This is a genomic window from Pedobacter sp. MC2016-14, from assembly GCF_020991475.1.
Classification (GTDB): Bacteria; Bacteroidota; Bacteroidia; order Sphingobacteriales; family Sphingobacteriaceae; genus Pedobacter.
This window is the reverse complement of sequence record NZ_JAJMPA010000001.1, coordinates 1,038,084-1,153,426: the sequence shown is the minus strand read 5'-3', so window position 1 is coordinate 1,153,426 and position 115,343 is coordinate 1,038,084. Positions and strand designations below refer to the sequence as shown.

99 protein-coding genes, 1 tRNA gene and 1 pseudogene (1 of these 101 only partly in view) are annotated in these 115,343 nt (G+C 40.1%); 22 read left to right on the top strand and 79 right to left on the bottom strand.

Annotation, left to right across the window (positions count from 1 at the left end; genetic code table 11):
- Positions 1-1,424, bottom strand: partial view of an oligosaccharide flippase family protein gene (locus LPB86_RS04855; RefSeq protein ID WP_230641525.1) — the 5' portion only. Its footprint begins 58 nt before the window's first position; 1,424 of the gene's 1,482 nt are visible here — the first part of the coding sequence; it begins with the start codon at positions 1,422-1,424; its stop codon lies beyond the left edge, outside the window.
- A 93-nt stretch (positions 1,425-1,517) separates the two neighbouring features.
- On the opposite strand from LPB86_RS04855, the gene LPB86_RS04850 reads away from it, so the two are divergent.
- Positions 1,518-2,516 carry a glycosyltransferase gene (locus tag LPB86_RS04850; protein WP_230641523.1) on the top strand — a complete coding sequence of 333 codons (999 nt, stop codon included), beginning with the start codon at positions 1,518-1,520 and terminating at the stop codon, positions 2,514-2,516.
- On the opposite strand, the gene LPB86_RS04845 is transcribed toward LPB86_RS04850, so the two are convergent.
- Positions 2,513-3,271: a glycosyltransferase family 2 protein gene (locus LPB86_RS04845; protein WP_230641522.1), complete on the bottom strand. Its 759-nt coding sequence runs from the start codon at positions 3,269-3,271 to the stop codon at positions 2,513-2,515. The genes LPB86_RS04850 and LPB86_RS04845 overlap by 4 nt on opposite strands.
- Entirely contained in the window at positions 3,271-4,536 is a 1,266-nt protein-coding gene (locus tag LPB86_RS04840; protein ID WP_230641519.1) for a glycosyltransferase family 4 protein, read from the bottom strand. The genes LPB86_RS04845 and LPB86_RS04840 overlap by 1 nt, the downstream gene beginning before the upstream one ends.
- A 121-nt stretch (positions 4,537-4,657) precedes the next feature.
- Between LPB86_RS04840 and LPB86_RS04835 the strand changes: the two genes are divergently transcribed.
- The gene (locus LPB86_RS04835; RefSeq protein ID WP_230641517.1) at positions 4,658-5,410 is read left to right on the top strand and encodes a bifunctional 2-polyprenyl-6-hydroxyphenol methylase/3-demethylubiquinol 3-O-methyltransferase UbiG; all 753 of its coding nucleotides are present in this window, start codon (positions 4,658-4,660) and stop codon (positions 5,408-5,410) included.
- Here the strand turns inward: LPB86_RS04835 and LPB86_RS04830 are convergent.
- The 4 genes from LPB86_RS04830 to LPB86_RS04815 are packed head-to-tail and all read right to left on the bottom strand — an operon-like array spanning position 5,407 to position 8,338.
- Positions 5,407-6,312, bottom strand: a complete 906-nt coding sequence (locus LPB86_RS04830; RefSeq protein WP_230641515.1) for a glycosyltransferase — start codon at positions 6,310-6,312, stop codon at positions 5,407-5,409. The genes LPB86_RS04835 and LPB86_RS04830 overlap by 4 nt on opposite strands.
- A gap of 28 nt (positions 6,313-6,340) precedes the next feature.
- The gene (locus tag LPB86_RS04825; RefSeq protein WP_230641513.1) at positions 6,341-7,030 is read right to left on the bottom strand and encodes a YjjG family noncanonical pyrimidine nucleotidase; all 690 of its coding nucleotides are present in this window, start codon (positions 7,028-7,030) and stop codon (positions 6,341-6,343) included.
- Positions 7,031-7,040: 10 nt separating this feature from the next.
- Positions 7,041-7,757 carry a 3-ketoacyl-ACP reductase gene (locus LPB86_RS04820; protein WP_230641509.1) on the bottom strand — a complete coding sequence of 239 codons (717 nt, stop codon included), beginning with the start codon at positions 7,755-7,757 and terminating at the stop codon, positions 7,041-7,043.
- Positions 7,758-7,765: 8 nt separating this feature from the next.
- A complete protein-coding gene (locus LPB86_RS04815) occupies positions 7,766-8,338 on the bottom strand; it encodes a thioredoxin family protein (protein ID WP_230641507.1) in 573 nt (190 codons plus the stop codon).
- 153 nt (positions 8,339-8,491) lie between these two features.
- On the opposite strand from LPB86_RS04815, the gene LPB86_RS04810 reads away from it, so the two are divergent.
- The 4 genes from LPB86_RS04810 to LPB86_RS04795 all read left to right on the top strand — a co-directional run bounded on the left by LPB86_RS04810 (position 8,492) and on the right by LPB86_RS04795 (position 10,857).
- Positions 8,492-8,692 carry a FeoB-associated Cys-rich membrane protein gene (locus LPB86_RS04810; RefSeq protein WP_370632797.1) on the top strand — a complete coding sequence of 67 codons (201 nt, stop codon included), beginning with the start codon at positions 8,492-8,494 and terminating at the stop codon, positions 8,690-8,692.
- Positions 8,693-8,703: 11 nt separating this feature from the next.
- Positions 8,704-9,294 (top strand): Crp/Fnr family transcriptional regulator, encoded by a 591-nt coding sequence (locus LPB86_RS04805; protein WP_230641505.1) that lies wholly within the window; start codon positions 8,704-8,706, stop codon positions 9,292-9,294.
- Positions 9,295-9,387: 93 nt separating this feature from the next.
- Positions 9,388-9,918, top strand: a complete 531-nt coding sequence (locus tag LPB86_RS04800) for a YceI family protein (protein ID WP_230641503.1) — start codon at positions 9,388-9,390, stop codon at positions 9,916-9,918.
- A gap of 63 nt (positions 9,919-9,981) precedes the next feature.
- A complete protein-coding gene (locus LPB86_RS04795) occupies positions 9,982-10,857 on the top strand; it encodes a pirin family protein (RefSeq protein WP_230641501.1) in 876 nt (291 codons plus the stop codon).
- Here LPB86_RS04795 and ispF read toward each other — a convergent pair.
- Both ispF and porV read right to left on the bottom strand, forming a co-directional pair.
- Positions 10,842-11,333 carry a 2-C-methyl-D-erythritol 2,4-cyclodiphosphate synthase gene (ispF, locus tag LPB86_RS04790; protein WP_230641499.1) on the bottom strand — a complete coding sequence of 164 codons (492 nt, stop codon included), beginning with the start codon at positions 11,331-11,333 and terminating at the stop codon, positions 10,842-10,844. The two genes, LPB86_RS04795 and ispF, sit on opposite strands and share 16 nt — an antisense overlap.
- A 75-nt stretch (positions 11,334-11,408) precedes the next feature.
- Complete coding sequence (gene porV / locus LPB86_RS04785; RefSeq protein WP_230641497.1) at positions 11,409-12,581, bottom strand: type IX secretion system outer membrane channel protein PorV; 1,173 nt, start codon at positions 12,579-12,581, stop codon at positions 11,409-11,411.
- Between the two features lie 194 nt (positions 12,582-12,775).
- Here porV and LPB86_RS04780 point away from each other — a divergent pair, with 194 nt between their 5' ends.
- The gene (locus tag LPB86_RS04780; protein WP_230641494.1) at positions 12,776-14,389 is read left to right on the top strand and encodes an SUMF1/EgtB/PvdO family nonheme iron enzyme; all 1,614 of its coding nucleotides are present in this window, start codon (positions 12,776-12,778) and stop codon (positions 14,387-14,389) included.
- Here the strand turns inward: LPB86_RS04780 and LPB86_RS04775 are convergent.
- The 29 genes from LPB86_RS04775 to LPB86_RS04635 form a co-directional block, all read right to left on the bottom strand.
- Positions 14,376-14,876, bottom strand: coding sequence for a biotin/lipoyl-containing protein (locus LPB86_RS04775; protein ID WP_230641491.1), 501 nt, complete (start codon positions 14,874-14,876; stop codon positions 14,376-14,378). The genes LPB86_RS04780 and LPB86_RS04775 overlap by 14 nt on opposite strands.
- 2 nt (positions 14,877-14,878) lie before the next feature.
- Complete coding sequence (locus LPB86_RS04770; RefSeq protein ID WP_230641489.1) at positions 14,879-15,541, bottom strand: DUF4159 domain-containing protein; 663 nt, start codon at positions 15,539-15,541, stop codon at positions 14,879-14,881.
- Positions 15,538-16,242: a 16S rRNA (uracil(1498)-N(3))-methyltransferase gene (locus LPB86_RS04765; protein ID WP_230641487.1), complete on the bottom strand. Its 705-nt coding sequence runs from the start codon at positions 16,240-16,242 to the stop codon at positions 15,538-15,540. The genes LPB86_RS04770 and LPB86_RS04765 overlap by 4 nt, the downstream gene beginning before the upstream one ends.
- 10 nt (positions 16,243-16,252) lie before the next feature.
- Entirely contained in the window at positions 16,253-17,656 is a 1,404-nt protein-coding gene (locus LPB86_RS04760) for a hemolysin family protein (protein WP_230641484.1), read from the bottom strand.
- A 20-nt stretch (positions 17,657-17,676) separates the two neighbouring features.
- Positions 17,677-18,228 carry an inorganic diphosphatase gene (locus LPB86_RS04755; protein ID WP_230641482.1) on the bottom strand — a complete coding sequence of 184 codons (552 nt, stop codon included), beginning with the start codon at positions 18,226-18,228 and terminating at the stop codon, positions 17,677-17,679.
- Position 18,229: 1 nt separating this feature from the next.
- Entirely contained in the window at positions 18,230-18,898 is a 669-nt protein-coding gene (locus tag LPB86_RS04750) for a DedA family protein (RefSeq protein ID WP_230641480.1), read from the bottom strand.
- A gap of 46 nt (positions 18,899-18,944) precedes the next feature.
- A complete protein-coding gene (locus tag LPB86_RS04745) occupies positions 18,945-20,318 on the bottom strand; it encodes an NADH-quinone oxidoreductase subunit N (protein WP_230641478.1) in 1,374 nt (457 codons plus the stop codon).
- Between the two features lie 4 nt (positions 20,319-20,322).
- Positions 20,323-21,789: a NuoM family protein gene (locus LPB86_RS04740; protein WP_230641476.1), complete on the bottom strand. Its 1,467-nt coding sequence runs from the start codon at positions 21,787-21,789 to the stop codon at positions 20,323-20,325.
- 21 nt (positions 21,790-21,810) lie between these two features.
- Positions 21,811-23,703, bottom strand: a complete 1,893-nt coding sequence (gene nuoL, locus LPB86_RS04735) for an NADH-quinone oxidoreductase subunit L (protein ID WP_230644292.1) — start codon at positions 23,701-23,703, stop codon at positions 21,811-21,813.
- 25 nt (positions 23,704-23,728) lie between these two features.
- Positions 23,729-24,058 (bottom strand): NADH-quinone oxidoreductase subunit NuoK, encoded by a 330-nt coding sequence (gene nuoK / locus LPB86_RS04730; protein ID WP_230641474.1) that lies wholly within the window; start codon positions 24,056-24,058, stop codon positions 23,729-23,731.
- On the bottom strand, positions 24,058-24,555 hold the full coding sequence (locus tag LPB86_RS04725) for an NADH-quinone oxidoreductase subunit J (RefSeq protein WP_230641472.1): 498 nt from the start codon (positions 24,553-24,555) through the stop codon (positions 24,058-24,060). Before LPB86_RS04725 ends, nuoK begins: the two co-directional genes overlap by 1 nt.
- Before the next feature lie 64 nt (positions 24,556-24,619).
- Positions 24,620-25,120, bottom strand: coding sequence for an NADH-quinone oxidoreductase subunit I (locus LPB86_RS04720; protein ID WP_230641470.1), 501 nt, complete (start codon positions 25,118-25,120; stop codon positions 24,620-24,622).
- Positions 25,120-26,157 carry an NADH-quinone oxidoreductase subunit NuoH gene (gene nuoH / locus LPB86_RS04715; RefSeq protein WP_230641468.1) on the bottom strand — a complete coding sequence of 346 codons (1,038 nt, stop codon included), beginning with the start codon at positions 26,155-26,157 and terminating at the stop codon, positions 25,120-25,122. Before nuoH ends, LPB86_RS04720 begins: the two co-directional genes overlap by 1 nt.
- Positions 26,157-27,161: a 2Fe-2S iron-sulfur cluster-binding protein gene (locus LPB86_RS04710; RefSeq protein WP_230641466.1), complete on the bottom strand. Its 1,005-nt coding sequence runs from the start codon at positions 27,159-27,161 to the stop codon at positions 26,157-26,159. The genes nuoH and LPB86_RS04710 overlap by 1 nt, the downstream gene beginning before the upstream one ends.
- Before the next feature lie 17 nt (positions 27,162-27,178).
- Complete coding sequence (gene nuoF, locus LPB86_RS04705) at positions 27,179-28,543, bottom strand: NADH-quinone oxidoreductase subunit NuoF (protein ID WP_230641464.1); 1,365 nt, start codon at positions 28,541-28,543, stop codon at positions 27,179-27,181.
- Complete coding sequence (gene nuoE, locus LPB86_RS04700; protein ID WP_230641462.1) at positions 28,543-29,055, bottom strand: NAD(P)H-dependent oxidoreductase subunit E; 513 nt, start codon at positions 29,053-29,055, stop codon at positions 28,543-28,545. Before nuoE ends, nuoF begins: the two co-directional genes overlap by 1 nt.
- On the bottom strand, positions 29,048-30,259 hold the full coding sequence (locus tag LPB86_RS04695; protein WP_230641460.1) for an NADH-quinone oxidoreductase subunit D: 1,212 nt from the start codon (positions 30,257-30,259) through the stop codon (positions 29,048-29,050). The genes nuoE and LPB86_RS04695 overlap by 8 nt, the downstream gene beginning before the upstream one ends.
- Positions 30,260-30,263: 4 nt before the next feature.
- Positions 30,264-30,767, bottom strand: a complete 504-nt coding sequence (locus LPB86_RS04690) for an NADH-quinone oxidoreductase subunit C (protein ID WP_230641458.1) — start codon at positions 30,765-30,767, stop codon at positions 30,264-30,266.
- Positions 30,767-31,309 (bottom strand): NADH-quinone oxidoreductase subunit B, encoded by a 543-nt coding sequence (locus LPB86_RS04685; RefSeq protein ID WP_230641456.1) that lies wholly within the window; start codon positions 31,307-31,309, stop codon positions 30,767-30,769. Before LPB86_RS04685 ends, LPB86_RS04690 begins: the two co-directional genes overlap by 1 nt.
- 106 nt (positions 31,310-31,415) lie before the next feature.
- Entirely contained in the window at positions 31,416-31,787 is a 372-nt protein-coding gene (locus LPB86_RS04680) for an NADH-quinone oxidoreductase subunit A (protein WP_230641454.1), read from the bottom strand.
- Between the two features lie 77 nt (positions 31,788-31,864).
- Complete coding sequence (locus LPB86_RS04675) at positions 31,865-33,583, bottom strand: hypothetical protein (protein WP_230641452.1); 1,719 nt, start codon at positions 33,581-33,583, stop codon at positions 31,865-31,867.
- Between the two features lie 282 nt (positions 33,584-33,865).
- Complete coding sequence (locus LPB86_RS04670) at positions 33,866-34,771, bottom strand: PstS family phosphate ABC transporter substrate-binding protein (protein WP_230641450.1); 906 nt, start codon at positions 34,769-34,771, stop codon at positions 33,866-33,868.
- 237 nt (positions 34,772-35,008) lie between these two features.
- A complete protein-coding gene (locus LPB86_RS04665) occupies positions 35,009-35,830 on the bottom strand; it encodes an energy transducer TonB (RefSeq protein WP_230641448.1) in 822 nt (273 codons plus the stop codon).
- Positions 35,831-35,856: 26 nt separating this feature from the next.
- The gene (locus LPB86_RS04660; RefSeq protein WP_230641446.1) at positions 35,857-36,393 is read right to left on the bottom strand and encodes a biopolymer transporter ExbD; all 537 of its coding nucleotides are present in this window, start codon (positions 36,391-36,393) and stop codon (positions 35,857-35,859) included.
- 9 nt (positions 36,394-36,402) lie between these two features.
- Positions 36,403-37,017 carry a biopolymer transporter ExbD gene (locus tag LPB86_RS04655; RefSeq protein ID WP_230641444.1) on the bottom strand — a complete coding sequence of 205 codons (615 nt, stop codon included), beginning with the start codon at positions 37,015-37,017 and terminating at the stop codon, positions 36,403-36,405.
- 86 nt (positions 37,018-37,103) lie between these two features.
- Positions 37,104-37,931 carry a MotA/TolQ/ExbB proton channel family protein gene (locus tag LPB86_RS04650; RefSeq protein WP_230641442.1) on the bottom strand — a complete coding sequence of 276 codons (828 nt, stop codon included), beginning with the start codon at positions 37,929-37,931 and terminating at the stop codon, positions 37,104-37,106.
- Between the two features lie 299 nt (positions 37,932-38,230).
- Positions 38,231-39,847, bottom strand: coding sequence for a phosphoenolpyruvate carboxykinase (ATP) (gene pckA / locus LPB86_RS04645; protein WP_230641440.1), 1,617 nt, complete (start codon positions 39,845-39,847; stop codon positions 38,231-38,233).
- Between the two features lie 129 nt (positions 39,848-39,976).
- Complete coding sequence (locus LPB86_RS04640; protein WP_230641438.1) at positions 39,977-40,330, bottom strand: translation initiation factor; 354 nt, start codon at positions 40,328-40,330, stop codon at positions 39,977-39,979.
- Entirely contained in the window at positions 40,327-41,208 is an 882-nt protein-coding gene (locus LPB86_RS04635) for a diacylglycerol kinase family protein (protein ID WP_230641436.1), read from the bottom strand. The genes LPB86_RS04640 and LPB86_RS04635 overlap by 4 nt, the downstream gene beginning before the upstream one ends.
- A gap of 230 nt (positions 41,209-41,438) precedes the next feature.
- Between LPB86_RS04635 and metK the strand changes: the two genes are divergently transcribed.
- Complete coding sequence (gene metK / locus LPB86_RS04630) at positions 41,439-42,692, top strand: methionine adenosyltransferase (RefSeq protein ID WP_230641434.1); 1,254 nt, start codon at positions 41,439-41,441, stop codon at positions 42,690-42,692.
- A gap of 134 nt (positions 42,693-42,826) precedes the next feature.
- On the top strand, positions 42,827-43,174 hold the full coding sequence (locus LPB86_RS04625; RefSeq protein WP_230641431.1) for a hypothetical protein: 348 nt from the start codon (positions 42,827-42,829) through the stop codon (positions 43,172-43,174).
- A 43-nt stretch (positions 43,175-43,217) separates the two neighbouring features.
- On the opposite strand, the gene LPB86_RS04620 is transcribed toward LPB86_RS04625, so the two are convergent.
- The 11 genes from LPB86_RS04620 to LPB86_RS04570 all read right to left on the bottom strand — a co-directional run bounded on the left by LPB86_RS04620 (position 43,218) and on the right by LPB86_RS04570 (position 59,069).
- Positions 43,218-43,856, bottom strand: coding sequence for a carbohydrate-binding family 9-like protein (locus tag LPB86_RS04620; RefSeq protein WP_230641429.1), 639 nt, complete (start codon positions 43,854-43,856; stop codon positions 43,218-43,220).
- Positions 43,857-43,864: 8 nt separating this feature from the next.
- Positions 43,865-44,605 (bottom strand): glucosamine-6-phosphate deaminase, encoded by a 741-nt coding sequence (locus LPB86_RS04615; protein ID WP_230641427.1) that lies wholly within the window; start codon positions 44,603-44,605, stop codon positions 43,865-43,867.
- Between the two features lie 12 nt (positions 44,606-44,617).
- Positions 44,618-45,811 carry an N-acetylglucosamine-6-phosphate deacetylase gene (gene nagA, locus LPB86_RS04610; protein ID WP_230641425.1) on the bottom strand — a complete coding sequence of 398 codons (1,194 nt, stop codon included), beginning with the start codon at positions 45,809-45,811 and terminating at the stop codon, positions 44,618-44,620.
- A gap of 13 nt (positions 45,812-45,824) precedes the next feature.
- Positions 45,825-47,153 carry a sugar MFS transporter gene (locus LPB86_RS04605; RefSeq protein ID WP_230641423.1) on the bottom strand — a complete coding sequence of 443 codons (1,329 nt, stop codon included), beginning with the start codon at positions 47,151-47,153 and terminating at the stop codon, positions 45,825-45,827.
- 48 nt (positions 47,154-47,201) lie between these two features.
- The gene (locus LPB86_RS04600) at positions 47,202-48,752 is read right to left on the bottom strand and encodes a beta-N-acetylhexosaminidase (protein WP_230641420.1); all 1,551 of its coding nucleotides are present in this window, start codon (positions 48,750-48,752) and stop codon (positions 47,202-47,204) included.
- 12 nt (positions 48,753-48,764) lie between these two features.
- Positions 48,765-50,555, bottom strand: a complete 1,791-nt coding sequence (locus LPB86_RS04595) for a glycosyl hydrolase family 18 protein (RefSeq protein WP_230641418.1) — start codon at positions 50,553-50,555, stop codon at positions 48,765-48,767.
- Positions 50,552-51,532, bottom strand: a complete 981-nt coding sequence (locus LPB86_RS04590; RefSeq protein WP_230641415.1) for a glycosyl hydrolase family 18 protein — start codon at positions 51,530-51,532, stop codon at positions 50,552-50,554. Before LPB86_RS04590 ends, LPB86_RS04595 begins: the two co-directional genes overlap by 4 nt.
- A 7-nt stretch (positions 51,533-51,539) precedes the next feature.
- Positions 51,540-52,478 (bottom strand): DUF5017 domain-containing protein, encoded by a 939-nt coding sequence (locus LPB86_RS04585; RefSeq protein ID WP_230641414.1) that lies wholly within the window; start codon positions 52,476-52,478, stop codon positions 51,540-51,542.
- A gap of 13 nt (positions 52,479-52,491) precedes the next feature.
- Positions 52,492-54,369, bottom strand: a complete 1,878-nt coding sequence (locus tag LPB86_RS04580; protein WP_230641413.1) for a RagB/SusD family nutrient uptake outer membrane protein — start codon at positions 54,367-54,369, stop codon at positions 52,492-52,494.
- Positions 54,370-54,387: 18 nt separating this feature from the next.
- Complete coding sequence (locus tag LPB86_RS04575) at positions 54,388-57,537, bottom strand: TonB-dependent receptor (RefSeq protein WP_230641412.1); 3,150 nt, start codon at positions 57,535-57,537, stop codon at positions 54,388-54,390.
- Positions 57,538-58,007: 470 nt separating this feature from the next.
- Complete coding sequence (locus LPB86_RS04570) at positions 58,008-59,069, bottom strand: substrate-binding domain-containing protein (protein WP_230641411.1); 1,062 nt, start codon at positions 59,067-59,069, stop codon at positions 58,008-58,010.
- 179 nt (positions 59,070-59,248) lie between these two features.
- Between LPB86_RS04570 and LPB86_RS04565 the strand changes: the two genes are divergently transcribed.
- Positions 59,249-60,637, top strand: coding sequence for a hypothetical protein (locus tag LPB86_RS04565; RefSeq protein WP_230641410.1), 1,389 nt, complete (start codon positions 59,249-59,251; stop codon positions 60,635-60,637).
- A gap of 11 nt (positions 60,638-60,648) precedes the next feature.
- Here LPB86_RS04565 and LPB86_RS04560 read toward each other — a convergent pair whose 3' ends face one another.
- The gene (locus LPB86_RS04560; RefSeq protein ID WP_230641409.1) at positions 60,649-64,365 is read right to left on the bottom strand and encodes an ATP-binding protein; all 3,717 of its coding nucleotides are present in this window, start codon (positions 64,363-64,365) and stop codon (positions 60,649-60,651) included.
- A 371-nt stretch (positions 64,366-64,736) separates the two neighbouring features.
- Between LPB86_RS04560 and LPB86_RS04555 the strand changes: the two genes are divergently transcribed.
- Together LPB86_RS04555 and LPB86_RS04550 are read left to right on the top strand one after the other, a co-directional pair.
- Positions 64,737-65,540 carry a DUF6266 family protein gene (locus LPB86_RS04555; protein ID WP_230641406.1) on the top strand — a complete coding sequence of 268 codons (804 nt, stop codon included), beginning with the start codon at positions 64,737-64,739 and terminating at the stop codon, positions 65,538-65,540.
- Positions 65,541-65,708: 168 nt separating this feature from the next.
- Positions 65,709-66,128, top strand: coding sequence for a VOC family protein (locus LPB86_RS04550; protein WP_230641405.1), 420 nt, complete (start codon positions 65,709-65,711; stop codon positions 66,126-66,128).
- A 104-nt stretch (positions 66,129-66,232) separates the two neighbouring features.
- Here LPB86_RS04550 and LPB86_RS04545 read toward each other — a convergent pair whose 3' ends face one another.
- Both LPB86_RS04545 and LPB86_RS04540 read right to left on the bottom strand, forming a co-directional pair.
- Positions 66,233-67,594, bottom strand: coding sequence for a hypothetical protein (locus tag LPB86_RS04545; RefSeq protein ID WP_230641403.1), 1,362 nt, complete (start codon positions 67,592-67,594; stop codon positions 66,233-66,235).
- A 36-nt stretch (positions 67,595-67,630) separates the two neighbouring features.
- A complete protein-coding gene (locus tag LPB86_RS04540) occupies positions 67,631-70,087 on the bottom strand; it encodes a carboxypeptidase-like regulatory domain-containing protein (RefSeq protein ID WP_230641400.1) in 2,457 nt (818 codons plus the stop codon).
- Between the two features lie 78 nt (positions 70,088-70,165).
- On the opposite strand from LPB86_RS04540, the gene LPB86_RS04535 reads away from it, so the two are divergent.
- The 3 genes from LPB86_RS04535 (at position 70,166) to LPB86_RS04525 (ending at position 72,433) form a co-directional block, all read left to right on the top strand.
- Positions 70,166-71,167 carry an AraC family transcriptional regulator gene (locus LPB86_RS04535; protein ID WP_230641392.1) on the top strand — a complete coding sequence of 334 codons (1,002 nt, stop codon included), beginning with the start codon at positions 70,166-70,168 and terminating at the stop codon, positions 71,165-71,167.
- 56 nt (positions 71,168-71,223) lie between these two features.
- On the top strand, positions 71,224-71,601 hold the full coding sequence (locus LPB86_RS04530) for a VOC family protein (RefSeq protein ID WP_230641390.1): 378 nt from the start codon (positions 71,224-71,226) through the stop codon (positions 71,599-71,601).
- 124 nt (positions 71,602-71,725) lie between these two features.
- Positions 71,726-72,433 (top strand): hypothetical protein, encoded by a 708-nt coding sequence (locus LPB86_RS04525; protein ID WP_230641386.1) that lies wholly within the window; start codon positions 71,726-71,728, stop codon positions 72,431-72,433.
- A 219-nt stretch (positions 72,434-72,652) separates the two neighbouring features.
- On the opposite strand, the gene LPB86_RS04520 is transcribed toward LPB86_RS04525, so the two are convergent.
- The 8 genes and pseudogenes from LPB86_RS04520 to LPB86_RS04485 form a co-directional block, all read right to left on the bottom strand.
- A complete protein-coding gene (locus tag LPB86_RS04520) occupies positions 72,653-73,423 on the bottom strand; it encodes a hypothetical protein (RefSeq protein ID WP_230641384.1) in 771 nt (256 codons plus the stop codon).
- Positions 73,424-73,491: 68 nt separating this feature from the next.
- Positions 73,492-74,034 (bottom strand): DinB family protein, encoded by a 543-nt coding sequence (locus tag LPB86_RS04515; RefSeq protein WP_230641382.1) that lies wholly within the window; start codon positions 74,032-74,034, stop codon positions 73,492-73,494.
- Between the two features lie 9 nt (positions 74,035-74,043).
- Positions 74,044-74,649, bottom strand: a complete 606-nt coding sequence (locus LPB86_RS04510; RefSeq protein ID WP_230641379.1) for an ORF6N domain-containing protein — start codon at positions 74,647-74,649, stop codon at positions 74,044-74,046.
- Positions 74,650-74,778: 129 nt separating this feature from the next.
- On the bottom strand, positions 74,779-77,868 hold the full coding sequence (locus LPB86_RS04505; protein ID WP_230641378.1) for an alpha-L-rhamnosidase C-terminal domain-containing protein: 3,090 nt from the start codon (positions 77,866-77,868) through the stop codon (positions 74,779-74,781).
- 1 nt (position 77,869) lies between these two features.
- Positions 77,870-79,859, bottom strand: a pseudogene (locus LPB86_RS04500) (glycoside hydrolase family 97 protein).
- A 51-nt stretch (positions 79,860-79,910) separates the two neighbouring features.
- Positions 79,911-81,419 carry a RagB/SusD family nutrient uptake outer membrane protein gene (locus tag LPB86_RS04495; protein ID WP_230641374.1) on the bottom strand — a complete coding sequence of 503 codons (1,509 nt, stop codon included), beginning with the start codon at positions 81,417-81,419 and terminating at the stop codon, positions 79,911-79,913.
- 14 nt (positions 81,420-81,433) lie between these two features.
- Positions 81,434-84,865 (bottom strand): TonB-dependent receptor, encoded by a 3,432-nt coding sequence (locus tag LPB86_RS04490; protein ID WP_230641372.1) that lies wholly within the window; start codon positions 84,863-84,865, stop codon positions 81,434-81,436.
- Between the two features lie 199 nt (positions 84,866-85,064).
- Entirely contained in the window at positions 85,065-86,267 is a 1,203-nt protein-coding gene (locus LPB86_RS04485; protein WP_230641370.1) for a FecR family protein, read from the bottom strand.
- A 188-nt stretch (positions 86,268-86,455) separates the two neighbouring features.
- On the opposite strand from LPB86_RS04485, the gene LPB86_RS04480 reads away from it, so the two are divergent.
- Positions 86,456-87,052: an RNA polymerase sigma factor gene (locus tag LPB86_RS04480; RefSeq protein WP_230641368.1), complete on the top strand. Its 597-nt coding sequence runs from the start codon at positions 86,456-86,458 to the stop codon at positions 87,050-87,052.
- A gap of 56 nt (positions 87,053-87,108) precedes the next feature.
- Here LPB86_RS04480 and LPB86_RS04475 read toward each other — a convergent pair whose 3' ends face one another.
- The 7 genes from LPB86_RS04475 to LPB86_RS04445 form a co-directional block, all read right to left on the bottom strand.
- Positions 87,109-87,795, bottom strand: a complete 687-nt coding sequence (locus LPB86_RS04475; protein WP_230641366.1) for an SGNH/GDSL hydrolase family protein — start codon at positions 87,793-87,795, stop codon at positions 87,109-87,111.
- 16 nt (positions 87,796-87,811) lie between these two features.
- On the bottom strand, positions 87,812-88,522 hold the full coding sequence (locus LPB86_RS04470) for a hypothetical protein (RefSeq protein ID WP_230641364.1): 711 nt from the start codon (positions 88,520-88,522) through the stop codon (positions 87,812-87,814).
- A 17-nt stretch (positions 88,523-88,539) separates the two neighbouring features.
- Positions 88,540-90,045, bottom strand: coding sequence for a glycoside hydrolase family 28 protein (locus LPB86_RS04465; RefSeq protein ID WP_230641362.1), 1,506 nt, complete (start codon positions 90,043-90,045; stop codon positions 88,540-88,542).
- Between the two features lie 11 nt (positions 90,046-90,056).
- Positions 90,057-90,860, bottom strand: a complete 804-nt coding sequence (locus LPB86_RS04460; RefSeq protein ID WP_230641361.1) for a GDSL-type esterase/lipase family protein — start codon at positions 90,858-90,860, stop codon at positions 90,057-90,059.
- A 162-nt stretch (positions 90,861-91,022) separates the two neighbouring features.
- Positions 91,023-91,096: transfer RNA gene (locus LPB86_RS04455), tRNA-Asp, on the bottom strand.
- 97 nt (positions 91,097-91,193) lie between these two features.
- Entirely contained in the window at positions 91,194-92,267 is a 1,074-nt protein-coding gene (prfA, locus tag LPB86_RS04450; RefSeq protein ID WP_230641358.1) for a peptide chain release factor 1, read from the bottom strand.
- 123 nt (positions 92,268-92,390) lie between these two features.
- Positions 92,391-93,140 (bottom strand): UDP-2,3-diacylglucosamine diphosphatase, encoded by a 750-nt coding sequence (locus tag LPB86_RS04445; RefSeq protein WP_230641356.1) that lies wholly within the window; start codon positions 93,138-93,140, stop codon positions 92,391-92,393.
- Positions 93,141-93,268: 128 nt separating this feature from the next.
- On the opposite strand from LPB86_RS04445, the gene LPB86_RS04440 reads away from it, so the two are divergent.
- Positions 93,269-94,279 (top strand): NAD(P)/FAD-dependent oxidoreductase, encoded by a 1,011-nt coding sequence (locus tag LPB86_RS04440; RefSeq protein WP_230641354.1) that lies wholly within the window; start codon positions 93,269-93,271, stop codon positions 94,277-94,279.
- 3 nt (positions 94,280-94,282) lie between these two features.
- Positions 94,283-94,612: a 2Fe-2S iron-sulfur cluster-binding protein gene (locus tag LPB86_RS04435; protein WP_230641352.1), complete on the top strand. Its 330-nt coding sequence runs from the start codon at positions 94,283-94,285 to the stop codon at positions 94,610-94,612.
- Position 94,613: 1 nt separating this feature from the next.
- Here LPB86_RS04435 and LPB86_RS04430 read toward each other — a convergent pair whose 3' ends face one another.
- The 9 genes from LPB86_RS04430 to LPB86_RS04385 form a co-directional block, all read right to left on the bottom strand.
- On the bottom strand, positions 94,614-96,308 hold the full coding sequence (locus LPB86_RS04430) for a S41 family peptidase (RefSeq protein ID WP_230641350.1): 1,695 nt from the start codon (positions 96,306-96,308) through the stop codon (positions 94,614-94,616).
- A gap of 2 nt (positions 96,309-96,310) precedes the next feature.
- Positions 96,311-96,526 carry a hypothetical protein gene (locus LPB86_RS04425; protein WP_230641348.1) on the bottom strand — a complete coding sequence of 72 codons (216 nt, stop codon included), beginning with the start codon at positions 96,524-96,526 and terminating at the stop codon, positions 96,311-96,313.
- Between the two features lie 119 nt (positions 96,527-96,645).
- On the bottom strand, positions 96,646-97,956 hold the full coding sequence (locus LPB86_RS04420; RefSeq protein ID WP_230641346.1) for a RagB/SusD family nutrient uptake outer membrane protein: 1,311 nt from the start codon (positions 97,954-97,956) through the stop codon (positions 96,646-96,648).
- Between the two features lie 16 nt (positions 97,957-97,972).
- Positions 97,973-101,128, bottom strand: a complete 3,156-nt coding sequence (locus tag LPB86_RS04415) for a SusC/RagA family TonB-linked outer membrane protein (protein WP_230641344.1) — start codon at positions 101,126-101,128, stop codon at positions 97,973-97,975.
- Between the two features lie 537 nt (positions 101,129-101,665).
- The gene (locus LPB86_RS04405) at positions 101,666-102,715 is read right to left on the bottom strand and encodes a glycosyl hydrolase family 18 protein (RefSeq protein WP_230641342.1); all 1,050 of its coding nucleotides are present in this window, start codon (positions 102,713-102,715) and stop codon (positions 101,666-101,668) included.
- 29 nt (positions 102,716-102,744) lie between these two features.
- The gene (locus LPB86_RS04400; protein WP_230641339.1) at positions 102,745-104,364 is read right to left on the bottom strand and encodes a PKD domain-containing protein; all 1,620 of its coding nucleotides are present in this window, start codon (positions 104,362-104,364) and stop codon (positions 102,745-102,747) included.
- A gap of 10 nt (positions 104,365-104,374) precedes the next feature.
- Complete coding sequence (locus tag LPB86_RS04395; protein WP_230641337.1) at positions 104,375-105,163, bottom strand: hypothetical protein; 789 nt, start codon at positions 105,161-105,163, stop codon at positions 104,375-104,377.
- Positions 105,164-105,168: 5 nt separating this feature from the next.
- The gene (locus tag LPB86_RS04390) at positions 105,169-106,701 is read right to left on the bottom strand and encodes a SusD/RagB family nutrient-binding outer membrane lipoprotein (RefSeq protein WP_230641335.1); all 1,533 of its coding nucleotides are present in this window, start codon (positions 106,699-106,701) and stop codon (positions 105,169-105,171) included.
- Positions 106,702-106,710: 9 nt separating this feature from the next.
- Complete coding sequence (locus LPB86_RS04385) at positions 106,711-109,740, bottom strand: SusC/RagA family TonB-linked outer membrane protein (RefSeq protein ID WP_230641333.1); 3,030 nt, start codon at positions 109,738-109,740, stop codon at positions 106,711-106,713.
- 237 nt (positions 109,741-109,977) lie between these two features.
- Between LPB86_RS04385 and LPB86_RS04380 the strand changes: the two genes are divergently transcribed.
- The 4 genes from LPB86_RS04380 to LPB86_RS04365 all read left to right on the top strand — a co-directional run bounded on the left by LPB86_RS04380 (position 109,978) and on the right by LPB86_RS04365 (position 112,518).
- The gene (locus LPB86_RS04380) at positions 109,978-110,724 is read left to right on the top strand and encodes a DeoR/GlpR family DNA-binding transcription regulator (protein WP_230641329.1); all 747 of its coding nucleotides are present in this window, start codon (positions 109,978-109,980) and stop codon (positions 110,722-110,724) included.
- Positions 110,725-110,803: 79 nt separating this feature from the next.
- Positions 110,804-111,151 (top strand): phage holin family protein, encoded by a 348-nt coding sequence (locus tag LPB86_RS04375; RefSeq protein ID WP_230641327.1) that lies wholly within the window; start codon positions 110,804-110,806, stop codon positions 111,149-111,151.
- Between the two features lie 76 nt (positions 111,152-111,227).
- Positions 111,228-111,605 carry a transposase gene (locus LPB86_RS04370; protein ID WP_230641324.1) on the top strand — a complete coding sequence of 126 codons (378 nt, stop codon included), beginning with the start codon at positions 111,228-111,230 and terminating at the stop codon, positions 111,603-111,605.
- A complete protein-coding gene (locus tag LPB86_RS04365) occupies positions 111,553-112,518 on the top strand; it encodes an IS3 family transposase (protein ID WP_230641323.1) in 966 nt (321 codons plus the stop codon). The genes LPB86_RS04370 and LPB86_RS04365 overlap by 53 nt, the downstream gene beginning before the upstream one ends.
- Before the next feature lie 265 nt (positions 112,519-112,783).
- Here the strand turns inward: LPB86_RS04365 and LPB86_RS04360 are convergent, their stop codons facing one another.
- The 3 genes from LPB86_RS04360 to panC all read right to left on the bottom strand — a co-directional run bounded on the left by LPB86_RS04360 (position 112,784) and on the right by panC (position 115,228).
- The gene (locus LPB86_RS04360; protein WP_230641322.1) at positions 112,784-113,923 is read right to left on the bottom strand and encodes an acyl-CoA dehydrogenase; all 1,140 of its coding nucleotides are present in this window, start codon (positions 113,921-113,923) and stop codon (positions 112,784-112,786) included.
- Positions 113,924-113,992: 69 nt separating this feature from the next.
- Positions 113,993-114,343, bottom strand: a complete 351-nt coding sequence (gene panD, locus LPB86_RS04355; RefSeq protein WP_230641321.1) for an aspartate 1-decarboxylase — start codon at positions 114,341-114,343, stop codon at positions 113,993-113,995.
- A 45-nt stretch (positions 114,344-114,388) separates the two neighbouring features.
- Complete coding sequence (panC, locus tag LPB86_RS04350) at positions 114,389-115,228, bottom strand: pantoate--beta-alanine ligase (RefSeq protein WP_230641320.1); 840 nt, start codon at positions 115,226-115,228, stop codon at positions 114,389-114,391.
- Positions 115,229-115,343: the final 115 nt, after the last annotated feature.

The following is a 115,343-nucleotide window of genomic DNA, read 5'->3' as shown; positions in this document are numbered from 1 at the left end:
GATAACCTGAGATAGTATACTGCACCGCCAAATAAAAGCGTAATCAATCCAAATCGCAGTATGCTGTCTATAATAAAATTGGCCATAGGTGGTATTGCATTTACAATAAAATAGGCCAGCACACTCATGATAATAGCCAAGGGTGTTTTATAGGTATAAGGCTGCATTTTAAACAGCAATAAAATAAAAAGATAACGTGCAAAGTTAAAAGTAAATAAGGTGATAGCTGAGGCTATTGCCGCTCCTGTGATGCCATAAAGCGGTATAAAAATTAGATTTGCAGCTATCGTTACACCAATAAGGGCAACATTAAAAAAAGAATCGTACTTGTAAAATCTGGAGGTAGCAAGAATTACCCCGTTTACACCTGTAGAGGAATCAATCAGATAACCAAGGCCTATAAAAAATATAACATATTTTCCTGAAGCATATTCAGGAGGTAAAACAGCATAAATGTTATGGATATTCCCCCAAATCAGTAAAAACAGGAACAAGGTACTGATGAGCTGACTGATACAGCTTTTTTGATATACTGTACTGATTTCTTTCCGATCATCATTTTTCCATGCTTCCGCAATTACAGTGTAAGCAATACTGTATAAAGATCGTGCAGGCAGGCTAATGATGGTTGCGAAAGCAAAAGCCAGGGTATAGATTCCTGTATTTGCAAGTCCAAACTTTTCATTAATCATGTACTTGTCTATGTTATCAATAATAATGGGGGATGCGCCCGTGAGTATTCCAAAAAAAGAAAGCTGAACCAGTTGTTTCTGGATTGGCCCGTTAATAAATTTGACATTGATTTGAAAGGAGAGCTGACCCCGGCTATAGAGCCGGTAAGCAATTATGCCGGTAGGCAAAATATTTGACAAGAGCCATACCCACATAAAAACTTCAAAGCTAACTGAACTAAACAACAGCAACAACAGTGCAATAAGAATAAATATACGTTTTGTAAATTCCCGTAAAATCCTGCTGGTAGTGGTATCATACAGCAAACGAGAATAGAGCTCTAGTATGTTAAACAACAAAGTAAAAAAGGTCAATGGAATTAAGTACCAGTAATAGGTTGTAAAGAGTCTGCTACCTGAATGCTTTTGCTGAACAATCTGGTCTTTGAACAGATAGGCAGCAATACAGAACAATGCAAACCCGACCAGAGAAACCCGACAAGCAAGACCTAAATAACCATTATCGGCATTTTTACTGTCCCTGAAGTAAGGGAAAATTCTTGCCGTAGCGTTAAAGCCAAGGAGAGACAGCTGAGCGAACAACATGGAAAAAGACGTGAGCAGACCAATTAATCCCACTTGTTCAGGACTGAGCACATGGGGTTGTACAAGAGAGACAGAAAGAAAGCCAATTAAAACACCCATATAAGAGTAAAAGGTTCCTTTTATTGTTTGCTGCTGAATAATGCCCATCCGTAATGAAGATCGTTTTTTAATTAGTATCCATCTTTATGTAAATAAGTCTATTGTTATCTGTGTTGAATATTGTAAACTTGCATGGATAAGATGGCAAAGATAACATATAATATTTGTGTGTTAATTGTTACCTATAGTAATAGGTGGCAATTTTTGAAACAGGTTCTTCAGAGGGTTACTAATCTGCAAAACGTAACACAGGTTATTGTTGTAGACAATGCTTCTGACTATAATGTAGCTGAGCATTGCAGCTCTTTACAGGACAACCGGATTAAAGTGATTACGCATACAGAGAACTTAGGTTCTGCTGGTGGATATAAAGCGGGACTGGAATATTTTAGCAAAGGTAATGATGCTGATTTTGTGTGGCTTTTGGATGATGATAACCTTCCTGATCCGGCTGCGCTTAAAAAACTTACAGATCAATGGTCAGTGGTAAATGTTCCTGAGGATAAAAAGGCTTTCTTCTCGTTGCGATTGGACAGAAAACTTCACGTAATGATTGCCAAAGGCGAAAATGCAAATCGCTTTTACAGTGTGAGCAACACCTTTTTGGGCTTTAACTTCTTCAGAACTCCTGTAAACCAATACTACAAATTGCGGGACAGGTTCATCAAGCGTGGCGATTTTAAGCATAAAGCGGCTATGCCTTACGTACCTTATGGAGGATTGTTTTTTCATAAAAAAATGATTGCCCTGATTGGCTATCCCAACGAAGCTTTCTTTGTATATGTCGATGATTCTGAGTATACCTACAGGATTACAGAAAAGGGCGGTACAATCTGGCTTGTTCCATCTAGTCAGATCAACGATATAGACAAATCTTACAGCCTCAACTATGTAAAGCATTTTTGGCGGTCAATGTATTTGGACCTGTGGAGTTTTAGAACCTATTACCTTGTACGCAACAGCATTTATTTTTATTCGAGGCTTAACATCAGCAATAACACCTTATATAACTTTAACAAAAAGCTCTTTTTAACGGGACAATGGATACTGAGTAAGCTAACATGTAAGCAGGAGAATTATAAAAAGCTATTGGAAGCCGTTGCTGATGGAACAAAGGGCAAGATGGGCATTAAACCTTAATCATTACTCCGTCTGTGCCGAATAAAGTAAGTGGCAAATTTAACTGCAATAATGAAGTGATTAAATACATTTGGAACCAGACCATAATATTTATTAAAGATCCTAAATCGTTCCTTCAAGCTATCCAGGTGCTTTTGTTTGGAAACCCCACCCACCAGATATTTGGCTACATACATCCGTGTATTTACAATTTTGGTCGCTTTTTTAGCTACTTTAATTACCCAATCAATATCAGCGCTATATTTATACTGTAAATCAAACTGCGGTGCCAGGGATCGTTTAACGTAAATGGCCTGATGACTAATATTCATTCCGTATTTAAAGCTTTTCCAGTTAAAGGTTTCCGGAACCTGATGCCTCCTTTTTCCCAGGCTATCCCAGTTCTCATTAAACATTTCCGTTTCACCATAATAGATGTCGGCATTGGATGCGCTGGCAAATACCTTTGCTACTGTTTCCTTATCGTATAGCTCATCTCCAGAATTCATGAATAATACATAATCTCCCTTTGCTACAGAAAGCCCCTTGTTCATGGCATCATAAATGCCGCCATCCGGCTCAGATATAAATGTAGTTAGCTTTGATTTGTACAGATTAATAATATCTACCGTGCCATCTTTAGATGCGCCGTCAATAACGATGTACTCTATGTGTGGATAGCTCTGCTCAAGAACAGAGCGCATTGTACGTTCAATATCCCTGGCATTGTTATATACAATAGTGATGACCGATAATGTAAATGGCGATTGGTTCATTAGAGGATTAAGGATTGATATACTTCAAGGTATTGATGAGAAACTTTATGGGCTGTAAAACTATTAAGGACTTTATTTCTGGCCTGTAAAGATAGTTCAGGAGCATGGTTACTCATTAAAATTTCATATATACCTTTTGCAAGATCCGCTGAAGATTCAAATTTTGCCAAATAGCCATTTTTTTGATGAACTATCATTTCCGGAAGCCCCCCGGTATTAAAGGCAACAACCGGCGTGCCGCAGGATAATGCTTCCATAACTGTATTAGGTAAATTATCTTCCACAGAAGGAAGCACATATACATCAGCCAGGCTGTAAAGTTCTGCCAAATCTTGCTGGGAACTGATCATGTTTAGAGAATGGACAGGAAAAGGCAATTGAGTAACATCAAAATGTTTATTTTTCCCAAAAATCATAACTTCGATTGGCGTGGAAGAAACGTAATCTCTTTTTAAGTGCTCAAGCGCGTTGACCAGGTAAGTAATGCCCTTGCGCCTGTCGTTAATGTTTGCTGCACCAAATAAGATGATTTTAGCATTAATACTTACTTTCCATTTCTGACGCATAGCCAGTTTATCTTTAGGAGCGTATACTTCGGTATCAATAGGATTAGGGATAGACTGGATAGAAAAACCTTTTAGCAAACTACTTTTTCTAGCTACATCCGCAAGCCAGCTGCTACAAGTAACAAACGCTATATTTTTTGAAGCGGTATACATATCGGCCTTCCGCAACCAGCCTTTATTTGAAAGGTCATCAGGCCCGGGATGAGTTAGAAAATAACAATGTCCACACTGATTCATAAAATGATCGCAGGTGCCTGCATAATGGCAACCACCTGTAAAAGTCCACATATCGTGTAAGGTCCATACTATTGGTTTGCCAAGCTTCAGCAATTCCTTTAAATCAGCAATAGAAAGAAAGCCAGAATTTGTCCAGTGTAAATGAAGAATGTCTGCGTCTAAAATTGCCGCATTATCTGCAATGCTTGTTCCTGCATTTGCTGTTGAAAACGCAAACCGAACAGACTTATTTTTCGCATAAAAAAAGATAAAGGGCAAGCGCTCGTATAAAAAATCAAATTTCGCCTTTAAGCGGCTAAACAAACCATTGCTTACCTCCGTCACCGCGGCTTCTTCGGTTTTTTTTTGCTGCGTTACAAATTTTACGTCAACACCGGCTGATTCCAGGGCTTTTAACAACCGCATGCTTGCAACAGGTGCCCCGCCCCCGGCATCAGATGTATTGATCAGTGCAACCTTCATTAAATTACTGTCCTCCTCACAAGCACAATATTAGCAAAATAAAATCACCATCTATAATAGATAATTTTACAGAAGCTATTTTTCAGAATACAGCTAAAATTTCCTTTATTTGAATCCGAATATGGAAGATCAATTAACTGACAGGGCATTTTGGGTAAATTATTGGGAACGGAAAGATGATTTATCCATCAACATACCAAACAATTATACATTTCATCAGCAGTTTGCCCAAATTATAGAGAACCAGCCTATAAAAACCGCCATCGAGCTCGGTGGATTCCCTGGCTTTTACAGCATTTTTTTAAAAAAATATTATAATCTTGATGTAACCCTGTTAGATTATTTTGTTCATCAGCCAATCACCAATAAACTACTTACAGAAAATGGCTTAAAAGAAGATGCTATTCACATCATTGAAACCGACCTGTTTAATTACACACCTGAGCAGCAATATGACCTTGTACTTTCTTGCGGACTGATTGAACATTTTAAAGATACCGCAGACATCATTAACCGGCACATTAATTTTGTAAAACCTGGAGGTACCTTGTTCATCACCTTACCAAACTTTAAGGCACTAAACGGATGGTTTCAAAAACACTTTGACCTGGAAAACTACAACAAACACAACATTGATTGTATGGAACCGGCTTTATTAGCACAAATTTGCAGCAATGCTGGTCTGGAGGTGATACAGGCAAAGCATTCTGGTTACTTTAGTATCTGGCTGGAAGATGAAAAAAGAAAGCCGCTACCTTTGCAGTTGTTAAAAAAGGCGATTTGGGTAGCTGGAAAAATCCTTACCAAAACAATTCCATTTAATTCAAAACAACTTTCTCCATATATCATTGTTGAAGCCAAGAAGCCACTTTAACCTATCTGTTGAATAACGTATCTTTTAATTCTTTGCCAAAGTGTACCTTTTCTGTTTGCAAAGAAGTTTTTTAATGCCTTATAAACAATAAGATCCTCTTTTATTTCTGTCGGAAACTTTGTAATCGGCTTGGGGTTTATAATTACATTGTAAATGTCATTAATCCCAGAGTGCACCCCAGTGCCGTCATGGCCAATATTATTTACCAGTGAATGAACTGGATTTAAGGTAAGTCCATTTCTTAAAAAGATGCTTGCATACCACCTAATGGCCCAAGAATTATTCTTGCCTTTTTTAAATTCGATCATTTGCTTCCAATAGTTCATGGTATGATTTATGGAAAATTCATTTCGTTTATCTGCATCGAACCTCGACATTAACAGATCAATATCTGGTTCAAAGTATTGCCATGACCTCTCCCAGGTTGCCCAACCCCAACTGGTAGCCGCACGATAGAAGAATGCATCTTCCTGATATTCTTCTACCGACTTTAGCGGGTACATATAGGCCCCAATATGCATCACCTTGTCTTTTTCGCGGTATTTATTCAATGCATTATTAAAATAAGTAAGCGTATGAGGAGAGCTGATGAGGTCATCTTCAAATACAACCACCTGCTTATAATCTTTAACCAGCTTTGTAACACCAGCTATAATTGAAGCCGCCAGCCCAAGGTTAATATCACTTTCAATGATTTCAATTGATTTAAAACCATCTATAGTTTTTAAAAGTTCCCTAACTTCCGCCACTTTATCTTCATCTTTTGAGCTCTTTGCGCCATCAGAAAAAATGAACAGCCTGCTTTCTGCTGCCAGTTCATTTTGCTTTAAAAACTTTAAAGTCCGCTCGGTATGCTGTGGCCTGTTATAAACAAATAAGGCTATGGGTGCAAAATTCTGCATGTATTCTTTTTACAAACTTCAAATTTAATCAAAAATGTTCCAGCAATTCTTCCAAATGAAAAATCTGCCATGCCACATCTGCTGGCTTTTCCTTATTCAAAGGATTAAAATAGATGGCCTTCATTCCAAAATCCTGCGCCCCCCTGATGTCCGCTTCCAAACTATCGCCAATCATAATACTTTCAGACTTCAATGCAGCTGCTTTCTCCAACGCATATTCAAAAACACGTCTATCAGGCTTGTTTACGCCAACATCCTCAGAAATGATCACATTTTTAAAATAACAATTTAGTCCGCACACATCCATCTTTGTAAGCGTAGTTTCTTTAAAGCCGTTAGAAATGATATGTAAAGTATATTTTTTTTGAAGATATGACAGTACCTTTTCCGTTCCTTCAAACAAGTTCGTTTTCGTAGGACTGATGCGCACGTAGTCCTCCTCAAACTGAGCGGGAATACGATCAGGCTGAATCCCCATTTGGATAAAGGTTTTGCTAAAACGCTGGGCCCTAAGTATTTCTTTGGTGATTTTTCCCAAATGATAATCTGCCCAAAGCTGGTGGTTATTTTCTGTGTAAACCGAAATAAAATCTGCAGCAGAATTTAAACCCAATGTATCCAGTTGGTAATGGTGATACAAACCGGTTAAAGTCTCCTCTGCATTGCGGTCAAAATCCCAAATGGTATGGTCTAAATCAAAAAATATATGCTTAATCATTGACAAATGGTTATGGATTTGTAGACCAGATGCCAGCTTCCTTTACAAAAACTCTTCTATTCAGTTTAAGTTGGGCCACAATCAGTTCCGCAAAATCCTCTGCCTGCATTACCTTATCAGGATTACCATCAGTGAGTTTCAAGTCCATTGCCATATCAGTAGCAATGGTACTTGGTGTAAGTGTTGTTACCCTAATATTATGCTTGCGGACTTCCTGCATTAACGATTCAGACATACCAATTAATCCAAATTTAGAAGCACTATAAGCACTTGTTATTGCAGCCCCGTTTTTTCCTGCGGTAGAAGAAATATTAACAATATCACCCGTCTTTCTTTCAATCATATCAGGCAATACTGACCTAGTTACATAATATGGTCCAAAAAGATTCACTTTAATGATCTGCTCCCACTGTGCAGGCTCCAGTTCCATGAATTTGCCAAAAATGCCTGTCCCCGCATTATTGATCAGAATATCCACATTACCTAAACCATTTTTTAAAATTGCTACAGCCTTATTTACAGCGTCAATATCGGCAACATCCGCAACAGCAATAACTGTTTTTATACCATACGGTTTCAGTTCTTCTGCTACTTTTAACAAGTCAGCTTCTGTTCTGGCCAGCAAACCAACATTAACGCCTTCCTGTGCCAATGCTATGGCAACAGCGCGGCCAATTCCTTTTCCTGCACCCGTTATCAGTGCATTTTTTCCTTTTAATGATTCCATAAAACTAATTAGTGACCCGCCTGACTATTTTTACTAAACCTATCGGCAATTGCGGCAAGTTCATTTTCTTTTAGCGAGGATGATTTTTTTAATGCGGCGATGAATTCTGCCACCTCTTCTTTAGCAGCAGGGCAACCGATGATACCGCTTCCTTTAACTTCAAAACCCGTGCCTGCAGGTCTGATGTGCGAGTCTGCCAGTAACTTCCTGTTTTTATCAAAAATAAACCAAACCGGGATACCATAGCCATCGCTGTTGTATTTCTTTAACAAGTCTGAAGCACCTGGATTTTCCAAATTTTCCTTACCCTTAGCTTCCATTACGGTAAGGTGCCTGATTACATAACTCTTATCAAAGTAGGTCTTCACAGCCGGATCATTCATGCTATCATCCATTTTATGGCACCATCCGCACCAGGAAGCATGAAAGATGATAAACACGCTTTTATGCTCTTTTTTTGCCAAAGCGGTAGCTTCTAAAAGCACCTGCTCTGCGGTTGGAGGTGTGTTGGCTGCTTGCTGCGCAAACAAGGATCCGCTGATCAGTAATATTGCTGTAAGTGTTAAAAAAGCCTTTCTCATCTGTTTTTTATTTTAATAAAGCTATCAGGATCTTAATCATTCCACTATGTTTTGAAAGATCATGATGGTTCATGATATGATTTTAGATTTTTATTTTCAAATCTACAAGATAAACTTGTGTAATGAAATATATAGCCCCGCTAAATTGACATTATGCAGACTTCAACAGGCATAGCTTTAATTATTTTTGTAATTATGGACATACAAACAGTATTGGTAATTATTTTATTTGTAGCAGCATTGTTTTATATTGGCAGAATGCTTTATCGTTCACTTGTTGTAAAGAGTGGCAATTGCGGATCGAACTGCAAGTGTGGGGTCGATTTCTCGGATGTAAAGCCTGAAAATAAATAATTATTGGCGCTATGCTCGACAAACTAAAAACCTATTTACAGAAAAGCATAGCACTTACTGATGAACAATTCGATTCAGTAGCAAAAGATCTCAAAGTAAAAAAGTTCGATAAGAATGAAATCCTGCTGTCCAAAGGAGAAGTTTCAACCAAAACTTATTTTGTAACTGATGGCCTGCTACGCAGCTATTCTATAGATAGCAAAGGGAAAACCCACATCATTCAATTTGCTCCTGAACTTTGGTGGATGTCAGAACGGAATGGAGTACTGTTCAATGAAGCCTCAGAGTTTTTTATTGATGCCATTGAACCTACTGAAGCCATAATTATTTCCAAAGATTTCATGGTTAACGCCGCACAACTTGTACCTTGTTTTGGTGATCTTAACAACAAAATGCTGAACAATGCCATACGTTTCATGCAAAAGCGCATCAACATGCTGCTTAGCGCTACCGCAGAAGAGCGTTACCTGGATTTCATTAAACTTTACCCCAACCTAACCCTTAGGGTACCGCAATGGATGATTGCCTCCTACCTGGGCATTACGCCCGAGTCGTTGAGCCGGGTACGTAAAGACCTTGCCCACAAACATTTCAGACCCTAATTTCTTTTCTTATCATACATCAATGTACAGCAGCCACTGTTGCTGTAATTTTGTGGTGTAAATATTAATTAAAGAAATTAAAAACAAGAAATTATGGCAACTACTAAATGGGTATTAGACCCAACCCATAGCGAACTTCAGTTTAAAGTAAAACACTTAATGATTACCACCGTAACTGGTAGTTTTAATGATTTTTCAGCAGAAGTTGCTACTGAAAGCGACGATTTTGAAAATGCTAAAGCCTCTTTTACTGCACAGGTAGCTTCTATCAACACTGGAAATGCGGACAGAGACGGGCATTTAAAAACAGGTGACTTTTTTGATGCAGAACAATTTCCTACAATTTCATTTGAATCTGCTTCATTCACCAAAGATGGAGACGATTACAAATTAAAAGGAGACCTTACCATTAAAGGTGTTACAAAGCCTGTTGTACTTAATGTAGAATTTGGTGGTACAGCTACAGACCCATGGGGAAATACTAAAGCCGGTTTTACTTTAAATGGAAAAATTAACAGGGGTGATTTTGGCTTAACTTACAATGCAGCCCTTGAAACAGGTGGCGTAATGCTGAGCGACGAAGTTCGCCTATTGGGTGAACTACAGTTTGTAAAACAAGCTTAGTTTTATCAAGGCCTTTGCCTTGCAATTAAATAAATTTAGCATCCGGTTCTAATAAACAGACAAATGGAAGCAACAACAAAAATGGTGTCGGGCATTTTAAATGCACCGGCACCACATATGGTAGGAGATGGTTTTAGGGTGCATAATTTTTTCCCAAGTGGTTATAAAATTAAAATGAGTCCCTTTTTTCTACTGGATTATAATGCTAAAATGGAATTTTCCGCGCGTACCAATCCACGTGGTGTAGGCGTACATCCACACCGGGGATTTGAAACGGTAACCATTGCCTACCATGGTGCAGTAGCACACCATGACAGTGCGGGCAACAGCGGGGTTATTTATCCAGGTGATGTTCAATGGATGACTGCAGCTAGTGGCATCCTGCACAAAGAATACCATGAACTGGAATACAGTCAAAAGGGCGGCCCCTTCCAGATGGTGCAACTTTGGGTAAACCTACCGGCAAAAGACAAAATGAGCAGCCCAAAATACCAGGGCATCAGCCATAAAAACCTTGGCCAATATACACTGCCCCAAAATGGTGGCACCATCGAAGTCATTGCTGGCGAATATCAGGGGGTAATAGGGTCTGCAAGCACTTTTAGTACAATTAACGTTTACAATGCCAGGCTTAATAAGGCAGGAAAAGCAATATTTGATTTCCCCGAAAAATTCAACACCGGCTTTATGGTTATCGAAGGTTCAATCAGGATCAATAACAATGAAATCGCAAATGCGGACCAATTTATCCATTTTAAAAATGAAGGTACGCAGATTGAAATAGAAGCTTTAGAAAATAGCGTGGTACTGGTACTTAATGGACAGCCAATTAATGAGCCAATTGCACAGTATGGCCCATTTTTAATGAATAAGCCTGAAGAAATTCAGCTAGCCATCAGTGACTATAACCAAGGTAAATTTGGCTATTTAGATGAATAAGCTTTTTGGATGAGACATACGGCGTAGGCAACTACGCCTTCCTCCCTGCCTATAAAACCCATAGTTTCATTGGTGGTTGCTTTAATAGAAATATCTTCTTCATCAATAGCTATTGCCGCGGCAATATTTTTCTGCATTTGCGGAATGTGGGGATTGATCTTAGGTGCCTCTAAACACAACATAGCATCAATATTCCCTACGCTCCAACCCTTTTCTGCCAATAACTTCATTGTTTCCTGCAGCAACACAATACTACTGATCCCTTTCCATCTGGGATCGGTATTTTTAAAATGAAATCCAATATCACGCAAATTAGCAGCACCTAATAAGGCGTCGCAAATAGCATGCAATAGCACATCTGCATCCGAATGCCCAAATGCACCTTTATGGTGCTCTAAATTGACCCCACCAACAAAAAAAGGATGGTTATCTTTTAGCTGATGTACATCAAAGCCAAAACCTACTTTAATTTTCATCTGTTTATATTTTTAAAGCTTTCATAGGCCCTAGCGAGGGTTTAAAAGAACATGATGGTTTCATTTGTTATTTTGTTATTTACTGTCAAAATTAAACAGCAGTGTAAATCTTAAGGTATTGGCCAGCGGACTCCTTTGTTGATTGGCAATAAGGTAAGATATGTCTAAATTGTAATTACTGTATTTAAATCCGGCACCCAGGGTAAAGTATCTCCGGTCGCCCTTATCCGGGCTTTCATAAAAATATCCAGTTCTAAAAGCAATTTGTTTCTTGTACCAATATTCCATACCAAAAGCCACATTTACTTCTTTCACCTCCTCTTTAAAGCCTCCCGGAGCATCGTTAAAAGAGCCAAAGATCCCTGCAGGCACAGATCGGTTTGGATTTTTACCTGCAATAATATTCCCATCTACATCGTAACTGGGTTGCGTAGGCACCATCAGCTTATTAAAATCAAGCGCAAATGTAAGCTCATTGCTTTTATCCAGTAAAAAAGTAGAAGCAGCCCCAATTTTGAGGTTAGTAGGCAAAAAATACCTGGTACCATCATCAGAATAACTCAGTTTAGAACCGATATTTGAAATGTTAATTCCCGCTGATAGCAGCGCCTCTTTACCAATTAAGTACACTGGTTTCTTTAATAAGGCAGAAACATCTGCCGCCAGAGCTGTAGCGGCCTTTGTATCCTGACCATTAAATTGCCCCGATGTTAATCCCGACCTCACATAACGGATAGATGTTCCCAATGAAAACGTTTCGCCAAAACGGCGCGAATAGGTAGCATCAACGGCAAATTCATTAGGACTATAGGTACCCTGATCTGTTTGGTTGGCATCAATAAGCTGAATTTTACCAAGAGAAAAATAACGTAATGAAGCGCCTACGGTACTTTGATCATCTAATTTATAAAAGCCGCTTAAATAAGTCAGGCTCACATCATCAACAATATTTTTTAACCAGGGACTGTACGAAACTGAAAATCCGTAACGTTTTTCTAAGAAAGCCAATTTAGCCGGATTGATACTGGCAGCGTTAACATCCCCCTCAATAGCTACACCAGCTTCTCCCATTCCTGCCGCCCTGGAGTCTGGAGTAATGAGCAAAAACGGCACTCCGGTAACAATATTGTTTATTGTACTCCCATTAGTTTGCGTAACCGGATCTACTCCCTGTGCCCCCGAATTAAAATATGTTGTTAGTAAAAAAGTGGTACCAAATACAATTCTTAGAAAGTATTTTAAATTCATCTGCAATAACAATTATTCTGCAAGTTACCATCCTAACCAGTAAATTCAAAGCAATAAATAACAGCAGGGCATTAAAGCCTTAATTTATACGCAGACAATTGTAAACCCGCTTATTATAAATTAAGAAATATTATTTTGGCGCTAAAGCCTTTTTTTTAGTAATTTTAACAATCGGTGTTAATTAACAAGCCCCTATGAAAACGTCACATCTGCTTTTATATATCTTATCTGTCTCTACAACCGCAATTATCTCGTGTAATTCTTCTAAGAACAATACTTCTGATAAAACTGGTATGGCTTACAATCAAAAAACCAACGGAGGTTTTGAAGTGAATACAAGGTTTAGACGTGGTCCCGGCCCCGGCTTAATGGAAATTGAGGGTGGAGTATTTGTAATGGGTGGTAGCGCAATCAATGTACCAGGACAAGAACTGGGCAATTATAACCATAAACGCGAAACTACTGTATCTTCATTTTACATGGATGAAACCGAAGTTTCTAATACCAACTGGCTGGAATACCTAAACTGGATCAGGAATACCTATCCGGGAGACCAGGAATACTATTACAATGAGTTGCCAGACACGTTGGTTTGGCGCCAGCCGCTATCCTATAATGAGCCCTATGTAGATAATTACCTTAGGCACCCTGCCTATCAGGACTATCCGGTTGTGGGCGTTACCTGGGAACAGGCACAGCGCTATTGCGCATGGAGAACGGACCGTGTAAACGAACTATTACTTCGGGAACAAGGCTTCATGACCTCTTTTAAAGATCTTAATGGTGGTGCCAATTCAAATACAACAGCACCGGTAAATCCTGGTGCAAAAGAGCCTTTCAACACTGATTTATACTTAAACGGTCAAATTGACGATAGGGGAAAAAGAGCTAAAAAAGACCTTAACCCAGGCAGCGCGGCCAATACTGCGGGTAATGCAGGTACAGGTAAAGATGCGCCTACGCGAAATGTAAGATTAGAAGATGGCGTCATCAAACAACCTTACAGACTGCCAACAGAAGCAGAATGGGAATATGCGGCCCTTGGACTCATCGGCAATACACAATATGAAAACATTGGCGAAAATAAAATCTATCCATGGAACGGGCTTGGGCTAAGTTCTGCTAAGAAAAAAACACGTGGACTTATTTTGGCCAACTTTAAAAGAACAAAGGGAGATTACATGGGTGTAGGTGGATCCCTGAATGATAAAGGTGGCGTTACTGTTTCAGTAAGATCTTACACACCTAATGATTTTGGTCTTTACAATATGGCCGGAAACGTAAGCGAATGGGTTGCCGATGTATACCGTACGGGCACATTTGAGGCTGCAGATGCATTCAATCCTTACAGAGGTAACTATTACCTGGATAAGAAAATGTTGGACCCTACCAGTGGAAAGCTTGACAAAGATAAATACGGTCGTCCTATTCTTCAGGCCGCTATAGGAGGAAAAAAACAAACCTGGGCACAAAAACAAGCAGCAGCAAATGCTCCTGCAGTTGTTGACTCCTTGAGAGGAAATACCTCTTATGCAGATCAGCGTGGTTATCGTGACAGAGAAAATGAATTATATGGAGAGATTACGTTGGTAAATAATAAATCCAGGGTTTACAAAGGAGGTTCATGGCAAGACCAGGCTTTATGGCTTAACCCAGCTATGAGAAGGTTCATGCAACAGGATGAATCAACTGCTGATATAGGCTTTAGATGCGCAATGACAATGCTTGGTGCGCCTGAAATCAGTACCGCAGGCAAGACCGAATTTAAACAAAGAAGCAGCCCTAAATTTAATCCTAAAAGAATGTAACCAGCACCTGGTTCTTCTCTACTTTATCTCCTTGAGAAACTAAAACATGCTTAACGATGCCATCGGCGGCAGACTTAAGCATGTTTTCCATTTTCATGGCTTCCAAAACAATCAGGTTATCACCCTTTTTTATCTCCTGCCCTTCCACAATAAGCACATTTAATACCAAGCCAGGCATAGGAGCTTTTATTTCTGCTGATTTTCCAGCAGCAAAATTATCAATCCCCATCTGTTTTAACAACAGGTCAAACCTATCTTCAAGAGCAACCTGATAATCTTTACCATTTACCTTTACAAAAGCTGTTTTATCCGCGCTATTCTCAGATACCAATTCAACCGTGTAAGATTTATGCTTGTACAAAAAATGAAAGCGGCCTGCGGCAAGCTGCTGTATATCCATTGCCACATTTTCTCCATTAACTTTTAAAGCATCTTGATCGTTTTCAATTTCAAAATTGAACTGGTCATTTACCTTTATTTTGTACATACTTATAATGTTAAAGCATATTGTATCAAATTAGCACCCATTTGCAGCGCCTCTGTGCGCTTATCAACACTATCCTCGGGGTAAGTTCCGGCATCTTCCCAACCATTGCCTAAATCGCATTCGTAAGTGTAAAAACAAACTATCCGTCCCTTCCAGATCAGTGCCAGGCCCTGAGGTCTTTTACCATCATGTTCATGGATTTTTGGCAAGCCTTTAGGAAATTTAAACTTCTGACGATAAAGTAAATGATCTGCCGGAAGTTCTTCAAAAGAAAGCTCAGGAAAAACCTTTTTCATCTCCCGTCTTACAAATTTATCTAGGCCGTAGTTGTCGTCAATATGGATAAAACCACCAGAAATTAAATAACTTCTCAAATTGGCAACTTCAGCGTCGTTAAAGACCACATTGCCATGCCCGGTCATGTAAATAAAGGGGTAATTAAATAGCTCAGGACTGCCTGGCTCTGCAATTGCTTCCTCGGCAGCAATATTGGTCAATAAGTTTTTATTGCAGTAACTGATCAGGTTGGGAAGAGCCGTTCTATTGGCATACCAATCCCCTCCTCCACTATATTTAAGCTTGGCAATTTTATAAGTAGGGATGCAAAAGCTGCTCTGTAGAACAATCAGCGTTGTTGATACTAAATAAAGCAGCTTAGCTTTCATCTGTTTAGGTAATTGACTTCAAAACAAGCGGCAAGTCCGGCGGTTTCCGTTCTTAGCCTTGTAGTACCTAAAGTTAAAGGTTTAAAACCATTTTGCAAAGCCAATTCAATTTCAGCAGGACTAAAGTCACCCTCAGGGCCAATTAAAATGAGGTATTGTTTTGCCGGCTGGGCAATTTGATCAATAAACTGTCTCGGTTCACCGGCTACGCAATGGGCAATCATTTTTTCGGCAGCACTGGCAGACTGCACAAAATCTTTAAATGAAACCGCTTCATTAAGAATTGGATGATAGGCCTGGAGCGATTGCTTTACGGCAGAAGTAATGACCTTGTTTAAGCGATCCTCTTTTACCACCTTCCTTTCAGAACGCTCGCAGATAATTGGTGTAATTTCTTCCACCCCTATTTCCGTTACCTTTTCTAAAAACCATTCATAACGATCAATATTTTTAGTGGGTGCAATAGCAATGTGTAGATGATGATTACGCTTTTGGTAATTAAGCGTGGTATTTAGAATGCTAAGCGTTATGTTTCTTTTAGTTTCGCCTACAATTTCTGCATCATAAAGCCCACCTCTGCCATCAATTAAAGTTACTTTATCACCCTTTCCCAAGCGCAATACTTTAGCACAATGACGGCTTTCCTCCTCATTTAAGGTGTAAGTATCAGATTGAATATCGGGGGTATAAAAAACATGCATAGGAAAACAATTAGTGATTGTCAACCATATCGTCTTTATGGATAACCAATTCCAGTTTTATCGTTTCAATATTCTGCTCGGTCTTTTTTAAAATGGTAAAGAGGTAACCATAGCACTCCTCGCTATCGCCTACTTCAGGGATTTTACCAAAAGCATGCGAAACCAAACCACCTACGGTATCAAAATCTTCATCTTCCGGCAGGTCATGCGGCAGGTACTCATTTACATCGTAAACAGTAGCGTAAGCATTGATCACAAATTCAGTATCAGAAATCTTTTCTACGGTAGGTTTCTCCTCATCATATTCATCCTGTATCTCACCTACAATCTCTTCTACTATATCTTCCAAAGTCACCATACCAGCAGTACCACCAAATTCATCTATCACAATGGCAATCTGAATGCGTTTCTGCTGCAACTCACTCAACAAGTCGTTGATTTTTTTAGTCTCCGGAACAAAATAAGGCTTTCTGATGATATCATTTAGTGTCCAGTCTTTTTTACTGGCCAATAATGGCAGTACATCCTTAGCGTGTATAATACCAATAATTTTATCAATAATACCATCAAATACAGGCATTCTGGAATAGCCTTCAGCAATAATCAGATTGATAACCTCCTCCTTTTGCGTACCCAACTCAATCCCCGAAATTTTAGTTCTCGGAACCATTATATTTTTAACAACCCGCTCGTTAAAATCAAAAACATTCTTGATCAATTCGTGCTCATTGTCTTCAAGTGCGCCACTCTCCTTGCCCTGATCCAGCAAATACTGTAATTCCTCATTACTATGCAAAGACTCATGCCCCCCGGCAGTGTTGATACCAAATGGCCTCAGAATTATTGATGCCAGGCGGTTCAGCGTCCAGATAAATGGTTTAAAGACAACGTAGAAAATTTGCAGCGGCACTGAAACAAACAGGGTAGTAGCAACAGGCCGTTGAATGGCCAGTGATTTAGGGGCTAGCTCCCCAAAAACAATATGCATGATCGTAATCACAGAAAACGCAACAACAGTGGCGGCAGAATGGATAAAAGCACTGCTTACTTCCAAATGAAAGCCGTCAAACAGGTTGAGGAATATGGTATGCATTACCTGCTCACCAACCCAACCCAGACCCAGAGAGGCCAGGGTAATTCCAAGCTGTGTAGCAGCAAGGTAACCGTCCAGGTTATGAACTATATTTTTGGCCATTTTACCAACCCGGTTACCTGACTTTGCTTTAATCTCTATTTGCGATGCACGAACCTTTACAATGGCAAACTCAGCAGCAACAAAAAAACCATTTAGCAGCACCAAAAATAATGCTAATACCAGGCGCCATCCTACCGAATCAGTATCGGGGACATCAGGCGCTGCAAAGGCCAATGTTGAAACAGGTAAAAACCCATCAAATGATGTCAGTACAAACATACAAATCGAGTGAGCGATCATTAAGCGTTGTTTCTAAAAGTAGTATTATATAATTCTATACTTTCTTCAATTACTTTATATGCGTAACGTTTTCCAAGTAACTGTTCAATCGTAACTTGTTTTTCTTCCAGCGCTTTGTAATCCTGAAAAAACTTTACAATTTCTTTCATCGCATGTGGAGGCAGATCTGCAAGATCATTGATGTAATTTACAGACATGTCGTTCTTAGCTACGGCAATAATTTTATCATCTTGCTCACCGTTGTCAACCATGTGCATTACACCAATAACTTTGGCTTCAATGATGGTCATCGGGTAAACATCTACAGAACATAAAACAAGAATATCCAACGGATCATTGTCATCACAATAGGTCTGAGGGATAAAACCATAATTTGCAGGGTACATCACAGATGAAAATAAAACCCTGTCAAGTTTAATCAGACTAGAATCCTTATCTATTTCGTATTTCGCTTTAGATCCCTTTGGAATCTCTATAATTGCATTTACAAACTCCGGCATTGTTTTACCCGGAGAAACTTTGTGCCACGGATGGTGATCTTCTTGATTCATGTTATTGTTTATCGTTTTTGATTTCTTCGTTTTCAACAGTTTTAACCACAACCCTTCTTTTCAAAAAGGCATATAGCACAGGAATGGTAGTTATCGTGATGAATCCAATAATTATATATAATAAATAATCCGTTATTTCCTTTTCAAAGCGTTTACCTAAAAAATATCCCAGCAAAGTTAAAGATGTGATCCATAATATTGCGCCAGAAATGTTAAAAAAAGCAAACCTTTTGAAATCAAGCCTCACCACCCCGGCAATTATAGGGGCAAAAGTCCTTACTATCGGTACAAATCTACCCATAATCAATGCAAACGCACCTTGTTTATTATAATATGCCTCAGCTGCTTTCAAATATCGCTTCTTAAAAAAAAAAGTGTCCTTACGATCGTACAGCACGGGCCCTGTTTTACGCCCAAACCAATACCCTGTAAAGTTTCCTAAAACCGCTGCAATACACAGGCCAAGAATTAAAATGAATATGTTTACATCAAGCTTTCCTGTAGCCACAAACATACCTGCCAGAAAAAGAAGATAATCCCCGGGCAGGAAGAATCCGAAAAAAAGGCCCGTTTCAGCAAAAATCACAAACATCACAACATAAAAGCCACCCTCTCTAAGTAGCTTTTCAGGATCAATGAAGTGTTGTAATGAATTCCAAAAATCTTGCATAATTCAATTATTCGTAAAACTACAAATAATTATCAAACAGATTGGATTATATCAAATTTAAAATTACCGATGGGTACACGCCTAAAAAGACCGTTATTACCAGAGACAATACAAGCACAACTTTATATTGCATTGGCGTATCCAGAAGTACTTCATGACCATCTTTAAAGTACATCGCTACAATTACCCTAAAATAGTAATAGAAACCAACCAGTGCGTTTAAAATGGCAAACCCAACCAAATAAACCTGGTAGTCGTTCATCACATTCAAAAACATCAGATATTTACCCATAAAACCCGCCGTTAAAGGAATTCCGGAAAGCGACAACATGGCTATAGTGAGTACAAACGCAGTAAAAGGGTTTTTCTTTGCTAAACCATTGAAACTTTCAAAGGTATCGCTACCGGTCTTTTGCTTAACCAAAATTAATACAGCAAATGCAGCAATACTTGCAAAGGTATAAGCTGCTGCATAAACCAACACGTTATTTGCAGAATGAGCAGTCAAAGTCACTAAAGAGAAAAGTAAATATCCTGCGTGAGAGATACTCGAATAAGCAAGCATTCTTTTAAAATTCTTCTGAAACAAAGCGGTCACATTCCCAATCAGTAAGGTCAGGCACACAATAACTATCAATGGCGGCAACCAGAAATCATGCAATGGCGCAAATGTACCTGCAAACAAGCGTAAAAAAGCGGCAAAACCTGCAGTTTTTACAACGGTAGACATAAAGCCTGTAATTAAACTCGGAGCGCCCTCATAAACATCCGGCGTCCAGAAATGAAATGGGGCAGCACCAATTTTAAAGCACATTCCAATCATCATCAAAATTAAACCAGGGTAAAATAAGGGAGAAACAGTTGCGTAGTTTGCAAGCAGGTACTCACTAATTACCGGAAGACTAAATGAACCAGTAGCGCCGTAAATCAACGCAATACCAAACAGTAAAAATCCGGTAGAAAAAGCACCCATCAAAAAGTACTTTAAAGAAGCTTCATTAGAAGCAAAATTATTTTTACGGATACCTGCCAGGATATATAAACTTACCGACATAATCTCTATCCCTATAAACAACATGGCCATATTGGTGTAGGAAACCATAATTACAATTCCTGCCAGGGCAAAAAGAATAAGGGTAAAGTATTCAGCAACATTCTCGCTGTCTTTAGCAAAATAGTTTTGGGTAAGCAGAAATATAAATATAGAGCCTAATATCGTGATACCAGAAAATGCAAGTGCAAAATTATCCATTCGCATCATTCCATAAAAAGATTCATCAGCGTTCCATGAGCAAAAAACAAATGCAAGCGAAGTAAGCAAACCAATTAATGTAAGGGGCAATAATGCCTTTTTAGCGTTAAACAACCCTGCGTAAAGTACTAGTAAAGCTGTAACCGTAATTGTGATGATAATATTCATTTGCTTAGTTTACCGGAGTTAATTTTAAATTGATGTGTTCAATCAGATGCTGGATAGCGGCTTCAGAAAGGTGTAAAACAGGCTTTGGATACACACCCAAAATAATAATTAGTGCGCAGATGGTATACAATACTACTTTTTCAACGCCTTCAATATCTTTAAATCCTATTGTAAGTTCATTTGTTTTCCCCAGCATAATGCCCTGATACATCCTGAACATATAAACGGCACCAAAAATAATGGTTAGCCCGGCGAATATCACGGTCCAGATACCATATTGGTATACCCCCATTAACAACAGAAATTCACCAATAAATCCATTTGTACCCGGAAGTGCCACTGTACCCAAAACAATAATTAAAAATGTAATAGCAAGTTTGGGTGCAACCTTTGCCAAACCACCCAACTCTTCAATTTTATTGGTTTGTAACCTGCTGTAAATAATATCCAGCACAAAAAACAAACCCACAACGTTGATACCGTGACTTAACATTTGAACCATTGCCCCCTGTAATCCCTGTGTGTTAAAGGCAAAAATACCTGCAGCAATCAATCCAACGTGGGCAATGGAAGAATAAGCAACCAAACGTTTCGCATTCTTTTGCTTAAAAGCAATTAGCGAGGCATATACAATACCAATTACAGATAAGATCATTACTGTTGCTTTCCATTCTTCAACACCAAGCGGCACAATTGGAAGCAACCACCTGATAACACCGTAAATACCCATCTTAAGCATAATACCAGAAAGCAACATCGTTCCTGCTGCAGGAGCCTCGGTATAGGTGTCAGGCTGCCAGGTATGAAATGGAAAAATCGGCATCTTAATGGCAAAGGCAATAAAGAAAGCCCAAAAAATCCAACCTTGCTGATAAGCATCAAGACTAAGATTATAAAAAGCTTCAATGCTAAAATTATGCTGTGGATTTTGAAGGTACAGGTAAATGATCCCCATTAACATGAATAAAGAACCCGCAATAGTGTACACAAAAAACTTCATGTTCACTTTTATCCGGTCTTTTCCGCCCCAAATGGCGCAAATAAAATAAATTGGGATTAACGCCGCTTCCCAGCCAATGTAAAACAGAAAGGCATCCATTGCAGTAAATACCACCAAAAGGCCAGCCTGCATAAATAAAATCAGCGCAAAAAAGGCCGCCGGGTTTTTATAATCATGCTTGTAACTTGCTAAAATGATTATTGGTATCAGTACATTGGTTAACAATACGGTAACCATGCTAATGCCATCAACCCCGCCATGAAAGCTAATCCCAAGATCAGCAATCCATGGGTAATTAAAGACAAACTGTGTACTTGCGTCTGGTACAAAACTACAGGCCATAACCAAGGTAAGAACCAAAGAAACAATTGCGTTTACAAGCGCCACGCGCTTTGCACCATTTCCTGAAAATGCGGTAACCAAGGCTCCCAGCAGTGGTATAAGTATAAGAAGTATTAAAAGTTGTTCCATTATGTTTTCCTGAACGATCTTTTATAGAGATAAATAAGTATACAATAACAAGGAGACAATACCCACAACCATCATGAAAATATAAAAACCTACATTTCCTGACTGTACCAGTCGCAATCCTTTACTTGCTTCTGTTGCACTCCACCCAAAACCATTCACAATGCCATCTATAATCTTGCGGTCTACAATTTTATAGAAGAAAGTTGAAAATGCATCCAGGGGTTTTCTGATGATGAAGTCATACAGTTCATCAATATAAAACTTATGATAAGACCAGCTCGCCAATGCAGGACGCTTCCCTTCATCTGCCACCGGCACATGTCCGTTCTTACCGTATTTTACATAAGCAAATGTTATGGAGATTAACACGCCAATTACAGAAACCGCCATCAGCATGTATTCTGTAGCATGATCACCAGCTTCAGCATGATGATGAATAACTGGCGACAACCAATGTGATAACCAGTGATTTCCGCCTAATACTTCAGGAACCCCCATCAAACCGCCGATAGTTGACAGTACAGCAAGTACAATTAAAGGAATTGTCAATGTTTTAGGCGATTCATGAATCTTTTCCTCTGCATGGTGTGTTCCACGATAAGTACCGTAAAAAGTAAGGAACAACATCCTGAACATATAGAAAGCTGTTAAAAATGCTGTAAATACGGCCACCGCCCACATGATCTGATTGTGCTCATAAACATGTGCAAGAATTTCATCTTTAGAGAAGAAGCCCGACAATGGAGGAATACCTGAGATAGCAAGGGTACCGATTAACATGGTGGCAAAAGTAACAGGCAGTTTTTTACGCAATCCGCCCATATGTCTCATATCCTGCTCGTGGTGCAAGGCATGGATTACAGATCCCGCACAAAGAAATAGTAACGCTTTAAAAAACGCATGGGTAATCACATGGAAAAAAGCGCCATCATAAGCACCCACACCTAAACCCAAAAACATATAACCCAATTGTGATACGGTAGAATAGGCAAGTACTTTTTTAATGTCTGTTTGCGTAATGGCAATTAACGCACCTACAACTGCTGTAGCCAATCCAACAATGGCAATCACATGTTGTACCATTGGAGCCAGGTCAAATAATACATTAGAACGCGCAATCATATAAATTCCAGCGGTAACCATGGTAGCAGCATGGATCAATGCGGATACCGGTGTTGGTCCCGCCATCGCATCCGGCAACCAGGTAAATAATGGCAGCTGTGCAGATTTACCGCAGGCACCAATAAATAACAACAGCGCAATTAAAGCAATTGTGGTGTTTCCCGGCATCATGTTAGCTGCCTGAGGAAAGATCTTACTAAATTCTACACTACCAAAGGTCGTAAACAATAAAAAGACACCAAGCAAAAACCCAAGGTCCCCAATTCTGTTCATTACAAATGCTTTTTTAGCAGCTGAAGCATAACTTGCATTTGTAAACCAGAAACCGATTAACAGGTAAGAACATAAACCTACACCTTCCCAGCCAATAAACATTACGATGTAGTTAGAGCCTAAAACCAGCAATAACATGAAAAAGATAAAGAGGTTCAGGTAGCTAAAAAACTTACCGAAGCCCTCATCATCGTGCATATATCCAATAGAATAAATGTGGATCAGAAAACCTACACCTGTAATAATCAACAGCATAATGCTGCTTAGCGGGTCTGCAAGAAAAGCAAGCGGAATGTGTAATGCCCCAGCACTAATCCAGTCGAACAAAAAGATCTCGTGTGATTTATTGGCATCAGCACCCAACTCAAAAAATATAGCAACACTTATGGCAAACGAAACGAATATGACGCCGCTTCCTATAAAGCCGATAACGCTTTTCGACAATGTATTTCTCCCAAGGCCATTAATTACAAAGCCAAGAAGAGGGATTAACGGAACCAGCCAAACTAAATCTATGATCATCTTATAATTCTATTCTTATTTATTACCACTTAAGGCGATTCAATACATTAACATCTGTAGAGTTGGTATTTCTAAATACCATCACAATGATACTCAAGCCTACGGCAACCTCAGCGGCAGCCAGGGCCATGATAAAAAACACAAACACCTGGCCCGAAGGATCGTTATTGTGCACTGAAAAGGCTGTCAACAGCAAGTTTACGGCATTCAGCATCAGCTCTACCGACATAAATATCACAATAGCATTTCTACGGGTAAGCACCCCAACTACACCAATTGTAAAAATAATAGCACTCAACAAAATGTAATGGTCCAGCGGTACACTCTGAAGTTCCTGGCTTAGCGTATTCATTATACTTTCTCTTTTTTAGTTAACAATACTGCGCCCACCATTGCCGTAAGCAACAGAATAGAAGACAGTTCAAAGGGCAGCATAAACGGCCCGAATAATTCCTTACCTAAATTTTTAACCAGACCCAGGTTTGGATTTTTTAAGATCAGCGGGCTTGAGATAGAAGTTGCTTTTAAGGCACCTACAAGGGTAACAAGTAAACAGCAACCTGCCACAATACCCAGTACCTTTACCAATCCCGATTTTAAAGGCTCATTCTCTTTGTTCAGGTTCAGTAGCATAAGCACAAACAGAAAGAGCACCATGATGGCCCCCATGTAAACAATGAAGTTAACCACTGCTAAAAATTGCGCGTTCAGCAAAATGTAGTGTACTGTAAACGTGAAAAACGTGATAATCAAATACAACACACTATGCACCGGGTTTTTTGAAAAAATAACCATCAGTGAAAAGAAGATGCTCAACGTTGCTACCAAATAGAATACCGATGTACCCATTTATATTTTGTTTTATTTATTAATTAACTATTCATTTACCTCGTCACCCAAAGCAACAAAGCCATTATTTTTGCTCTAACGGCGCTTCCACCAGTTTATCCTTGCCGTAAATAAAATCCTTACGTAAATAATCTGCTGGCACAATTGGTCCATCAAGATAAATTGCCTCTTTAGGGCAAGCCTCCTCGCATAGTCCGCAAAAAATACAGCGTAACATATTGATCTCGTAAACGGCCGCATATTTCTCCTCGCGGTAAATTGCTTTCTCTTCAGGTTTACGTTCCGCTGCAATCATGGTAATCGCTTCAGCAGGGCAGGATAAGGCACATAGTCCACAAGCAGTACACCTTTCTCTTCCTTCCTCATCACGCTTCAGGGAATGCATTCCCCTAAAGTTAGTAGAGAATTCACGCTCTTCCTCCGGATACCTGATGGTGGCCTGCTTTTTAAAAAAGTGGCTCATCGTAATGGTCAGACCTTTTGCAATGGCAGGCAAGTACATGCGCTCTGCAAACGTTAGCGGTTTCTGCGCTAATACTTTCTTTTTATTGGTTAGTGGTTCCATTAAAATTTCTCAAAATATGCAATTACCAAACCTGTTATGATCACATTTGCTATAGCCAGCGGAATCAGCATTTTCCAACCCAAATGCATCAGTTGATCGTAGCGGAAACGTGGAATTGTCCAGCGCACCCACATAAAGAAAAAGATGAATGCAAATATCTTAGCAAATAATACAATTACCCCAATTACCGGTGCTATAGTAGGCCCAACCTGGGTAAGTACCCAATCCATACCCGGATAATTGTAACCTCCCCAATAAAGAGTTGCCATAACTGCTGATGAGACAAACATATTGATGTATTCAGCAAACAGGTAAAAACCTAGTTTCATAGAGGAATACTCTGTATGATAACCACCAATCAGCTCAGTCTCACACTCCGGTAAATCAAAAGGTGCCCTATTGGTTTCCGCAAATGAACAAACTATAAAAATGATAAAACCAAGTGGCTGGTACAATACGTTCCAGTGCCATCCATGCTGCTGCTCCACAATTTCCTTCAAGCTCATGGAGTTCGTAACCAGCAATAAAGCAATTACAGAAAGCCCCATGGCAATTTCATAACTGATATTTTGCGAAGCCGCACGAATAGCGCTCAATAATGAATATTTATTGTTTGAAGCCCATCCACCAATCATTACACCGTAAACGCCTAAAGACACCACCCCAAAAATATAGAGTACACCCACATTGATGTCAGTAACCTGCAAAGGAATAATCCTGTCGCCAATAGCAATAGGGCTTCCCCAGGGAATCACGGCAGTACCGATACAGGCGGTAAGCATGGCAAGGCCCGGCCCAACCATAAAAAGCCATTTGCTTGAATTTGTGGGAACAATTTCTTCCTTCATGAACATCTTCAAACCATCAGCAAGCGGCTGCAAAATACCAAAAGGACCAGCGCGGTCCGGCCCTAACCTATCTTGTAAAAATGCCGCCACTTTTCTTTCCGCATAGGTAGAATACATGGCTATCACCAGGCTAATCCCAAATATAATGGCAACTAAAACAAACTTTTCTATAACAAATGCTATTTCCATTAGAATTTACTGGTTTTTTCAAGTTCAATCCTGTTCGCCAATTTCAAACGCTCATTTTCCTGAATTACAGGCAGGGGCTTCATCGTCTCGTAGTGGTTTGATGCAATTACAGAAGCATCACTAATGTGTGTAGGATGTTCAATCATCCAGTCAGCAGTCTTCTTTTTGTCAAAACGACAAGTGTTGCAGATAAACTCCTCTACCTCACCATAAATATCTTTACGTGCCGTAACCCTTAACACGTCTTCGCCCTTGTACCATAAAGTTACCTTACCACTGCAGGTAGGGCAATCTCTGTGCGCGTCAATAGGCTTGGTAAACCAAACCCTGTTTTTAAAGCGGAAGGTTTTATCAGTTAATGCGCCAACCGGGCAAACGTCAATCACATTTCCAGAGAAATCATTCTCTACAGCAGTTTGGATATAGGTAGAAATTTCCGAATGATCTCCACGGTTTAAGATCCCGTGCACGCGCTTATTCGTAATCTGATCAGCAGTAAATACACAACGGTAACATAAAATGCACCTGTTCATGTGCAGCTGAATCTTATCTCCTATGTCTATCCGTTCAAATGTACGGCGTTCAAATTCATATCTTGTTTTTTGTAAACCGTGCTCATAACCCAGGTTTTGCAAATCGCATTCACCCGCCTGGTCACAAACCGGACAGTCCAGAGGGTGGTTAATGAGCAGTATTTCTACCACACCAGCTCTCGCTTCCAAAACCTCCGGTGAAGTAATATTCTGCACTTCCATGCCATCCATAACGGTGGTACGGCAAGAAGCAACCAATTTAGGCATTGGCCTCGGGTCCTTCTCAGAACCTTTACTCACTTTTACGATACAGGTACGACACTTTCCACCACTACCTTCCAGTTTGGAATAATAGCACATAGCAGGAGGCACAATGTCTCCACCTATTTGTCTCGCGGCATTTAGAATCGACGTACCGGGTGCTACTTCAACACTTATCCCGTCTATGGTTACCTTAACTTTATCACTCATTGTTAATGATATTCTTGTTAATTTTCTGTAGTAATTGCTGCTTTAGCAATAGGTTCTGCATAATTAGCCAAACCATAATTTGTATCAAGGCTTTTTAAAGGCTCTTTTACATGCCATTCAAATTCATCCCTGAAGTGTCTGATCGCACTGGCAACAGGCCATGCCGCGGCATCACCCAGCGGACAAATGGTATTCCCCTCAATCTTTTTGGATACGTCAACAAGCAAATCAATGTCACTCATTTTCCCGTGTCCGTATTCAAGTCTGTGTAAAACCTTTTCCATCCAGCCAGTACCTTCCCGGCATGGGGAGCATTGTCCACAGCTCTCATGATGATAAAAACGTGAAAAATTCCAGGTATTTCTTACCATACACTGATCTTCATCAAAGGCAATAAAACCACCGGATCCCATCATCGTTCCAGTAGCAAATCCTCCTTCAGATAAAGATTCATAGCTCATTAACCTCGGATCACCATTGGCCAGTTTCAAGGTTAAGTTAGCTGGAAGAACAGGCACAGAAGAACCGCCGGCAACAGTTGCCTTCAGTCGCTTTCCATTTGCGATACCGCCACAATATTCATCAGAATAGATAAACTCTTCCACCGGTAAGCCCAACTCAATTTCATACACACCAGGTCTAACTAAATTACCAGATGCAGAGATCAATTTTGTACCCGTACTTCTTCCAATTCCAATCTTTGCATACTCATCGCCACCATCGTTAATAATAGGCACAACTGCAGCAATAGATTCAACATTGTTTACCACTGTAGGGCAGCCATACAAACCTGCAATTGCAGGAAATGGCGGTTTAATCCTTGGGTTACCCCTTTTGCCTTCCAATGATTCCAACAGGGCGGTTTCTTCACCACAAATGTAAGCCCCGCCTCCAGGCTGAACGTACAATTCCAGGTCATAACCTGTACCCAATATATTTTTGCCCAAAAACCCTGCGTTTTTAGCTTCTGCTATTGCTCTTTCTAAAATGCGGATTTGTGGCATCATTTCACCACGAACGTAAATGTATGATGTCTTCGCACCCAGTGCAAAACTAGATACAATCATCCCCTCAATTAAAGCATGAGGAATATAGGTCATTAAGTACCGGTCTTTAAAAGTTCCGGGCTCGGATTCATCAGCATTACAAACCAGGTAACGAGGTACACCTTCAGGTTTAGCTAAAAAGCTCCACTTCATTCCTGTAGGGAAACCAGCACCACCTCTTCCACGTAATCCAGACTTCTTAACTTCCTCCACAATTTCTTCCGGAGTCATTTTCAAAGCCTTTTCTACAGACCGGTAGCCACCTTTTTGGCGATAAACCTCCAGTGTATTTATGCCTGGTACGTTAATATGTTCTAATAATAGTTTACGTCCCATTATTTATTGCGTAAGTCTTCTATCAATTTATCTACCTTCTGCTCGTCAAGGTTCTCGTAAAATGTGTATTCCGGGCCAATTTGCAAAACCGGGCCAAAACCACATGCAGCAAGGCATTCCACCCCTCTCCAGCTAAATAAACCATCTGCCGTTACTTCACCTTCTTTAACACCAAGCGTTTTTTCGATATGTCCCATTAACTTTTCGGCACCCACCAGGCAACATGGCCCGGTACGGCATACCTCAAGCATATATTTACCCTGTGGTTTTAAAAAGTACATGGTATAAAAAGAAGCCACTTCGTAAACTTCTATAGGAAGGATATCCAGGTAAGCTGCAACTTTGTCCATTGCCGCAGGGCTCAACCAGCCCAACTCAGCCTGGGTTTCGTGCAATACAGGCAACAATGCCGATTTCTGTTTTCCCTCAGGGTATCTCTTAACCAGTTCATCAAACTTTTCAAGTAAAGCCGATGAAAATTCCACAGGTTGTTGTTCCTCTACTTTAAGCATCTAATTCTCCTGCAATAATGTTCATGCTACTCATATTGATAATGGCATCAGATAACAACATGCCTTTACTCATCGGAGCAAACATTTGATAATTTATAAAACTTGGCCGTCTAAAGTGCAAACGGTAAGGCGTCCGGCCACCATCATTAATTAAATAAAAACCAAGCTCGCCATTTCCACCTTCAACAGCATGGTAAACTTCAGCTTTCGGCGCATCAATTTCGCCCATCACAATTTTAAAGTGATAGATCAATGCTTCCATATTATTGTATACTTCCTCTTTAGCCGGCAAATAAAACTCAGGCACATCAGCGTGGAAAATTCCTGCAGGTTCATGTTTTAATTTCTCCATTGCCTGCTCAATAATGCTTACACTCTGCCACATTTCTTCGTTCCTAACCAGGTAACGGTCATAAATGTCGCCGCTTGTACCTACAGGAACCTCAAAATCAAAATCTTCATAAGAAGCATAAGGCTCACTTACACGTACATCATAGTCTACACCAGTAGCACGCAACAGCGGACCGGTCCATCCATAACTAAGCGCATCTTCAGGCGTTACACAAGCTACGCCCGCAGTACGGTCAATAAAAATCCGGTTGCGGTTCAGCAAACTTTCAAATTCGCGCAGTGCAACAGGAAACTCCTTCAGAAATTTATTAATCTTAGCGAAGGCAATGTCATTAAAATCACGTTCAAAACCACCTATACGACCAATGTTAGTCGTTAAGCGCGCACCACAAATCTCTTCGTAAATCTCGTAAATGTGCTCTCTGTACTGAAACAAGTACAAAAATGTGGTCGTAGCACCTGTATCCTGCGCAATAATCGTATTGCAGATAATATGGTCAGAAATACGTGCCAGCTCCATAATAATTACCCGAAGGTAATCTACGCGCTTAGGCATCTTAATGTTCAACAGTTTTTCCACCGTCATGTGCCAACCCATATTATTTATGGGCGAGGAACAGTAGTTTAAACGGTCTGTTAAGGGTGTTATTTGGTAGAAAGGGCGGTGTTCTGCTATCTTTTCAAATGCACGGTGGATATATCCAATGGTAGAAACACCACTTACGATGCGCTCTCCATCCAGTTGGATGACATTCTGAAATACCCCGTGCGTTGCAGGGTGTGTTGGGCCTAAGTTTAAGGTTACCAGCTCACTCTGAGGATCGTTATCTGTATATACCGGCTGATTGTTCATATGCTTATCTACCAAAGTATTCGTCTTTTTTATCAACTCTGTTTGGATCTTCCAAAGGATATTGTTTCAACATGGGGTGTACACCAAGGTCGTCCATGTTCAGTATTCTTCTCAAATCCGGGTGACCTTCAAATTTCACCCCAAACAGATCGTAGGTTTCCCGCTCCATCCAGTTTGCACCTTTCCATAAAGATGTAGCTGTTGGTATGGTAGGCTGATGTTGGTCTATAAATACCTTAACCCTGATGCGGATTCGTTTTACCATGCTATGCAAATGGTAAACCACCGCAATACCATGTTTTTTCTCCGGATAGTGAACCGCAGTAATATCTGTAAGGAAGTTAAAATTTGCCTGCCCATCTTCTTTTAAAAACCTCAACACCTCCGTGATTACGTCTTTAGTTGTTTCTATGGTAAGCAAGCCGTAAGGCTCCTGTACATTGGTTATTTTTTCGCCAAACCGGGCACTTAGTAATTCAGTCAGATCATGATTAGTCACTTCTGCCATTATAATATTCCGTATGAAGCCAACATTTCTTTATACTGCTCAGACTCGCGTCTTCTGCCAGACTCGTTTTTAACAAGTTCCTGTATTTTACCAAAGCCATCTAAAATAGCTTCTGGTCGCGGAGGACAACCTGGCACATATACGTCAACAGGGATAATTTCATCTATACCCTGCAATACAGAATAGGTATCAAATATACCGCCACTTGAAGCACAGGCACCAACCGCCATTACCCAGCGGGGCTCAGCCATCTGCAGGTAAACCTGCTTCAAAACCGGGCTCATTTTCTTAGCAATCGTACCCATCACCATCAGCAAATCCGCCTGACGTGGAGAAAAGCTTAAACGCTCAGAACCAAAACGTCCAAAGTCATAATGAGAACCCATGGTAGCCATAAATTCAATCCCACAACATGAAGTTGCAAATGGCAGGGGCCACATAGAATGAGAACGTGCCAGACCTATCACTTTATCTAAAGAAGTGGCGAAAAAGCCAGATCCCTCAATTCCTGGCGGCGCGTCTACAATGTTGATGTCACTCATGATTTAAAACAAAAAAGGTCCATTCTACTAAAGAATGAACCACAAATTTACAATTTTTGAAAGTAAATGAATTATGCGATAGGGATTTAGAAACAATCTAAATTGATTAGTCCCAGTCTAAAGCTTTCTTTTTCAGGATATAAATAAAGCCCAATAACAGCGTGCCCATAAATATAAACATCTCTATAATTCCCGGCCATCCAAACTCTCTGAAATTAACGGCCCATGGATACATGAAGATTACTTCAACATCAAATAATACAAATAGAATAGCCACCAGAAAGTACTTTATTGAAAAAGGCTGACGCGCATTTCCCACTACTTTGATCCCTGCCTCAAAAGTAGACAGCTTATCAGATGTCTTTCTTTTAGGGCCTAAATAATGTGTAGCAACCAAAGTAACCACAACAAAACCCAGAGCCACAATGATCTGAAATATAATAGGTAAAAAATCTACTGGTACGCTTTGTGTTTCCATAACATTGAATATGCTGCAAAAATAACAGAAAAAGGCAGGATAACAACCCTGCCTTTTCTATTTATAATCAATAAACACTATTTTTTCTTAGGCGCAACCTTTGGTGCCGGTGCAGAAAGTGATTTTATTCCTTCCTGAGCAGTTGCATTTTGAGGATCTAATGCCAATGCCTTGTCCCAATATAATTTAGCTTTTTCCTTATCTGCTTTGTAAGATGCAAAACCAGCAATCTGATTGTAAGATTCTAACATTCCTTTTTTAGCAGCAGGGGTTTGTTTGTCAACATGTTTTTCCAATGAATCTACATATTGTTGATAATACGGCAATTTTAATCCTTTAGGATCCGTATCGCTATCCAACAAGTTATTTACACGTCCTCTCCACAAATAAGCATCATAGGTAGTTGGCGACAATTTCGCTAATGTTGCGAAAGATGAGTCGGCTCTAACCAGGATATCTTTAGAAGGATTTGTTTTTGCACTGTATCCAGCTGCATAGTAGAAATACGAAGCCAATCCATGGTAAAAGAAGTTATACAAAGAACCTTTACCATTCGGATTTAAACGGTTAACCAATTCATAAGTAGACATTGCTTTTTTATAATTCTTAGCATCATAAAAAGATTTTGCAACTTCAGCCAATGCCTCAACTTGAGTAGAGTCCATTTGAACGGCTTTAACTAAGTTTTTAACGCCAAGGCTATCGTTACCGGTCAAAGCTTGTGCTTTACCTAAATATAAATAGTCAGAGGCGATAATACGCGTGGTATCTTTTGTTTTAGCAAAAAAGTCATTCATGTATTGCAAAGCCTGAGGATAGTTTTTATTCTCAAAAGCAGAGTAACCACGCATCCTTGATACCACTAAGCTTTTAGGGTCGTTAGGGCTAACTGTAGACAATGATGAAGCTTCAGTTTCCAAAGTTTTAAAATCGCGGGCATAGAACAAGAACTGCGCATAACGCAACCTTGAATCAAATGATTTGTCAGTTAAATCAAGGTATTTTTTGTAGTTCTCTAATGCAAGTGCAGCTTTAGCATCAAAATTTGCAGGCTCAAAGTTTGCCCACTGCATATACAGCTCTGCAAGCTCGCGGTAAGCAGGACCATAATTCACATCGCCAGCAATGGCTTCTTTTAGACGCTCTTCAGATTCAGGGAATGCCCTTGACTCCTTATACATCCGGCCAATTTGTACTATAGCCCTCAAAAGCGTTCCATCAATGTTTAATGCGCGCATATAGTTCTGTAAAGCTTCAGAGTTCTTTTTCTGTGCAGCATAATAGTCGCCCATAGCTACAAAAGTTTCTGCATCTTTATCACTTGCATCTAATTCTTCTGCTTTTTGCAGGTATGGTAATGCAGCAGCAAAATCCGGTTTTTCTGCAGCTAAATACGCCTTTCCAATATATAATTGTGGAATCCAGTCTTTTTTAGAAGCTACTTCTACCGCTTTAGCAAAATTAGTATTCGCAGATGCCGCATTATTAGATAGCAAATCTGCTTCGCCAAGACCAATGTAATTCAATGAATTTTTAGGATCAGCAGCTACACCTTTTGTAAATACAGCACGCGCTGAATCGATGTAATCTTCACGCAAGTAAACCTCGCCTAAACTATAATAATTCTCGCCTTTACTAGATTGAGAATTCACCAATGCTTTTAACATGGTGGTCGCTTTTTGGTACTGTTCGGCATCTATGGCCTTCTTTGCATCACTTAAATTCTGAGCAAAAGAGGCAGAACCCATCACTACTAAACCCAAACTTAGGGTTATTGCTTTCTTTGTCATTTTCATGGTTCGTCTATTTTTATTTAGTTGTTATGAAGCTTGCTTCGCAGGTTTCATGGTTCGTCTATTTTTATTTAGTTGTTATGAAGCTTGCTTCGCAGGTTTCATGGTTCGTCTATTTTTATTTAGTTGTTATGAAGCTTGCTTCGCAGGTTTCATAGTTCGTCTATTTTTATTTAGTTGTTATGAAGCTAACTTCTCAGGTTTTCTTCTTAATTGTTCATTTTAGCAGGCCATGAAGTTACCCATTTCAGGTTAATTTCAAAGGCTGGGCTCCAAATATATAATTTACTTTGTACTTTTCAGGTTAAATTCCCTTGAGATGATTTGATTTGGACCAAATGCAGACTTTAAAACGATTAATTGTCCCCGGGGGCTCAATAACCAGTTTGCAAAACCCGTAGCCAAGCCATCTTTACCCTCCGCATTAATAATACATATATTCCTCAAAAAAGGATAAATGCCACTAATCAGATTTGCCTGGGTCGGTTTATAATAAGCATCCCCTCCTTTTTTCCCTTTTATATTCTTAACCCCTATTAATTTCACAGCGGCCAGTGAGGAAGCCATCGTCTCCTCATTTTCCATAATCCAATTTACGCCTAATACGCCAATAAAGTTTTTATTTTCTGCAACATATTTGATAACATCGTCATTGGTCTGTAAAGTATAAACACCCTTGGCAGGCAATTCTTTAACTTTTGCCAACTCTTTAAAATACCTGATCGTGCTTGAATAAGGATTATTAAACACAAGGTTCTTTCCTGCTCCATTTCCCTGCATAATGCCAATTACTTCTTCTGCAGTTATGGTAGAGTCGCTATTATCTTTATGGGTAATCAAAGCAATTCCGTCAATGGCAAATCTGGAGGTATAAACCCGGATGCCCTTTTTTTGATAGGGTTTCTCTTCCTCTGCACTAAGTGGCCTTGATAAAACCATCGTTCTCACGCTATCGTTCAGGAAGGTTGGCAGCATTTTGCTTTCGTTACCAGGAATAATTTTAAATTCAGCATTCGGATAATCCGATTTAAAAACTTCTATTTCTTTATTTATAATACCAACGTAAGATTCGTCAACCAGCAAGGTAACCTTTCCCGATGTACGGGAAACTTCCTCTTCAGTACCTTCTTTCGCACCATTTCTACAAGAAATCAGCAGAACAAGCAAAAGTAAAAAACCAATATTCTTCATGCCTTAATTTTCTTTTGTTGAGATTAAGCGAAAAAACCTGATAATGGAGTAGACAATAAGTAATGCACCAAAAGCGATCCGGTAAACCGGCGAAATGTTAAATGGAATGTCTTTCCAGAAGATCAGATACAATCCTAAAAACAGGTAAACTAAAAAGAAAACAAGCCCTAAAATGAACAGAAATCGCTGTTGAGGCGATTTCTGCATAAATGTATTGAAGTCAAACATTTTTTATTTCTATTGAGATAAAGTAAAACTAATCGGGATGTTGTACTTAACACGAACCGGTTTACCATTCTGAATACCAGGAGTCCAGCGCGGACTAGCCTTTAATACCCGAACAGCTTCCTCATCCGTACCACCGCCCAATTTACGGTCAACTTTGATGTCTGTTAATTCACCATTTTTCTCAACCACAAAAGATAAAAATACTTTACCTTGAATGTTGTTTTCCTGTGCCATAGGAGGATATCTTACAGCTTTCTGCAAGTATTTATAGAACTTGTCCATACCGCCCGGGAAACCAGGTTGAGTTTCAATACTTACGAAATCATATACTTTAGTATCCTCTACTACCGCAGCCTGTTTAGGACCATCACCTACAGGTCCTGCAATTACGATGTCCGCATCCGGATCACCGGCAATTGTTTTTTGTCCAGGGTCTGCTTTCTTTAAATCCTCAATCTGAGGAGGCTCCTCGTCACGTACCAGCTCATCTGGCTTCACGATAGGAGGTGGAAATTTCACCTGATCCTGCTTTGGCGGCGGTGGCTCTACCGGTGGTGGTGGCGGAGTCTCCGGGTTTACAGGCGGCGGCGGTTGTACCGTTACCTCTACCTGTTTAACGATTTCATCTTCGGGAACTGCTCCTTCGATCAGGCTTAGGATCTTTGGAGTCAGAAACGCAAGTATAAATACCGTTCCTGCCAAAAGCATAGCTTTGGTTGTATTTGATGAATTTTGACGGCGAAGCTCGTAAGCGCCATAGCCCTTATTTTTCTTTTCAAAAACAACATCAAGCCATTCCTTCCCAAATAAATCTATTTTTGAACCTAACATTGCTTAATATTTAGATGTTAACATTATTATAAAATTCCTTGCTGTCTCATAAAATCTTTTTCCGAATCCAGGATGTATTCATCATCGATTGCCGGAGCAGATTTAATTTGCGCAATGTTTAATTCATCCATGATGTCAACAAAGTTTTTGTACTTTGAAGCTGAAGTTGGTTTAATCACCACAACGATTGATTTACCACTTTTAGCAAGCACGTCCTTTTTGTTCTTCATGATGGATGCTCTGATCTGACTAAAGTTCTCGATATTAGGCTGGCTTTTTCCAGCTTCACCCATATACCAGGCTACTTTATCATTCTTTCCAAGCAGGATGGTCATGGTTTGAGATGCACGAAGTTCTAACCTTTGTTCATTCTTTTCATCTTTATCCGGCTTGGCAATGTCCATAGCTATGGGCTTCGAAAGCGATGTAGTTAACATAAAGAACGTAATCAGCAAGAAAGCCAAATCCACCATCGCGGTTAAATCTACTTTCGTATTTGCTTTCTTGGTCCTTACCTTACCACCGCCTTTTTTGCCCCCGCCGGAGGTATCTAATTCTGCCATAGTTTGTTTTTATTTAGCACCGCCCTCGGCCGATGTAATTAAACTAAATTTATTAATTTTTTGTTTCTGCAGGATATCCACAATCTTTTTAACCACAGGATACTCCTCATCGGCATCTCCTTTGATACTCACACGCATTGGCGTTGAATGTAATTCGGCCACGGCATGACGGGATTGCATAATCCATTGTGCTAACTGGTTGTCAGTAGAATCCGCAGGAATTCCTGTTTCATATCCTGATGTCTTCCTTTTTTCGTTAGTCAGGTCCAACCAGGCACCTAAATTTTGAATAGGCACACCAAATGAAGGAAGTACGCTGAATCTTTTACGCTGCTCCGGGGTAAAAGTTAATTTGTATTCCGCAGCCATTTTATCCAATGTAGCGGCTTTCACATCCTGGCCTGCTACCTCATAATACACCTGTCCATGACCAATCGTAAGCTTCGCGATATCTACATCCGGAACCGGAATTTTATATGTTGAAGATGGGATTTTTATTTCCAGAGGATCAGGCTGACGTGCTGTTGCTGTTAATATAAAGAAAGTAAGCAATAGGAAAGACACGTCGCACATGGCGGTCATATCGATCGAAGTACTCTTTCTTTGAACCTTTGCTCTTGGCATAATTTTTTAAATTACTTATGTGTTATATTAATGATGCTTATTCTTCCGGTTTTCCATAAAGCCCGGTAAAAAAAATGCATTATTTTTTATTTATGCGTAGAAGCATAAGTTTGGATGATGCTAAAACCAGCTTCATCAATCGCATAAGTCAATTTATCAATTTTAGAAGTCAGAATGTTGTACATGATAATCGCAACAGTAGAAGTACCAATACCAGTAGCTGTGTTGATTAGGGCCTCAGAGATACCACTTGCAAGTGCTGCCTGATCCGGAGCTCCAGATGTAGCCAAACCACCGAAGGCCTTGATCATACCTGTTACTGTTCCCAACAGACCTGTCAATGTACCCACAGAAACCAATGTAGCTACAACAGTTAAGTTTTGCTCTAACATTGGCATCTCCAAAGTAGTTGCTTCTTCAATATCTTTTTGGATGGCAAGACATTTCTGATCTGTATCCATGTTGGTTTCAGTTTCCATCTCACGGTATTTTTTCAAACCAGATTTGATTACGTTCGCCACAGAACCTTTTTGCTTATCACACTCAGCCATAGCCGCTTCAATGTTATTAGCACTTAAAAGTCCTTGTACTTTTTTCACGAAAGCATCTAAACTTCCTGATCCTGTTGCTTTACCAATAACAATAAACCTTTCTACAGAGAATACGATTACCATTAAAAACATCCCCATTAATACTGGTACGATAACTCCCCCTTTGTAAGCCATACCTGCATAGTTACCTACTAATGGCTCTTTTGTTGGATCTCCGTCAGCAAAGTTGGCTGGATCACCCAATACAAATTTGTACAATAAAATACCTATGATAATACAGATAGGAATAACAAGGGTAGCGAATAAGTTTGAAGCTGTAGAGCTTTCTTTCTGAACTGTTGTTGGTTTTGGTGCGTTTGCCATTTTTTTTTTAGTTTTTTAGTGTTTTTTAGTTTTTAGTACTTTTTTAAATTTCAGATTACACTCCGTAATACAGTCAACGACGAATTTACACAATTGTTGCAATAACAAACCTAAAACTTTGAATTTAAATTCTATGTTAAATTTATGTTAAGCACAACGCCCATGCGTGCTGATTGTTTCCCCTCACAGAATGATCCAATGGTTTTAATTAAAAAAGATTGCCTTCTTTAGGGAGACAATCTTTCACAATTAAAACTAAAAAAAAATTGAATTGCAAATTTTTGGACAAAAAAAATAGATTAAATCGCTATTTCGCGTGTTTTTGGGACTGCCGCCAGCATTTCTTCTCCCGCAAATTCTTCAAACTGCTTAAAGTTATCTATAAAAGCTTGTGCAAGCTCGCTCGCTTTCTGATCGTATGCCGCACCTTCAGCCCAGGTATTTCTGGGATTTAAAATTTCTGCCGGGACATTTGGACAACTCATCGGCATCATCAACCCAAACACAGGATGTTCGGCAAATCCAACTTCATCCAGCAGTCCATCCATAGCGGCCGTAATCATGGCCCGTGTGTAAGCAAGTTTCATCCTTGTCCCTGTTCCATATACACCGCCGGTCCAGCCAGTATTAATCAACCAGACCTTTACGTTATGCTTTTTCAGCTTCTCCCCCAGCAATTCTGCATACTTTGTGGGATGCAGCGGCAAAAAGGCCTTTCCAAAGCAGGCCGAAAAGGTAAGCTGTGGTTCTGTAACACCCGCTTCAGTACCTGCTACCTTTGCCGTATAGCCAGAAATAAAATGAAACATAGCCTGTCCCGCAGTCAATTTTGAAATAGGCGGCAGCACACCAAAGGCGTCAGCAGTTAAAAAGAAGATGTTCTTAGGAACGTTTCCTACCGAAGGTATTACAGCATTAGAAATGTAATCAATGGGATAAGCGACCCTGGTATTCTCCGTTTTTCTGATGTCCGAAAAATCTACAATTCGCGTTCCGGCAAAATAATTGACATTCTCCAGTAACGCACCAAAACGTACCGCATTAAATATCTGGGGCTCCTTTTCAAAACTAAGGTCTACACATTTCGCATAACACCCACCTTCAAAATTAAAAACGGTTTCCCTTCCCCAACCATGCTCATCATCCCCAATCAGCCCCCGTTTAGGGTCCGCAGAAAGCGTCGTTTTTCCTGTTCCAGATAAACCGAAGAAAATAGCCGTATCGCCATCTTCGCCAATATTCGCAGAGCAATGCATAGGAAGCATGCCATGATTTTGAGGCAAAATAAAATTTAATACAGAGAATATGCCCTTTTTAATTTCCCCTGTATAACCCGTGCCGCCAATCAGGATGATCTTTCTGCTAAAGTTGAGGATCGAAAAGTTAGGCTGTCTTGTACCATCCAAAACAGGATTCGCTAAAAAAGAGGGCGCAGCAACCACAGTCCATTCCGGGTCACTCCCTTCATTATCTTCCGCTTCCTGGTTTCCGTACCGCAAGAACAGATTGTGCGCGAAAAGATTCTGATAAGCCCTTTCCGTAACTACCCTAATGGATGTTTTAAATGCCGGATCTGCACAGGCATAGGCATCACGTACATAAAACTTATTTTTATTGAGGTGCTCAGTTACCTGATCATATAAGCTGTCAAAATGAGCGGGACTAAATTTTATATTGATTTCTCCCCAAAATACACTGTCACGTGTAAGGTCGTCATAGACTATGAACCTATCCTTTGGTGATCGGCCGGTAAACTCACCAGTGTCTATGGCCAGCGCTCCGCTGTCAGCGAGCGTGCCTTCCCCATTTTTTAATGCTTCTTCAACCAACTGTGGTACATCCAGCTGATATAAAGCCCTTTCTGCATTTAAATTCAAACGACTTAAGTCAGGCTTGTTTTTAAAAACTTTGCTCATACATAATAAGTTTATGCAGCAAAGTTATACAGATAAAAAGGCAGGAGGTATTTTTTTACCAGGTATTTTTAACTTATTGTCCCGGATACACTATTCCATAATACATTGACCATAAATACATTACTCTATTTATCCGCCAGATTTTTTAACTTTAAAACCTTCCTTTTGCAGCAGTAAAATAACCTTGTCTCTAAAATCTCCCTGAATCAAAATTTCCCCGTCCTTTGCTGCCCCGCCAACACCGCATTTGCTTTTTAGTGTTTTTGCCAGCTTGTCCAGTTCTTCCTCCGTTCCCGCAAACCCGGTAATTAAAGTAACAGCCTTACCGCCGCGGTTTTTACGGTCAAGCGTCACCCTAAGATCTTGCTGGTTATTGGGTAATGCTTCCCGGGGACTTTGCTCCTCTTCTTCGTAGACAAACCCAGGATCCGTAGAATACATGATTCCACCAAAATCATTCAATACTTTCTTTTTAGTGCTCATAACGGTGTAATGATTTGCAAAGATAAGGGATCAACGGTGATCTCAATGTCAGCACCCATAAAAAATGGCTCCCCATCAATGTGGATGGCTGCATCTGCCTCCCTCCCAATTTGAATATGCTTACCCCTGATGATCTCTACCAGCTCAGAGTGATCGGTTTTAGCCAATATCATTTCCATTGCCAATACAGGCATTTTATACAATGGAAACTTTTTAATGATGCATACATCCAATAAGCCATCGGTAACTGAGGCCCGCGGGGATACATGCGCATTGTTGCCGTACTGTGAAGAATTTGCAATGCTAACTACAAAAGCTTTTCTGCTGTATGCAATTCCATCAACAGTAATATCATATTGCTGAGCTTTATAGTCCATCATTTCTTTTAAACCCAGTTTTACATAACCCGATAAGCCACGTTTTTTATTACCTGCAAAAATTGAACTGATGTGGGCATCGAAACCCATCCCTGCCATGTTAAAAAAGTATTTATCGTTAAATGTGGCCGTATCAATTTTAGAAATATGTAATTTATTGATCACCTCAATAGCGCCCTTCGTGTTCATGGGGATTTTTAAAAACCGGGCCAGGCCATTGCCCGAGCCAAACGGAATAATCCCCAGCACTTTATTGCTTTTCATCACCTTGGTACCAATCTCATTAATGGTACCATCGCCACCCACAGCTACAATGACGTCAAAATTATGATTTGCAGCTTCCTCAGCTATTTCCGCCGCATGCCCTACGTATTCCGTAAAACTAAAATTAGCGTTAAACTGCCTATGGTCCAGATGGGCCTCAATAATTCCCGGGATCTTTAATTTATTCTTTCCTCCCGATATCGGGTTGATGATAAATAGGATGTTAGTTTTTGTCAAAATGCCTGATTAAGATTCTACAAAATAATTGATATTTTTTGACTATTTGAATATATAGTGTAATTTTGAACCATAAAAGTGGACTGATTTGCGATGCTATCTAAAAATAGCGGGATTGCAACCACGTAAAAAAAAGTGCTAACCATTAATACACTTCCTTTTACCGCCTGTATTTACAGGGTCAAACTCCATTTTATATAATTGTACATTGTAAAAATTAATTATTTAAAATGCCTTATTTATTTACGTCAGAATCTGTTTCTGAAGGCCATCCTGATAAAATTGCAGATCAAATATCAGACGCATTAATTGATAACTTTCTAGCTTTCGATGCCGAGTCGAAAGTTGCCTGCGAAACCCTGGTAACAACTGGTCAGGTAATCTTAGCCGGAGAAGTAAAGTCTAAAACTTATCTGGATGTTCAGCAAATTGCCAGGGACGTAATTAAGAAAATCGGCTATACCAAAAGCGAATATATGTTTGAAGCAAACTCATGTGGCATTTTATCTGCCATACATGAGCAGTCGCAAGACATTAACCAGGGTGTAGACAGAACTACTAAAGAAGAACAAGGTGCTGGTGATCAGGGAATGATGTTTGGTTATGCAACTAACGAAACTGAGAACTATATGCCATTGGCACTGGATTTATCTCATACCTTACTGCAGGAATTAGCAATTTTAAGACGCGAAAATAAAGAAATCACTTATTTACGCCCTGATGCTAAATCACAGGTAACACTGGAATACAGCGACAACAACAAACCGCTTCGCATTGCGGCCATTGTAATTTCTACACAACACGACGATTTTGACGAAGAAGCAACCATGCTGGCTAAAATCAAAAACGACCTGATCACGATCTTAATTCCAAGGATCATCGCCAAATATCCTCAATATGCACATTTCTTTAACGATCAGATTGAATACCACATCAACCCTACAGGTAAATTTGTAATTGGTGGTCCTCATGGCGATACTGGCCTAACAGGCCGTAAAATCATTGTAGATACTTATGGTGGTAAAGGTGCGCATGGTGGTGGTGCCTTCTCCGGAAAAGATCCTTCTAAAGTAGACCGTTCTGCTGCTTATGCTACCCGTCATATTGCAAAGAACCTGGTAGCAGCTGGTGTTGCTGATGAAATACTGGTACAGGTAAGTTATGCTATCGGTGTTGCTAAACCAATGGGTATTTATATCAATACCTATGGAACTTCAAAAGTAAAACTTAATGATGGCGAGATAGCTAAAATTGTTGAAGAAATATTTGACATGCGCCCGTATTTTATTGAGCAACGCTTAAAATTAAGAAACCCTATTTATAGCGAAACAGCAGCATATGGCCACATGGGCAGAAAACCAGAAACGGTGACCAAAACCTTCAGAACGCCAAACGGCGAGGAAAAGGTGTTGACAGTAGAACTTTTTACCTGGGAAAAACTAGACTTCACAGATAAAGTTAAAGCAGCTTTTTCATTTGTTTAAATTTCTTGTTTAACTGTTATGAAGCTATCAGATTTATTCATCCCAAGTGTGGTTGATAAATCATGATGGTTTCATTATAATTTATCAAACCTTTTCAAACCCTGGTTGTTTTATAACATATAAAAACAAATGTTATGGAACAGCCAGTAGAAATGAATACGCTAAGCCAGATCTTAGAAAAATTAAGGCAAAAAGGCTTTGATAACGAAATAAAAATGACCGATCATGGGAAAATGCAGGGTGTTGGATTTAACAAAATCTATAATCCTGAAGACCTTACCATTATAAAAACTTATCGCTTTGAAGGGGATTCTGATCCGGCAGACAATTCCGTCTTGTATCTGTTGGAAGATAAAGATGGCCAAATCGGATACATTATGGATGCCTACGGCATGTATAGCTCTCAGGGCGTGGCAGGATTTGATGATTTCTTAAAAAAGATCCCAACGGCAGACCGCGACTTGCAGGAGTTATTCTGTTAACCAGATAAATCTAATATGAGGGAACCCCAAAAGGTTCCCTTCTTTATTGAAATACAATTTTACCGAAATATTCAGGAACGTGAAAATCTGGCTCCAGTCGCTGTATCGGGTTCCAGGTCAGGAAATGCGGCTTCGGCAAATCATCACCACACTTATAAAAATTAGCCTTACAAACGAGCCCATTCAGGCTCGTTATTTCATTAAATTCAAAAACTTCTGTTGGAATGTAGAGCACCATCTCCCAATTAAACCTTTTACCGTACTGTTCAGTTTTAGCCATCGGAATAATCTTTTTCACGGTAGAAACCGGCATAAGGTGTCGCTTTGTCCGCTTTGTACCATAAGCCATCTTCCCAACGCCAAGACTATTGAACTCGATGTTATAATAGCCATCATCATTAAAAGAGATAAAAAACTCAACACAATTGTCTTTGTTAACCGCTGAATTGACTGGCCTCTGCCGGGATTGAAAATAGTCATCCTTCACATAATATTTTATCAAAATCGCGGAATCCAGGTGCGCAATAGTATAGCTTGCCTTACAATCCGTTGCATACTCCGGCCAGGACTCATTATTAAGCCGCTGTGCGGGTAAATTGTCCAGCACAGCAGAACAGCTGTCAAAATCAGTCACAGCCAAACCGACAACTGGTACTTCAACGACTTCCGCTAAACGTTGCAAACCGACTTTCATTTTAAAAGGCTGCTACTATCCTGATCCAAAAACAACGATACATCCGGGTGATTGCGCAAGATAGTAGAAGGGTATTCGGTAGAAATGTCCTCATTTAAGGTATTCCATACCGCTTGTGCCTTTGTCAAACCAGGAACCACGCAAATGATGTGTTTTGCCTTCAATAAAGCCGGGATGGTTAGGGTTACCGCATGTGTAGGCACCTCCTCAATAGATTTAAAGCAGCCGTCATTCACCTGCTGTTGTCTGCATACCAGGTCCAATTCCACAATCTTTACCGCTTTTGCGTCTGCAAAATCCGCAACCGGGGGATCGTTAAATGCAATGTGGCCATTTTCTCCAATACCCATGCAAACCACATCTACCGGAAACTGGTCCAGCAAGTCGCTGTATGCCACATCCCTCAGGTAGTTTACGGTTTTGAACGGTACCTTTTCAAATAAGCGGCTACTTAAAAAATTACCAAATCCCTGCGGTGCAGCCTCATCCAGCCCAATGTATTCATCCATATGAAATGCATTGATGCGTGACCAATCAATATCCAATGTAATCAATTCCTCCAAAAATTCATTTTGAGAGGGTGCCGCTGCAAAAATTACATTTACAACCGGTTGTGCCAGCAACAAGGCATTTATTCTTTCACTTGCAACTTCCGCTGCATGGATGCCCATTTGTTTCCTGTTTTCAAATATATTTACCGCCAAATGAGCGGCATCATTGATTTCTGTCATTTCCATTATTTTAAATCTTTAAGCTTTTGAATACACTACTTTCCCCTTTACCATTGTGGTAAAAATATTGATGTCCTGATCAAAAATTACCACATCTGCATCTTTCCCTGGTTGTAAGGAACCTGTAAAGGCATCCACCTTCATAATCTCCGCTGGTGTTGCAGAAATCATCTTCACGGCTTCCAGCAAGGGAACATCTGCAAGCCTAACCATATTTCTTACCAGGCGGTCAGCGGTCGCTACACTGCCCGCAAAAGCACTGCGATCTGTTAGTTTGGCTACATTGTCTTCTACAATTACAGGAAGACCATCCTTAAGACTTCCTAAAATACTCGGGCCAGGAGGCATCCCTGCGGCACGCATCGCATCTGTTATCAAGGCAGTCTTCTCCGCACCTTTAATCTTATAAACGAGTTTTAGCAACGCTGGCGGCAGGTGTACCCCATCTGCAATAATCTCTACACTCATGCCATCCAATAAATATGCGCTTTCTACCACGCCGGCGTAACGGTAGGCATTTCGCCTGGAAACCCCTGACATACAGGAGTAGAAATGAGTAGCGTGAGTAAATCCCCTTTCATAAGCAGCTAAAACTTCTTCATAAATGGCATCGGTATGCGCAATTGCCGCTAAAACACCTTTCTTACGAAGAAAATCTCCAAATTCAAGTGCGCCTTTAAGTTCAGGGGCGGCACTCCAGCGTTTAATGATGGACGAATAAGACAGGATTTCCTCATATTCCTCTACAATAGGATCCCGGATATACCTCGGGTCTTGGGCGCCCTTTTGCAACATAGAAAAATAAGGGCCTTCAATATGCATCCCTATAAACCTTGCGCCAGCAATATTCAGCTGATCTGCCTCAGTATAAAGATCCAGCGTTTTCAGCAAGTCGGCCTTTTCGCAGCTTAAGGTTGTTGGCGTCATGGCTGTTGTACCATATTTGGCATGCGTTTCCGCAATTCCCAGAAAAGCCTCCAGGGTATTGTCCATAAAATCGTGTCCCCCGCCACCATGTACATGAATGTCGATAAAGCCCGGAGAAATATACATGCCTTTCGCATCTATCAGCTCAGCGCCTTCAAAATCTATATTGTTTTCAGTCACTTCAACAATCTTTCCCTGCGCTATCAATACACAGCCGCCTTTAATCAGCCGGTGTGGAGTAAGGATGATGCCATTGTAAATCTTAATTCTATCTGTAAAAATCATTTTTTAACTAAGTCTATTTTTTAAAAACCCAATGTTTGATTTTAAATCCATACATCGCATAAAAGGCCAGGTAAACATAACAAGGCAGTAAAACCCAGTATGCCGTACGTAAATCGTATTGGTCAGCAAAATGGCCATATATCAAAGGCAGAATGGCATTGCCGCTCAACCCCATAATGAGCAGTGAGGCACCGATTTTAATGTAACGTCCTAAACCATCCAGGGCAAGTGGCCAAACTCCCGCCCAGATCATGGAATTGGCAAAACCCAGCAACACCACAAACCAGATGGAAATATCTGCTGCATGGCCGAACAGTTGTACCTGACCGTGTGTGTAAATAATAAGGAAGGTAAAAACGGCACCCAACAGTGTGCAGAACCGTAATGCCAAAACTTGCGAAATATATTTGGGAATTAAAGAGATCCCTAAAGTGTACCCGATTATGGTTGCGCCCAAAGTATAAGAGGGGAAAACCTTAGCCTCCAACAAAGGAATATCCATAGAACGGGCATAACCGATTACGGTATCTACTGCTATTACCTGCGAACCAACGTGGACAAATATCGCAAAGGCACCCAATATCAAATGAGGAAACTGGAAGATACTGGTTTTACCAGATGTCTGTTCGGCAACATCTTCTGCTTCTGTGTCGGTATCAATTTCCGGCAAGGGAGAAAAGCGGATAAACAGCCCCAGGCCTACCAATACCACTGCAACGATACTATAAGGAATAATGACCCGACGAATCAATTCATCTAAAGCGGCATCTTTTGCTGCGCCAGTCATGGTTTTAAGCTGTTCAAACAACTCGGTATCAGTAGAGCGTAAAATGGCCGCAGCAAACAACAATGGGGCAATAATGCCTGCAAACTTATTACAAATCCCCATAATACTAAAGCGCTTTGCCGCGCTTTCCTTAGGGCCTAAAATAGTGACGTACGGATTGGCTGCAGTCTGTAAAATTGCCAGGCCAATCCCCAGTGTAAACAAGCCTGTTAAAAACAACTCATAAGTCCTGCTGAGTGCGGCTGGCACAAATATCAAAGCCCCTACAGCCATTACCCAAAAGCCAATCATCATTCCATTTTTAAAACCGGCCTTTTTTAACAAAAAAGAAGCGGGTACAGACATCAGCAAATAAGAGATGTAAAAGGCGAACGCAACCAGGTAAGACTGAAAATTGGTCAGCTCACAGGCTATCTTAAAATAAGGGATCAGGATGGCATTGATCCAGGTTACAAAACCAAAAATAAAAAACAGTACTCCTATAATGATAATCGAGATCAAATTTTCCCTTTTACTGAGCCCGCCTATTTCTGAAACCGTGATTTTCTTTCTCAAAATATTGTTATTTAATGTTAACTAATGCAACATTTGACACTTATTCTTTTATTCTTTAATGCCCGCTAAACGATTATAAAGCACCTTGATTTTTGCGTTCCGTAAATCGTTTTCCTCTTTAAGCTCTGAGGGGTAAAGCGTATTCCCGTTTAACTTGATAAAGCGTTTGTCTAAATCTCCAGTTCGCAGAGATTTAAGCTTTTTAATCGCATCAGGCACCTGTTCTGCGGTAAATGATGGAGAATTTGCCAGGATCTCCACGCTCATATACGTTAGGTACTGCTGCCTGATATCAGCCATCAGCCGATAGTGTTCAAACTCCTCCTGATTCTTTTCAGGTTTAAGATTCCGCAAAACATTGGCAGCATAGATCGTGCTATCCAACAGTTGGTTGATACTTAATGCCGAGCCGATCACTTTACCCTGGTTTACTTCGTAAGAAGTGGTGTTGATGGCTTTCCAGAAATTAAGTGCAGCCGCTTGATCAAAACCGTAATTGGTATAACAATAGTTTTGCACAAAATCCATGATGGCAAGTGGCTTATTGGTTTTAATCGCCTCAAAATAGGCGGCTATCAACATATTGAATCCCGTAATCGGATATACACGGCGAATGGCATAGAGATCCACAATGTCACGGGCACTTTCCAAAACCGGCGAATACAATCCTGAAGTTGACCACGAGGTCATGACCATCCCCTTATAACCCATATTTTCGGCGAAAGGCAAAAAATCATGAATATTCTTAAAGTGCTTTTCCCATTGAGTTAAAAAGTAATTGTCAGGACTGCTCCTGATAGATGGCGATCCCCATATTTCAAAACCACTCTCCATTAATTTTTTATGGTCACCAAACTTGTTAAGGTCCCATCCATAATTCCAGTCCACAAAAATAGTTTGCTTAGGCAGGGAGCTTAATGCTTCGGGATATTTTAAAGCAATATCCGCCCAAAGCACAGGACGCTTCCCTAAACTCACGACAATATCACACAGCAATTTAATATAATCGCCATATAAACGGCCCATACCAACCTGGGCCACTTTTTTCTTAGACTGTTCAGACTTGCCCAGCAAGTAGGTTTCATCGCCTCCAATGTGGATGTAAGGAGAGGTATGGGTAGAAATCAAATCCTTATACAGGTCTGTAAACAGTGCTGCGTTTCCCTTCTCCTGGAGCGGATTTACCTGCGAATAATCTTTCTGATCTTCTCGAAGCTCAGCATATTTATAGTGACGCAAAATATACTCCACATGCCCGAAGCTCTGCTGCAAAGGAATCACATCAATGCCAATAGAGGTACAATAGGCTATAAAGGATTTCACTTCTTCACGAGTATAAGCATATCGGTTTGCTATGAGTGGTTGGTTTTTAAAGGGATAAGTAGCTTCCCATTCCATCACCAACGTATTTATACCATTCTGGCTTAGCTTTAACGCAAAAGCCTTCAACGCCGGCATTTTCATCACCTGCACACGTAAATCAAGATGGAAGCCTTTAACCGGAAATGGTGATGTCTGAGCATGAACACTGCTAAGCACAAACAACAGCAGCCCTAATAAAAAGTAGCGTTTGTTCATTTTTAATTTTCTGTTTATCATATCTCTTATAATTTAGTTTAAAATAGATGCAAATGTCATTGATATGCCAGACAGTATTGCTTTTAATGAATTAGGCTTCGTCACCGGTACAGATGCCGGCGTACCTGTATTGCCTGAAGTATTAAAAGTAAAACTGTTTATGACCTCATTAGCTGCTAATTCTCCGGTAGCCGGAAAGTTGACCAATGCCCCAGCACCCTGGATCAAAACACCATTAACCCACAAATTGAATGTTTGCGGGGGTATGGTATACGTTTGCGTTCCCTTAACATATGCCCGGCTAATGGTATTGTTATTACAGTAAAGCTCTACTTTGTAAGTTCCTGTTTTATTAAACACATTATTTTTAATTGAGTTATATGTATAACTCGAATTGCGGTAAGATGCGGTAGCAAAATTTCCGGCATAAAAATCTAACCGCAAAGCCCCAAAAACGCCGGGAGTTTGGACTGAAGTCAACTGACTTCCGTTATTGAAGGTACTATTAACTGTTGTTCCTTTCCCAAAGGGGATAATCAGTTGTCCGTTTGTTAAAGGGGCATCAAGTTTCAATGTAAACGCTACTGTGGTTAACGGCGTCGCTTCTGTAACATTGTACCAACTCAATTTACCAGCTGATCCTGTAGATGCAGCCGTTATTTCAATCTTTGTGGTATCCTTATCTGTTAGCAGCATAAAGCTACCACCTGAGTTTCGGGGTAAAGATACACGGGCTATTCCATGAAAAGGATAAGGTAAAAATCCACCCGACGCTGTTTTCTGTGAAACGGAAACATTTTCTGCTGAGGCCGAGTTAAAGGATTCAGCACCATTGCCTGAACCTGTACCTAAATCGTATTTCCAGGTGATATAAGGCGTTTTCCAGCCTTTGGTTTCATGGATTTTATCATCGATGGCCTTTAGCAATGAGCTGTCACCAGTAGCATCCTGCAAGACCTGCCAGATCATTATCCCTCCACATTCACTAAGTGCCAATGCCGTTCTGTTCTTCGTATTTTCTGCATTGTGGTAGCTGATCACCAAGCCGTCCTCATTACGTTTAATGTAATCTTTACGCTCCGCACCGGGATACTGCTTCAACAAATCCCCGTATTTTATAGTTACAAAAGATTTTTCAGTATCATAGCGGGCATAAAAGGCAATACCGATGACAATTTTACTTGCAGGTAAGCTCCTTACGCCCTTCCAATAATCAATGTGCTGGCGGGCATATTCTATTGCAGCGTGCGACTGGATATTACGGCCATAAGACATAACATTTATAAAATCATACGCTTTCAAACAAGCATCTGTTATTTTAGTTCGCGTACCCCATGCTACCGCCCCGGTAATCAATTTACCTTTTGCTTTCAATAGTGCCGAGAGTTCCAGTACAAATGCCTCATAATTGGCATCAATGTTTTTCCCTTCTATATCCACATCAATACCATCAGCCTTAAATTGCGCTAACAGGGCCATCACTTTAGTAATAAATGCCGCTCGGTTTTCCGGCATTAACAATTTAGCATACTGACTCTGGTCGCTGCCCCCAGCCAACGAAAGCAGCACTTTAACTTTGTTTTTATGCGCTTTTGTCACAACTTCATTTACACCGGCACTTTGCCATTCCGGGAAATCTCCATTTTCATCGGGATTAAAAAATGCCAGGTTAAGGTGGGTAATTTTAGTAAAATCAAAAGCATTGATGTGCTTATGCAAATCCTTTGAAAAGTTCGGCAAATAGGCCACTACTTTAAATTGTGCCCTGGTGATGAAACCAAAGCTCATCAACAGGAAGATCAAAAATACTCGTTTCGTCATCATTGTTTCCCTTGTTTAATGGTATCGTCTATCACTTTTAACATAGAATTTTCGTCGAAACTGTCGTGCATCAATTGCCAGATCATTATACCACCAGCCTGGTTTAAAGCTAATTTTGTCTTTTCTTTGATGGTTGGCATTCCATTGTAATATAGGGTGCCGCCATTATCCGGCAAAACAATTTCGTCACTGTTTTTTGATTCAGGGAATTTTTTAACAATAGTTGCCCAAGACAGCTCCCTGTAGCCAGCATTTGCGGCAGGCACGGTACCAAAGCCGTAAGCGTAAAAGGGTACACCAATGATCACCTTTTCTTTCGGTAGCTTAACCCCTCGCTCTTTTGTCCAATAGTTTAAATGCTCAACGGCATATGACATTGGCGAATGTTGACCAGGATTTGCAGGACGCCATGGTCCTGTTTTATCATAAGCCATCACATTGATAAAGTCAAACTGCTCCAGCGCCTGATCCGAAATTTTGTTGCGGGTGTAATAAGCTAAAGCTGCCGTCAGCAACTTTTTCTTTTCTGCCAATGGCTTTCTCAACTCCACTACAAATTTTTCATAATTTTCATCGATGTCATCGCCCTCAATATCTACATCTACACCATCAAGTTTATATTTCTTTACGAAATTGATGAAATTCTTAACAACTTCTGCTCTCCTGTCGTCCTTCAGTAACTTTCCGTAATAAGCCTGCCGACTTCCTCCACCGCAAGACATCAACACTTTAACGTTGTGTTGATGCGCCAGCTTCACGACCATATCCAGCGCAGGCATGTCTGCAAAATTACCTGTGGTATCGGGATTAATAAAGGCAATATTTAAATGGGTTAATTTAGCAAGATCTATTTTTTCCAGATCTGCCAGCATACTCGTTTTAGGGCGGATATAACCCACCACCTTAAACTGAGCAATAACCTTCTTCTGGAGAAATACTAAACATAATGTGGTCAGGACTACAACTACTTTATAATTCATATCGGATTTATTTGACTGTGATCAATACTTCCCTAACCACCTTACTATCATTGTCTTTAGTGGTATTAGACGCCACGAAAGTTGCTTTATATACCCCCGGTGAGGTATATGTAGTTGAATATTCCGTTAGCTGCGGATCTACATATTGCTTAATCGGCACTCCGAAATCTAACCCTAAGTCTATTTTATCGGCCTGAAATGCTTTCGAAATACCCCATTCTTCATACTCTAAACGGTTATAAACCGAAGCTGCAGCCGGATAAGCGAACAACATGATAGAAGAAGATACCGTACTGTTGGTTACAGCCAATGGATTTTTCTTCACCTGTTTCCATCCCATACCTGTAAACGTAGCCAGGGCCTGCGTGGTTCCAAAGGTGGTAACCCCATTTAACACGCTCAATTGTGTCCGCCAGTTGCGGCTAGGCACGGTGCCCATCGGATAGGCAGGCGCGTAATACTTAAAAGCAATGTAATAAGGTTTTCCAGGTTTAGTAAAGCTTAAGATATTTTGAACGGTTGAGGCTGTCCATGCTGGCGAAGTGCCGGAGAAAACCCCAAATGGACCAAAAGTATATTTGGAGGTCACATCTGTCCAGGTTGCTTTGGTTACATTTTCATAATCATATACCCCGTTAAAATCAGTAGAGATCAATACAGTCACCACCACACCCGCCTCAGTTTGGGTATTGTGAGTTTGAAATGAAAAGTTCAGTTCTTTTAAAGAGTCAATTCTTTTTACGTCTTTATAACTGTATTCATTACCCACTTTTCCAGAGTAAAAAGAAATCTGGTTGGCATCACCGTTAAACTTAAACACAACCTTGTCATTCACTTTATAATTTGCGGAATCTGTCTTTACATCAAAAGACACCTCCGAAGCGGGAAACTTCTCACAAGAGATCGTTATCGCGGCTATAATCAATAGGAAAAAATATTTTTTCATCTTCTTTATATTTTTAGTATCCAGGATTTTGTGGTCTTAAACCTGTATTTAATGACATCTCTTTAGGAGAAAGCGGCCATAACAGATCCTTTGCAGAAACATTTGTAAAATAAGCAGCACCATTACGCTCATTGGCTGCATTAGGTGCAGGGATTCCAGGTGCATTAAGGCCGGCAAAATCTTTTGCCACACGGTCCATATTGCTCAAGTATTTACCCCAACGAATCAAATCACCTTTACGCAGGCTCTCAAAACACAATTCTCTTGACCGCTCTTCTTCTATCGTAATTTGAAAATTGTCTATCTGCGTAGATGTCAATAAATACGTACTTGTTCTTCTGGTACTGATTAAAGAAGTGGCCACAGCAGTAGTGGTTGGTGACCCGCCAACAAAAGTAACCGTAGGCGCCGTAGTATAACCTGTGCCTTCTGTCAATACCTTTACTCTGGTTACCACACCGGCCGCGCTAATGAAGGCCTTAGCAGTTGCACCTGTTCCTCCACCATCACTAATCACAACTGTTGGTGCAGTTTTATAACCCGTTCCAGCGGTGGTAACCTGAACCATCCTTACCGATTCATTCGGCAAGTCTTTTCCATAAGCCCTTCTTCTTACTTGATTCACTGCATCAATAGCGGCAGTTGTTGGCGTATTACCATTTACTTTATAATCCGCTTCTGCAAACATCAGCAAGACATCAGAATAGCGCAACAATGGAAAATTAATCGGCCCCCAGTTTGTGGTTTTCGGATTGACAAGTTCCAGTTCCCTGCGCCATTTACCGCTGGAACGCTGATAAATATTTGCAATTGGAATCGCGGTTTCAATAACCGGAGTACCCGCTGTAGTGTAAGGTGCTATCGACCAATCCCTGCGTTCATCTGCCGAAAGCAACGCGGTTGGATTATCAAACATATACCATAAGCGGGCAGTGGTATATACATAAGCATAACTATAGCCATAATTAGGATCAGTGCCACTGTATGCTATCCCGTTATTACTGCCTACCCTGCCAGTTTCCTGATAGGAATCTGTTGCATTTCCCTGAAATTCAATTTCCCAGATGGATTCATTGATGTCATATTTATCCTGGCAATAATTGATAAACACATTTTGATAAGAAGGATTCAGCGAATGCTGAAAACCATCTTCAGGATCAGGCTTCATTACTTTTAAGGCCCAGTCGCGCGCTTCCTGATATTTAGTCACATCATTAATGGGCTGGCCTGCCATGTGTAAACACACCCTGGCTAATATGCCACGCACGGCAGACTTATTTACCCTGCCACCAAATCCTACTTGTTTGGCTGTTTTAACCAAACCTTCCGCACGTTTCATATCTGCAAGAATTTGCTCGTAAACCTGTTTCGCTGGCACTCTTGGCGAATAGGTATCTGTAGCAGATTCCACAGGCGTTAAAATCAACGGCACATCGCCCCAATGTTTTACCAGCATAAAATAGTAGTAAGCTCTTAGAAAAAGGGCCTCACCTTCCACTGCATTTCTCGCTACAGAGTCCATCTGCGGTTTTTTGATGTTTTGCAACAGGTAATTGGCCCTGTTAATTCCGTCGTACCAAAAAGTCCAGTTATTGGCCACATTGATATCACTTGCCGAGGCTTTATTGATGGCTACACCTTCAACGGTAGAGGTGCGGCCAAAAAACGCCTCATCCGCATCAAGTGCCATGCGGCCAAGCATTTGGTCACCATAAGTCTGCGACCTCCCTATCCTGTCGTAAACACCCGCCAATGCAGACATCATCTGTTTTTCGGTATTATAAAAATTCTCAGGTACATTACTTGACAAAGGTTCAGTGTCCAGAAATTTTGTGCATGCACTCAGGAATAGGATCCCTGCTAATAGCATTAAAAAGTTTTTAGTCTTCATATTCATGATATAAACTATTTACAATGTTAACTTTAAGCCAAAAACCATTGTTCTGGCATTTGGATAGGCCGAATAATCAAATCCCGGTGTGAGTACCGAGTTCCTGGTAGACACCTCCGGATCATAGCCCGTGTACTTTGTCCAGGTTAGCAGGTTTTGAGCAGCTGCTGTAAAACCTAAATTTTTGATTTTAAACCTTGACAGGATTTTCGCCGGAATATCATAGCCAATACTTAGCGTTTTTAACCTTAAGTATGATCCGTCTTCAATAAGTTTACTGGAATATCTGCCTGCAGGCCCGAAGCCTGCTACCCTATAATTTTCATTAGTCGGGTTATCTGTTGTCCACCTGTTTTCGTAAGAGGCAAACTGGTTCAATAAATTCAATGAACTACCTTCAAATAAAACTTTATTTGCATTGATGATATCGTTACCGTACGACCACTGGAAGAAAACACCCAAATTAAATCCTTTGTAATTAAAAGTAGTTGAAAAACCACCGGTGTGGATTGGTGTTCCACGGCCTATAATGGTACGGTCATTATCATTAACTGTTCCATCACCATTCAGGTCTTTGTATTTAATATCTCCTGGTTGTACGGCTGTATTTCCATTGTTAGGAATACCAGTTTTCAATTTATAAACTCCTGGGGCAGTTTCATCAAAATCACTGTATTGATAATTTCCTTCCCAAATGAACCCCAAAAACTGACCGGCAGGCTGGCCGACTTCGGTAATGTAAAGTGGCGTGCTGGTATAAGCCTGATACCACTGTATGGTTTCTAAGCGGTTACTTTCACCTTCAGTAAGTGCTAAAACCTTGTTTTTGTTAAAGGTGATGTTGAAATTAGATTGCCAGGAGAAGTTCTTCGTCTTGATGTTTATTGTATTCAACGTTAACTCAACCCCCTCATTTCTAATCGCACCAATATTTTTATAAACAGTGGTAAAACCAGTATGGCTTGGCATTGCCGCATTCAACAGCAAGTCTTTAGTATCTTTTCTATACACATCAGCCACAAGCTCTATCCTGCCTTTAAACAAGGAAAGGTCATATCCAATATCTGTTTGGGCTGAAGTTTCCCATTTAAGATCACTGTTACCAAGTCTTGATACATAAGTACCTAATGTTGGCGACCCATTGTTCCATGAGTAAGAAGCATCTATAACCGTGTTTAATAAATTGAATGATGCATAGTCGTCAACCCGGTTGTTGCCAGTAAGGCCGTAACTTACCCTCAGTTTTGCATCACTGACAAAACTGAGGCTTTTCATAAAAGGCTCGCTGCTCATCCTCCATGCAAGGGCTCCCGAAGGAAAATAACCCCAGCGCTGACCTTCCGGAAACCTCGAAGAGCCATCTGCACGGAAAGTTGCCGTAAAAAGGTATTTAGATTTATAATTGTAATTAACCCTGCTCAAATACGATTCAAGAGTATATTCTGAAGCCGTAGCTACCGCACTAAATGGTGTACCCGCACTAAGCCCGTCCACACCTAAGGCAGGATTTCCAACATTAATGGAAGAAAATCCATCAGTCCTTACGCTTCCTTTCTGGGTAGAGAAACCTACCATAGCATCATAGCTATGGTCTTTATTGATGGTCTTTTTGTAAGTCAGGGTATTTTCATTAGACCATATATAATTGCTTCTATTGTCTTTACCACCCCATTGTCCTTTACTATTTTGTGGGTTATTGGGATTGCCCTGAGGAGTATTGGCATTATAAAAATATGACCTCACAGAATTACCAGTGCTTAAAGACACTGTGCTTTTCAAAGCTAGACCTTTAATGATATCATATTGTACAAAAGCATTGGTAGCTAAATTGTTGATGATACTTTTATTGTACTCGTTATTGGTAGCAAGAATTGGGTTTACCCTGTAATCATCTGTTCCGCTCACTTCCGAGTCGGTAAAGCTGTTTAAAAAATCATCTTCATTGAAGCTGATACTTCCTGTTACCGGCCTGTATCCCAAAACAGAAAACAATAAATAGCTGGAAACCGCGGCATTGTCCCTGCTTGTTGCACTGGCCTCACGACCGAAGAAACTTTGCGAACTATAATTAAGGTTGATCCCTCCTCTTATTTTCTTATTAATAGTTTGATCCAGCGATATCCTTCCCTGATACCTGCCATTGCCTGTATTGATGATCACCGCCTCATTGTCATAAACAGAGCCTGAGACCGAATATCGTGTTTGTCCGGTTCCCCCTCTAACGGCCAGGTTATGAATATTGGTTTTACCAGTTCTAAAAAACTCGTCCTGCCAATCTACACCGGCCACATTTGCATAATAGTCGAGTGTACGGTCATCAAGTGGATCTGCTGGATCACCTTGCAAATACCTTTCTCCAAATCCCCTTTCTATTTCATACTTTACAAATTCATAGGGTTTCATCATCTCCAATCGTTTCCTGAGATCCTGAAAACCTAATGAACCGTTATACGTAATGACCGGCTCTCCGATTTTTCCTTTCTTCGTTTCAACAATGATGACCCCGTTTGCACCTCTGGCACCATAAATGGCTATTGCCGATGCATCTTTCAATATATTAATGGACTCTATGTCATTCATATTTAAGGTTCCTGCATCAAAACTTTCGTTAGGGAAACCATCCACCACGTATAACGGCGCATTACTTTGCGTTAGTGAACCCGCTCCACGGATTACAATATTGAGGCCTTCTTTACCTGGCTGACCGCTGGAAGAAGAAACTTGTACACCGGCTACGCGACCCGCTAAGGCCTGCTCAAAAGACATCACAGGCGCTGTTTCAAGCTCTGCCATTTTTACCTGCCCTACAGATCCGGTTAAATCAGCTTTTTTTACTGCTCCATAACCAATAACTACAACATCATTCAACAATTTAGGATCATCTTTTAATGTCGCGTTGATCACCGTTTTTTTGCCAACCGCAATTTCTACAGCTTCAAAACCAACAGACGAAAACACAAGCACATCTGCATCTTTACATTTAATGCTGTAAACGCCATTTGTATTGGTCATTACGGCAACTGCACTATTTTTTACTTTTACGCTTACACCAGGCAAGGTCTGGTTACCTTGTTTGCTATTCACAACACCTGTTACGGTCTTTACTTGCTGTGCCATAGCAAAAGGAAGATGGGCATACGCAATAACATTGATTAGTATGTATGCCAAAAAGCATTTATTTAAGGTAAATTTTATCCTCATATTTTTATAAATTAATTAATCTTAAATCGGTTTGTTAAAACAGTTGCAGCATCACAATAGCCAGCAACAGGTTGGATTAACGGCAAAATGTAAACGTCCAGCATTATTAATAAATGCCGTAGCACACTTTACATATATACGTCGGCGTAAGAACGGGTACGTACACGAAAAAAGAAATTAATCAATCTATAGAAATCAACTAATTTTGATCGTAATTTTCGAGGATTCGAACTGAATTTGGGTGGTTCTGAAAATAGAATGGCGGTTTTCATAATTTTGGGTGGGTTTAGTGGTTCAGTTTAGTGCTTTATGAACAGTAATGAACGATTCATAAAGTACTAAAAGCTAAGGTAGTAAATTTTCGGGTACGTACACGATATATTTTAAACATAATATGTTTTATTTTAAAAAACAGCCCAAATAGCGTTAAAGGGCGATTAATTTTTGTAAAAACTGTAATTTTCTTTAGTAATAATATCAATCGGCATAAAATGGGTCTTACCAAGCAGCATGGAATGCACTAAATAGTTATACAAAGTAATAATTCCTTTATAACCTTGCTCTTTTGGCTTCTGACTGATTAAAAATTCGATAATTCCCTTTTTTAGATATTCGATATTTTCTTCCAAAAAATCGTAGCCAATCAGCTTAATGCCATTGGTATTTGATTCTTCTAAATACTGCGCCACAGATGACACTCTTGAATTGGTCACGAAGATGGCTTTTATGTTACGGCTGTTCAACACAGCAGCGAGCTCTCTTTTAACAGCAAGGTAACTGGTATCCCTGATGTCTAATTTTACCACCGGGTTCTTTTTTTCGTGTTTGATCAGGTAATCTCTAAATCCTTCCTCTTTTCTGAGTAAATGGTGGAGGTTATCTATTTCCCTGGAAATATTGACCACTAAAACTTCATCGGTTTCCGCCACCAGGTACCGGATCAAATCCGCCGCAACGCAACCACTTTGGTGCAATTCCGGTCCTATATAACAAAGGCTATTGTGGCCGGGTATATCTGAGTTGATGAACAAATAGGGTACATTTAATTTCTTGCATTCGTCTGCAAACACCCTTGATTCTTCCATAAACATGGGCGCCATCAACACTCCGTCGAGAGGCCTTTTAAGGATTTCCACCGTTTGGGCCATGAAGGACTGTTTGTCATTCTGATCAAAGAAATACTTGTCTATTGTAATACCATAGCGCTTAACTTCAGCCTCAGCTTCGTTGATCCCTTCCAGAGGTGCCTGCCAATAATTTGTTTCGGATGATACAGAAGGAATCAATACCGCGATATTAAGTGTCTTTTTTGAAGCCAGCCTCCTGGCTAAGATATTGGGTTGATAGTCGAGCTCCTGAATAATTTCCAGAATCCTTGCTTTAGTCTTCTCCGAAACCCCCGTGCGGTTGTTTAAAACGCGGTCAACAGTTCCGATAGACACATTGGCCCTCCTCGCTATCTCTTTAACACCTGTCAATTCTGGTTTATTGCTCTGCATTGTCTTGAAAGTATTTCATCAAAAACGTGTACGTAACCGAATATAGAGACAATTTTTGGATATCCAAAATAATCCCTTGATAAGCTGCTTTGTAAATTCAATGTACCTAGTTGGGAGCGTAAGTGTTATTTAATGGTATAATACTTGCAGCAGCACTGCAATCAACCGCCCCAAAAATAATGGCTAAAGAAATTAAAGCAATTAAGTGCCCGCAATGCTCAAGTACTGCAAAAACAGAAATTAAGCCTGAAATATACCGTTGCAACAATTGCCTGACTGAATACTTTTTGGATAACGATGACATCACCGTAAATTATAACCATAACCACAATACAAATGCCCAAAAACCTATCCTGGATCCAAAGCAGGCCAAAAACCTAATTACTGGTATTGTTGTGGTCGTAGTTGGAATTTTCCTGATCAATCTCCTGATCAATATATTTACACCTTCCAATAATAGTGGTGCAGTAATATCTGCGGTAGCTGAAGAACAAAAGGAAAAACCCATACCTTTTGTAGAGGAGGCCATAACGGCTTACACCTTTAGCAAACCATCCACCCAGGAACCTGTGGTGATGAATGTAATACATCGTGAGTACAAGGACTCTGCAGACTATCAAAAAACGGGAGTTTACCTCCAGTTCTATGATCCTGTAAACAAGAAGCTGATTAAGGAAGCGAAACTTGAAAATGAAATGTCGGGTACTAAGTTCAAATTCAGGACTTTTTCAGATGGCAATGTATATGTGATACTGAAGGATCAGCTGTACCGGTTAGACAAAGATGGCTTTAGATTACTGAATGCCGGGAAAAATTACTTCAGTACACAACCAAAATTTGAAGTCGGCATTGCGGGTGTCGATTTTGACTCGGACGACCGTGGTGATGCTTTGGTGGTATCTACCAACGACGGAAAAAAATATTACTACTATCCGTTGATTCAAAAAGTCTACAAAGCCACTACAGATGAACGGGCGCGGGCAGAATGGGGGTTTAAGAACTTACTTCCCACTGGCAGGAAAAAGATATACCACACCTTCAGTACGGAAAGTTCGGACTTCCCGGATGAGAAAATCCAGCTGCTAAAAGTAAGCTATCTGGATAACGGACCCGGCCCAAAGAAACTACCGGGCAGCATGTCATGGTTCAAGGACTACTTCGCCGCTGGCGGGAATGGTTTTTACACCAGCAACGACCCCTATGTGAAGTCATTGTTTGGCGTATATAATGAAGCTTCCTGCCGCATATTGGGGGCCAAAGACTTAACACCTGGCAGAAATTATTTCTTCCCAAAAATAGCCTACGAAGACGACACTACGCTGATCATCCAAATGAAAGGTGATGCCAGTGAAAATAGAAATTATAAACTCCAAAAACTCAACATCAAAAATGGGAAAATAGAGTGGACGGCCGACCTGCCCAGCTGTTGTATTACCGAACAGCTTGTGAAGCACAAAAACGGTTACATCGGTTCTTTAAAAAAAGATGAGTATACACTGTTTGACTTGAAAGGTGCCGTTGTTGGGCAATTTTCCCCTGTAACAGCATCGCACGCAGCTCCTCAATAGAAAATTGATAATTATTGTACGGGAATCTCAAACTGAAATGTAGAGCCTATACCCAGTTCACTTTCTGCCCAAATCTTTCCATTATGACGACGCACAATCTCCGCGCATAAATACAAGCCAATGCCAAAACCGGAAATATTTGTCATTTCCGGATTGTCCACCCGATAATAGCGATCGAAAAGCCTTTCCACATCTGTAGCACTGATGCCCATACCCTGATCTTTTACAGCGAGTGTAATTTTACCATCAGAAGAAAAACAGCTGACAACAATTGGCATCTGCGCTTTGGAATACTTTATGGCATTACTTAGTAAATTGGAAATCACAGAGCCAATTTTATCACGGTCGCCAATTACGCTTACTTCATTTCCAGGCATAAAAAAGATCTCCCTTTCTGAGGAAACCGAAAGGGCATCTTCAACCATTTCCGAAACCAATGTATTAAATTCAAAAGGCTGTCTGTTCAAATGAATTTTTCCAGATTCCAGTCTTGAAACGTTGAGAAAGCCATTGATCATATCGCTCATCCTTTTTACATAACCCGCTACTTTCTGCAAGGAGCGCTCAGCAAACTGGTCTTCAGTTTTCTTCGCATTTCGCTCCAAAAGCTGAACATAACCATGCAGACTGGTTAATGGTGTTTTTAATTCATGACTAACCATTCCAATGAAATCATCTTTACGAATGGCATCCTTTTTTGATTCTGTAATGTCTAAAATTGTTCCGATCACAGAAATGGGCTCCCCATTTTCATCTAACTCGATCTTGCCTGTCGTATTTATCCATTTGGGTTTGCCGCCATCCATGGGTATAATTTGGTAATCTTCATTAAAAACTGCTCTATTCCTGATAGCTGCTTCGATTACATCGAGTACCCGGCTTCTATGTTCCGGGATAATGGTATCTGCACTATTTAAGTAGGAGATTTCCAGGTCAAGGGGAATACCATGAATAGACCTGGCCCGCTTGGAGAGTTTGAGCGCTGCTGTTTTAAGGTCCCTTTGCCAGATCCCCATTCCTGAAGCGTCCATAGCCAGTTCAAGCGTATCTTTGGCTTTCTGAAGCTCAAAACGAGCATTTACTTGTTCAGTGATATCGGCCGCAACGCTGGTCATCCCGGTTATGCGGTTGTCTTCATCCAGTAAAGCCTCTATTGTGAGGTTAATATAACTGGTTTCGGATATACCATTCCTGTTTACCTGCACCGGAATTTCCGCAGAAACAAACCTTTCTCCCGTTTGATAAATTTTATCCATTATGGCCAAAAAGCCCTGTTCTTTCATCTCGGGAATAGCTTCTACGAGGCTTTTACCAATGGTTTGTTCTTCCGCCCTTCCCCAATATTGCAGCATCTTTTCATTTGCCATTTCAATAAAATGATCCGGACCGCGATACAATGCAATGGCAACGGGGGCTTCACTAAAAAATTTACGGAGTTGCTGTTCCGCATGACTTCGGGTGCTACTTATTTTTATTTGTGCTTTGATTTTAGTGAGCAGTTCTGCGGCTGAAAATGGCTTAACCAAATAATCATCTGCACCCGCTTCCAATCCGTCAATTCGTGCTTCCTCCCCTGCTCTTGCGGAAAGGAAAATAACAGGTAAACGGCTTTTACTACGCGAGCGGCGAATGTGCTGAATCATTTCTTTACCATCCATCACAGGCATCATTACATCGCTCAGAACTAAATCGGGATCGAAATCCTGGATCTTCTGAAGGGCATGAGACCCGTTTGTGGCCATATCAATTGTAAAATATGGACTCAACAGACGGCTCAGGTAAGCCCGCATATCGGAATTGTCATCTACAATCAAAACCTTTGTACTTTGGCCTATTACGGGTGAATGCTCAGCATAAAAGCCAGCCTCATCAGCCATCATTTTTACCTGCGTTCCTTCTTGACGGTCGCCCTCAAGAAAGGATGCGGCTTCCAGTAAAAAGGCATCTTTAAGTCCGGCCGAGCCGATCGGCTTGGCTTCAGAAAACACATGATCTGCAGGCAGGTGGACTTTACCTGTAGGAATTTTGACAGTGAAAGTACTTCCTTTTTCGATTGTACTCGACACCAAAATTTCTCCGCCATGAAGTTGGACAAGCTCATGAACCAGCGACAAGCCTATCCCGGTTCCCTCATGCGTTCTTCCGGCAGTATTTTCAACCCGGTGAAAGCGCTGAAACATAAAGGGCAACTCCTTCTCTGGAATGCCCACACCAGTATCGGAAACTTCTAAAACGGCCCATTGGTCCTGCTGTGCTAAGCTGACTTTTATTGTACCCTCAAGCGTGTACTTAAATGCATTGGAGAGCAAGTTAAGCACAATTTTTTCCCACATCTGAGGATCGGCATAAACTGGGGTGCAAAAAGGTTTTGTATTTACTTCTAAAGTCATTCCGGCAGTCTCAATAATTGACCGAAAGCTGCTGGCGAGGTCGGCGGTATATTCACAAAGATCTATCAGCTGGTATGCTGCTTTAGCACGACCAGCCTCTACCCGACTGTAATCTAACAGGTTATTTACTAACTTAAGTAACCGGAGTGCATTACGGTGCGTGGCTTCTACAGGTGCCTGGATTTCAGCATCCAGCTCTTTTTGTAAAAGATCTTCTAAAGGACCAAGCATCAATGTTAAGGGTGTACGGAACTCATGACTGACATTGCTAAAAAAGGCTGTTTTTGAACGGTCTATTTCTGCTAATGCTTCTGCACGCTTTTGCTCTTGCTCATAGGCATAAACGTTAGATATCGCGGTATTGAAAGTATTGCCCAGTAAATTATAGAAGCCGAAATAAGCTTCATCAAGCGCACGTCTGGAACTTACACCAGCTACAAGAAAACCAAAAGGCTCTTGCTGACCGGACAAATAGATTGCCTGTAAAACAGCGCTATGCGGAGCCTCCGGATATGGCTTGCAGGCGAAATCTCCAAAACGATCCGGCAAATCGTCTACCACCTGCAGCCCTGGACCTTCCATACATTTTGCCAATGGCCAGCGTACTGGGTTATCTACATTTAAGTCAACCTCTGGCTGAGCTAGCTGGACGGCTTCATCCAGGCCTGCTGAATTTACTAAAACCGCCTTATTTTCCGCAGCATGATATTTATATAACAGAAGAAAAGGCAAATCATTTACATAATCAGCATATTTTTCTGTAGTTTGATTTCCAATTTCTTCTATTGTTTTTGCTTTACCTATTGCCGCAGCGAGTTCCCGTAAGGAGAGCGTACGTCTGGCGCTAAGCATTTTATCCGTAGTTTCGGTTATCGGGTGAAAAATTCCGCCCACACCTCCTGACTCGTCACGAATGGGTGCAAAGGAGAATGTCATAAATGCTTCTTCCAGGTAACCATATCTGAACAAGAACATCTGCTGGTCGGTAATGTAGGTTCCTTCGCCTTGTTGTCCACGGGTAAATTTATCTCCCACTACTTCCAGGGCAGACTCCCAGCATATCCTGAAGTTTGCGCCCATCGATTCTGGATGCATTGCCCCGCATATTGGCCTGTAACTGTCATTATAGATCTGAATAGTTTCAGGTCCCCAGGCAATCAGGATTGGAAAAGTAGAGGATAAGCACAAACTGACAGAGGTACGTAAGCTCTGTGGCCAGGATGATATTGGACCAAGGGCAGTTTTAGACCAATCCATTGAGCGGATGAGCTTACCCATTTCTCCTCCACCAGAGAGGAACTGTTCTGTACTTTCAGTAGTCATAAATAGTGATTGCATTTCCTGTCGGCTTCAAATGAAATGACGAGACTAACAAATATATAGTAATTTTGCACCATCGCTTAGCATCCTCATAAAAAACTAATATCCTAGCGTTGCATAACTGGTTTCAGCTTACCTATAGGCTGCGTTCGTCTCGTCGTTATAATTGACGGGGAGTTTTCGGGGGGTTGATGGGGGGTTGACAGGGGGTCGATTTAGTATTTAAGCGAAATAACTATCTTAAATTTGCGGAAAAATAGCTTAGCAATTATAAGCTCATCCCGAACAGCGGTACTACAGATACTAAAAGGTGCAACCCCTTGCATGTGGTAAAAATTCCATTTAACTTTACAGGTAAGCGATAACCATTTAAATTAAAATTAACGTTTATGGGAAAGATAACTGAAGGAATTAATGGTCCTCATACAGGGAAGGCAGGCAATGTAATCAGCTATATGCTGAGGGGGCAAAATGTAACAAGAGTAATTGGCAGAAACTACAAGCCTTTTACTGAAGAGCAAAATAACAACTTGTTACAAATGTCGGTAGTTAACGAATTGTATGCTGCAGTTAGTTCATTTATAAATGTAGGTTTTGGACCTATATCCGAAGGAACGCCATGTTATCCACAAAATCTTTTTATCAAATACAACAAACCAGATGCACTTACAGGCTATATCCCCGATGTAACCGTAAACTTTGCCAAGCTACTTTTAAGTTATGGCAAATTGCCGAAGCCAGAAAATGCGAAAGTAGAAATGGTAAAAGAAGGGCTTAGGTTCTCATGGGATGCTAAAAATGAAGCCTCCTGGCCGAGACATAGAGATCAGGTCATGATGATGGCTTATTTCCCGGAAGAAAAAAAAGCTGTCTTTGAGACAAGCGGCGCAAAAAAGTCAAAGGGATTTGACATTCTGCCTTTAAAGGAGTACCATATGGCGAGGGTAATGGAATTGTATATTGCTTTTAATGCAGATGACCGCAAAGATGTATCCACCAGTTTATATTTGGGGAGAATTGAGCCTGCAAATGGCCTTGAACTCATAGTGCCGGCAGAACTGGAGAAAAAAGCAGCTGATGTTTCTGAGCAGGCGGTACGTGGCATTGCCCGTAACCTGAAAACTATGGGCTTATCTGCAGATAATATTGCAAAAGCAACTGGATTAACTGTTACGATTATAGAGACATTATAGCAGGCTAGCGAATGCTAATACTGTTGCCGGGTAAATCAATTTGCAACTTGAAATTACCATTTTGTCGCAAGTACCCTTAGGTTTTGTCGTATTGCACCTTTCTAATTTTTAACAGCGTTGTGTACTTTTACAATAATTAATTGATTACCAATACAAAAAATATTAGCTATGAAAGTAAATCCCTATTTAAATTTTGATGGAAATGCAGAAGAAGCTTTCCGGTTTTATCAGTCGGTTTTTGGCGGTGAGTTGTACCTCATGAAGATGAATGAAGCTCCGGGTACAGAAAATCTCACTGATGAAGAGAAAAACATGGCTATGCATGTTTCTTTAACTATAGGGGATGGACAGCACCTTATGGCGTCTGACTGTGTAAAATCTATGGGACACGTGCTGAATGTAGGTAACAACAATTATATTTCTGTGGCGCCAGACAGCAGAGAAGAAACTGCGCGCATTTTTAATGCGCTTTCTGCTGGAGGAAAGGTGGAAATGCCTTTAGACGATATGTTTTGGGGAGACTACTTTGCTTCTTTTAAAGACAAGTATGGTGTGTGCTGGATGCTGAATTACAATCCTAAAAATTAATAAACAACAATAGCCGCCTAGTGGGCAAAACAGCCATTTGTTTAATCAAAAAGAGGTGCGGGTTTATAACCTGCACCTCTTTAATGGAGAGTTATTTAAAGTGATTAGTAAGCTCCGATAAAACGATGTCCTGTGCCGTTTGCTAATTTAGCACCTTTGGTAAGTACACCAGTTTTCCAGTTGTACACAAATACATTTCCTGCTTCACTTACCGGAGTTAAAGGAACATACACGAAATCTCCCTGAACAGCAATGCTTTGGTGCTGGTCAAAATTCAGTCTTGCTTCATATTCCGTTGGGATTTTAGTTGCTGTTTTAGTATTCAAATCAATTAGAGCGAGGTATCCTCCTGTTTTATCAATGTCATACATCACAAAACCTTTGTTGTTTCCAAGGTATCTCCATGCCTTAATCCCCGCAATGCCATTTACACCCAAAGCCTGAGATAAGTTGAACAAGTAGGTATTGTCATAATCATTCGTGTTTTTATCAATACGAAGAATGTGCGGATAACCAGTAGTATTTACACCAGTAGCCTGGTATACATGGCCATCATCGCCAATATGTTGAACCATAGTCCTGTATCCGTTATTACCGTATTTACTTTGAGTAGACCAGATTACTTTTGGGTTTTTTAATGTTGGATAGTCAAGTACTATAGTAACAGTACCTGCAATATTCGCAGCATCACTGGGCCATGATACAACTCCAGAAGTAGTATTTTGAGTAGGCGTACCTGCTGGATTGACTTTTGAGATACTTCCACCAATGTATACTTTGTTCTTCGCCTGGTTAATGATCGGCACATCGATACGCGTGATTGAATAACCTTGCGCCAGTTGCTCTGGGGTAAAAGGAACATCAAATGAAGCTGTGTTTAAAATACTTGGATTATCAAGATTAAGGGATGCTACAGCTGCAGTAGATTTAATAGACCCAAAAGTTACTGCCGGAAATGTTCCGGTGTATGCCGTCTCTGTGGCAATACTTACACCAATACCCACACCTTCTGCAGATTTAACCCAACGAGGTGACGTACCTAAAATAATGGCGGTGTTCACTTCATTACCTACCCTAACATATTTGCCTTCTCCATCAACTCTGAACTTTTGAAAAATACCCCCATCAGCACCTGTATATTGGATGTCATATAAATATTTTCCATCTGCTGATGCTTGTACACGAGATGTACGGGGAGATTCAAGTTTCAATCCCTTGCCAACCGGAAAAATATCTAACTCATATGCTGGGTTAATGGCCTGATCATGACTAATAGCATAGGCTAACGTTCCACCATTACCATCGCCATCAGCTGTTTGTTTTAATGCTGCAGTAAGGGTGATCCATCGTGTATCGTTCTGAGGTTCTTCTGTTGTTGGCTCATTATCTTTGCTACAGCCCCCTAGTGTAATGGATGCAATCACCGCAGCAAAAACTGCAGCTCTTAACAATTGTCCTTTTTTCATATTTTATATTCTTATTGGTTATTAATTATTTGCTATTTAAAATTTGCCTATGGTATAATTCAGTTTAAAATAAACTCCTCTTCCAGGTTTTTGCACACCAAAATTATCGTACAGGGCTGAGTTGAATACATTCTTTGCATCAAGACTGGCGATTAACCTGCCCGACGGAAAACGATGGCTAACTCCCAAATCATGCGCAAATTGAGCTGGCGTAAGGCTTCCTTCGGAAGGATGCCAGGCAATATCATACGCACCAACATATCCGCCACTATAATAAAGGTTAGTGATAGATTTCTTTTGCAAGATATTATCAAAACGATACTGTAAATTGGCATTGATGGTAAAAAAAGGCTCGTTGGGTATTTGTAAATTATGCCGTTCATCAGGTTTGCCATTCCCATCATATTTGCGCTTATATAGTGCATTAAACTTCGAAAAGTTAAATACGGCGTTCAACTTGTTGTTAAATACATAGATAACCTCTGCTTCTAGCCCCCTGGACTGCTCATCAATATTAACAAAGGCAGTTGCTCTTATATCTAAATCGCTGTCTGTCTGAATACTATCAACTGTTTGCCGGGTAATTCTATCGTATCTATTTCGCCAAAATATGTTACTATAAAATGAGAGCTTATGTTTATTAAACTCCAAGCTTCCCCATCTGAAACCAATATTATAATTGATACTATGTTCAGGCTTCAGGCTTAAATTGCGCAAAGTATTGGACTCTGGGCTTCCGAACATTTGCTCTTCTGTAGGCATAACGTATCCGTTATTCATAGAGGCAATCAGAAAAAGTTTCGGTTTTATATTGTAAGATATGGTAGCTCCGTAACCAATATTATCATTAAAAGTTCGATTTGTTACTGGATTAATGGTATAAGAACCATCTGTCTTAATAACAGGCTCTGGATCAATTTGATTGGTGGTATTTGCTGTATACTTTATGAAGGCGTTACTACGCAGTTTATCTCCAAAAATTTGTGATTCGTAATTGGCAGTCACAATATTTTTTATGATCTGCGATAAAATCATAAAATCTTTATTTACTGGTAATAACAGGTTTGTATCATCTCTATCCAACATTTCAAATTTATGATCCAGAGAAACTCTATGACCTGAAACAATGGTATAGGATAAATTTGCGCGCGAGTTTGTTATTTTTCTGTTCACTTGGGTTATTTCTGGAGCTCCTTGTTGAGCAGCATTCCTGGGATACTTTAGAACAATTGGAGGATTACCATTTTCAATCATATAATCGGTATGTAGAATTATAGGATTACCATCCCAATTATATTGAGTGGTGACTGTATCCTGCACATAAGTATCACGGTTACTCCTTACGGCATTAATATTTAAAGCTAAACCATCAACAAATAGGTTTTTTTTGCTGTAGTTTAAGCCCACTACTTGAGCCTGGTATTCTGTAAAACGTCCTACATAAGGCAATGCAGTTGTGGTACCATGCGGTATTTCCTTATAGGCATCTGAGACATTATAACCTATAAAAAACTGGTCTGCCCATTTTACATCGGTAAATCCTAACTCGAAACGCCCTCCGATGGATTTAAAAGTATCATTAAATCTTCTTGCTTTAAAATCCCGGATTAATTTCCCATTCCTATCCGTATACTTGGAAAATTTGCCCCACATTTCATAGCTGTTGTCAGAATAGGTATAGAATCCCGATCCTCTAAATGATAACCCGGTTTTTTTATCCCTCATAATTAGACTGGCATCGGCATTATAGGTATTAAAAGACCCATAAGACATGGCCACTGTCACGTTATTGTGGGAGGCATCTTTTTTTAAAACTACGTTGATAGCTCCTCCGACGTAATCTCCGCTTAAATGGGATGGCAATACGCCTTTATAAACTTCAATTCGCTCAATCATCGCCGGAGGGATGTTATTGAGGTTAAAAGATGAACCATAAGTTGAGGCTTCTATCCCATCGATAAAGATGCCTACAGTACTACCAGACATCCCATTTAAATTATAGTCTACGTTCGACCCTACCCCGCCATTCTGTCTCACACGCACGCCTACCGTTCTATCCAGTAATTCGTTGGTCGTTAGATTCCTTAATGAGGCCTCTTTTGTTTCTATAACAGCGACCGCAAAGCCGGAAGTTTCCATTTGCTTTTTGACTGTTTTACCTGCTATAGTTACCTGATCCAGCGCTTTATCATCAGAATTTTTTACACTAATGTTCATTACTCTGGCAACTCTTTCTATTTTGACCTTTACATTTTTTTGCTGGGTTTCTATAGAACTCACCACAAGTGTATACTCACCAGGCTGCAACGACTTCAGCTCGTATTTCCCATTATCATCCGTCATGGTACCTCTGCTAAGTTCTTTCAGCAAGACACTAGCACCAGAAACCGGTTTCCCATGTTCATCAGTTACCTTTCCCGAAAGGGTTCCTGTTTGGGCTTTAACGGAAATTGTAATGAAGGACAATAAAATTAAGAGTAGAGTTTTATGCATACACTTTGTAACTTTTTAGTATCTTGCCTTAGAATTGATCTTAATAGCAATAACTTTGCGCAAAGATATAAGCACATAATGACGCAATCGGGAGAACAATTAACGCAATCGGGAGAAATTCAAGAAGAAATGGAGAATGTATTCTCTCTTCATAAAGCTATGGCAATCAGTCGTTCTATAAACATTGAAGACAGAAATATGGTTGAAGTAAATCTTGATTATCCCGCCGATCAGTCCTTTGCTAACTTCCAAATGATTTTCGTGTTAAAGGGGAAAATTAAGTTTATTGAAAGGGGTGGTTCCTTCAATTATGGGCAAATTGAAAGTCAGCAACACAACCTTTGTTGCATCTTGCCTAAATCTACCCGGATGATTTTAAGTGAGCCCGATGATGAAATTATTTGCATCAATTTGAACCGTTCATTTCTTCAACGGTATTTGCCCGCTGCGCATCCTATATGGACACCCTTAGACGAAAAACAACTCGCTAAGTCCTCCTTTATGCTCTCTGCCAAAAACCTTCACCTTACACCCGAGATTAGTGCTATTTTGCAGCGGCTTGGTGCTTCTGCAAATGGTGGTTTTTGCGAACAATTGATTCTTGAATCTAAAGTAATTGAACTCCTTGCTTTACAAATAGCGCAATTTGAGCAACTTCAGTATAATGAAGTGCCCTCATTATTAGGCAGGGAGGAAATGGAGCGAATGCAGCAAGTCCGGGAAATCCTGCTTTCGCATACCGGGGAACAATTGTCACTGAAAGCGCTTGCACATCTTGTTGGCACCAATGAGTTTAATTTAAAGCGCGACTTTAAAATAGCCTTTGGCAACACGGTTTATGGCTACCTAAACCAACATAAAATGGAACGGTCCAGAACGATGCTGATTGAAGAGAACATCACGATCTCTGAACTGGCTACAAAAATGGGTTATAAATATGCTACGCATTTCACTAATGCCTTTAAAAAGTATTATGGCTACCTGCCGAATAAAATTAAATCAACCAAATTATCTTTATTGATATTTATTGAACATTTTAGCGCGCTTTTTGAAAATCTGGAGCTTATTTTTGGCCTTTAACCTCTTTATATTCAATCGAAATAATTATTTTAGCCTTATAAATAGCTTGCTAAACGATGAAAAAAGTAACAGGAATTGGCGGGATTTTCTTCAAGTGTATGGATCCTGAAAAAATGAGAGCATGGTATAAAAAGCATCTCGGTTTTGATACAAATGCCTATGGGACAAAGTTTGACTGGCAACCGAAACCGGAGACTGCAAAAGGAGGCTATACGCTATGGAGTCCATTTGCAGAACACACAACCTATTTTGAGCCTTCTTCAAAGGACTTTATGATCAATTACACAGTAGAAAACATTGACGCTCTTGTGGAAGAACTTAAAAAAGAAGGGGTAACTGTACTGGATAATGTAGAAACCTATGATTACGGGAAGTTTGTTCACATCCTTGATCTAGAAGGCAATAAGATTGAGCTATTTGAAGCTAATGATTAGAACCGTCGCTGGAATATTTGTGTGCCTATAGCCTTGGTTTTTAATGCGCTCCTGCATGAATCATTTTTGAAAATACAGAAAATTTACATGTGATTAGTTAAAGCGGAATTAGTAGCTTTAAACCATGCTACAAAACCTACCTGTATATCTCACCATCGTTTTCATACTCACTACTGCGCTGTCTGTGGTATTGGTTTTGTTATTGATCAACACGGCTTCAAAACCAATCGACAATCAAGTAAAAATCCGAATTGTTAGTACCATCATAATTTGGCTGACCATTCAAGCAGTATTAAGCTACACTGGTTTATATAGAGACTTTCCAGCTGCCATACCACCAAAAATTGTACTCTTCGGCATTGCTCCTGCAATCTTGGCAATCATTATGATATTTTCAACACGCAGCGGCAAGTTGTTTATTGAACGACTGTCCATGCAAATGCTCAGTTACGTGCATCTGATAAGGATTCCAGTAGAACTGGTACTTTATGGCTTGTTTTTAAACGGGGCAGTTCCTGAACTCATGACATTTGAGGGGCGTAACCTTGATATACTGGCTGGCCTGACTGCCCCTTTAGTCGGATTTTTTGGGATTGGGAAAAGTAAGATGGGTAAAGTTCCCCTTTTAGCCTGGAACTTCATTTGTCTTGGCCTGTTGATTAACATTGTAGTAAATGCAATTCTTTCAGCGCCATCACCTTTCCAGCAATTTGCACATGAGCAACCCAATGTTGCTATCCTCAACTTCCCATTCAGCTGGCTCCCTGGCTTTATCGTTCCTTTAGTACTTTTTGCTCATCTGGCCGCAATTAAAAAGCTGATTAAACGATGATTTTGTGTTATTTAGTACAGATTAACATGTTGCTAAATGGATTAAAGTGCCCGGAGGATATGACTATGATTTGGATTTTGCCGATAATCGTAGGATTTGCAAGTATAAGCGGAAAGTATCTTGTTTTCGTCAGACGATCCCATACCCTAAACTAAGGCGGACAGAAACCCAAAACGGGTGAATGGAGTAAAAGATTTTTATTTTCGCTTCTTTAGGTACTTATTCGTAGATATGGTATTTTGCGAAGGCCTCCAGCTTTTCTTTGGGCGAATATTTGGTGTCATACAAATCGCAATAGCTGATATTGCCCTGGAACTCGTTACTGTAATAAAACTTGTCTTTACCTAGAATTTTATAACGGAGCGTAGTTTTATAATTGCCTGTGAGCATAGGTGTGATAAAATAGGCTTTACTACCAGCTGGTATCTTTTTTAAGATATAACTGTTACCGCACCAGCTAAAGTGGAGGTACTGAACGGAGCGCCAGTTATTTTTGCCGATACGGGCTTCTAAAACACCTATAAAACTATGATCCTGCATTTGCAATGCAATTTCCTGACTGGTATTGTTGACCATATAAATTAGCTGGTGTTTTATATTATTGTTTTTATGGGCGGCATCAGCACGGTCTGCATTGTTGATTCGCTGTGTTTCTATTTCAACTTGCTTTTGCGCAGGGGATAATTTTTTCCAGTACGGGATAGTAAGGGCAAATATACTAGTATCGACTTTTTGAACTTGTGATCTATAGTACTTTTCTGAGAATGATATAAAGTTTAGCGGTTTTAGTTCCGGTCCGGTGATGATGTTGAATTCACTTTTTTTAGTACGGATATGCGGAATTTCTCCATTTTCACCTGCTTCACTTATGGAACGACTGATGGTGCTTTGGCAATTATGATCAACAAGGTTAGTTTTTTGTGCAGATACAGTAACCGCTTCCAATATCAGCATCAGTATCGCAAACATCGTTCTTACTATGGTTTTCATCGTTTTTAAGTTATACTGTGATGATGCAACATGGTTAATTATTCCATAATAATAGTGGAAATTGATGTTTAAATATGATTTAATGCCAGTTTAACGTGCGCCAAATGATGGCTAAGGTGCCATGCCGACATGGCTATAGCCTGCTTTTGATTGATGTCAAACGCTCTTACTGGATGATAGTAAGATAACGCCAGTTCTCGTTCTGATAAAGACCTGATGAGATAAATATATCTTTTGGTGATGCCTTCCAGCATGAGCAATGAATCTTCAACAGGGGCATTCAGTCCGTCCTTTGTATTGGCCCAACCATCTATATCAACCAGTGTGACTTCAGTATAATCAGCCTCAGTGATTGCCCTTTTCATTCGGAAAAAATGGAGCATTTGTATATCCGCCACATGATGAATTAGCTGTTTTACATTCCATCCTCCTGGCCGATATGTTTTCGATAAATTATCTTCAGTAAAGAATTCAGAAAGCCTTTTATAGGCGACCGGCGCACGCTCAATCTCTTCTATAAGTACTTTCAGTTCATTTGAACTGTATTCATCCTTTTTAAAAAATGGCCCTATCGGGAATTTAAGGTGGTTTAAGTCTGTAGTGTTTTCCATGTTTTAAAGCTAAGATTTTTCAAGTGCGAAGTAGATAAATTCGTATACCAGAAAAGGAGAAGCTTTTTCATGAAAGATCATCCGGTTTGAAACCGATTCTTTTTCTCGGTGGATTTGGTTGCTCTTTCTTTTCCAAAAGTTCGTCCAGGTATCGAAATACGATTTCCATATTCTTATCCTGATTCTCAAGCTTGCTTTAATTCTTTCTACTTCTAAGCGCAAGTCTGTATTATCTGCCAACATCTGGCGCACATGTGTAAAAATGCGAATAATTTGAATATTCATCTGGATAGCTCTTTTACTATTCAGGATACTAGAGAGCATAGCAACCCCCTGCTCCGTAAAAACCATAGGTGCATATTTGATATTGCGCCCCTGTTTCAAGGTGCCAATTTGGCTCCTTGAAAACTGATATTCATCAGGACTCAACTCAAACATAAAGTCTTCTGGAAAACGATCTATATTGCGCTTAACTTGTCTCTTAAGCTGCTTAGTTTCCACTTCATAAAGCGCAGCAAGATCGGCATCCAACATTACTTTATGGCCGCGGAGATAATAAATCTGCTTCATTATGATCTCGTCAGGGATAATCAGCAATTGAGTTTCTTCACCCATATTATATGTTTAATAAAAATAGTAGCATCCGAGTTAGCAGCTAAAATACCAAAAACATTTAAATACAGTTTAATTTTTATTTAAGCCAAACACATTAATTCTAAAAAGTTAATTATAGCATTTATAGTTTTATCTCTTTTCAGGTATGATATTATACTTTTTACCCAGTCCGTGATAAATCTTCAGCATTTTATTCCATATCGCATCTGAAATAGCGAGCATTCCCTGATCTGAGGGATGCATGGCGACACCTTTATTTTTGAATTGGCCAAGCGCCATATTTTTAGGTTCTTCTGACAATTTACTCAGGTTGAGAAATTCAGCACCTTTTAAATCGCTGACAGCAGCAATTGCTTTGGTTACCGCGGGCCTATCCCAAAATGATGCGGCATTTAAAATGATGGCCTTTGGGCTCTTAGCCCTGATGTAATCTATCAACTTACCATAATGGTATACGAAATTATTCTCCTCAACCTTTAGCGGATCTATATTTTCACTGATCCGCAACACCACCAGATTGGGCTTTAAATTTAACAGGCTATCTAATGCGGATAGATTATAATTCCAATAATTTCGTTCATAATCCGCAATATTCTTAAAATCCAAATGTATGTCTTCGCCAACTTTCTGCAACCGATGCGTAATCAGGTGCACAAAATCTTTATCCTGCGCAGATGCGGCCATTCCCCAATTGCCGTACCAGCCTATTTCGGCTTTTGGACCATGAATAGTCATACTGTTTCCTAAAATTAATACCCTTTTAGGCAGTTCCTTTTGCTCTGAAGAATTGAAACCGGACTGGACGTGAAAATCAAAACTATTGTTACCTTCTGTAAGATTTATCTGCTTTCCTATCCATATCAACACGCCAGTTAAACCTTTAGGCAAATCAACAACGAACTTCGCGCTTTTTTCGTCGTCACGTTGGATAGAGACCTTGATTTCTCCTTTTGGGGACGGCATTCTTCCGGTAACATTTAACAATTCTCCAGGTTCAGGTTTGATGAGAACGGTTTCGAATCCTGGTGATGACGGAGTTATTCCACATATGGTAGCCAGGAAATCATAATTGGGGCTTGCACTCCAGGCATGGCAATCTGAGCGACTGGGATCCGGGCTTTCAGCAAAGGTGGTTAATCCTGCCTTGAGCATATCCCGCCAGGGTGTTAACTCACTGTAATATAGCTTGCCCAGGTTAGCAGTTTTTAGCGCTTGGGTTAAGTAAAAGCGATAATAGAAAGTGGCTTTTGCAAGGCCCTCATCTTTAAGCACTTTAACCATCACTTCCCCGGCTTCAGAATTTGAAACTGCACCTGCCAGTACCGCCATGATGTTGACATGCTGGCTGAATGATTTTTTTTCTGGCGTATCGCTAAACAGGCCTTTAGATACACTAAAGCAATTGTTTCTGGTACCGGCATTAAGCTGATCTGCTGACTTTATACAAGCTGCGGCTTTATCCTCCAAGCCAAAGTGCTGATACAATTCTGCAGCCTGTTTTAAGGTATACACATATTGTAAAGTAATAATGGCTGAGTTCCCGTTTGTAGCCCCTGAAGGTACACCCATATCAGAAAAGCCATTACTCCAGTCTGTAAAGTTCCACCAATTCATTGGTCCAAGCATTCCTTTTCCCGCATCTATTCGTTCTTTGTACCAATTTAAGATCCCATCAACGGCAATAATGTATCGCTTTAAAAACTGATCATCCTTACGGTGCATCATAAAATCATGCAACATGGAAACCCAATACAATGAAAATGGTGGAATAACCTGCAGACGGTTACTCGGGTACCTTCCCTGCGTAAGTCCTTCGGGCACCCTTGAATTGTAAAAATCATTAATGGCTTTTCGCATCAACCGGTCATCCCCACTTACACATAAAGAAATTAAAGCCTGAATTCTGGTGTCTCCTACATATTGTAATTGTTCATAATAAGGACAATCGTAATAGGTCTCTCCTGCACATAAACGTGCGGTTCTCCAGCCTACATCCCAGATTTCTTTTAATGAGGCATCATTGCTTGTAAAGGAAGCTTTTTCGACAAAAGGATAGCCGGTATACATACCATAAAAGTCGTTTATGATCAAGGCTTGAGCCTTTGTGGTGATTTCTAACTGCACATATCGGTAGGTACGCTGCCATAATGGCCTGAACAATCTTTTGGAGAGGCCATCAGGTTCGAAAATATCAAAGTTCCCGATGATTTCCTTGCCTTCAATTTCGTTGCGATCTCCTTTTAAACCATTTTTAAATAGCGCTTCGGCATACGTTAAGGTAATTTTAGCTCCCTTACCTCCGCTTACCAGAAGCTCTGGATATGCTAATGTATTTACCGACTGATCAATCAATATACTGATCTTTTTATTGGCCGGGATGGTTAATGATTTTTTACCCTCTAAAAAAATATCGTCAACTGTAATTCCATTGGCACGTCTAACCCTTGCAAAACGCTGCATGGTTTCCTGCATCAAGGGGATATTTCTTGGCACCATTGTCCAGCGGTTATCTGTTCCAAAACCCAGGGGTTCAGGGAAAGCAACTTTCTCCGCTTTTAGCCATGTGGCATCATCAAAGTATGACTGTTCCCAATTCCAGGGATAATCTTTAGCCTTCACATGATCGCCAGGGCCTATGACCATATATGTTTTTAGGCGCTGTCCATTATCCATTGAACATGGGCTATACGCTTTATTGGCATAAACTTTCCAGGTATTATTGGTATTGATCAATTGCTCGGCAACGCCATCTCCCTGTACAACAAATGCGGTTTGATTGGAGATCTGCGAAACGCTAGCGTGTTCGCCCATGTTCCAAACCAATGCTGCGAGCGTATTGCCCCCCTCTTTTAGAAAGGGCGCCAGATCAATTGTTTCATAGTACCAATTGTATAGATCACCTCTTGCCGGCCCATAACATACGGGTTTTCCATTGACAAAAAAGCGGTACCTGTTATCTGCACTGAGGTGTACGATGAATTTTGCAGGCTTAGTAGCTAACTGGATTTGTTTCCTGAAATGGTAGACACCGTATGCCCGCTGTGGCACATTTGGGCAAGTAACCCATTGTGCCGTCCATTTTTGCTTAAGCAAAGCTTCATTTACTGGAATTTCCTGGGCAATGGCTGCTGTAGTCCATACAAGCGTAAACGCAAAAAGCATCAATAACCTGAAACAAGTTTTTGGTAGCCGCAGCCTTATGCTATACTGGTTTTTCATGTTATTTCTTTCTGAATTTTGCTGCCCAGCCCCCACCGGGCGCTAAATGAACTTTAATTTTTTGACTTTGGGTAACCTGCAGTATTTCTTTTTTGTAATCGATTGCTGCATGGTCTGCATTTACCCTCTTTAAAAATTTCGGCTTCAAAATTTCCTTCTCCTAAAAAAGACAGGTCAATGGTCATATCACGCGCCGTCCAGTTGTTTAAAGCACCAGCATACCAACTGTTTCCCTTTCTTCGGGCAAGGGCTGCATAGTTGCCCACGCTTCCATCAAGTGCTATCGTTTCATCAAAAGTAGTGGGTATAGCAGTGATGAAGTCGGTGCATTCAGCTTCCCTTCGGTAACTGGTGGGGTTATCGGCCAGCATTTCAAATGGTGCTTCAAAAACAACATACATAGCCAACTGCTGGCACCGGGTGCCCTGGCTCATGGGCGTGCTGTAGGAAGGAAAAAAATCTTTTTGCACTGCGTTGCGCATTGCCCCCGGGGTATAATCTAACGCACCAGCCAACATCCTGATAAAAGGTATGGTTACTGCCAGCTCGGGAAAATTCATCTTTGTCGGGAATTTTACCATTTCTAAACCATATACACCTTCGTAGTTCAGCACATTTGGATAAGTGCGCATCAGGCCGGTAGGTTTACAGGATCCGTGAAAATCAATCATCAGCTGATGTGCTGCTGCTTTTTTTGCCGCCCTATAATAAAATTGCATCATAGGCTGATCGTCACGGTTGATGAAATCAATTTTAAAACCTTTTACACCCATCTTCGCATATGCCTCAAAAGCTTCATCCATCTTTTCATTAATGGGGTACATTCCGGCCCAAAGCCAGATGCCTACGTTCTTTTTGTTACCATAAGCGATAATCTCCTGCAGGTTAATTTCGGGAACAATTTTCATAATGTCTCCTTTTTCTGCCCAGCCTTCATCCAGCAATACATATTCAATGTGTTTTTCGGCAGCGAAATCAATATAATGTTTGTAGGTCTCCGTGTTAATTCCGGCTTTAAAATCAACGCCGCTGATGTTCCAGTCGTTCCACCAATCCCAGGCCACCTTACCGGGTTTAATCCAGCTTGTATTTGCAATGCGCGATGAATCTGCCAGTTTAAAAACAAGGTCGTTATTTAATAATTGATGGTCGGCAGTACTTACGGCCATTAAACGCCAGGGGAAAAAGCGTGTTCCTGAAGTTTTAGCAATAAAATCTCCCCGCTTGGTCACCTTTTCCTGTGTCATGTTGTAGCCGCCATGTCTGGTGAGAAGAGGAAAAGTTGAAAAATCTGAAAGCAGGTTGGTACCATTATTTTTGAGGTACATGCCCGGATAGTCTTCTAAATTGGCTTCGGTAATCACCGCCTTTATCCCTCCCTGATAGCTAATCATCAATGGCAAATAGGCCAAAGAATCTTTCGCCATTGCAGAAATGGGAATGTTGCGGTACATATTTTCATAAGAGTGCTCATAAGGATCATTTTTGGAAGACAGCACATACGGGATAAATGCTTGCTGATCTCCGGGAAAATTGAAAGCAGACAATTCTGATGTAATGGTTAGAGAGTCTTTGCGGCTTGTGAAAAACCGGTAAGCAACACCATCATTGTAGGCCCGAAATACCAAGCCATAACCACCTTTTAATTTCAGGGTTAATTGTTTGTATTGATTTTCAACCTTGTTCTTTTTATAGAATGTAGTTGTAATTACCGAATTTGAGGCTTCTGTTTTGGCACTGACCACACTTGCATTATGCCCCAAAACTTCAGCTGTTTGAAGCCGGACATTAATTTCGGAAGGGCTGATTAATACTGTACTGCCATGATTAACAGACCAGGTAATGTTTTGCCCTACCTTAACTTTTATATTAATTTTAGCATCGGGAGAGGCAAGGGCAAAGCTTTTTACTTTTTGAGCTATTGCCTGATAGACGGGAAAAATTAAGATTAAAGAACTTATTAATAAGGCTTTAAATGACCTATATTTCATATTAAAGTTTTAAAAGGCCGGCTTTCGCCGGCCTTATGAGCAATTATTTCCTTAGTTATATCCTAAATTTTGAACATATAAGCCTGGTTTAATATCCATTTGTACTTGCGGTACCGGATAGAGGATCCAGTTGGCTACTACAGGTCTAATTTGATCCAATTCATCATCAGCTGTAATCCAATCGTTCATGGTTGTGATTAATGTGCCGCTACGTTGCAAGTCAAACCAGCGGCTTCCCTCGCCAGAGAATTCACGTCTTCTTTCCGCATATAGCTGTTGCAAGGTAACATTGGTCATTGAAGAAGCATTTACCCTTAACCTAACAATGTTTACAATGTCATCTACCTGTTTCTGGGTTCCTGGTGCTCCTTGTAAAATACACTCTGCTTTCAGCATCAACACATCGGTGTATCTAATGGCGATGAAATTAATACCCCAATCGGCAGGGGATACTGTGGGTACCCTTGTAATGTCCATATACTTTTTTAAGAAAGGACGGTTACCGGGAACACCCAAGGGGGACATAAACAGCACATAATTTAATGAGCGCCTTAAGTCTGTACTTTCATGAGAGTTGTAGAGGCTGTTGGATGTTGGCCGGCCACTACCCCCGTATTGTGCAGCTTTTCCAAGTACACCGGTAAAATAGCCATCCGGAACAGGCAGCGACACGAAGGAGGCGCCCAGAATAGGATTCAGTCCTGAAAGATACATGACATCGAATATGGCTTCTTTATTTGCCGCCGGACTTTGATTGGTATAAGAGAATATATTTGCATAGTTGGTATTGGGCTCAAAAAGCCCGCTTCCGATGACATCATTAAGCAAAGGTAAAGCCAACGCCCATTCATTTAATCCTAAACCGGGACCATCAATGCCGTAAGTTGGGCCAGATCTGGTCATGTAAACCAATGCCAGCAAGCTTTCCGCAGCATATTTTGTGGCCCGGCCCACATTAGTAGTGGCATAGCTGGGGGGTAAATTTAAAATTGCAAACTGCAGATCTTCTATAATTACCTTATACACATCGCTTACCGGGCTTCGTGGAACGTTTGTAGCTTCCAGCGGACTAATGATAGAGGTAACAACAGGAACCTTACCGAAATAACGAACCAGATCAAAGTAAAAGAAAGCCCTTAAAAAGCGTGCTTCAGCCCTCAACCTGTCTCTTAACAGCGCAGATGAAATCACCTCTCCTCTTAGATCAAGTTGCTGTAAAAGTGTATTTGCCCTAAAAATTCCGTTAAAATTTTCATTCCAGGCATTACTTACATATATACTACTGACCACATCTATTCTGAACGCATTAATGGGATCATACAATTGCGTTCCGAGAACAGATATGGCATATAAATTATCTGATCGCGTCTCCGAAAGGTTCATTAAGCGATCTGGGTATGTTCTTAATTCATTATAGACCGCATTTGAGGCCTGAATAAAATCTTCCTGGGTCTGGTAAAATGTTTCTGTTGTACCTGTTGAAATTGGGGTTATAGTCAATTGCTTTTTACAAGAGCAGAATACGCTGAGCAATAGAATTGGTAAAAATATCTTTTTCATATTTTTATAGTTTTTTAAAATGAAACATTTAGACCAAACGTTAACGTTTTAGGTAGTGGTAAACCGCCATAATCTCCAGATTGAGGATAATTTCCATTTCCACTCACATCGGTATTGGCTGATTCAGGATTTGCACCTCCATAATATTTATCACGACCAAAATAATTTTCGGCCGAAAAGAACAGGCGGGCTGTAGAGATATTTTTAAGATTTACCAACTGCTTTAAATTATAACCCAGGGTAATGCTTCTGACCCTGAAATAATCTGATGAATACAGCCAGTCAGAGTTTACAATATGACCAAAGTTGGAAAAAGCCTTACTTCTAACCCCATCTCCCGGATCTTCGGGAGAACGCCATCTGTTGCGGTAATCTCCACTCATATTAAAGCCATAACCTATGCCTGTTTTAGAAATTGCCCTACCCAGAAGGGAGTAAATAGATCCTCCATTCTGACCCTGTACCAATACTTTAAGATCAAATCCTTTAAAGCTAAAGGTATTTGTAATACCCCAGGTGAAATCGGGATTGGGATGTCCCATAATTTGCCTGTCATTGGCATTGATGACTCCATTTCCATCAAAATCTTCATATTTTGGATCGCCTACAGTCTGTGTGCCATAAACGGCCACTTTGTTATTCATATCTTCCTGAGTTAGCATCCCTATTTGCTTTACAATGAAGATGCTATTGAGCGGCTCCCCTACTTTTAAGATGGTATTGGGAATATCTGTATAAACAGAAGGCAGCAGGATTTGTGATTGACCATCTGCTAATGCCACCACTTTGTTTGCCGTAAAGCTACCCTGAAAATTGGTGGTCCATTTAAATTTACCGGTAAGGTTTCGGGTAGAAAGTTCCAGTTCATAGCCTTTATTTCTAACCGATCCGGCATTTCCTAAATAAGTTTGAAAACCTGTTGCAGCGAGTGTAGGAACATTTAGCAACAAATCTGTTGTTAAACGATTGTAGTAGTCAAATGAGCCGGTGAGTCGGTTTTTAAAAAAACCAAAGTCAAGGCCTATACCTTTTGTGGCCGATTTTTCCCAGCGCAGATCTGGATTTGCCACCCTGTTAGGTGCCTGTCCTCCTGCTAAGGCCTGCGTTGAGCCAAATACATAATTATAAATTCCAGTAGTAGATATCGAGCCGAAGTCTCCAATTGTATTGTTGCCCGTTACGCCTAACGATGCCCGGAGCTTAAGGTCACTTACGATATTAAGTTTTTTTATGAACTGCTCATCAGACAGACGCCAGCCTGCAGAAACTGCGGGAAATACCCCGTATTTATTATTTCTACCAAACTTGGATGAGCCATCGGTGCGGATACTGGCACTAAGTAAATACTTGCCTTTAAAGCTGTATTGTGCTCTTGTAAAATAGGAAAGCAAAATGCTTTTTGACACTCCGGTTTGGAGCCTTACCCCCGCCGCGTAATTTAAGGTTTGTATGGTACTGCTGGTATAACCGCCAACTGACGACACTGTTGTATTGTCACTGTAAAAGTTGTTATAAGATTGCCCAAGCAAGAAATTCAGATTGTGGTCTTTATGAATTACTGTCGAGTAATTTAAGGTATTCTCATTAACGAATGACTGGTAATTGAGCGTTAAATTTGAGCCAGTGGTATTAAGGGTAGTTTGAGAATTACGCACACTTAATAAGCCCGCTACGGTATAAGGTGTATATCTGTTAATGTCACTTTGAGAATTATCTATATTGACCGAAGTTTTAAAAGTAAAGTTTTTTAAAATATTGTAGATGCCATATACGGAAGCGATGGTTCTATATCGCTTAGTTTGCCCAACCTGGTTTAATGCTTTTGCAACAGGACTGGTTAATGTTTGCGCATAATTATAAGCGGCATTTTTAAAGGCATTGGCATTTAAACCTACAGTATCTTCCTGTACTGGTGGCATACTCAAAGCCTGGTGAAAGATAACGTCTTTACCCTCTACACCGGGATCTTGCGAAATTGAGTAACTTGGCGACAAATTTACACCCACCTTTAATTTCTGGTTAAGGTTTACTTCTACATTCGTTCTTGCCGAAAACAGGTTGCTCCTTGTAGCCAACACTACGCCCTCCTGGTCTATGTTGTTTACGGACACAAAATAATTTACATTATTTGTACCTCCACTTGCAGATACCTGGTGATTGCGGCCCAGTCCTGTTCTAAAGATCTCGTCCTGCCAATCAATAAATTGTAATCCGGGGTGGCCGGGAAGGGCCCATCGGCGATCTAACATATAGTTTACATTTCTGCCTCCAATGTTAGCAATCCTTTTAGCTTCATCATCACTTGCTAATGCACCTTTGGATTTATAGGTATTCACATATGCGGTATTAATCATCTCTGTTGCTCTATCTATCCATTCCTCAGCATTCAGCATGTCTAATTTCCGATTTACATCACTAAGACCAAAAGAGCTGGAGAACTGGATTTTAGCCCTACCAACCTGTCCTCGTTTTGTAGTAATCATTACCACGCCATTAGAGCCCCTGGAACCGTAAATTGCAGCTGCAGCTGCATCTTTTAAGACTTCTATAGATTCTATATCATCTGGATTAATATTATCCAGCGCATTGCCACCTGAGAAACCACCAGATACATCGGCCATGGACTGCCCTAACGGGAATCCGTCCAGCACGTACAAAGGTTCCGTATTGGCGGTAATTGATCCGGATCCTCTAACCTGGATGCTAAATCCTTTTCCTGGAAGACCTGTAGTCTGTTTTACATTTACACCCGCTAATTGGCCTACTAATGCCTGATCTACCCTTGTTAAACCACGCTCTTCTATTGACTTGGCATTTAATGAAGATATAGGAGCAGTGAGGTCTGAACGTTTTTGTGTTCCATAACCTATAACCAGTACTTCTGAAAGCCTCTTATTACTTTCTATGAGGGTAACTTTAAGAGGTTGTCCGTTTACTTTTACTTCCTGACTATCATAGCCAACGAGAGAGAAAACAAGCGCAGCTTGATTATTAGGCACATTAATGGAAAAGAAACCCGAATTATTGGTAATAACCACCGTTTTTGTGCCTTTAACAGTGACGGTAACGCCGGGCAAGCCCAAACCTTTTTCATCCACAACGTTACCTTTTACAGGATCGGCGATACGATCTCTTTTTACTGCGGGTAATTTACTAAGCACTACTGTTCTTTCACCTTCATTGATGGTATAGGCAAGTCCATTATTGGTGAAACATTGCTTAAAGACAGACTCCATACTCGCATTTTTTACAGCAATGGTAATTGGTTTAGCGGCATTCAGCAGTTCTGAATTGCAGATAAAATTGTAGCCAGTTGCCTTTTGCAATCTAATTACAAATTCTTTTAAAGGAAGGTTTTCTGCTTTTATACTAACAGTTTGGGCCATGCTGGATGCATGTACATGAACCACCAGCGCCGTTAGCAAAATGAATGTAATCTTCATCATTAGCAGAATCTTAAATACAACACAGGACCTATCACCTCCATATATTGAAGTAAATATTTTATACATTTGTTCGTTAGGTTTAAATAAAAATTAGTTCGTTAACTGGTATAAATCTGCCTAATCCGGTTTTTAAAGGCCGGGAGTCAGGGGATGGCTTCAACATCCTCTGACTTGATTTAGACAGTGTTATTGCACAATTTTATGGCATAACAATGATCCTCCTTCCATCGACTTTAAAGTGGATTGTATTTGTTTGTTCTAAGTTTTTAAGCAAGTTTTCCAAACCTTTATCCTGAGGGAAGACCCCCCAGAACCTCTTATCTTTTACATCGCCCTGAAACTCGACTTCTACATTGTATCTTCTGCCAACTTTGCGCATAATATCTTCTATCCTATCGTCGCTAAAGCTAAACAGACCGTCTTTCCATGCTAACGCTTCATTTATGTTGGCTGGCTCTATACGAAGCGGTTTGGAGGGTATATTGACTGCAGTTTGACCTGGTCTGATTTTAGCCGACACATTTCCTTTATCTACTTTTACGGATCCCTGCACCAGGGTGGTGCTCGTTTTTTCATCTTCTGGATAGGCTTCTATATTGAAATGTGTACCTAACACTTCTACAACCTGGTCTTTTGATTTTACCTTAAATGGTTGTTTAGCCTGGTGGGCGACCTGAAAATAACCTTCTCCGCTGAGCTCGACCAGTCGCTCTTTAGCCTCAAAAATAACAGGGTATTTTAAGGAGGAATTTGAGTTGAGCCATACTTCAGTACCATCGGGCAATGTAACCTGATATTTTTTACCCATTGGTACTGTGAGTATATTGTAGGCTATATTTGAAACTTTATTGGATGCACTTGGGGCAACATGATAAGTTAAAGTCTTATTTTTTTCGGTAACTACTGCACTTCCCTGACGGATGGAGGTACCTTTGCTTACAGATTCCAAATTAACCTGACTACCATCTGAAAGGGTAAGCATGATCTGGTTACTTTTTATGGGAAATTTAACCTGCTGCCTGACCTGCAATTTTTGAGGATCTGCGGCTTTAGGATTCAGAAAGTAAAAAACGGAGCCGATTGCGATAAGCACTGCTGCTGCAGCAGCCATTTTTGAAAGATATGGCCATAGTTTACTTCGGGGACGATCATCTTTATGTTCATAATTTATTTTCTGAAGCATTTGGTGAAGAGCAGTCTCGGTATCATAAGCATTCATGTCCGCAATCTCTTTGCTCCACAAATTCTTGTCGAGTAGTTTCTCCAAAAGGGTATTATTCTTTGGATTTGCGCTGAGCCATTCATTCAGTTCTGCTTGTTCCGCAACAGTTAATTCACCGTTGATCATCTTGATCACAAGCTTAGTGACATGGAATGGGTCAAATTTATTTTTTTGAGCCATGATTTATATTTGGGTTACGTTTAGCATAGAAACAGAATACTGCTACTGAATCTCTAAAGGATTTAAAAATTTATTTTCATCTTTTTTTTCTACTAAAGATCAAGTAACAAATGGTTTGGCTACAAGATCTTTTTTTCTTAATTTAGGCATACCAAATATAAACACCATGCTAATTGACTGTTTTAGCTATGAATGATGAACCATCGGGATACGAAAATGAGGCCTATTTATTGTCGCAATTAAAAAGCGGCAACCAACAAGCTTTTAGTTATATTTTTAAGCAATTCTACCCTGCCCTGTGCTTTTTTTGCAACAGGTTAATTGCCAATAATGCCGCTGCGGAAGAAATTGTACAGGACACTTTATATAAGGTATGGGAGAAAAATGAGGATTTTAAATCTTTGATCTCCATTAAGGCTTTTCTTTATATCAGCACTCGAAATGCTTCTATGAATTTTATTGACAAGGAGCGGCGCAAATTGAAAAAGGAAACGGAGTTGTTTGAGATGACTGAGGATATGGAAGAACCTGTCATCAGGGATATTATTTACACGGAGGTTTTAAATGAGATAAGAACTGAAATTAATAACCTACCTGAGCAGTGCGGCAAAATCATTAAGATGTTGTACGAAGAGGAAATGAAGCCCCAGGAAATAGCAGACGAGCTGAATATTAAGGTGAGTACGGTTTATAACCAGAAAATGAGGGGAATTTCAATTCTTAAAACCAGACTTTCGGGCGCCACCTTTGATTTATTAATGTTATATCTGATCGTTAACAGCTAAAGAATATAGACGAATCCTATCAATTGTGTTTTGACAGGATTCGTCTACGGATACTATCACTTTTTAAATTTCTTTAAAAAATCTGCTATGTATACTGCTTGTGCATCAATTACCCCTGGGATAAAATGGGCATGATCTGCATACCTGTCATCACCTAGTTTTAGGGTAAAGCTATATAGATCAATGATGGGAACTTTATGTTTTTTGAATACCTGATCGGCTATTGCATTGTATTGGTCTACATCTTTTTCATAGCGGTCAAATGCTTTGCTCTTGGCGGCATGTATGGCATCTATTACTCCTGTACTCCTTACCCAAACTACAGGAATTTTCTTTTTGGAGAGCAGTTTATATATTGCTTCCAGATTTTGACGGTAGTTTATTGAATCGATAGCGATTTCTTTTGTAACTGGGTTTCGCTTGATGTCATGCATTCCGCAATTTAACAACAATACATCAGGCTGAAAATTAGGGTCTTTTTCCCTGGTTAGCAGGTAATCTAATACCATTTTTGAATTCCCGCCATTTGCATCAATGGGCAAATCCAGGTTTTGCAGTGCTTTTTCCTGCGATCCCTTTCTATCAATGGTATATATTCCTTTGAGGTATTTTTCCAGATAAACCCCATATTGTAAGGAGATGCTATCTCCCAAAATAAATAACTTTAAGGGCTTTCCATCCTGAAAGGCGGAAACTGAAATGAACAGGGCAAAAAGCAATGCGTATGCTTGTAATTTCTTCATTTTGGTGATGAGTTATTTATTTTCCTAAATCCTTTACACTTAAATCATCTAACAGGATCTGGCCCTGGGAAGACAGAAAGCTGAATTTAAAATCTGTAATTGGCTGTTTGGTATTGGTAAATCCTGCTTCATCAAACTCTTTGGTCTTGCCCACCCAAAGATCCCATCGGTCTGCGGCTACAGTCTGCTCAGATCCATCTGGGGCGGTATAAGTCTGTGTTTTTCCTGACCTGTTCACAAACCATTGAATTTCCTGCTCGCCCGTGTACTTATTGGGTCCATCTTGTGCCTGATTGGTATTGCGGATGATGAACCCTTTGGGCAACAGTTTAAACAATAACCTAACTGTATTTTTTGAAACGCTATCTGGTAAAGCATCATAACTAAATCCGCTGCCTAATGCTAAAAATGCGGTAGCATCTCCCTCGGCGGATATGTCTATTTTAAATGTAAAGGAAAGAAATTGTGAAGGAATAGCCAAGGGAGTATTTCTAACCAGGTATGGGCGGCCACCTGGTCCAATTTTACTTAATCTAAGTTTCCCGTTCACAATATTAACCTTCCCCTCACCATCGGCTTCTGCAATATTAAACTGATGGGCACCTGGAGACTTTTTCTTTACGTAGTCTTTAAGTACGGTAGATTGGTTAAAGTCTTGTACAAATACCTGTGCTTTGATTTGGGTATATAGGGCAAGGCAAAAAAGTGTGATAATGATTTTTTTCATGATTATATCTGGTTAAATTATTTATTGATGGTAACTGATTTTGAATTTAGTTGTTGTACTCCCCCTTCTATATTTGAAGCCGAAGAAATGATGATATCCTTTGAATCTTTTAAGACAATGGCGTATTTTAATGGGTTTAATGTTTTATTTTTCAAACCGTTTAAAGCCATTTCTTCTACATCATCACAGACCATGACTGGGCGCAGGTCATTACCGGTCAGTTTAATCTGCACATTGTTAAAACTGATGTTTTTGACATGTCTGATGTAAAAACCTGTTGCTGGTAATTTTCTTTCGAACATTCTTGTACCGGGGTAATGATTCGAATTTTCGGGCACAACGAGTGATGTATCTTTTGCTGCCCCGCCTCCTTTATGTTCTATGAAAATATCCCTGAAATTGATGTCGTGGATGTAATTGGCTGGAAAGCCTGTGATTGTTGTTGGAGAAATTCCAGAATTTTTTATGGTGATCTGGCTAAAATGGATGCCTTGAATGGAGCCTGCTTTTCCATTTGCTGTTACTGATGTTTTGCGTAAACGATTCCCCAGCTTAATGAAGATGGGGTTTTCTAAGCTATCTATACTGATGTTAGAGATGTTTACATCTTTTATTACTGCGCCATCTGTACTGGCCAAATCTATTCCGGTAAGGCCAGATTTCTGCTTAAATGGATGTTTCATATTGGTTGCCAGTGATTGGCGAATTACGGTATTTGAGAACTGTACGGACTCAAATCCGCCCGTGCTACCGGTACCAAATTTAAATGCGCTGGCATGGGTAGCTAAAATACAATTGGTAACGACCACATTCTTTACGCCGCGATCACCTTCTGATTTAAAACATAATGCATCATCATCCGCATCAATGATACAGTTGGCAACGATTACGTTATGACAATCGTCAATGTCCATTCCATCGTTATTTAAATTGGCATGGTTAAATACGGTTACTCCAGTAATGCGCAAAAAATCGCAGTTTACATACCGTTGCATCCACATGGCACTGTGTTGCATTTTGACACCACTGATGGTTACGTTTTTACAACTTTCTATTAACAGGCCATAAGGGCGCATGGTGTTTACATTGTCTTTGGAATCAAAAAGGGGATCTTCGCCATTGCCATCTATGGTACCTTCGCCGGTAATGCTAATGTTTTCTGCCTGAGATGCAAAAATTAACGCACGGCCAGACTGGCCTGCACTGGTATGCAATTTATATTTAATTGGAATGGAGGGGTAAACTGCTTTACTGGCTATACCTTTTAATACCGCATTTTTATTTAATTGTAAGGTGACGTTATTTTTTAGCTGTATAGTACCCGTCATAAAAAGTCCTGCCGGAACAATTACAGTTCCTCCTTCCACAGTTGCTCTATCGATTGCTTTTTGGATGGCGGATGTATTATCTGTATTGCCGGGTTTTGCGCCATGCTCAGTAATAAGGTATTGCTGGGCCCATGTATTTACGGTGCTGGCCAGCAGCAAAAACACAATGAGACAGGTTCTGGTAGGTTGTTTCATCTCGAAAAAGGTTATTGATTAGGATTGAGGTAAGATTTTAAATTGCTTTGTTTTAATTTTTTTATGGCTGAGGCCAAAAGCGATGCACTTAATTCTGCACCTGCCTGCGTGGTATGCACACCATCGGCATTAAAGTAGGCTGTGGTTACTTCTGCCTGGCCTAAACGATCGTACTGATCAGCCATGAGCTGATTTAAATCAATGAAACAGGCTCCCGTTTGTTCGGCAACTTCTTTGGCCCATTTACCATAGTCGGTATTGTTGCGAACAATATGCTTACCTGACCATTTATTTTTTGGTACCGGTGAGCAGATGATAGCGATTGCCTTACGGCTTTGGATATCTGAAACAAGTTTTTTCAGATAAAATCCATAAGACTGAACGGTTTCTTTTTGTTTGGTGAAATAATTGGTAACTATTATTGAAGTATCTCCGGTTCCTTTTAATGATCCCCGCATCCGCAGTGTATCTGCAACCGGGCTTTCGTCATTATGACCAAATTGCATCATGACAAAATCGTCAGCTTTTAGTTGGGCCATAATACCTTTCCACATTCCATTTTTTAACATAGATGGTTCATGAACAATTGCTGTTTGATAGGTTCTGCTACTTATTCCGCTGACTGCCCTGTTTTGGACGTTGATTTTGGATTCATCGAAATAACTGATTAATTTTCCTCCCCAGCCTTGTATTGGATTGGTTGCTGAAGCACCGGCAACGGTTGAATCTCCGATAAGGTATAAGACTGGCTTTTCGGATGGTGTTGCCATGAAAAGATAACACAGCAATGTTAGTGTAAATGCTTTGACGTTCATTGTTATTTGGTTTCTATCTGCAAAAATTAATGGTGGATTAGTTTTTTGCCGTTTGATGATAGAAACAGAATAATTTTATCTTTCTCTACAAGGTTTGAAAGAAATTATCTGTGAGAAGGGTATAAAGCAAAAAAGCCTCAACTTTCGTTAAGGCTTTTTTTGCGGACCGGACGGGACTCGAACCCGCGACCTCCGCCGTGACAGGGCGGCATTCTAACCAGCTGAACTACCGGTCCGTTTTCCCTATTTTCGTATCGTTGTTTCGTTTCGGGATTGCAAATATAGATACTTTTATTTTATTTGCAATATTTATTTTAAAATAATTATAAGTCCTTAAGCTACAGAGCCCTCTTTCATTTTCTCTGCGTTTTCTGCAAACTGCAAAGCATCGATTAACTCCTGAACACTACCATCCATTACAGAATTCAGGTTGTATAAGGTTAATCCGATACGGTGATCCGTAACCCGACCCTGAGGATAATTATAAGTTCTGATCTTCGCAGAGCGGTCTCCTGTTGAAACCATCGTCTTTCTGCGCGCCGCAACATCACCATTTTTCTTTTGCAATTCGATATCGTATAGTTTGCTTCTCAACATTTCCATAGCAATAATCCTATTACCCAATTGCGAGCGATCCTGCTGACACACCACCACAATACCGGAAGGTTTGTGTGTCAACTGAACTTTAGTCTCTACCTTGTTTACATTTTGCCCACCTGCACCACCGGAACGCGAAGTATGCAATTCTATATCAGCTGGATTGATGTAAAGATCGATTTCTTCTGCCTCTGGTAAAACCGCTACAGATGCAGCTGAGGTATGTACACGGCCCTGGGTTTCAGTATCAGGCACACGTTGTACACGGTGTACACCTGATTCATATTTCAATTGCCCGTAAACATCTTCTCCGGTAACTTTCAGGATGACCTCTTTGTACCCGCCGGCAGTTCCTTCTGTTACATCAACAGTTTCTACTCTCCAGCCTTTGGTATCAAAAAACCTGCTGTACATACGGTACAAATCGCCCGCAAATAATGCAGCCTCATCTCCACCAGTACCACCACGAATTTCAAATACTGCATTTTTCGCGTCCTCTGGATCAACTGGAATTAACATCAGACGAACTCTTTCTTCCAGCTCTTCCTGCTGTTTTAACAAAAGATCAAGTTCTTCTTTTGCCATTTCACGCATTTCTGGGTCTTTCTCTGTGCTCAAAATTTCCCTGTTGGCATCTATGTTGCTCATCACATTTTTGTAGATCTTATACTCATCTACAATTTTGCCAAGATCTTTATATTCCTTATTTAAAGCTGCAAAACGCTTCATATCCTGCATAGTATCAGGATTGCTTAACTGTTCTTCAACGTCTTCCCAGCGAATTTTTATAGCTTCTAATTTCTCTAACATATCATTTTAATTTAAATAAACCTGCTTTAAGGTAGCTGATACCTGTAAAGCATCCATCAGCAACAGCTAGTTGGCTAGTGAGCTTGATGATTTATTTGGGACAACAAAAATAGGCTTTTTCACTTAAAATTCCTTTTCAAAATAATTAAGCGTTAATTCATTACCATCAAATACTGCGTACGAATTGTATTTGAGCCATTCACCAAGGTTTACATACCTGCTGCCAGCTCCCAAATCGAGATTAAGCGGCAGATGCCTGTGGCCGAATATAAAATAATCGTAATGTTGTTTTTTCAGTTGCTCTGCTGCATAAACCGCAAGCCATTCATTCTCCTGCCCCATAAATACTTCTTCTTCTTTACTGGCGGCACGACTACTTCCTGACCAGGCGTTTGCTATGCCAAGACCAATACGGGGCGGTACCAGCGCAAACAGCCATTGACATACAGGATTTCTAAATATCTTTCTTAAAAACTTATACTTTGAATCTCCGGGGCCCAATCCATCGCCATGATGAAGGTAAAACACCTTCCCGTTTCGCTCCATTACAAGTTCATCACTGATAATCTCAATACCCATTTCTTTGGTAAAATAGTCTTTTACCCACATGTCATGATTGCCTTTGAAAAAATAAATTTTAATTCCGGCATCGGACATGTTAGCGAGTTTCCCTTGCAACCGGATAAAACCTTTAGGTACTACGGTCTTGTATTCGAACCAAAAATCAAAAATATCGCCCATCAAAAACAACTCAGCACAACTGTGTTCAATTGCATTTAGCCATCGTAAAATACGATCTTCCCTGATTCTGCTTTGCTGATGTGAGGGCGAACCCAAATGAAAATCTGAAGCGAAATAAATGTGTTTTGCCATTTGTATAACAAAGATAAGTAAAAATATTTCCCTGCTTTTTGTAATAAGTTCTACAGATTATGTGGAATATATCTAAATAGCCTTAATATTTAAAACAAAGTTCGTAAATTCGCCAAAAATTTAATTACATGATTTCTACCGATATAGCCATAATTGGCGCAGGACCCGTAGGTTTATTTGCAATTTTCGAAGCAGGATTACTTAAAATGCGCTGTCATTTGATTGATTATCTACCTCAGGTTGGTGGACAACTGTCTGAAATATACCCAAAAAAGCCTATTTATGATATCCCTGGTTACCCAAGTGTGCTTGCTCAGGAACTTGTAGAAAACTTAATGGAACAGGCTAAACCTTTTCACCCTGGCTTTACTTTAGGCGAGCGTATTGAAGGTTTGGAGAAACGCGGCGAAGCGGATTTTGTACTGACCACCAATATGGGAACCATTATTGAAGCTAAGGTTGTGGTAATTGCTGGTGGATTGGGTTGCTTTGAGCCCCGCAAGCCCGCTGTTGCCGGATTGGAAGATTTTGAAAATGGAAGAGGTGTAAATTACATGATTATAGACCCTGAGAAATACCGCGGTCAGAAAATGGTAATTGCCGGTGGTGGTGATTCTGCCCTGGACTGGACCATTTTCCTTGCTGATATTGTTGAAGAGTTAACCCTGGTACACCGCAGCGAAAGCTTTAGAGGTGCACCTGACTCTGTAAATAAAGTAATGGCGCTAGCTTATAGTGGAAAAATTAACTTGATTTTAAACAGCAACCTAAACTCTGTTTCTGGAACTGGCAAACTGGAAAATGTAGAGATTGTTCACAACAAAACTTTAGAGGTTACGAATGTGGAAGCAGATCATTTGATTCCTTTGTTTGGTTTAAGCCCTAAATTAGGCCCGATAGAACAATGGAACCTGAACATTAGCAAGAGTGCAATTGAGGTAAATACGGATGATTATTCAACTAACATCCCTGGTATTTACGCGATTGGCGATATCAATACTTACGTGAATAAATTGAAGCTGATATTATGCGGCTTCCACGAAGCTGCTTTGATGAGCCACAGTGCTTACCAGTACATGAACCCAGGTGTTAAATATACAATGAAATATACTACCGTTAACGGTGTAGCAGAGTTCTAAATTATGGATGCAAATAACATTAACATATCCGTTCAGAATCCAGATGGCAGTGTAACTGATCTTGAAGCCCCTGTTGATATGGGTTTGAGCCTTATGGAGTTTTTAAAGGCTTGTGAATACGATATTTTAGCTACATGTGGCGGTATGGCACTGTGCGCGACATGTTGTGTAGATGTTTTAGAAGGCGAAGAAAAGCTGAATGAAATGTCTGATGATGAATATGCGATGCTGGATACTTTACCAGATTTACTTCCTAATTCCAGACTTGCCTGTCAGTTGCAGCTCAATCCGGCAATGGAAGGATTAAAGGTAAAGCTTCACAACGCTGAATAAATTATTTTCCGGCCGAAGCTAAGGTTTTGGCCGGACTACCTATTGTTTTATAGGCACCTTCTCCTTTAAGGATTGACAGCATTTTAGCCTGATTATTTAAAAGTGCGGTTGCTGCTGCCAGTTCTTTATCATATTGAAAGGCCTGAATTACCTTTCCTTTTTCAAAATAAAAGCGACTGATAATCTGAGTTTCTAAAGCTGCTTTGATTTCTGTCTTATGGGTAATTAGATCTGTTTTTTTTGCGCCCAGCATTTTATCTTTTAAATCCTCAAGATCGGCCTTTACAGCTGGTAATTTATTTTCTTTTTCGGCTTCGGTACGCAAATCGGCCAGTAATCTTTCTGTAGTGGAGGTATAGGAATAATCTTTACCTGCCAATGAATTGACAAAGAGCGCATACTCTGCTTCAGTTAGCTGGAATGCGGCAGCATCAACAATGGTTTTGGTCTTCTTTTTATAGTCATTGGCAAAATCAAAGAACATGCTTTTGTTGAGCAGGGAAACTGTTATGGGGCTGAGCTTTTGATTTTTTACCACTACATCGGGATAAACACCATTTCCATCGTAAACATTTCTGCCCATTTTAGTGCTAAATCTTTTCACCAACGAATCTGCAAATCTTTCTCTTAATCCATTTGCATTTTTATGTGCATAATCAATAGCTTGTATACACCTGCCGGATGGTGTAAAATACTTAGCTACGGTAACTTTAACCAGACTATTGTAAGGAAGGTTAAATGCTTGTTGAACCAATCCTTTTCCATAACTACGCTGACCTATAATGACTGCCCGATCCAGATCTTGCAAAGATCCAGCTACAATTTCGGAGGCGGAAGCGGAGGAGCCACCGATGAGTACGATTAATGGTACTTGAGGAAAAAGCACCTGCTCTCTTGTGTTGTAGGTGATGGTCTTTTCTGGATTACGTCCTTTTTGGGTAACCACCAGAACATCTTTATTGACAAAAAGATTTACAATTTTTACAGCTTCCTGTAAAATACCGCCACCGTTGTATCTTAAATCAAGAATGATCCCTTTAGGTTGTTGCTTATTTAAGGTAACTGCTGCATCCTTAACTTCCTGTGCAGCATTTTCCAGGAATTTATCTAGACGGATGTATGCGATATGATCGCCTACGACGCCTGAATAGGTAACATTAGGCATCTTAATTTCTGCCCGGACCAGGTTTTTGGTAATTACAGAACCGTCCCTGATAATAAGTAAAGCGACAGAAGACCCGCCAGGCCCGCGAAGTAAAGCACTGATTTGACTCCGTTCTTTTCCTTTTACATCTACGCCATTGATTTTAACCAACTGGTCTCCAGGCCTAATATCTTCTTTGTTTGCCGGGTAACCTTCGGTAACTTCATTTACAAACAGTTTACCTTCGATAAATACCGTACTTGCCCCTATTCCTCCGAATTGGGTACTTACATATTTGAGTTTATAATCCTCAATCTCAGATTCGGGGATATACTCTGTATAAGGATCTAAACCATCTAGCATTGCATCAATCCCGGTACGCATGAGCGTTGTAGGATTTGACTCATCTACATAATTGATATTAATTTCTTTATAAAGCGCAGCAAAAATGTCAAGATTTTTGGAAACCAGAAAAAGGTCATCCTTAAATGACCAGGTTAAGGTTACAAAGGCTGGAACCAGCACTAAAAAGACAATTTTGAAGGCCTTCATGACTACAATCTGTTTCCCTCTGGATCGGCTAGCGCCTTGTTGATTGTAAATTCAACATATTTCTGATCTCTTTTTATCAGGTCCATTAACCTTGCTACCAGCTGGTCTTCCTGTCCTGGTTCAAAAGAAATGTTCTCTGAAGCTAAATCTCTGTATTTTCTTAAAAATTTGATTTTAACCTTTTGAGCGGTATCTGGAGTAAGTGTAAAGCTTGCCATAATTTTTCTTTGTACAAAAATGCTGAAAATATTTTAGTTCGGTTAAGATATGAAAAGAAAAGTCCCCTAAAAAGGGGACTTTACATAAAGTGGCTAAAAAGATTTGAGCTATTCTTTTATTAGAAGGCAGGGTCTGCCGGTGTATTGGGATTGTTATCCCGCTCTGTAAATGGATATGGGAAAAAATTTCTCTTTCGATCTGCATTTGGCAACCCAAATCTTCTCATATCCTCCAGTTTTAAGCCAGACATATAGAGTTCTATGCTTCTATGTTTATAAATTAGATTTAACAAATCTGATTGCGAAATCGGCCCAACTATTGCAGGCAAACCAGCACCAACACCAAATGGATCTGCTGCAGGTTGTTTAGTTACCACTAAATTCAATTGGGTTAAGGCATTGCCTAAATCGGGTGTCGATTGGCGCGCATAGGCTTCAGCTTTGATGAGGATAATTTCTCCAGGTAAATAAATTGGAATAGCAGTGGTAGTACTTGTAAAAAAACCATTTAGCCGGGCTAAAGGAGCTACTGCATTTGCAACTGTATAAAATGGAACCCGTTTATCAGCTGGATCCGGCACATAAATACCAGTCAGACCTAAATTAGCATTCATTGGCTGAAAAACGTTTCCTGTTGAAGTTGCAATATCAAATATGGGATTGAATGTAAGGTTATCAAAATTAAACGATGATCTTTTAGTAAGGTCTACACTATTTGCTGCTGTTAAGGCCAAGGTGTAGTTGCCGGCAAAAAGAGCGTACCGTGCCTTCAACGCATATAATGTATTCTGGATATCGACACCCGCTGGAACGTTTGTAAGAAAATTTGCGCTAATTGGGGTAGCAGCAACTACGGACAAAGCATTGTCAATTACCGCTATGGCTCTTGTGAAACCTTGAACCCTGGTTATAAAACTCACGTTTGTACCGATACCAGACGGAACTCTCTCCCAATATTGAGACATATTTCCTATTGCTAAAGCCTTAAAAATACTAACATATGCAATCAACCCCGACGCATATCCCTTATCAGCTAGTGCGGGTGCATTAGCCATTACGTTATCAGCATCAAAAATTATTTTATTTGAATTTGCCCACAAGTTAGCCAGGATTGCGTTTGTACCATCAACACTATTTCCACCAGTGGAGAGTTGCAATTCTGGTACATTTCCGGCATTGGTTAAAAACAGCTCATTTGTTACAAAGCCATTTGCCGTAACAGAACTAAAATACACCCCAGGCCGACCAGCAGAATACAATTTTTGTAAACCGACAGCCACGCCCGTTAAGCCCCGGGATGATCCAAAAACATCGTCAGCAAGTGCAGCATTAGGATCTGCGTATTCCTTCTTACAAGATGATACAACCGCCATCAATATAAGGATGGCTAGCATTTTATAACTATAAGTTTTCTTTATGTATTTTTTCATGATGTACCTGTTTAAATTAAAATTTAGCTTGTAATCCTAAACTGAAAGTGCGTGGGATTGGAACGGCACCAAAATCTATATTACGTAATAAAGTAGATTGCCCTCCAGCGTTTACTTCAGGATCATATCCTTTATAATTATCCCAGGAAATAAGGTTTCTTCCACTAAGATTGATTGTCAAATCTTTTACAAACTTAAGCTCTCCAAGGTTATAACTTAAAGATATTTCACGAAGTTTAACATAGTTGCCGTTATCAATCCTCCATTCTTCTGTTGCATATACACCTGCAATGTAACCACGAGGTAACTGACCCAAATCTTCCTGTTCAGCTAGTTTCCCATTTCCTACGCCCTGACGAGTTCTCCAATCCGCATTCCAGACATCACTGCCATGCACCATATCTAGTTGAACATGTAGATTAAGTTTTTTATAACTAAAATCGTTTACAAAAGAGCCTGTATAAGCAGGGTTCGGATCTCCTAGAACCTTACGCAAAGTTGTTCCAGTTGGGAGGCCGGTTACTGGATCTCTTTGAGGAATAAATGTTGTTGCGGAGGTCTGCGTTCCACGCTCTAACTGCGGAATGCCTGCAGCATTGGTTAACAAACTTCCATCAGCATTTCTTGCGAAAAACGTACCATAAAAAACACCTATAGGCTGTCCATCAATGATTGCTACGGGTGCACCTGCGTTGGTACTAATTAACCTTAAAGCCCCCGTTCCTACGGCTTTATTTCTATTTCTGTTGAATATAACAGAAGTATTCCATTTGAAGTTTGTGTTCGTAACCGGTGTACCGTTTAAAACCAGCTCAACGCCTTTATTTTCTAAGGCTCCAATGTTATCCAATAAACTTGAATAACCAGTAGTCGGCGCAATAACAACTGGTACCAAAAGATTGTCTACTTTTTTTGAATACCAGTTAAAGCTGGCACCAATTCTATTACCAAAGAACGAAATATCGGATCCCAATTCAAGTTCTCTCTGACGCTCTGGCTTAACAAATTGGTTAGCAAATATGCCACGACCAGAGAAGCCCGTTTTACCTAGTAACGGATTTGAATCGTATTCCCTAAAGCGATCATAGGCACTTACTCCAGTCAAATTCCCCGACTCTCCGTATGCTGCGCGAAGTTTAAAAGTACTCCACCAATTAGAAATACTTAAATTTTTCCAGTATTCTGCAGAAGATAATACATAGCTGACATTTCCTTTTAAATAGGCATTTGTACTTTCAGATTCGTCAAAGACTGAAGATTGATCTACCCTTATGGCACCCGTTACAAACAGATGGTCTTTATATTTAAAGTTTTGCTGTAAATATGCTCCGCTAATTGCTGTCTCCGATCTGCGATCTGCATTAGGCAGCATCGTACTTGCTCCGTTCACTGTTTCAATGAAAGGTGCAAGGCCACGACCATTTAACAAAGAGAATAAATCCTTTTGATATTGAAACGATCCCCCCAACTGAGTAGTAGACAACAACAGATCTGAAAATTTAGCATCATAAGTAAAGTTAAGCTCATTATTAAACAAGGTTGTTGTGGCATTCGCGGCACTTGCATACCCATTCAAGCCGGCGTCTATGAGGGCTCCTCCTCCATAAAACCCAGTGCTTACATTATATGCAAAAGGGGGAATAAGGGTGGTCCCATTCTGAATGGTATTGTCAACCCCCATAGTATAGTCTACAGTTAAATTCTTAACTGGGTTTAATTTTAAGCTAGTATTGGCGATTACCCTATTGGTAAATTGTCTTTGTTTAATGTCTTCAATAACCGAGACCGGGTTCACCCTACCTCTTTCACCTACTGATTTTAAGTTACCTAAAATATCTCTTGTAAAGATATCATGAAAGTTACCGATAATAGTGACAGAGTTCATCGGTGAAAAGAATGAATTACCATCTGGTTTTTCGTTGGCATCGCTATGAACATAATTAAAGCCAACAGTTAACTTTGCCCAGCTATTAATTTTCTGATCTACATTGGCCCTAAAATTATATCGTTTAAAGTCCGTATTCTTGATAATACCCTGATTATAAAAATATCCCAAAGAAGTGTAAAATTTGGTATCCTCGCTCCCCCCCGAAATAGAGACTGTATTATCCGTACCATTTGCAGGCCTAAAAATGTAATCTTGATAATTGTATCGGGTTACTGGTGATGTTGTAGTTAAAGTAGGTGTTAAAATATCTTGAGTAACTAAATCAACCGATCCACCAAATTTTACTGGGGCTTCATTCACTTCAACTTGTTTACGCAATTCACTGTGTGTCCAGCTACTCGAAAAACTAACAGAAGGCTTACCACTTAAGCCTCGTTTAGTGAAAATTTGGATTACTCCAGCATTAGCCCTGGAGCCATAAATTGCAGCAGCAGCAGCACCATTTAACACTTCAATATGATCAATATCGCTAGGATTAATATCTACCATTCTATTTTGGCCTATGGAACCCACAAAATTACCATTTTGTGCCACCGGGCTTCCTGAATTATTACCTCCATCATAATTTGCGGAAGTATTTGTGACTCTTGTTGTGGAATTATTTACAATTACCCCATCTATTATGTACAGCGGATCTGATGATGAGTTAACTGAACTTATCCCCCTTAACCTTACAGACATACCGCCCGCCGGATCCCCTGAATTCTGGCTAATTTGGGCACCGGCAGTTTTTCCTTGTAACGAAGACAAAACGTTACCGCTGGGCGCTTTGTTTAGATCATCCCCTTTAACAGTGCTTACGTAACTTCCCAGTTGTTTCCGGGTAGTGCCCTGAGAAGTACCTGTTACAATTACTTCATCCAAACCTACCGCGTCCGTTACCAATGCGGCACTGATGCTCAAACGGTCGACTGAGGCGAGTAGGACAGGCTTTACAACCGTCTTGTAACCAATATACGAGAATTGAACCTGATAGGATGCAGCTGGCAAATCTGCTGTTAAGGTAAAGCTTCCATCTCCATTCGTAGCCGTAGCAAAATTGCTATTCAGTATCTTTATCACTGCGCCGGGAATAGTTTGCCCATTACCTGAATCGGTGACCTTTCCAGTTAAGACATAGCGCTTGTTTTGCGCATTTGCGAACTGAATAAAGAACAACAAAAAAACTGGCGTTAACAAAACCGAGGTTAGTTTTGAACACCGCTGTGTGTAAATTTTCTTCATACTGTTTTCGTTTAGTTTAATGTTCTGTTGATTTTCTCGTGACATCGTTAAAAATACCACGATAAGTGTTGCTAAAGGTATTCGTAACATATTGGCAAAAATCAATGCGCGTTCAGCCACCTCAATAAAAACCCGCAATTAAACGCAAAAAAAGACTAGTGCCAAGTAAATATCATAATACTTTCTGATTAAAACAAAGGAAAAGCAAAGTATTGACATGAAAACCTAGTATATTATTGCGAAATAACGCACATTACCGCACATATGTTCTGTTGGATTGATTCAATACTTTCAAAAAAACTTCTACATATGCTAGAGAAAGAAAGGCACGATTTTATCATGCCCCAGATTAATTTACATAATCTCATACTTACATCCGATCTGGTAGACTTACTTAATGTATCTGAAGACAATGCCGGGCGCACATAAAAAAAGTCCCCTTATGTGGGGACTTTAATAATAATATAAATACGAAATCTCTACTACTTTCTTCCTAATGCATCATTTCGGCTCTAATAAGCGATTTGCTGGATTATATTACTTAACATTCAATTCACCTAGCTTATCTTTTGCCGCCTTAATTAAGGAATTAGCTCCATTTGCATCTTGAGACAATTCCCAAACCATTATGCCATTGGCTCTGGAATATGCAAGTGCGGTTTTTTCTTTAATTAAGGGAATTCCGTTATAATAATAAGTCACAGGGGTTGCACCTGTCATCATCGTAAAGATATTCAACATAGGATCCGCCTTGTTAGCTAACAGATTACGATACGTCATTGCTGCATTAGCGGCATTTTTACCGTAAGCAGGAAATCCTAATACAGCCTTTTCTTTGGTTAAGCCCTTTTCATTGAACCAAACATCAAGTACGTCACCAGCCATGATATAAGAAGAATGATTTGGGTCACTCTTCCAGTTGGCCCCGTCATAAGCCATAAGATTAACGAAATCCATCGCATCAATTGCAGCTTTATTAATACCATCTTTCACGCTGCCAGCATATAGTCCTGCCGTTACCGCCGAGCTTAAATATTTGTGGTACACATGCAGCCTGGCCGAGAGATCTTTCATAAAAGCCTCATAAGTGATGTCATTTGAAAAATTGGATCTTGGATATTCCCAGTCTATATCTACTCCATCAAGATCATTTTTAAGTACAAAAGCCATAATGTTGTTCACTAAGGTTTTCCGAAGTACAGGATCTGCTGCCAGAGCCGAATAGATACTTTCAGATCCTGCCAGGGAAATAGCGCGCTTAACACCGTTTTCTTTTGCCAACTTCATCACTTTGGTAAAATTAGCGGGCTTGGCCAGTGCTTTTAATGTACCATCTGCATTCGGGTAAGCAAAAGCATAATGTAAATGAGTAATCATTTTATACTTATCTAGTCCAATGGAATCAGGCTCATTTGCCTCTGCATAATAAGCCACGATCTTAAAACTATTGTCTGGTACGTATGCACCTGCGGGAATTGCATAAGTAACAGCCCCGGTGGTATAACCATCTTCTACCCAGTTCAAATCTTTACTACAGGACTGCAATGCAGCAATAAAAATTACTGAAATATATAATATATTTTTCATGAGATCTTCTTTTCTATAACGGTTCATTATTATCTCCTTACATTATCTATGGCAATACCATATGGGATATAGCCTTTTATTAAAAACTCTGCTGGCTTACTACCATCAAGTGCATAACGTTTTATACCTGAATTATTTGCTGTAGCCGATATAGTTGGACCATTGCCATTAATATCAAGATTGCTTCTATAACCATAATAAATGTAGCCCGAAGTTTTATCATCTGGGTCGGTATCCAAAGCCAGGCCAGTGACATGTATAAATTCATTGTCTCCATTTTCATTAGAAAATCCACTCCCAGTAGCTACAGTGGCCAGCGCATCAAGCAAAGTAATACCACTGCCATCCATGTTACACCTGTATAGCCCTTGAACTACACCTGTTGTTGGTACATTTACAATAAAGTAAATTTTACTGTTCACCTTGTCAACAACGAAGTTTCGGATTGCGTAATTATCAAGATTTGCAGACAGCTTGCTGATAAATGCTCCCGTAGTATTAAACCTAAAAATACCTCTGCCTGTTGTACCTGTTTTAGACACCCATATTTCTCCATTTACTGCCTGAACACCCCCATCAAAATATGTTGCAGTACTAGTTACTCCTGCATTTGCCGCTGTTAAGGCAATTCTTGATCCCGGATAAGCTAGATCCACACCGGCTGCAGAGGCAACCCTCACTGCATTATTACGGCTCGTCCACCAAATATTTCCATTATCATCTATGGTATGCACAAAAGGGTCTAATTGGTATCCTGAAGCAGATGCGTCTACCGGTGCGGTTACTATAATTGAATTTCCGCCGGTAAGATCAACTGAGTAAACTTTCCCATCTGCCTTCGCTGCATCGCCGGTACTAAATCTTAGTCCTACGCCAGCCTCTGTAATATAAATTCTATTATTATATACGCTCATACCTAGTGGATGAGGGCCTAAAACCGTAGATAACGCAGATATAATTGGTGTTTGTAATTGTTTAAACTGGTATCTGTAAATCTTTTTAGTTAAAGCATCGGTGAAATAAAGTGCTTTTACCAGCTCTCCCATTACAAAAACTTGTGTGGTAGTGGTTAAGGTTTCCTGTCCATCGTTTATTGTTAAGGTAACTGTATGATTTCCCTCCGTTTTAAAAGTAATTTTGGGTTTTTCTGCCGTGGAAGTGAGGCCCGGCTCACCGAAGTCCCATGAATAAGTTACTGCTTGCCCTGGATACTTAAATACATTAGCGCTAAATTCGAATTCTCTCATAACACCAATATTCTCTGGGACAACAATTACGGGCTGCATTTTAACCACAGTCAGTACCTTTGTCATGGAATCTTGCTTTCCTCCCTGCCATGCAACAAGCGTTACATTGTAACTTCCTGGCAAAGCATAATAAATGGTATCTGGAACCAGGTTTTCGCTGGTGGTCCTTTGGGTTAAACCACTTTTGGTTAGTGCCTGTCCTTTAGGGAATTTCCAAAGATATCTCTCTGAATATTTTGACCTATTGGTGAGCAGCACCTTTCCTGGTGCAGTTATTACGCCTTCTGGCGCTGTAAAATTTACCGCAAAATCTCCTTCAGGAGCAATTCTGGAAATTTCATCAACCTTACATCCCGCAAACAGCAGAAGTAGAGTTAGTATATATAGGCTAAATTTCTTCATTGATATATTTTTATTGGTAAACTGATTCAAAGCTATTACTTACACTAGTCTGGGCACCGGCTTCCGTTGTTACCCTAACTGTAACAGTAGCCACAAGCATCCCTTTCTTTCTAATTTCCTTCATCCCATTGCTGATCAATATATTTCTGGTTAGATTTTCCCTCAAATAGGTCTTTCCTAAAGCCGAAACTCCTGTCTTTACTCCGCTGGCAATCACATAATGCGTATCTGGCATACCTGGAAACAGTTTTGAATAGTCTGCAACACCAATGACAAATGTTAACTGGCTCTTAATAATTTCAAAAGACTCATCTGGCAAGCTCAGCAATAATTCAGACCCAGTTAATTTATATTTCCCGTCTGTTTGTACAAATAGCGTGTATGGCATCGGTACAACATAATTATTATCTGTGGTGATGTAGTAATTATTTAACCCACCATTGCCTCCATTTACTGTGTTCCAAACTATCTCTTTAGCAATGGTATCTCTTAAGACCATTGTTGGATTAGTAGTACTCCAGGTGTTGATCGTCGCATTATCTAATGATAACTGCACGCCAAATCTTTCTGACAAGGTATGTATAAACTCAACCTTTGCGATTTTGTCATTTCGTTGGCCAGTTGTTGCTGTAACCACAATTGCCTCTCCGACTAAGGGCGTTCGGTTACTCAAAGAAACAGCGAGCTGAGCATTAAACTTCCCAGTTGAAGTCCCTAAATCTTCTAGAGGACTTTTCTTTTTACAAGAGAACATTAACATGGTTAATGCCAGTAGTAAAACTATCTTATGTTTTTTCATAGCTATTAATTTTTAAGCGTAGAACGATCTGCCCACCAAACAGGGGTAAACACCCAGCTTCTGGATGTAGCACCTAAACGGGCCATTTCCTGCGGATTATAAATATATTCTGTCTGGTTATCATAAGGTAACCGTTGAATCCATCTGCCCCCCCATTCTGTCAAAACCCTAGCTGGATAATAGATTCCTGGATAAGCTTCTGTGCTATAACCATGCCTCCTCATGTCTACCCAGGTTTCAGACTGCAGATAGAGTGCAACATACTTTTGCACCAGGATGTCACTTATGGTAAGCAGCGAAGCATCTTGTTTGATTTTTGATGAGGAAAGAAAAGATCCTATTTCACCCTCAGTGATACCTAAGCGCTGCATATTCAATTTTACACCTTCTCTGTAAGCGGCCAACGCAGTAACATTATCATTTTTATAAAATGCAGCCTCTGCTTTAATAAAGTACAACTCTTCTTTTAAAATGTAAGGGAATGGAGAACCATCTTTGGTCCAGTATCCATTATACAAATTTGCAAAATCGTCCATGGTAGGCGCAACGGTACCCGGAACAGTTGGCCAGTTAGGAACAACTAGTCCTTCTGAAAGCCTGGCTCCATTATATGCACCTTTTACACCAGGACTAGTTAGCTTGTACAAACGCGGATCATAATTTAATCCGGGATCTCCAACAGTCAGGTATTTCATAAACAAATCTGTACTTACAGACGTATTTAAAATGTTAACGATATCAGCAAAGTTCCACTGTGGGTTTGGGATGGAAGGACCCCACATATTTTTTTCCCAGTCCCTGGTTGGTGATTCAGGGTATTTTAAGACGGCATCGGAGAATCCAGTTAAAGAAGCATTCACTGTTGATAATACAGCATCGTATCCTCCATCAAAATTAGCCGTATGCAATAATAATCTTGCACGTACAGCTTCAGCAAATGATTTCCATTTATTAAGATTTCCCTGGTAAATTAAATCTGCCGTAGCATTCATGGTAGGGTCTGAAGCACCGGATCTATTCAAATCTTCAATACCTTCGTTAAGTAGAGAAACTATACCGGCATATACTTCCTGTTGGGTATCGTACTTTGGATTATAACTGCCGGAATAAGCTTCTTTAAAAGGCATATCGCCAAATGAATCTGTTGCAGTGAGGTAGGAGAAAGCCAGCATAATTTTGCCGACTCCTTTATAATTATTAGCCCCGTCACTCTCTGAGCGTTCTATCATTCCACGACAGTTGCTACCAACATCGAAATAATGCCAACGCCAAGCACCCAATCTTGTAACATCATTATAATTCCAAAGCGCCTCAATTTTGCTTGTATTATATCTGCTGGTAATATAAAAGGAGTGATAAGAAGAATAACGTGCATGGGAATACAAATGATACGCCATATTTCCTAAAATTGCCGGAAGCCTCAGGCTTGGGGTTGTAGTAACCGGTTGAACCGGATCTATATTGATATCCAATTGTTTTTTGCAGGAAACCAGCAGAACCAGCAGCACAATTGGCAATAATTTAAACATCGTTTTCATAAAATAAAATTAAAACCCTACAGAGATACCTATTGAATATGTTTTCGATAATGGAATAGCGCCATAATCTACACCCATGGTGCTTCCGCCACCACCACCAGCATTAGGACCAGCACTATTGACTTCTGGATCGCCTCCAGAATAGTTGGTAATCAATATTGGATTTTGTGCAGATAGCTCAAGACTTAATCTTGACAACTTTAACCGTTGCGTAATCTTTTTAGGCAGACTATAACTAAAGGTGATGTAACGCACCCGGGCCCAATTGACTGTTTCAATAAAATTGGTGCCGACTGCGGCATAATTGTTTACAAAATAAGCATAAGTAAGCGGGACTTGTTTAGTGTTGCTGATATATGAACCATCATTTTGCAAAACCACACCATTAAAAGTAAAGTCTCGGTCTCTCCACTCTCCTACATCGGCAGCGCTACCTCTTGCAATCATTCCTAAACGTGTAGCATTATACACATCTCCTCCTAAGCGGAAATCCCATAGAAAAGAGAGTGAAAAATCTTTATAGCTGAATTTATTAAGCAGGCCCATATTTAATTTAGGCTCTCGATTACCTATATAAATGGATTGGCTCTCGCTGTTAATCACCGGGTAGCCATCGGCACCAATCACAGCATATCCTTCTGCAGTTCTTAAATAGTCTGTTCCTACAATGCCTAATACTGGCATATTGATCATAGATGCTGCTTTAGCGGCATTATAAGGCTGTCCAAAGGTATATGGGAATACCTCTATCTGACCTGGAAATTCCAGCATTTTAGAACGGTTACGCCATGCATTTAAAGTAACATTCCAGTTAAAATTTGCTGTTTTTACAGGTGTTCCGCCCAGAGAGAGTTCCAAACCTCTGTTTCTAAGTTTACCAACATTAAATGTTTGAATCACAAACCCGGTAGGAAGCGGAACCCTTGCTGTAACTACCTGATCATGACTTTCTTTATCATAATACGCACTTTCAATGGTTAGCCGATTTTTAAAAAGCCTCAATTCAAAACCAACTTCCTTTTCAATAGTTGTTTCATTTACCAGATTAATATTACCCCCAGTTGAGTTGTTTTGATAACCGCCACCAAGACCTGGATTGGCTTGCAGCGTAGTATAAGTAGCATAAATAGGTGCGTCCTTACCTACTTTGGCATAACTAGCCCTTAATTTACCAAACCAATCACTTTTGCTTTCAAACAATTCAGAAAACGTAAAAGCTCCAGAATACGATGGTGAATAAAACGACCTTGAATTGGGTGGTAATGTAGATGACCAGTCATTTCTACCGGTAACACCTATACTTAACAAATTTTTATATTCCAGTTTAAAATCACCATAAACTGCATAGCGTTGTCTTCTTCTTAGCCCTTCGCCCGTGATTAGGTTGGCTGGCGGAATATTATTCACGCTATAGATGTCGGGTACAATAAAACCTTCACCGGTAAATGAGTTTGTACTGGCCTCGAAATACTCTGAACTTGCTCCAAGAATTAATGTCGCCCTTAAATCTTTCACAACCTGTCTATCAAATGTACTGTTGAAAATATTGGTTTGATAAATATAATTCCCTTTTGTTTGATACAATCTTCCGCCAGTTATGTAACTACCCGGAGTACCAGGAACGGTAATGTTGCTGTAATCCTGATTATAATAATCCTGACCTATTCTATAAGATAAATTAATCCAATCGTTAACTTTATAATCAAGATTGCTGTTCACCACAATACGCTGGGTTTCTGTATACCGCGGGTTTTTCATGATGGACCACATTGGTGATATTCTCGCCGTTTCTTCAGATCCACTATTTTCATAATATTCGTAATATGGGTTCCCGTTATCATATTGATACCTGTTAATATCATACCGTAAAGGGTACATATAAATACTATTTGCATATCCTCCTGAACTGCCCCCTACAATTCCCTCTTTAATATTGTTTTTAATGTAATTGGCACTTGCTGTTAAAACCAGATTTTTAGCTATTGTAGCTGATCCTTTGATCAACATGGCGATTTTGTCACTTTCTGTATTGGGAATGATTGAGGAACCACCACGGTAATTACCGGACATATAATAATTAAATTTTTCTGCCCCCCCGTTTACGTTGTAATTTACATCATGCACCACTCCCGTACCAAAAAACTGACCCAGGTTGTCATAAATTGCCTCATCGCTTCTATACTTACGCCCCCATGATGAAATTGAACTTTCATCGAAGCCTGTACCTGTACCAGAAGTATAAATCTTTTGCTGTTTAGGCAAGCGTCCTACGGTTTCTATAAAGGACTTATAGGAGCCGTTTGATTGCAAACTACCTGCTTTCCCTTTTTTAGTTGTAATGATGATCGCTCCAGATGCCGCATCAATACCATACAACGCTGCTGCTGCTGCGCCTTTAAGTACAGAAATATTTTCTATGTCAGCCGGGTTAAAATCAGCTAACCTGTTCACTGTTCCATCGGAAGATGCATTGCTAACCCTAATCCCGTCTACAATCATAATGGGCTGATTATCTCCAGTTAAAGAGGAAACACCTCTTAGGATAATTTCAGATGGTAAACCTGGCGAGCCCCCTGAACTAGTAATCTGTGCACCAGCAATCTGACCTTGCAAAGCATTGATGATGTTGGGCTGATTGGCATCCCTCAAATCATCTCCCTTAACCGTTTGAACGGAATAAGTTAGCGTCCTTTTATCTCGCTGAATGCCAAGTGCCGTAACTACCACTTCATTTAATGATTTGTAACTGGTTTTTAGCTCCGCGTTAAGAATTGTTGAAGTGCCAACAGTTTGCTCCAGCACTTCAAACCCGATATAGGTAAAAACAAGCACATCCCCCTTATTCGCACTAATGGAATAAATTCCATCTGAATTGGTTTGGGTTGCAGATAAGCCGCCTTTGATTTTTACGGAGACGCCAGGAACAAATAGCTTGTCCTCGCTGGAGATTACCTTACCTGTCACAGTAATTTTCTGAGCCATTGCCTGCGAAAGCAGTAAAAACATACTCAGAAAAATAAAGAGTAATTTTTGTTTCATAAGTGATGAATTGGTTAGTATTAGGTTGTTTGTTTGTTCGTGATAAACTGCACTAAATAAAACGCAAATAACCGCAAATAATCAGAACTGCGGTAAATATATATAATATAATTTGGTTATTTTGCTTTCGAACAGCATATTAAAAAAGCATTTTGTAAAATTAATGTTGCAAAAAGACGCAAAAAACCGCAACAACACTATTAAAATTTTATCATTAAATTAGCCGAAAATTTAAAAATGTTAAAGAAGGAAAGACATGACATCATCATGCGACAGATCAATTTGCACAACCGTGTACTATCTTCAGATCTGGTAGAGCTACTTAATGTATCTGAAGATACCATTAGAAGGGACCTTCAGGAATTATCTGATCTTAACCAACTATCTAAAGTTCATGGTGGTGCTTTATCTAAATCCTATCAATCCTCCTTTGATGATACCGATATTTATGCTCGTGAGGCCAAAATCAGCATTGCGAAAAAAGCGACAAGCTTAATAAAAGACGGAATGGTTATAGTAACAGGAGGTGGAACTTCAATTATAGAACTGGTTAAGCAGTTACCTGAAAATTTACAGGCCACCTTTTTTACCATCAGCCCCTTTGTAGCCATAGAACTGGCAAAATATCCAAAAATGGAGGTTATTTTAATTGGTGGTAAGTTCTCTAAAAACTCTCAAATCACATACGGCGGTCATGTAATTAATCAGCTCTCAGAAATTAACGCCGATCTTTGTTTGCTAGGAACGAGTGCGATACACCCTAAAGACGGGCTTACAGATACGGATTGGGAAATTAACCAAATAAAGAAAACGATGTTAAGTACCTCAAGGAAAACTGCCATTTTATGTATCGCAGAAAAGCTAAACATATCCCTCAAACTTAAAGTGGCCTCTTTAACCAATATCCACTACCTGGTTACTGAACTTGACCCTAATTGTGAAGACCTGGACCCTTATAGGGTAAAGGACTTGCAGATCATATAATCCTTATTTAAACATGAGTTTATCCAGAAACAATTTAGCAAAAAATCTTATTTTAGTATAAATAACAAATTATAAGCAGATGAAATTTATCATTGAGATTTTATTAATGGGTCTTGTTTTATTACTAGGCGCCTATTTAGTGCCAGGGGTATCCGTTAATGGCTACGGTACAGCAATTATTGCCGCAATTATGATTGCTTTGGTTAATGCAACAATAGGATTTATATTGAGAATACTAACCTTGCCCATCAACATTCTTACGCTTGGGTTAGTCTCCTTCATTATTACCGTTTTAATGATTTTACTGGTATCGAACCTAATGTCCGGATTTGATGTGCGAGGATTCTGGTCCGCAGCTTTATTGGCAATAGTAGTTGCAATTCTTAAAGCGATTTTCGGCTCAATAGCTGGATTGGAAAGAAGATAACAAATAGTTCATGTTACCAGGCTGCGTCTGTCCATTCCTAAATAAAGTTTACGTAAGAGAGTTTTCAAAATAGAAAATGATTATGATAAATGAGAAGCCTAACAAAGGTAAGGGTGGGAGAAAAAACACCTATTCAGACAGTTTCAAAGTTCAGGTAGCCCTGGATTATTTAAATGGAAACTATAGCTACGCCCAGGTTGCAAAAAAATACGGTTTAAAAGAGAATAATGTTTGGTGGTTTGTATCTTGGTACAGAAAAAACCACGAAATTGTTATGCATGAGGAACCAGAAAAACCAGAAAATTCCTCTCCCGGCTCGGAAGACATCAAAACATTGGAGAAAAAGCTAGCTCTGGCTGAGATGAAAATTGCAGCCCTTGAGAAGGTCATCGCCATTGCCAATGAAGATTACCGGACAGATCTTAAAAAAAAGTTGCTACCAGGTGATCGCTGAACTTAGAGGGACGCGCAAATATTACAGTTTAGATAATCTTTGCGCAACATTTGGTTATACCAGGCAGGCCTGGTATAACCATCTAAAAAGATCTGAACTTCGGGTTTTTCAGGATCATATTGTGCTTCAAAGGATAAGGGAGATCAGAAAGGATCTGCCTAAAACCGGATGTATTAAGCTTTACAAGGAACTCAACAATGGCTTTCTACAGGCTTTGGGAATAACTATGGGCAGGGATGCTGTATTTGCTCTTGTGCGTGAGAATGGCATGTTGGTGAAGTCTAAGAAAAGACATGTGTCAACAACAAATTCATTTCATCGCTACAGGATACATCCTGATCTGGTGCAAAGAAAGGCCGCCCAGCAGGCAGAAGAAATATGGGTAAGTGATATTACCTATATCACTACGGTAACCGGATTCACCTATTTGTCCTTAATAACAGATGCGTATTCCAGGAAAATAGTAGGATACTATTTATCTAGGGACCTGAAAGCAGCAGGATGCATAAAGGCACTTAATCAGGCGGTAACAGCCAGGATATACCCTGAAAAAGCATTGATCCATCATTCTGACAGAGGTACACAGTACTGCTGTGATGATTATGTTTCGTTGCTCAGGAAAAAGACAATCCAGATCAGTATGACACAAACGGGAAGTCCTTATGATAATGCTATTGCTGAGCGCGTCAATGGAATACTCAAAGCTGAATTTGATCTTTATAAAACCTTTAAATCTCATAGCCAGGCAAGCGAAGCGGTAAACAGTGCAGTTTATAAATATAACAACTTGAGACTGCATGCCAGTTGCCAATATCAAACCCCTGAAATTACACACAGCAAAGAAAAAATAAACCTAAATCCTTTAAATCAAAGTTATGTAAACAAATATCAGAAAGAAAATATAGTATTGTAAACCAAATACAGTAATTACAAATTTCACAGTAAACTAATAGTAGTAATAAGACTTCTTAGTGTAAACTTATTCCAGTATAGGACAGTCCGGCATGCGTATATACCAACTTAACCATTGGCTTGAATCAACTTCGAGGTTGCTTAGGGGTTGAGTAACCTAAATGCCTTTCAACCTCGAAGTTGATCTGTACGTGATTCGAACGTGATTGCTTGATGGTATATACGCATGCCGGACGCACACACCGAGGAGGCTTTTGCCCCCATCACTATTTTAAAATTTCTCTGGAAATAACCAACTGCTGAATTTCTGAAGTACCCTCATAAATTTGAGTAATCTTAGCGTCCCGCATCAATCGTTCTACATGGTATTCTTTTACAAAACCATATCCACCATGTACTTGAACAGCCTCAACAGTTACTTCCATTGCAACTTTAGAGGCATACAGTTTAGCCATTGAACCAGCTAAAGTATAGGACAATCCTTGATCCTTTAACCAAGCTGCTTTATACACCAGCATTCGCGCAGCTTCAATTTTAGTTGCCATATCTGCCAATTTAAAGGCTATAGCCTGATGATCGGAAATAGGCTTACCAAATGACTTACGCTGCTTTGAGTAGTCAAGCGCCAACTCATAGGCGCCTGCAGCTATACCTAAAGCCTGAGCCGCAATACCAATACGACCTCCCTCTAAAGTCTTCATAGCAAACTTAAATCCAAAACCATCTTCACCGATACGGTTCTCTTTAGGCACTTTAACATCATTAAACATTAGCGAATGTGTATCGGAACCACGGATTCCCATTTTATTTTCTTTAGGGCCAACTGTAAATCCCTCCATTCCCTTTTCTACAATAAAGGCATTGATTCCCCGATGCTTTAAAGCACGGTCTGTTTGCGCGATAACAAGATAAGTGCTGGCAGTACCACCATTGGTAATCCAGTTTTTAGTGCCGTTAAGCAAGTAGTAATCTCCTTTATCTTCTGCAGTAGTTTGCTGAGAGGTGGCATCGGAACCCGCTTCTGGCTCTGACAAACAGAAAGCACCGATTTGCTGACCGGAAGCTAAAGGCTTTAAATATTTTTCTTTTTGATAATCTGAACCATATGCTTCTAAGCCGTAACAAACTAAGGAGTTGTTAACTGATACCACAACAGAGGCAGATGCGTCAATTTTAGACAATTCTTCCATTACCAGAACATATGAAAGCGCATCCAGACCACTCCCATTGTATTTTTCGGACACCATCATTCCTAAAAAGCCAAGTTCACCCAGCTTTTTTACTTGTTCTGCAGGAAATTTCTGATGTTCATCTCGCTCAATAACTCCAGGCTTCAGTTCATGCTGCGCAAAATCCCGCGCAGCCTGCTGGATCATCAGTTGTTCTTCGTTGAGTTGAAATAGCATAGTATGATTTATAATTAGTTAACCAAAGCTAGCTAATAATAACTAAATACTATGCAGCCATAGTAATATTTATACCAAAAGTCGGTTGTTATCGTCTGGAAAGACTAAGATTGGCACATATTTTTTAGCCTCTGCAATAGGTAAAGAGCCATAAGACATAATAATGAGTATATCGCCAACCTGAACTTTTCTGGCTGTTGCACCGTTTAAACAAACAGTTCCAGTGCCTCGTTCTCCCCTGATCACATAAGTTTCAAAACGCTCGCCATTATTATTGTTCACGATCTGTACTTTCTCATTTGCTATAATGCTTGCAGCATCCATCAAATCTTCGTCGATAGTAATACTGCCTACATAATGTAATTCGGCCTGTGTTACTTTAACACGGTGTATTTTCGATTTTAAAATCTCGATAATCATGGAGCAAAGTTAGCTAAAGTTCTGTGGGATTTATGTAAAAATGCGTTAGTTGAGAATTACGTTATCTATAAGGCGTGTTTCTCCAACTTTTGCAGCGACAAGCGCAATGCTATTTTGGGCCATCTTTTTATCTTCAGGCAGAAGCGTCTTCGTATCTGCTATGGTAAAATAATCAAGCTCTACTCCTGGTACACTATTGATGATCTGCTTTGCCTTTAGTACCAGTTGGGGAATAGTTTGCGACTCAAAGTTATCCTTTACATAATTTAATGCCTGACTAAGCACCAGGGCATTCTGCCTGTCGGAAGGGGAAAGATGAATATTTCTGGAACTCATTGCCAGACCATCATCTTCTCTTATAATAGGACAAGACACAATTTCTACAGGCATCTGGAAATGAGCAACCATATTTTGAATCATTAATACTTGCTGAAAATCTTTCTGACCAAAAAACGCTATATCAGGATTGGCTGCATCAAAAAGTTTTTTAACAATTTGGGTTACACCCTGATAGTGACCTTTTCTAAACTCGCCTTCCAATAAAAATTCTGCAGGTCCCAAATCAATATGCCAGCTTTCTGGCTGCGGGTACATCTCTTTTACCGAAGGCATAAACACATAATCGCAACCTGCTTCTTCCAGCATTTTTATATCATGCTCCAGGGGCCTTGGGTATTTTTCAAGATCCTTAGGGTCTGTAAACTGAGTAGGATTAACAAAGATGCTGCAAACCACTACATCCGCCAACTGTTTAGCCTTCTGGATTAGAGATACATGTCCACTATGCAAAGCGCCCATAGTAGGAACCAATGCAATTTTATGAACGGTAGATTTTATTGGCTGAAGCACTGACTTAAGTGCTGCAATTGTATTGATAATTTTCAAACTAACTGATATGGCTTTAAAAGCCAAAGTTGGTTAATTATAGTCAACCAACAAAACATTGACGTAATTATATTGATAAATTTGATTATTTTGCTTACCTTTGCCCCTTGATTAT

Excerpts from the sequence above, each read along its gene's own strand:
- nagA (WP_230641425.1), bottom strand. The coding sequence starts at position 45,811 with ATGATTTTTACAGATAGAATTAAGATTTACAATGGCATCATCCTTACT.
- LPB86_RS04565 (WP_230641410.1), top strand. The coding sequence starts at position 59,249 with ATGGCTAAAGAAATTAAAGCAATTAAGTGCCCGCAATGCTCAAGTACT.
- LPB86_RS04840 (WP_230641519.1), bottom strand. The coding sequence starts at position 4,536 with ATGAAGGTTGCACTGATCAATACATCTGATGCCGGGGGCGGGGCACCT.
- LPB86_RS04750 (WP_230641480.1), bottom strand. The coding sequence starts at position 18,898 with ATGCAAGATTTTTGGAATTCATTACAACACTTCATTGATCCTGAAAAG.
- LPB86_RS04525 (WP_230641386.1), top strand. The coding sequence starts at position 71,726 with ATGCTACAAAACCTACCTGTATATCTCACCATCGTTTTCATACTCACT.
- LPB86_RS04770 (WP_230641489.1), bottom strand. The coding sequence starts at position 15,541 with ATGAAAGCTAAGCTGCTTTATTTAGTATCAACAACGCTGATTGTTCTA.
- LPB86_RS04660 (WP_230641446.1), bottom strand. The coding sequence starts at position 36,393 with ATGGCAGAATTAGATACCTCCGGCGGGGGCAAAAAAGGCGGTGGTAAG.
- LPB86_RS04760 (WP_230641484.1), bottom strand. The coding sequence starts at position 17,656 with ATGTTTGTACTGACATCATTTGATGGGTTTTTACCTGTTTCAACATTG.
- nuoE (WP_230641462.1), bottom strand. The coding sequence starts at position 29,055 with ATGCTTAAAGTAGAGGAACAACAACCTGTGGAATTTTCATCGGCTTTA.
- LPB86_RS04845 (WP_230641522.1), bottom strand. The coding sequence starts at position 3,271 with ATGAACCAATCGCCATTTACATTATCGGTCATCACTATTGTATATAAC.
- LPB86_RS04560 (WP_230641409.1), bottom strand. The coding sequence starts at position 64,365 with ATGCAATCACTATTTATGACTACTGAAAGTACAGAACAGTTCCTCTCT.
- LPB86_RS04780 (WP_230641494.1), top strand. The coding sequence starts at position 12,776 with ATGAAAACGTCACATCTGCTTTTATATATCTTATCTGTCTCTACAACC.
- LPB86_RS04365 (WP_230641323.1), top strand. The coding sequence starts at position 111,553 with ATGAAGATTACCGGACAGATCTTAAAAAAAAGTTGCTACCAGGTGATC.
- LPB86_RS04425 (WP_230641348.1), bottom strand. The coding sequence starts at position 96,526 with ATGGCAAGCTTTACACTTACTCCAGATACCGCTCAAAAGGTTAAAATC.
- LPB86_RS04390 (WP_230641335.1), bottom strand. The coding sequence starts at position 106,701 with ATGAAAACGATGTTTAAATTATTGCCAATTGTGCTGCTGGTTCTGCTG.
- nuoH (WP_230641468.1), bottom strand. The coding sequence starts at position 26,157 with ATGGAAATAGCATTTGTTATAGAAAAGTTTGTTTTAGTTGCCATTATA.
- prfA (WP_230641358.1), bottom strand. The coding sequence starts at position 92,267 with ATGTTAGAGAAATTAGAAGCTATAAAAATTCGCTGGGAAGACGTTGAA.
- LPB86_RS04415 (WP_230641344.1), bottom strand. The coding sequence starts at position 101,128 with ATGAAGAAAATTTACACACAGCGGTGTTCAAAACTAACCTCGGTTTTG.
- LPB86_RS04650 (WP_230641442.1), bottom strand. The coding sequence starts at position 37,931 with ATGGCAAACGCACCAAAACCAACAACAGTTCAGAAAGAAAGCTCTACA.
- LPB86_RS04775 (WP_230641491.1), bottom strand. The coding sequence starts at position 14,876 with ATGTACAAAATAAAGGTAAATGACCAGTTCAATTTTGAAATTGAAAAC.
- LPB86_RS04505 (WP_230641378.1), bottom strand. The coding sequence starts at position 77,868 with ATGAAAAACCAGTATAGCATAAGGCTGCGGCTACCAAAAACTTGTTTC.
- LPB86_RS04820 (WP_230641509.1), bottom strand. The coding sequence starts at position 7,757 with ATGGAATCATTAAAAGGAAAAAATGCACTGATAACGGGTGCAGGAAAA.
- LPB86_RS04675 (WP_230641452.1), bottom strand. The coding sequence starts at position 33,583 with ATGAAAATGACAAAGAAAGCAATAACCCTAAGTTTGGGTTTAGTAGTG.
- LPB86_RS04825 (WP_230641513.1), bottom strand. The coding sequence starts at position 7,030 with ATGATTAAGCATATATTTTTTGATTTAGACCATACCATTTGGGATTTT.
- LPB86_RS04480 (WP_230641368.1), top strand. The coding sequence starts at position 86,456 with ATGAATGATGAACCATCGGGATACGAAAATGAGGCCTATTTATTGTCG.
- LPB86_RS04815 (WP_230641507.1), bottom strand. The coding sequence starts at position 8,338 with ATGAGAAAGGCTTTTTTAACACTTACAGCAATATTACTGATCAGCGGA.
- LPB86_RS04440 (WP_230641354.1), top strand. The coding sequence starts at position 93,269 with ATGATTTCTACCGATATAGCCATAATTGGCGCAGGACCCGTAGGTTTA.
- LPB86_RS04515 (WP_230641382.1), bottom strand. The coding sequence starts at position 74,034 with ATGGAAAACACTACAGACTTAAACCACCTTAAATTCCCGATAGGGCCA.
- LPB86_RS04405 (WP_230641342.1), bottom strand. The coding sequence starts at position 102,715 with ATGAAAAATATATTATATATTTCAGTAATTTTTATTGCTGCATTGCAG.
- LPB86_RS04385 (WP_230641333.1), bottom strand. The coding sequence starts at position 109,740 with ATGAAACAAAAATTACTCTTTATTTTTCTGAGTATGTTTTTACTGCTT.
- LPB86_RS04765 (WP_230641487.1), bottom strand. The coding sequence starts at position 16,242 with ATGCATGTTTTTTATACCCCCGATATTCAATCTGATACTTACACCTTA.
- LPB86_RS04600 (WP_230641420.1), bottom strand. The coding sequence starts at position 48,752 with ATGATAAACAGAAAATTAAAAATGAACAAACGCTACTTTTTATTAGGG.
- pckA (WP_230641440.1), bottom strand. The coding sequence starts at position 39,847 with ATGAGCAAAGTTTTTAAAAACAAGCCTGACTTAAGTCGTTTGAATTTA.
- LPB86_RS04850 (WP_230641523.1), top strand. The coding sequence starts at position 1,518 with ATGGCAAAGATAACATATAATATTTGTGTGTTAATTGTTACCTATAGT.
- LPB86_RS04835 (WP_230641517.1), top strand. The coding sequence starts at position 4,658 with ATGGAAGATCAATTAACTGACAGGGCATTTTGGGTAAATTATTGGGAA.
- LPB86_RS04475 (WP_230641366.1), bottom strand. The coding sequence starts at position 87,795 with ATGAAGAAATTACAAGCATACGCATTGCTTTTTGCCCTGTTCATTTCA.
- LPB86_RS04395 (WP_230641337.1), bottom strand. The coding sequence starts at position 105,163 with ATGAAAAAACATAAGATAGTTTTACTACTGGCATTAACCATGTTAATG.
- LPB86_RS04690 (WP_230641458.1), bottom strand. The coding sequence starts at position 30,767 with ATGGCAGAAGTGACTAATCATGATCTGACTGAATTACTAAGTGCCCGG.
- LPB86_RS04375 (WP_230641327.1), top strand. The coding sequence starts at position 110,804 with ATGAAATTTATCATTGAGATTTTATTAATGGGTCTTGTTTTATTACTA.
- LPB86_RS04810 (WP_370632797.1), top strand. The coding sequence starts at position 8,492 with ATGCAGACTTCAACAGGCATAGCTTTAATTATTTTTGTAATTATGGAC.
- LPB86_RS04755 (WP_230641482.1), bottom strand. The coding sequence starts at position 18,228 with ATGAATCAAGAAGATCACCATCCGTGGCACAAAGTTTCTCCGGGTAAA.
- LPB86_RS04550 (WP_230641405.1), top strand. The coding sequence starts at position 65,709 with ATGAAAGTAAATCCCTATTTAAATTTTGATGGAAATGCAGAAGAAGCT.
- LPB86_RS04570 (WP_230641411.1), bottom strand. The coding sequence starts at position 59,069 with ATGCAGAGCAATAAACCAGAATTGACAGGTGTTAAAGAGATAGCGAGG.
- LPB86_RS04380 (WP_230641329.1), top strand. The coding sequence starts at position 109,978 with ATGTTAAAGAAGGAAAGACATGACATCATCATGCGACAGATCAATTTG.
- LPB86_RS04530 (WP_230641390.1), top strand. The coding sequence starts at position 71,224 with ATGAAAAAAGTAACAGGAATTGGCGGGATTTTCTTCAAGTGTATGGAT.
- LPB86_RS04430 (WP_230641350.1), bottom strand. The coding sequence starts at position 96,308 with ATGAAGGCCTTCAAAATTGTCTTTTTAGTGCTGGTTCCAGCCTTTGTA.
- LPB86_RS04510 (WP_230641379.1), bottom strand. The coding sequence starts at position 74,649 with ATGGGTGAAGAAACTCAATTGCTGATTATCCCTGACGAGATCATAATG.
- nuoF (WP_230641464.1), bottom strand. The coding sequence starts at position 28,543 with ATGGGACGTAAACTATTATTAGAACATATTAACGTACCAGGCATAAAT.
- LPB86_RS04490 (WP_230641372.1), bottom strand. The coding sequence starts at position 84,865 with ATGATGAAGATTACATTCATTTTGCTAACGGCGCTGGTGGTTCATGTA.
- LPB86_RS04740 (WP_230641476.1), bottom strand. The coding sequence starts at position 21,789 with ATGGAACAACTTTTAATACTTCTTATACTTATACCACTGCTGGGAGCC.
- LPB86_RS04805 (WP_230641505.1), top strand. The coding sequence starts at position 8,704 with ATGCTCGACAAACTAAAAACCTATTTACAGAAAAGCATAGCACTTACT.
- LPB86_RS04745 (WP_230641478.1), bottom strand. The coding sequence starts at position 20,318 with ATGAATATTATCATCACAATTACGGTTACAGCTTTACTAGTACTTTAC.
- LPB86_RS04685 (WP_230641456.1), bottom strand. The coding sequence starts at position 31,309 with ATGAGTGACATCAACATTGTAGACGCGCCGCCAGGAATTGAGGGATCT.
- LPB86_RS04580 (WP_230641413.1), bottom strand. The coding sequence starts at position 54,369 with ATGAAGACTAAAAACTTTTTAATGCTATTAGCAGGGATCCTATTCCTG.
- LPB86_RS04520 (WP_230641384.1), bottom strand. The coding sequence starts at position 73,423 with ATGAAAACCATAGTAAGAACGATGTTTGCGATACTGATGCTGATATTG.
- LPB86_RS04585 (WP_230641414.1), bottom strand. The coding sequence starts at position 52,478 with ATGAAAAAATATTTTTTCCTATTGATTATAGCCGCGATAACGATCTCT.
- LPB86_RS04495 (WP_230641374.1), bottom strand. The coding sequence starts at position 81,419 with ATGAAAAAGATATTTTTACCAATTCTATTGCTCAGCGTATTCTGCTCT.
- LPB86_RS04795 (WP_230641501.1), top strand. The coding sequence starts at position 9,982 with ATGGAAGCAACAACAAAAATGGTGTCGGGCATTTTAAATGCACCGGCA.
- LPB86_RS04465 (WP_230641362.1), bottom strand. The coding sequence starts at position 90,045 with ATGAAACAACCTACCAGAACCTGTCTCATTGTGTTTTTGCTGCTGGCC.
- LPB86_RS04555 (WP_230641406.1), top strand. The coding sequence starts at position 64,737 with ATGGGAAAGATAACTGAAGGAATTAATGGTCCTCATACAGGGAAGGCA.
- LPB86_RS04435 (WP_230641352.1), top strand. The coding sequence starts at position 94,283 with ATGGATGCAAATAACATTAACATATCCGTTCAGAATCCAGATGGCAGT.
- panD (WP_230641321.1), bottom strand. The coding sequence starts at position 114,343 with ATGATTATCGAGATTTTAAAATCGAAAATACACCGTGTTAAAGTAACA.
- LPB86_RS04725 (WP_230641472.1), bottom strand. The coding sequence starts at position 24,555 with ATGGGTACATCGGTATTCTATTTGGTAGCAACGTTGAGCATCTTCTTT.
- LPB86_RS04830 (WP_230641515.1), bottom strand. The coding sequence starts at position 6,312 with ATGCAGAATTTTGCACCCATAGCCTTATTTGTTTATAACAGGCCACAG.
- porV (WP_230641497.1), bottom strand. The coding sequence starts at position 12,581 with ATGAATTTAAAATACTTTCTAAGAATTGTATTTGGTACCACTTTTTTA.
- LPB86_RS04670 (WP_230641450.1), bottom strand. The coding sequence starts at position 34,771 with ATGAAGAATATTGGTTTTTTACTTTTGCTTGTTCTGCTGATTTCTTGT.
- LPB86_RS04710 (WP_230641466.1), bottom strand. The coding sequence starts at position 27,161 with ATGAGTGATAAAGTTAAGGTAACCATAGACGGGATAAGTGTTGAAGTA.
- LPB86_RS04540 (WP_230641400.1), bottom strand. The coding sequence starts at position 70,087 with ATGCATAAAACTCTACTCTTAATTTTATTGTCCTTCATTACAATTTCC.
- metK (WP_230641434.1), top strand. The coding sequence starts at position 41,439 with ATGCCTTATTTATTTACGTCAGAATCTGTTTCTGAAGGCCATCCTGAT.
- LPB86_RS04625 (WP_230641431.1), top strand. The coding sequence starts at position 42,827 with ATGGAACAGCCAGTAGAAATGAATACGCTAAGCCAGATCTTAGAAAAA.
- LPB86_RS04420 (WP_230641346.1), bottom strand. The coding sequence starts at position 97,956 with ATGAAAAAATACATAAAGAAAACTTATAGTTATAAAATGCTAGCCATC.
- LPB86_RS04360 (WP_230641322.1), bottom strand. The coding sequence starts at position 113,923 with ATGCTATTTCAACTCAACGAAGAACAACTGATGATCCAGCAGGCTGCG.
- LPB86_RS04400 (WP_230641339.1), bottom strand. The coding sequence starts at position 104,364 with ATGAAGAAATTTAGCCTATATATACTAACTCTACTTCTGCTGTTTGCG.
- LPB86_RS04370 (WP_230641324.1), top strand. The coding sequence starts at position 111,228 with ATGATTATGATAAATGAGAAGCCTAACAAAGGTAAGGGTGGGAGAAAA.
- LPB86_RS04800 (WP_230641503.1), top strand. The coding sequence starts at position 9,388 with ATGGCAACTACTAAATGGGTATTAGACCCAACCCATAGCGAACTTCAG.
- LPB86_RS04640 (WP_230641438.1), bottom strand. The coding sequence starts at position 40,330 with ATGAGCACTAAAAAGAAAGTATTGAATGATTTTGGTGGAATCATGTAT.
- LPB86_RS04470 (WP_230641364.1), bottom strand. The coding sequence starts at position 88,522 with ATGAAAAAAATCATTATCACACTTTTTTGCCTTGCCCTATATACCCAA.
- LPB86_RS04535 (WP_230641392.1), top strand. The coding sequence starts at position 70,166 with ATGACGCAATCGGGAGAACAATTAACGCAATCGGGAGAAATTCAAGAA.
- LPB86_RS04665 (WP_230641448.1), bottom strand. The coding sequence starts at position 35,830 with ATGTTAGGTTCAAAAATAGATTTATTTGGGAAGGAATGGCTTGATGTT.
- LPB86_RS04445 (WP_230641356.1), bottom strand. The coding sequence starts at position 93,140 with ATGGCAAAACACATTTATTTCGCTTCAGATTTTCATTTGGGTTCGCCC.
- LPB86_RS04595 (WP_230641418.1), bottom strand. The coding sequence starts at position 50,555 with ATGATGACGAAACGAGTATTTTTGATCTTCCTGTTGATGAGCTTTGGT.
- LPB86_RS04590 (WP_230641415.1), bottom strand. The coding sequence starts at position 51,532 with ATGAATTATAAAGTAGTTGTAGTCCTGACCACATTATGTTTAGTATTT.
- LPB86_RS04720 (WP_230641470.1), bottom strand. The coding sequence starts at position 25,120 with ATGGAACCACTAACCAATAAAAAGAAAGTATTAGCGCAGAAACCGCTA.
- LPB86_RS04655 (WP_230641444.1), bottom strand. The coding sequence starts at position 37,017 with ATGCCAAGAGCAAAGGTTCAAAGAAAGAGTACTTCGATCGATATGACC.
- LPB86_RS04695 (WP_230641460.1), bottom strand. The coding sequence starts at position 30,259 with ATGAACAATCAGCCGGTATATACAGATAACGATCCTCAGAGTGAGCTG.
- ispF (WP_230641499.1), bottom strand. The coding sequence starts at position 11,333 with ATGAAAATTAAAGTAGGTTTTGGCTTTGATGTACATCAGCTAAAAGAT.
- LPB86_RS04680 (WP_230641454.1), bottom strand. The coding sequence starts at position 31,787 with ATGGAAACACAAAGCGTACCAGTAGATTTTTTACCTATTATATTTCAG.
- nuoK (WP_230641474.1), bottom strand. The coding sequence starts at position 24,058 with ATGAATACGCTAAGCCAGGAACTTCAGAGTGTACCGCTGGACCATTAC.
- LPB86_RS04485 (WP_230641370.1), bottom strand. The coding sequence starts at position 86,267 with ATGGCTCAAAAAAATAAATTTGACCCATTCCATGTCACTAAGCTTGTG.
- LPB86_RS04545 (WP_230641403.1), bottom strand. The coding sequence starts at position 67,594 with ATGAAAAAAGGACAATTGTTAAGAGCTGCAGTTTTTGCTGCGGTGATT.
- LPB86_RS04460 (WP_230641361.1), bottom strand. The coding sequence starts at position 90,860 with ATGAACGTCAAAGCATTTACACTAACATTGCTGTGTTATCTTTTCATG.
- LPB86_RS04615 (WP_230641427.1), bottom strand. The coding sequence starts at position 44,605 with ATGGAAATGACAGAAATCAATGATGCCGCTCATTTGGCGGTAAATATA.